Source organism: Bradyrhizobium sp. WSM4873 (assembly GCF_055811355.1).
Genome location: NZ_JBVVPS010000010.1, coordinates 1 through 115,343 on the forward strand (window position 1 = coordinate 1; position 115,343 = coordinate 115,343).

The following is a 115,343-nucleotide window of genomic DNA, read 5'->3' on the forward strand; positions in this document are numbered from 1 at the left end:
ACATATGACCGCACCGTCATCCCTTGTTCAACCAGAGAAAGATCTTGCAGCCCGGGCCGTTCCACATATGAGTCAGAGCCAAATTTGCAAGCCGATTGACAGCCAAGCGCCTGGACCGTGGCAAGTTCATCTGGCCCTCGGCGTCGGACGGTGCGGTGTCGATCTCGGCGGCCCAGATGGCTTACATGCTAGAAGGCATCGACTGGCGGAATCCGCAACTGAGCTGGCGGCCACAAAGCGCGGGCTGAGCGCCGAATCTGTAGCTTCTTGCATTTTGGGGAATCCCATCGCGTCCAATCTGTGATTCACTGCATCGCATGCATGCTGATCGCGACGCTGTTCCGGATGAGGTTGCCGCCCTGAAGAAGGCGCTGGCAGTCGAGCGCGCGAAGGCTTTGGAGGTCGCCGTCGAGCTCGCGGTCGCCCGCGCGAAAGCGTCGGAAGACGAGGCGCTGATTGCCCAGCAGAAGCTGCAGATCGCCAAGCTGAAACATCAGATCTACGGACAACGGTCGGAGCGCTCGGCGCGGCTGATCGAGCAGTTGGCGCTGACGTTCGAAGAGCTGGAAGCTGACGCTACCGAGGACGAGCTGGCGGCGGAATGGGCCGTGGCCAGGTCGACCACGGTGCGCGGATTTACGCGCAAGCGCGCCGAGCGCCAGACCTTCCCCGAGCACCTTCCCCGGGAGCGGGTAGTGATCGACGGACCTACGGCTTGTGAATGCTGCGGCAGCAATCGTCTTCGCAAGCTCGGCGAGGACGTGACCCGCACGCTAGAAGTGGTGCCGCGCCAGTGGAAGGTGATCGAGACGGTCCGCGAGAAGTTCTCCTGCCGCGACCGCGAGAAGATCAGCCAGGCGCCAGCGCCGTTCCATGCCGTTGCTCGGGGGTGGGCTGGTCCGAGCCTCTTGGCATGATTATGTTTGAGAAGTTCGGCCAGCATCAGCCGCTCAACCGCCAGGCGGAGCGCTACGCTCTGGAAGGCGTGCCGATCGCACTGTCGACCATGGCAGATGCCGTTGGGGCGGTCTGTGCCTCGCTGGATCCTCTGCTGCGCTTGGTGGAAGCCCACGTCATGGCGGCCGAGCGCCTTCATGCTGACGATACGACGGTACCGGTCCTGGCCAAGGGCAAGACCGACACCGGACGGTGCTGGATCTACATCCGCGACGATCGGCCATTTGGGGGCACGGACCCGCCGGCGGCGATGTTCTACTACTCGCGCGACCGCAAGGGCGAGCATCCCCAAGCGCATCTGGCCCGGTATGCCGGCATCCTGCAGGCCGACGCCTATGACGGGTACAACCAGCTCTATCTGCCGGGACGCCAGGCCGGGCCGGGAGGCTGCCTGCTGGTCGCATGGACGGCGCCCGTTCTTCGCGATGGCCGACATCGAAGAGAATGCCCGGCGCAGGGCCACCGGCAAAAAGGAAATCCCGCTCTCGCCGATCGCGATCGAGGTCGTGCGGCGGATCGATGCGCTGTTCGAGATCGAACGGTCCATCAACGGCAAGAGTGCCGAGGAGCGCCTTCGGGTTCGGCAGACGCTGAGCCGGCCTCTGGTCGAGGACCTCCAGGTCTATATGCGGGAGCAGCTTGCCAAGCTGTCTCGGGGGCACGACCTGGCTAAGGCGTTCAACTATATCCTGAAGCGCTGGGCGAGCTTCACCCTATTCCTCGAGGACGGCCGCGTGTGTCTCTCCAACAATGCCGCCGAACGGGGCTTGCGAGGCATCGCTCTTGGGCGGAAGTCCTGGCTGTTCTGCGGATCTGATCGCGGAGGGCGGCGCGCCGCAGCTATGTACAGCCTGATCGTCACAGCCAAAATCAACGGCATCGATCCGCAGGCGTGGCTCACGAATGTCCTCGCCCGCATCGCCGCTCATCCGGCTCATCGGCTGGACGAACTTCTGCCCTGGAATTGGACGTCAGCGTCTGCGCTCTCCGCTCGAGCGGCGGCATGACCACCCAGGTCAACAAGGTCCATCACGTCACCACCATCACCAAGGTCGCCAAAGACCTCGGCGAAGACGAAGATTGGCTGTGGGACATCGCCAACGAGATGGAGATCGAGGATGACGTCATCTGGGTCTATGGCGTCGGAGAAGACGGCGTTCAGGCGTTCACCGACTTCGGCATCGACAACCTGATCGAGTTCATCAAGTTCTATAAACAGAACCCTGGACTACTCAGGCGGTAGCCCTGCGGCCTACGCCGAATGGATACGTTGGCGCCAGCTGACAACCAGACCGACCTGCCACTGAGTAATTCCTCCAGAAAGAGTTAGAGTCCGACCTGACGAAGGACGGACACATGAAGCGAGCAAGGTTCGCGGAAGAGCAGATTATCGCGGTGCTGAAGGAGCATGAGGCCGGCGGTGGGTTCTCGGTTGCGTTGGCGTGTCGCAACCCGGTCCTACCGGAGAACTACTGGTACCACCGCAAAGCCGCCCGCCCGCTACGGCGCTTGTGGGAGCGCGCGACCGGGCTTTGCTCTACCGAGCTACACCATCACTGGGGGACACGACCTTTCAAAAAAATGGTAGGGCCAGCCGCCAAGTGCGCTGCGGTCGCGCATCTGCAGCCTGTCGGAACGGCGGGCCTGTTCGATCGTGGGCGCGGATTTCGGAAGATGATCCGCTATCGCACCCGAGTTCCGATCCTGGTGGAGGCAAGGCCCAACGCACGCTGGTCGCTGGACTTTGTTCACGACCAGTTTGCCAATGGCCGACGCTTCCGCATCCTCAACATCGTCGACGACGTCACCAAGGAATGCCTGGGCGCCATTCCGGAGACGTCGATCTCGGGGCGGGGCGCGTAGCCCGCGAACCGACCGCAATCGTCGAGCAACGCGGCAAGCCAGGAATGATCGTGTCAGACCATGGCACCGAATTCACCTGCAACGTCATGCTCGCCTGGCGTAAGGATGCAGCCATCGACTGGCACTTCATCGCTCCGCGAAAGCCGATGCAGAACGGCTTCGTCGAGAGTTTCAACGGCCGGATGCGCGATGAGCTGCTCAACGAGACCCTATTCTTCGATTTCGACGACGCTCGCGCCAAGATCGCTGCCTGGATCGCTGACTACAATCTCCAGCGTCCCCACTCGTCGCTGAAATATCTGACCCCCGCGGCCTATGCCGCCCACCTCACCGCAAACGGACGATCGGCTGCGCAACCCCGACCAGCTCTGCCGATCGTCCGTTGCTCCACCCGCGCCGTTTGGCGTACAAAATCCCGAGATTCTGACTCCCGCTGGATGAAGATTCAGTGGCAGGTCAGGACGAAAAAAGTAGATCTTCACCGGGATGCAGTGCCATCTCCGGGATAGGATTTTACTCCAAGCTGTGATATGCGCTAAATTGCATTTAGTTTGATCGCGAGGCGCTCAATGTCTGTGCTCATTCCCCGGAGATGGACTCTGGTCGCAGCTTTTATCGGTGCATCTTGTACGGTCTGCGGGCCTACGGTCGGCTTGGCAGCTGATGCTTCCATTCCGGTGGTCAAGCGTCCGGCCAAGTATCAAGCCCGCACCTCAATCATTGAGCGGCGACGCGGGTGCCCGGACGGCTACTCGTGCTACGCACTATATGGAGCCTATGGCCCATATGGTGGAAGAGCATATTGGGGGGGCTATTCGAGGTGGTATGATTGAAAGGTCCCTTTGATCGGCACATTCCGATCAGTGAGTTTTTAATGTTCCAAAGAGCTTTCTCTCGGTTCGCTCGACAGTCGCGACCGCCAAATGGCGTGCGCATTTACGCGGTGGGCGATCTACACGGATGTGCAGATCTGCTGTCCGGTGCTTTCGATATTATCGACGCTGATTTGGCTCGTTCCAGGCCAGAGCGTTCTATTGAGGTGTTTCTGGGAGATTATGTTGACCGGGGTCCTGATACAAGGCTCACACTTGAACTCCTCATCGAGCGCCGTCGTCTCCGAAAAGAGACCGTGTTCGTTAGAGGTAACCACGAGTCACTCTTGATGAGCTTCCTTGATGAACCGAGGCATCTAGCCAACTGGGGAAAGCTGGGAGGCTTAGCAACGCTTACCTCCTACGGGATAGCCATGTCTGCGGACGATATAACTCGCAGACACCGGGACATAAGAGACGCATTTGCAGCAGCATTGCCCCGGACGCATCTTGAATTTCTCGTTGACTTGGTACCCTGTTTCACTTGCGGAAGTTTTTTCTTTACTCACGCCGGCGTTCGTCCCGGTGTTCCGTTGAGCAAGCAAAGCGAACACGATTTAATGTGGATTCGTGAACCGTTTCTGAGCAGCGAGCGCAGTTTTGGCAGGATGATCATACACGGTCACACGCCGGTCCTAGAACCCGACGTGAGAGACAGCCGAATCAATATTGATACAGGGGCGTACGCAACGGGTAAGTTGACGGTGCTGACGATCGAGGACGACCGGCTACAATTTCATTTCAGTAGCCGTTCCAACTTGCGTTGATGCAGACGGTAGTCGGTTCGTTTCTTGCTGTTGCGTCGCGTTGATCGGGCTGCTGGTTTCCATCGATCCCAGTTTGCGAGGAAGCGCCGTAGGCGTGCAGCAATCTTTAGAGCGGCGGTTGTATGGTAAGCGTTGTTTTCAGGCTACGTCCTGGAGCACCGGGGCAACGAGGTAGGCCATGGCAGCAGCTTGTCGATTTGACCGTTCGGATGACCGGGGACGATCTTTGTGATGACGTCGGCGAGGTAGACGTGCGGTTCGATGCCCGTGAGCTTGCGGGTCTCGCTCAGCGAGGCGATGACGGCCCAGTGCTCGCCGCCGCCATCCGAGCCTGCGAAGAGTGTATTTGCGTTCGACGACGTTGGAGTTGATCGCGATACGGCCGTCGTTGAGGAAGCGGAGCGGGTCAGGCCTCTCCCAGCGCGAGAGCGCATAGCGGATTGCTTCGGCGAGTTTTGTCTTCTGACTGAGAGTGAGCTTGGCGCGCAGCCAGGGCTCGAGCTCATCGATGACCGGCCGGCTCCTCAACAGCCTGGCCTCGCGCCTTTCCTCGCCTTCTCGGCGATGCGGCGCGGCTCCAGGAAGCCCGGGAAATAGGAGCCCTTGCGCAGTTTCGGGATGCGCAGTTCGACGCGTAAGCGTAGCGCCGAGGCCCGTCGGATTGTTTGTGCGGAGTGCTGCGCTAACGCCGAGGGCTCCGCGCCTCACCCCGTTGCTCCACCGAGCCCGACGGGCTCAAATGTCTCCCGGACTCTACCCACCGCTGGATGAAACTTGGGGCTCAGGTCAACACGTTCATGCTGACGCCGGCTGCGAGCCTTACGATTTACGTAGCGAACCAACCTGTGGACTTCAGAAAGGTGCGGAGGGGTTGGCGCTGTTGGCGAAGGAGACGCTGGGCCATGACCCGATGAAGGGCGTGGCGGTGGTCTTCCGTACGAAGCGCGCTGACCGCGTGAAGATCGTCGTCTGGGATGGCCAGCGGCCTTGTGATGTACTGGAAGCGGCTCGATGGCAGCGGCTTCAAATGGCCTCCCATCGTGGCCGGCGTGATGCGGATGAATGCCGCCCAGCTGTTGGCGCTTCTGGCCGGCATGGATTGGACGCACATGCATGCGCCTCGCGACGCGCAGCCGAAAGCACTTTCTTAAAGATACAAATCTTCGCTGCATCGTGGCGCGAAGCGTGGCAGACTCGGAGCAATGAGTGATCTTTTTGATGAGCTGCCGAGCGATCCGGCCGAGTTGCGCGTCCTTGCCGCGGCTCTGCTGGATCGCTGCGCCATTGGTCATCAGGCGGGCGATGGTTCTGGCAGACGGCACGCGCTGTAGACTTTGAGCATCGGCCGTTTCGGCGCGCCGACGGCGTGTCGTCCACTCTCTAACAACTCGTTCAGAGCCCCTAAAGCCTAGCGCTTTAAGGCGACGCCACAGGTCGGCTCCGTTATAATGGCCTGAAGACCACCGGGCGTCGAGCCATGGCAGATGGCGCTCGAGTGAGCTCTCCCGCACCTGAACACATCCGTTCGCTGTCCCCGCAGAACTTTGCGGACGAGGCCCCGGCTATGTCCCGTAAGTCGCACGATCTCTTTTATGGAGACACCTGTCTCAGCCTGTCTGAAGATTGCCGCTTTGGTGTCCTGACGCCGTAGATAGCCTTCGTACTGGATGCGCTCGGCGGCGGTCAGCAAGGCAGGATTAATTGTAGCGGCGCCGACCGCCACACGAACCTGGCGCATGGATTTGCGGACCGCATCGAGGAAGGCGTGGCTGGCGTTCTCCATCAAATGTCAGGGGTCAGCAACCTGGGTAGCGTGCGGGAGCGCCTTGGCTACAGCAAGGGCGTAACCACCGCCGCGATCGCGCGCGACCACGGCAATTTGCGGCTGCCTCGCGAGCCAAGCCTGTGCCGTAGCGGGCTCTCTGTCGGGTAACAGGGCGATCTGTCGTCGCCGCTCGAGGTCGCAGATGATTGTTCCTTACCGGTGATTGCGCCGCCAAGCCCAGTCGTCGATACCGATCACGCTCGGCACAGCAAAGGGCTGGCAACCGCGCCTTCGCACTACCCGAAGTAATGTATCGTTGCTCACGGGCAGCATAAGTCGACGGGCAAAACTTGCGGCCGGGCGGCCACCCAAGGCAAGCCAAGGTGATGGATCAGAAGATCGAGCCGCGCCGTTCGCCGCGCCCACGGCGCCAGAGCCCCGTCATCGAACCGCTCGGTGAAAATACGTCGACTGCACATAACGGTACGCAGCGGAAGCGACGCGCCACGACCACCAGGCGAACTGGCCGCCCCGCCATCGGCAGATCCGCAAGACATCGTTGATATCGGCTATGAACTCGCCTGGAACTGGCTCCGCATCCGGGACAAAGACTCTTTTCGCTCCTGGGACGGACGGTGATCACGGTCGTGGCGCCATCACAGACGGCGCTCTCCATGGCAAATCCAGGAGGGATCAGGGCCGACGGTCGCAGGGCTCGCTGCATCATGTTGATTCCCTGTGAAACCAACGCGAGCCGGCGCCCGAACTTCATCAAAAGTGATGGTGTGGAACGGCACTTCGAACCGGCATCAAAAGTGCCTAACGTGGTCGCTTAGAGAGGCGCCACAAAGGAAGGACCGTTCCATGGAGAAGATTATCACAGTGGGGGTGGATTTGGCCCAGTCGATCTTCCAAGTTCACGGCATCGCCGAAAACGGGAAAGTCTTGGTTCGCCGCACGTTGCGACGGTCGCAGGTGCAGCCTTTCTTTCGAGGGCTCCCTTCCTGCTTGGTAGGTATGGAGGCCTGTGCGAGTGCCCATCACTGGGCGCGCGAGATCGCAGCGCTGGGCCATTTAGTCCGCATGATGCCGCCAGCCTACGTGAAGCCCTACGTCAAACGAAACAAGTGACGTGGCGGATGCAGAAGCCATTTGCGAGGCGGTCACCCGTCCGACAATGCGGTTCGTACCGGTCAAGACTGCGGAACAGCAGGCGGCCAGCATGATTTTGCGAACGCGAGAGCTGCTGATGAGGCAACGTAGCCAGACTGCAAATGCCCTGCGCGCTCATATGGCCGAACTAGGCATTATCGCGGGCACAGGCATGGCAAGCATTGCGAAACTCCTGGTGCTTCTCCGGGACGAGGATGACAACAGGATCCCTGGCGCCGCCCGGTTTGCCCTGATCCAATTCGCTGAACAAATTGAGATGCTTACAACCCGCATAGAGACGCTCGACAAAGAGATTTTGGTTGCCGTCAGGAAGGACCCCGATGCGAGACATCTGATGAGCATACCCGGTGTCGGTCCTCTCATCGCCGCCACCGTTCGGACGTCGGTCTTGGATCCTTAGGGCTTTGCGACCGCACGAGATTTTGCAGCTTGGACGGGACTAACACCGAGGGCACAGTCGAGCGGCGGGAAAGAAAGACTCGGGGCGATATCAAAGCGGGGAAATAGGCAACTACGAACGCTCTTAATCGTCGGTGCGACCTCTATCATCAAACTTGCCAAACGAGGGTTGAAAGTCCCGCTCTGGGTTCGGACAATGCTGCAAAGAAGGCCAGTCAAGGTCGTATCGGTGGCGCTTGCCAATAAGATTGCGCGCACCTTTTGGGCCCTCCTGGTCAGAGGCGGCATCTATCAGGCGCCGGCAGCAATGCTGAAATCCTAATCTTAAGAGCTCACCGGCAGAGGTAGAGAGCTGCCGAGGAGGCAAGGTGCAAAATCTGGATGAACATCGAATGACGACATTCCCGGTAGCAATCAGACCGCCTGACTCACTGCGCTTCGAGCGCGAAAAATTGATTGGGCGATTGCTTCCGCGGATATCATCGTGGCCAGCGGCCAGGCGCCGCGTTTACAGGCCGAACATATGACCGCACCGTCATCCCTTGGTTCAACCAGAGAAAGATCTTGCAGCCCGGGCCGTTCCACATATGAGTCAGAGCCAAATTTGGACGCCGGTTGACACCACGCGAACAAAACAGGCGTCAAGCGCCATTCAAAAGGGCGCAGAGCTCCGCTTACGTTCGACTGCCCCGGCGCGGGTCTCCCAGATTCGGTCGCGGTAGCCGTTGCGCTGGGCCAGACGCTCGGGGGTCTTCTCGCCGTAGGCCGCCCCGGTCTGGCCTTCGACTTCGAGCTCCATCAGACGCTGGGCGGCAAAGCCGATCATCTCGCGCAGCAGATCGGCGTCCGGGGGTCTTCTCTACGAGCGTGCGCAGGTTCATCATATCGTCGGTCATCGGTGGGTCCTCGGTTGCGTGGGCGTGTCGCAACCCGGTCCTACCGGAGAACTACTGGTGACCACCGCAAAGCCGCCCGCCCGCTACGGCGCTATGTGGGAGAGCGCGTCCGGGCGGCTTTGCTCTACCGAGCTACACCATCACTGGGGACACGACCCAGGTTTTCGATCTTGAATTCTTCAAGCTTTCTGCCGGCTTTGAGCGCCGCTACCAACCAGCGAGGTTGTTTGCCGCGCCCGGCCCACGTCTCAGTCGGAGAATCGGGGTTATAATATTTCGGCAAGACCTTCGGGTATTTTCGCCTAGGTGCAACGTTAGTCCTTTTCTCACGGGAAATGGCGGTATCCGAACTTGGATTAGAGTCTGGTCGCTTCAGATGTGCGAGCCTCTTCTCCATTTCGAGCTTCTCCGCCGTAATCTTGTCCGACAAAATCTTTGTAAGCCGCTCATGCATCAGCCACAGTTCGTCGAAATTCATGGCGTCCAAGTCCAGCTTGGGCATTTCGCTCGTGCTCCACTATTTGCGCGCGATTCCGTGGAGATCTTTAATCCCACGCAAAATGAAGTCTCAAAATATATTGATTTTTAACAGTTTTATAGAGATTTAAAAAGCAAAAACGGAGGGGCATCACCTTGATAATTAAATGCTCCGATTTGTGGACGCCTTGACCGGCATCGCTTGTCGCAGGCCTAGAACATTATTCTCCATTGTGCCCTATCGAGAAGCAATTGGAGACTGCGCGTAGGTCGACTTTAAATGCATATCTGGCAGTGATACCGATGAATCATGATGCGTCGGACCAAGCTGCACTCGATCAACCCGATCGAGCGCCTCAACGGCGAGATCAAGCGGCGGACCGAGGTGGTCGGCATCTTCCGACGCCAACGTTCGCCTCATCGGCGCGATCCTGCTCCAACAAAACGATGAGTGGGCGGTCCAGCGTGCCCGCTACATGACGCTGGAAACCATCGCGCCGATGAGCGATGATCCAACCGTCAGCCTTCGGCTATTGCCAGCTGACCAACCCGGTCCAAGCCGGTGAACGCGATGAACCGCAGCCAGCTAGACCACGCCCGGGGACACGATCTCTTAACCATCGCGGGCCTTTTGATTTTTCTAAGAAGGCGGGCTGCTGTACTCTCGCGCTGTGTCATTCGGAGGAGGCTGCATTGCAGCAGCGAGATTGGAGCCGCGTCGAACAGGAATTGGCTCATCTAATGCCGGGAGGCGAGGATGTTGCTCAACAATCGGACTCATCTTGGTCCCTAGATGGCGGTTTGGTAAAAATAGCCACCGCCCCCCAGCTCTCACCCGAAACTGTGCTGGAACAAATCACCAAGGCACTCGAAAGCGACATGAGCCCTCCAAGCGAAGACATATTTTGAGTGCTTCGATTGGGGGACATGAAGTTATGCACTCTTTGTCAGTTCATTCTGAATTAGCGGCGGAGCCATTAGGCAATCAGTGAGCGTTCTTACCCTGAAGCACCTCCCAAGGTGTTTGCACGAGGATTGCGAAGTCAAGCCGCAAGCTCCAATTCTCTATGTACCACAGGTCGTGCTGTACACGTTCCTCAATCAAATCGGTAGTTGGGGTAGGCCCTCGAAATCCGTGAATCTGAGCCCATCCTGTTAGGCCCGGCTTCACCCGCTGCCGAAAGCCATAGTTTCTCACGAGCTTGTCGAATTGACTGTCGTGCGCGACCGCATGAGGTCGGGGTCCAACAATTGACATGCTCCCTTCGAGGACGTTGAGAAGTTGAGGCAGTTCATCGATACTGGTCCTACGAAGCCATCGACCAACGCGGGTAATTCGCTCGTCCCCGATGCGGGCCTGAACCGCCGAAGCGCCGTCCTCAACAACTCGCATTGTCCGGAATTTGCATATTTGGAACACGCGACCGTTGAATCCCAGTCGACACTGTCTAAACAAGACTGGGCCGGGTGAATCTAGCTTTATTGCGATGGCTGTTGCCAGAAGCAACGGGGCCATAATAATGAGTGTCAAGCCTGCGGCTACAACATCGAACCATCTTTTTGCAGCCCGCTCAGTCGTACGAAGCGGTCCGCGCTGCAGTTCGATCCCGATCTTTTCCCCCATATCTCGACGGGAGCGCAAAAAGACTTCCGCAACTTGTCCTGCAGGAACGAATGTTATTGGAAGAGGCAGCACTCTAAGATCAGCAGCAAGGCCTCGCAGATCAGACCAACGTTGCAGGTCCGAAGAGACAACGACCTCTTCGATGTCTGATCCACGGACGTGCTCGATAACGCTGGATGCAAATCGTTTTCGCGCAATAGCGCCCCTTGTCGCGGCTGGGAGAACAAAGCTCCGAGCAATCTCAAAACCAATTGCTGTCAGTGTTTGGCATAGACGCGCCTGCGATCTGCTCGACCCATCAGTGATGACTACGATTCTGCTGCCAGAAAACCGACGCCCGTCGAGCCCTTTTATAACAAGCTTGCTTATGATGGCTCGATTGACCAGGATCAGAACGAGGCTGAGGGCAGCATAGAGCAGATTGGTGCCCCGAGACATTTCGCTGCCAATCTTGAGGGCGAAGACGATGCCAGACAGCAGCAGGAACACGCTCGCCCATGCGACGATCACCTGACGAATCTGGCGACGCAGCACCAGCAACTCGGTAGGCCTGTAAAACCCTTGCAACTTGAGAAACATTACTAGAAGCGCTGCCACGAGCGCCGCGGCTCCGAAGACGCGGCCAAGGTCGAACTGCTCACTCGCCTTGTATAAGAATTGTGCGCAGGCGCTGGCGAGAACGATTGCAAGGACGTCCAGGACCATCGCTCCAGCTTCGATCGAGCGGTATCGAATTGGCCACTTGCTTTTCTCGTCCGCTCGAAGGCTTGATACGCTCGGCGGCAATTCGCCTAATTCGCTCGCCTCAATGCGTCGGTTGACGAAATTCATTGGAGGAAATCCGGTCAACAAGAATAATTAAGTAACATTCAAACCTTAAATTTAACAGCAAGCAAGTGAAAAATTAAATAAAAGGAATGACATTAAAGTCTCAGTGCTATTTCGCGACGGAGAGCTGTGGCGGGCCACGTCTGGTGTCGGTGGCGGCATGACGTAACGGGCTGCCTGTTTTTCCGAAAAACCGCTACGTTCACGCTCTGGTCCTTGTCGTGGGCCAGAACCAACTTCAAACGCAATTAAGCCTGTGGGGCAAGGTCAAAGCAGAATCCGACAAGTTGACAGAGGGCGTTCGCCTCACTCGCTGCCGCTCCCGAAAGAAAGCGTCGTCTTAGACAAGTTCGTTAATGGCGCAACGACGCTAAAAAGGTGGGGTCGACCTCAGCGATCAGGTGCTCGGCAAGTGTTCGCCCACTTGGGGTGGCCTGGTTGTATGCCTCTACGATGTCTAGCTTGTGCGCGGGCCAACGAACTAGAATCAAGCGTAGATCGCGTCGAACCATATCGCCTAATTCGATGTCTTCTATAGGCCCGATCAAGCGAAGAGCCAACTTCAGTCTAGCAGGAATGAGCTTTTTTTCACTAGGGCCAGTATAGTAGGCCATCTTTATTTGCGCAGTCACACCTTGGCGCGGGCTCCACTTGTACCGCTCGGAAAGTGTAGCAAATGTCAGCCAGACTTCGCTGCGATAGGGCGAGTACCTTAGCGCTAATGTAAGGTCGCGGCGCACGTCGTCTTGTGCCGAAGTCGACGCGGCTGTCGCGTTTTGCAGTAGGGATGAGCCGGCTAACCCGCTGTTCGCCCATAGATCTCCGCGTACGATCGCAAGCGACGCTGCGCGCTTAAGGCTTGTATGTCGCGCTACCAAATCGAACGTGCCGCTATGACCTAAGATTGAGGATCGATCTTGTTCGGGAAGTAGAACCCAGACGGCTTCCCCCGCAAGCGCCACGCCGAAAACAACCAGAGCAACTCGAGCCACCAAATGGTTGAGGCGAATTGGCTTCGCAAGGAACGAGCTTGCTGCTAATGGTTCTGCGTATTGTTCGTTCCTAGAATGGTCCTCGTCTGTTGAGCTGTGACGCTGGGCCACCGCTATTCCAATCGCAGCCGCAGCAAATAGCAGCGACGTTAGATGCAAGAAGTCGGTGTTAGCGAACATCACGATCGTGATCGCGCCTAGTACGCCGGCTCCGGCCGCTGAATATACATAGTCCCGTCCTCGTGAAAGAGCAGCTCTCGCAAGGACTGCGGATCCGCCAATCAATGTCAGGAGGAACATTAAAAGAAACGCTCGTCCCATCTCGACGATGATCTTGACAGACGGGCTTTCGGTGCTCTCCGGTGGATCTTGTTCGAGATCGCGATAAAGCGGCAAAAGATCTTCTTCCGTTCCGGCTCCAAATCCAAGAACTGGTGCGTCAGTAAGCCAACGCTCTGTCACGATCTGGCGCCGGGATAACGCTGGGTCTGTCTGATCTACACTTCTATAAATCGGGGAAAATGCCAAGGTGCCGACGAATATCATTAGGACGACGGCTGCTACGCCCGCCTTTTCCCAAGCTCCAAAAAACCATTTCCGGATCAAAAAAATGCAGAGCGGAACTGCCGCTCCAAATGCGGCAGCAATAATTACTACAACGTCTGACTGAAATAAAATGGTAGTCGCACAGAGGACAAGTACTAATGCTGCGATCATCAGACCAACTATCGATCGCCGCCGCAATTCTCGTCGGCTGCGTTTGCGGGGCAGTTGCTCCCATCCATTGATCATGGTCGCGCAGGCCAGCACTAGCCCCACAACTACGATGAGCGTTAGGTTGGGTTGAGAGCCGCCAAGTCTAAGATATCCCCATTGTGAAGTGATCTGGAAGCAAGCTGCGAGTCCAGCGATCGTTGTGAGCGAGTACAGAGTTCCCTCCGCCAAACGCCGCTCAGAAGCTACTGCAACAGCCACAATTGTTACCGCGATTATCGCAGAACATCGAACTAAGGAAAGAAGGGTTGCGCCGACGTCGATTGTTACGGTGTTAGGAATCGGTAGGTTCAAAGCTGTCGCGGTACTCGTCCAAACGGGATTGGAAAGGTAGCCCCCTGGAATGGGCAAAACCTGCAGGAGCATTTGCAAGCAGGGAAGCACCAAGAGGCCGATGATCGTCGGTTGTAAGATTCTGCTTAGTCTAACAAAAGCTCGTCGGCGCAGGAGCAATGCGATCCCAAGAACAGCGATGGCGAGAATGCCAGCGACAAGCCCTGTTAGGAGGTCGTCCATCAGTTTTCCGAACATCGAGTAAAATAACGCTGGCTGAGGCTGCAGTCGACCCAAGAGGCATCTGTCTTCCAGATGACCGCGACATTGCTCCCCTTTGTAGAATTTGGGTTGCTCAGGCGAGCAGCGTCACTGGCGACCTCCGCGCAACAGTTGTCCTGATAACGGCGAGAGAAGCGGATGGTCGTTGCTATTGTATCGGGGTCGGCGTCGTGATGACCGTGGCGGCGCTACCTTGAATCGTGTTTCTCAAAATGTAGCCATTGGTGGCGTAAGTGATGGGATCATTCGCCGTAGCCATAACCGTTCGCAAGAAGGTCAGGAACTTCGTTGTCTCTGCCACTGATGCGTTCGAGGTGTAGATGACATCCTTGTTCCGCATCTCGAAGTTTTGCGCAAGGAAGTAGCCCGAGGGATCACGAAAATTGATGTGATATATAACCGGTACAATGGGTCCCTCGAATCTCGAGCAATCCACTCCGAGTTCCGCTGCAACCTCGCGCGTCTCCCCTCGATACAGGAAAACCCAACTGGGATCAGCGAGGCCATCGTTCAACCCCCCCTGTTTTCCAACTGCCTCCGCAAGTGACAGGCGCCAAGCGTCAAACTTGAATTGTCCCTGGTTGCCAGCTGCTCCAAACGACACGAAAGTTTGAGGCTGGCTGTACAAATAGATCGCGTCATTCGGCAGGGCGAAAATGTTATTGGCCGGTTCGTAAACCAGCGCTCCGAATGGCACACTTGCGCGATGCCCTTGCCGCTCCAGGGAAACCCACATGTCGTACCCTTGGTTACTCGGACCTCCCGCTCGCGCGACGGCATCCAGTATTCGCTCGCCCGATGGGCTTGCCGGAAAGCGTCCCGCAAGGCGGACGTCACCTAGCACCGAAATGAGCGAGGTATTTTGTTGCGCAACTGCAACCACCACCTGAGGCTCCAAGGCTCGTGCCTTGAGGGCAGCGACAATATCGGCTCGAATCTCAGATGGAGTTCTTCCCTTAGCGGGCACTTCGCCTGCATACGGAACCGCTATGTTTCCTCTTTCATCCACCGCCTGGTTGGGGATCGTCACGAAGTTGCCGGCGCGCACGCCCGAATCGGAAGTAAACAGCCCGCCCGCCGCAGCTTCAAAGATCGTAATGCTAACAACGTCACCGATACCAAACCGGAACGCCTTTGGCGGTGTCCTGTCTGCGAATGCTGAAGATAGCCGTGGGGTGTACCTGCCGAGGATGCCAACAGTCTTGCGATCGACATTAACGAGGGCGTAGGGCACATTGACCGGCTGACCGCCTTCCGATCGGTTTAAAACGTCCACGCCTTGCGGACCACTGGTCGGCACAATGGAGCAAGCGGCACATGCTGCTGCCAGCAGCATGACACCACCCTTCGCCAAAACTCGCGCGACAATGGACAGGAAAATTCTCCAAGATCGAAATCAATGCGTCTGTGCACAAAATGGCATTTTGCAGCGATTCAGAACAGGAGATCATCCGTCTTTGAAAGCGAATCAGAACTGGTGTTGCTGTCTTGCAACAAATTCTTCAGCCGTGGTCTGAAAGACCGTAATGGGCGTAGTGACTGTCGCTATAATAGTCGCTCCGGTATGCATCATACCGGGCCATCGATTTAATGTCGGTTTTGTTCATAACCACTCCGATCACATTTTCATAAACGTTTGGAGCCGTGTGCAGTGCGTGCCGGACCACGTCGGTTTTGGTTTCGCCCCATTCAACCACAAGCACATATCCATCCACGAGCGCGGAAGTGGCTCGAACGTCCACTATCGGCGTTAGCGGGGGAAGATCGACGACGATGTAGTCGTAAGTCTTTCGCAATCTATCGAGAAGCAATCGCATCTGCTCGGTTGTCAGGAGTTCACTGCTGCTCAGAATCGGTCGACGCTTCACCATCGGCAGGAAAGCCATATTGGTCTTGGCGTCACTCCACATCGCTTCTTCCAGCGAGTGAGTCCCAAAAATAACGTCAACAAGGCCGACGGTAGCTTGCGGGGCGAGCGCTCTTGTAAGCGAGGGTTGCCTGAGGTCGCAATCAATGAGCGCGACGCTTTTTCCACTCTGCCCGATAAGCTGGGCTAGAGCGGCTGCGATCGTCGTCTTACCTTCGTGTGGTAGCGACGAAGTAATCCCAATCACCTTGTTCGATGATTGTGCGGGGTTGAGGTCGATCCCCAGCTTAACCGCTCGAATGGACTCCGCGTACCTGGAGAGGGGCATGTTCACCACGGTCCAATGCAATGGCGAAGCCGTTGATACTGTCTTGGAACGGAGTTCCTGAGATGCTGCTGCATCGTACGGCTTACGTCGAGCGGATTTTACGAGAGGCAGAAGTGGCACAACGGAAAGGCAGGGCAGACCTAAGGCTGCTTCTACTTGGTCCGGGGTCCTGAACACCCTATCCATCGTTTCGCGGGCAAACCCAAGTCCGGTGCCAAGACCAATCCCTCCCAGAAGTGCCAGCGCGAGGATGGCTAACGTTTTCGGCTTACTCTTCTTTTGCGGAGGAAACGCCGGATAAATTACCCTTGCTTCGGAAATTGGGAAAGATTCTTGCTGGGCTGACCCCATATACCGTTGTAGAAAGGTCTCGTAAAGGGAGCGATATCCCTTCGCTCTGCTCTCAAGTTCTCGTAAAGTCACTTCTGCGGAATTGGTGGTTCTCGATTGCGAGACAGCCTCATCGAGTTGCTTCTCCAACTCCTGTTGACGTCGTTTGGCGAGCTCCAGCTCACTCCTACTAGTCTCGGAGAGTCGGCGGACTTCGTCGAGCACGGAGGCTCTGATCTCCCGCATTCGGGCGCGGAGATTGACAACGCTCAAATGGTCCTTGCCATACCTCACAGACCATTCGCTTTCCCGTCGTACCAATTCGAGATATTGCTGCCGCAAACCAGTGATGATCGGGCTGTTCAATACATCCGATCCGGCAGTATCAAGCGTGCCAATCGACTGCGATACCTCGGGATTATCCTTGAGGATGCTCTCGTAACGGTTGAGACGGGCAAGCGCGTCGCCAGCATGAGCGCGCGCCGCAAGTAGCCGCGTGTTTATTTCTGAAACTTGCTGTTCATCCAGAGGCTTCCCACCCGTGGATATAATGTTGTTCTGAGTTTTGTATGCGTTAACCGCACGTTCAGCGGTTTCCGCCTGCTCGCTTAGTTGCTGAATTCGTTGTTGCAGCCAGACCGCGGCGGTTCGATTGGCTTCAAATTTGGCGTTCAGTTGATCTGCAATATAAGCTTTGGCGATGGCATTTGCAATTTCGGCCGCTCGGCCAGCATTATTCCAGCTGAAACTGACTTCGATCACATTGCTCACGTTGACGCGTCCGACCGCCAACTGTTCGAGAAACACGGGAACCAGATCGTCGTTTGACTTCTCCGGCGTTTCGTAGCCGTCGCCGGCGATAGATGCGCCGAACCACGCCCGAAACCGCCTTGCGACGGCGGCGAGGCGCGAGTTAGAATGCACTTTGAGGTCAGCTGCGAGGTTGAGTTCGTCGATAACCGTAGCCGCTATCGTCCGGGAACGGAGGATTTGGATTTGCGTATCGAGCTGTGTCAAATCGAAAGAGGGCTCGGCAACAAGTGACTGCTGTTGGATGAATTGAGCTTTGGGGTTTCCAAGCAATAACTGCACGTGTGCAGTATAGGTCGGTGGCGTAATGCGCAGATACATGGCGCCAACGGCCAACGAGAGCACCATGCTGAAGATAATTAGGCCGTATTGACGATGCAGGAAGCCTCTTGCGAAATTCAGAAGCGCGCCGATTCCCTCCTCTTGCATGCCCGGACTCGCGTCGAAGGGCTCTAGTGAAATTCGTGACCTGTCGATCTGGGGGAGATTGTTTTGTAACATTATCTAGCCGCAACCTACCGAGGGTGTCAGACGGGAACGAGATCCAATCATCGCCCGTCATCTATGGATGCGGCCGACCTTAAGAGGTTACTGTAGCGAAGTGGGGGGTGTTTTCCAAATTAAATATCGATTAATTATAAATGATCGAGTCGGGTTGCCGATCGAGTTCATTTGGCTCAGGGCGAGGGCGGATCTAACAAGGGTTCCCGTCAATAGGCGATATTGGCCGACAATTTTGAAGAAGCTCAATGAAAGTAATTTTTTAATTATTGCATTTAATAAGATTCCGATGGATAAGGAAACGGCATTGAATTGAATATCGGTTTCCTACGCGATTGTGCCCAATAGGGCGTTCAAAGTGCGTTCGCCTTGGCAGTTGAACTAACGCAACCATCAAAGCTGATCGCCCTACGCCATCGGCACGAATTTGTTGGTTTGATTGAACGGGAGAAAACTTGTGCGCGTTCTTTTGACTGGACACCTCGGTTATATTGGTACGATTTTGGCGCCGATGCTAGTCGGTGCGGGTCACAGGGTAATAGGTCTTGATAGCGACCTGTACTCCCGCTGCACATTTGCTTCGGGCGGTGAAATAGGCGAAATCGCATCTATTCGCAAAGATGTCCGAGACGTTGAAGTGTCAGACTTCGCCGGCTTCGATGCGGTTCTCCATTTGGCGGCGCTCTCGAACGATCCGCTCGGCAATTTGAAGCCAGGCATCACCGATGAAATCAATCATCGAGCGAGCGTGCGCATCGCTGAGTTGGCCAAGCAGGCCGGCGTCAGTAGGTTTGTGCTTGCTTCTTCCTGCAGCAACTATGGCCAGGCCGGGGAAGAGATGATTGATGAAACGGGTGCGCTCAACCCTGTAACGGCCTATGGCGAATCGAAAGTGATGTCAGAGCGCGATATTTCAGGGTTGGCCGACGACAACTTTTGTCCGGTCTATCTAAGGCCGGCGACGGCTTATGGTGTTTCTCCGCGGCACCGCTTCGATATTGTGCTAAACAATCTTGTTGCGTGGGCCTTTACCACTGGCAAGATTCATTTGAAGTCGGACGGAACCCCGTGGCGTCCCATCGTTCACATCGAGGATATCTCCCGAGCTTTTATTGCTGCGCTTGAAGCGCCGCAGGAGCAGGTATTCAATGAGGCGTTTAATGTCGGCCAGACCGTTCATAACTATCGCATTCGCGACCTGGCGGAAATCGTTGCCAGTGTGGTGCCGAACTGCACGGTCGAATTTGCGGACGATGCCGGTCCCGACAAGCGATCGTACCGTGTAAGCTTCGAGAAGATTCGCACAAGACTGCCGGAATTCAAGCCTCAGTGGGACGCTCGAAAAGGAGCAGAGCAACTCTACGGCGCTTATCGAAAGTCGAGCTTGACCCTGGAGGAATTCGAGGGGCCAAGGTATCAACGAATTGCACACATCAACAAGTTGCTGGCGGAAGGCATCTTGGATGCTCAGTTGCGCCATTCGCGGCCCCGACTTCAGGCGGCATCATGACGAAGCTTCGGTTTCTCTCCTGAATAGCTCGTCACGGAACGTCCTGGCAAAGACCGTATGTCTTTGCCATGGAAATCCTTCGGATTTGCAGTGCCGGCTGCGGCGTCCGGGGACGCTGCGTGCCATCGCAAGACATCACCAAGATTCGTCCGTTCTGTGCGCTCGACGCACCAAACTGAGCAGGCGCGCGAGGCGTAAGCTTCGATGATCGGGCCTTCAGGCTCCCATCTCGGAGATTTCGGACAAGGATCTGAACTAAGGTCTGTTTGGATCATCTTGAGTTTATCACGGCTGCGGTGAGATTGATCATTGCTTCAAAGCTGATGTCAGTTTTGTCGGCTCGCATGGCGATCCGCTTGAATTCTTTGAGCTTGCGGAAGAAGTTTTCGATCAGATGTCGCCATTTGTAAATTTCCTTGTCGATGGCGAGAGGCTTTGCGCGTCAGCGGGTGCTGAGAGATGACAACCCTGGCGCCGCGTGCGTCCAGTTCGGCGATGATGGTGTTGCTGTCGAACGCCTTGTCTGCGATCAGCAAATCGAAGGTCAGCCCTTCGATCAACGGCGGGACGCCCACCGTGTCAAAGCGCTGTCCGGGCAGCAGTATGAAGCGCACGAGATTGCCGAGCGCGTCGGTCAGTGCCAGGATTTTGGTGGTCATTCCGCCTTTGGAGCGGCCGATGGCCTGGCTTTGCGTCCCCCTTTTGCCCCCTGTCCGTGGCGGTGAACCTTGACGATGGTGGCATCGACCATAACGTACTCCATGTCCGACTCGCCTGAGACCGCATCAAACATGCGTTTCCAGACGCCCGCCTTCGCCCAGTCGCGAAAGCGCGTGTACGCGGTTATCCAGTTGCCGAAGGCGCGCGGCAGATCGCGCCACGGACTGCCGGTGCGGGCAATCCACAGCACGGCTTCGACGAACAGCCGGTTGTTCTTGCCGCTCCGACCGGGATCGCCCGACTTGCCAAGACAAAGCGGCTCCATCTTCGCCCATTCGGCCTCAGTCAATACGAATCGGTCCATCCCAAGCTTGAATCACAGCCAAGCGAGGATGAGGATCCTGAATCCAAACAGACCTTAGTCCACGTTTCAGGCACAATGAGCCAGCAGACAGTCTGCCCGGCAACGGCGAAGGATCGGGCAAAAGGAGCCCGCACCGGTCATGCGCTGGGTGAAGCAAAGCCACATCGAGTTTGGTCGAATGAACTTCATGCAGTAGCCGCTCAGTGCTCTTGATGCGGTCCAAGGCGCCGTTGATCCCGCGCGAGCGGCATCCCTGTGATTAATTGGCCGTCCAAAATTAATCCTATTGCGGGAAAATAATATTCAAAGTAAAATATCTTAAATATAATTTTAGAATGCGTGTTTCCTTATCGTTGGTTGCATCAATTTTTGGGCGGGATCAGTCAAAGATGCTTACTGCGGATCAGACAGCTGGGGTGTTGAATAACACAGGTACCTCGGCGGCCAGCTTATCCAAAAGGAAATGCTGCCGTCTATGCGGTGCCAAGCTCACCGCGACGTTCATCGATCTAGGAATGTCGCCACTATGCGAGAGCTTCTTGCCCTCCGAGCAGCTCGACCAGATGGAGCCGTACTTCCCGTTGCATGTCCTAGTCTGTGATCGATGCTTCCTGGTTCAATTGCAGGAATATGTAAAGCCGTCACATATCTTCACTGAATATGCCTACTTCTCGTCCTTTGCCACCTCGTGGGTCGAGCACGCGCGTCGGTATTGTGAGGCGATGGTCGGTCGTTTTGATCTTGGATCGAAGAGCCATGTCGTCGAGCTGGCGAGTAACGACGGCTACATGCTTCAACACTTTTTGCCGTTTGGTATTCCTGTTTTGGGCATTGAGCCAGCCGCCAACGTGGCCGAGGTTGCACGAGGCAAGAATGTACCCACCCTGGTTGAGTTTTTCGGACTCGATCTAGCAAAGCGTCTTGTCGCGCAAGGTAAGGCGGCTGATCTAATTATTGGCAATAATGTTCTGGCGCAGGTGCCGGATCTCAATGATTTCGTGGCCGGAATGGCCTTTCTGCTGGCGCCGAACGGAGTGGTCACACTCGAATTCCCGCACTTGGAACGACTAATCGAGGAAAACCAGTTCGACACGATTTACCACGAGCATTTCTCGTATTTCTCGCTCGTCACCGCCGATCGTCTAGCACGCAGGCACAATCTGCGTGTGTTCGATGTCGAACAGCTCGTAACCCATGGAGGGTCTTTACGCGTCTATCTTTGCCATCAAGAGAGCGCGCACGCCACGTCTCCGCGAGTCGGCGATCTGTTAGATCACGAGCGTAAGGCTGGATTTGAAGACATCGGAAGCTACTCCAGATTTGCTTCCAACGTTCACCGTACCAAGCGACAGCTGCTGTCATTCCTGATCGATTGCAAGGAAAAGGGTGCGATGATTTGTGGATATGGTGCGCCCGGTAAAGGCAATACCCTCCTCAACTACTGCGCAATTGGAACCGACTTTCTGGATTTCACGGTTGACCGCAACCCCTACAAGCACGGTCGCTACACGCCCGGCATGCACGTTCCGATCCTTCCGGTCTCTGCCATCGATGAAGCGCGGCCGGATTACATCCTCATCCTGCCGTGGAATCTAAAAAAGGAAATCGTTGGGCAGATGCGACACGTTGGCTCGTGGGGGGGGAAGATGATTGTGCCCATTCCCAGAGTTGAAGTGATAGATCCGCGCGATTTTGGGAATTAAAGCCATGAAGGTTGTTCTTTTCTGTGGCGGCCTCGGTACGCGGATTCGCGAATATTCGGAAGCCGTTCCTAAGCCGATGATACCGATCGGCCACCAGCCGATCCTTTGGCATGTCATGCAATATTACAGCCAATATGGTCATCGCGACTTTGTCCTTTGCTTGGGTCACAAAGCGAATGTCGTAAAGGAATATTTCCTGAACTACACGCAAGCGGCTAACAGCGATTGCGTGATTTCGCAGTTTGGCAAGAAAGTCGAACTGCTCGGCGAGCGGCCGCCGGATTGGCGTGTTTCGCTCGTTGATACCGGTATATGGCGAAACATCGGTCAGCGCTTGCTGGCCGTACGAGAATTCGTTCAGGACGAGGAAATCTTCCTTGCTAACTACAGTGACGGTCTGACCGACGCCCCACTCCCCGAAATGATCGATCGCTTCAAGAAGAGCGGCAAGATTGGTTGCTTCATAGCCATACATCCTCCAATCACATTCCACCTTGCTGAGTTTGACGAAAAAGGGACCGTGCAGCAAATGCGCGCGAGTCAGGAGTCGGCCATATGGATCAATGGCGGTTACTTCATCTTTCGCAAGGAAATATTCAATTACATCGAGGAAGGTGAGGAACTGGTGGTCCAGCCGTTCAATCGCCTTATCGAACGGGGTGATCTGATGGCCTATCGATATGAAGGCTTTTGGCGGGCGATGGACACGCTGAGAGATAGGCAAGTGCTCGAAGAAATGATTGAGCGCGGGGACACGCCTTGGCATTTGCATGATCGGATCAATTCTGCGGTGAATTCGTGAGAAGGCTTCGGATCGTCGAGCCGGGCGATCACTTGTCAGTGCTATGCTTGGGCGCGCACTCGGACGATATTGAAATTGGCGTTGGGGCGACGCTCTTGAGCTGGCTGGAGCAGGGCGTCTTTCTTGATGTTCATTGGTGTGTTCTTAGCGGAGCCGGCGTACGCGAAGCCGAAGCGAGGGCGTCGGCCAATGATTTCTTGGCGGCGGCCTCGAGCCGCGAAGTCGAGGTGATGCCTTTCAGGGATGGCTTCTTTCCGGAGCAGGGCGAGCAGATTAAGCTCTGGTTCGAGGCATTGAAGGAGCGAGTCGACCCTGATTTGATCTTCACCCACCGGGGCGGCGACGCCCATCAAGACCATCGGGAAGTCTCTCGTCTGGCCTGGAACACCTTCCGAGATCATCTTATTCTCGAGTATGAAATTCCGAAGTGGGACGGAGATATGGCTAGAACTAACACTTACATGCCGGTCACGTCGTCTGCGCTTCAGCGGAAAATTGACCTGCTGATCTCTCACTTTGGTAGCCAACGTTCCAAGCAATGGTTCGATTCCGAGACCTTTCGTGGCTTAGCTCGGCTGAGGGGAATGGAATGTCGGGCGCCCGAGCGCTACGCCGAAGCTTTCATTGCTCGCAAGCTTTCCTTGATGTGATGGTTTGACGACGTTCGCCAAGCCAGTCTTACTGTCTCACTCCTAGGTGACTGCCGTTGGTTGCTCGCTGCAGCAAATTTTCGGCGACTTCGTTAGAATGAGGTCCGTCGTGACTGTCCATGATAGATTGGTTCAAGTCTCTTTTCGAGGCCCTGGCTTTGATCATGTACGACTGGTGGCGGCCACTATTGTACTGCTGCATCATTCACGCGGATTGCAGTATTCCGACGTTCGTGATGACCCGCTTTTGTACTTTAGCGCGGGGTATATGGATTTTGGCCGTCTGGCCGTCGTCATCTTTTTCGCCATCAGCGGCTTCCTCGTCACTCCCGGATTGGTCCACACCGCAAACGTCGTGAATTATGGAGTCAATCGGTGCGCCCGGATATTTCCCGGCCTCATCGTCAATGTTGTGTTGACGGTACTCCTGCTTGGTCCGTGCCTGACGAATTATTCGCGGTGGGCTTACTTCAGCGATCCCAAGACCTATCTTTACGCCAAGAACATTCTGACCTTGATGGTGAACCATCTGCCGGGCGTAGACACCCTCGATGGAAGGCCAGCAGTCGTCAATGGTGCCCTTTGGACACTCCATTTCGAAGTGCTTTGTTACATCCTCCTTGGGCTGCTGTGTGCGGTAGGCTTGTTGAGCCGCCGATATTTCGTTCTGGCGCTGTGGTGCACCTCATACGCCGTCTATGTGGCTATCGGTAATGGATCCGAGCACAATGGCAATTTCGGGCGGCTGGGGACTTTTCTGAGCTTGTTTGTCTTCTTCGGGAACGGGGTCCTGTTGTATTTGTTCCGCGAGCGCATCCCCTTCTCCTTAGCCACGGCGTGCGCTGCCCTTGGAGTCCTTGCTTTCGCATTACCGCTTGGCGCAGGACGAGCCGCTATGCCGATCTGTTTGCCGTACTTGATGATGTACCTTGGCCTTTCGGCCTTGCCTGGAAAGATGCCTCTCAGGCACGATCTCTCGTATGGCGTTTATCTGATTCACGCGCCGGTCTTGCTGGCGTTCAGTCTCATGTTTCCTAACATGCATACTTGGCTGATCGGCGCAGCCGTCGTGCTGGCTGTTACTCTCATACTCTCTTATGCGTCCTGGACATATATTGAAGGTCCGGCCCTAGCTCAGAAGAATGCAGCGGCGAACTTGATTCGCAGCCTTCTTAAAGCAATCCTTCCGCTCAAGGCGCGCACAGCGGGTCGACCTGCAACTTCGCCGAAACTTGGGAATGTTGAAGAGTGAAGCGGAAAGGTCGCCCTTTTGCGATTGAGCGAGCTGCTGACCTATTGTCGTTCACTCACCCCGAATAAGAAAACAGTTTTCGGAACTCGCTGGTCCAGCATGAGCACCCTTCTCGTTCCGTCGTGTAGATTAACCGTCCAACTATGTGCGCCCAATTGCCGCGTCACTTGAATCCCGTCGGCAATTGGTATGGAGTCAAAATGTTAAATGACTTATGCAGAAATACCCGCAACGGTAGCGCTGTGACGGCGAGACCTTGGCTGGGGCAAAATGTCGTGTGCCGTCACGTGTGGCGCTGTAATGGCTTATGTGCTCGATGGACATAAACGTGCTTTCGGCGGCGAAGTGAGTGACTTCCAGTGGGAAAGACTTCCGCTCAGGCAAACGTTAAGCGGGTTGCGAAGCTTGCAATCAGCTCCGTTTACTATCTGACAATCAGCCTCGCACGGCTGGGGCTGAAACTTATGCGGCGCTCCGCGAGCCGTGATCTCATTATCCTATACTATCATGGCGTTCCGCCGGCATACCGGTCAAATTTCGCTAGGCAGATGGATTTAATTCGACGTTGGGCACAAGTGGTACCCGCCTCGCATCGCGGTAGCTTACCCGATGGCAGGCAAAATGTAGCGATAACGTTTGACGATGCTTACGTGAGCGTAGCTGAGAATGCGCTGCCCGAACTACTCTCGCGGGGATTTCATGCTACGATTTTCGTTCCCGCTGGCTCGCTAGGACATCCGCCCAAATGGTCCATCGAATACGACAGTCTTGATGCAGATGAAACGGTGATGTCGGCAGAGCAAATCATTGCGTTACCGTCCCCGCTTGTCGCACTTGGTTCCCACACAAGCACTCACCCTCATCTCTCCAGGATAGATGCAATTGCCGCACAGGAAGAGATTGAGGGTTCGCGTGTGATGCTTGAGGAGTTGACTGCGCAGGAGATTCGCCTGCTGGCCTTCCCGTACGGAGATCACGACGCCTCCACTGTGGAATTGTGCAAAGCGGCTGGCTACAATTTCGTCTTCAGCGTAGTACCGGATTCGGTCGATCCGACAGCCTCTTGCTTTGTCAGGGGCCGCGTGAAGGCCGATCCATTTGATTGGCCTCTGGAATTCTTCCTGAAGTTTCACGGTGCCTATGCTTGGATTCCTCTGGTTTCATCGTTGAAATATCGGATGCGCGACTGGCGCCGTGCGCGCCAGGTTCGGCGACCATCCTATGGACACCAGGGTTAAGTCAGCCGCAGGTTATTCGCACTGCTGTACGCCTTGTGCAGAAAGACGCTAATAACCCTTCGCCGCATGACGCGCCTTTTCGAAGAAGTGAAGAATACCCCGCCTGATATTGTCAGGCGGACATTCATAGGGGCCGACGTCTGTAACAGCGCGGCCGTTCAAGCCCTGTTTGAAGCGAAACACGCCGGGATTATGCTCTTGATCAATGCCGCCAAGGTCATAGTAGGTATTGCCGGCAGCTCTGGCATATTCGATGACCGTCCAGTGCAAAAGGTATGAAGCACGCAAGTCGCGCCCTTCGGTGTTGGCTGCTCCAAGCAAGTAAATGGCTGTGTCGCCCAAGAAGCTTCCGAGATGTCCGGCAACGAGCTCTTGTCCATGCCACGCGAGGTGCAGGACGAGCTTCTGCCCCGCAGGGATGCTCGACTGTACCTTTTTAAAGAAGGAGACATCCTGGTTCGCTTTGAAATTCTTCTGCTTGGTGAGATCGATGAAAAGGCGCTCGAACAGGTCAAAGTCGTTCGGGTCGAACGAGCGAGTTATCCTGACGTCCGCCTTCTCCGCTTTTGACAAGTTGCGGCGCCAGTGGTGATCGGCGCTCCTACGTAAAGAAGTGAGGGGCTGCGTGAGATCAAGTAAGAAGGTTTGTCGTGGCTTATGGTGAACGAGTTGCCGAAATCCAAGAGCTTCCAACGCCTCAATCTGAAACTCCTGAAAGTTTCCGCCGAGGAGCGTGGGAACGACGCGTAAGAGTAGCTTGCGACGTTCTACGTATTCTTTGCGCAGTGCCTCGACGCAATGAGCAAACGTCTCGGCAGAGAAGATTCCGTCGCGGCTAATTACGGGGGCATGGCTCAAATAGCCTATCCCAAGCGACGTCATCGGGATTTTCTTGACGCGAACGTCCGCCAGGCCGATTAGTGTCTGGTTCTCGAATAATCCGTTAAGCTCAGATTCCGCGCCGACCCTTCGAGCGGCGGCTGCGGCATAGCTACCAACCTGGCGATAAGACGTATCGCGAAACAGGGGAGTAAATGAATCCCAAGTATCTTCTGTCAGGCGCTTAACGGTTATGGTCATTGTCCGCTCAGTTGGCGAGCACGAGGCCGCTCGGAGTTGCGTTGAACTTATAGCTGGAGCCGCGCGGCGGGGAGAACACTTTGTTATTGATTCATTTGGCGGCGGGACCCCGGTTGCGCGAGGCGAGAGGTACCATCTCGCTCCCAGTTGGGAGCTTTGGTGCCGCGACGATATCTGGCTCTGAATCGGGCAATAATATTAACTCCGGAATAGATTAGCAAACCAGGCCACAATTGAAGTCTTGGGAGCAGCCCAATTAAGGTTCGATGATTGGCGCTCGCTTTATTTATTCGGAGTTCCGGAAATTCACGGTCGATTTGAAATGTACCGGCATATGCCCGAGTTCTTACGCGGAGCAACTGTGTGATCGTGCGCGGAGGAAATACCGTCGATTTCACGGCCGGCAAGGTTTCCCGCTCGTCAGGCGCGAATTGGAGGCGGACAAAGATGTCGTCCGCTATAACGTCCGGAAATTGGTTGAAGCGCTTACGGCCTTGCTCCGATAGAGCGTAAACACCGGATCCGCCGATGCCCTCTCGAGCGGACGGCAGTCGGGATCGAACCTCATAATACAGGCGGACGAGCCACGAACAGTCCTCCAAGCTGATTTCCGGCGTCGGTGCTACCGCCAACACGGTTGTTCCTTGCGCGAGGCGGCGTGCCAAGGCCTCGATTGCATCAACTGTAATGACGATATCGGCATCGACGTAGATCCGTGGAAACGAACCAGATATCTGGTCGCCGAGGTTCAGTGCGTGGGACTTGCTCGCGATGTCGGTCTCGATGACGCGCGCCCCGGGAGCACTCCTCTGGGCGATTTCGCAGGTATCATCCGTGCAGCCGTTGCAAACAACGACGATCTGCATTCCGTCAGCGCTCGGTTTGTTGACCCAGGTGCCCAAGGTCCGGGCAATCACTGAAGCCTCATTATGCGCCGGAACGACGATTGAAATCATAACCGTCTCACGCCCGAGCGGGTCGCTCCAACCTGTTCCTGTTGCATGGTTTAATTCAAATATCGCTTGCGTTAGATATGAGCGTACCTTATTAGTTGATTTAAATAGGACGTCAATTTAAAAATGCAATAGTAATTTAAATATGAATGCCGTTCCTGGGTGTGCTTGATGTGTGGAGGCACTAAAAGTGGAAAGCTTAGTTTATAGCTCGGTTAACCCTTCGCCGGACAGCAAAGACGCTTCCTCATTATATGAAGTTCGCTCGGACGAAGCCGGCTCGTTCAAGATTAGCGTTTTCGGAATCGGCTATGTTGGGACAGTTTCCGCAGCTTGCCTGGCTCGGGACGGGCATGAGGTAACCGCTGTCGATGTGAATCAGGACAAGGTTGAAACGCTCAAACAGGGCTTGTCGCCGATCGTCGAGCCGAGGCTCAACGAAAATGTCCTCGCAGGCGTTAGCGCCGGTCGATTGAGAGCGACGACCGAGTCTTCGAAGGCTGTCTCATCAACGGACATCTCTATGATCTGCGTTGGTACTCCATCGCAGGAAAATGGCTCTATCGAGACTTCGTTCGTTTGTCGCGTAGCGCAGGAAATCGGAGAAAGCATCGCACGCTGCACGAATTTCCACTCCGTCGTGATGCGCTCGACAATGCTGCCCGGCACGATGGATAAGTTGATTATTCCGATACTGGAGCATGCTTCAGGCAAGCGGGCAGGTGAGGGATTTGGGATCGCTTACTATCCTGAATTTTTGCGGGAAGGAACGGCCATCGCTGACTACGACGATCCGGGCGCTATCGTCTTCGGCGTGATTGATGATGATCCGGTGACTCTCGCACGTCTGACTAAGATTCACGCGAAGTTCTCGCGAACACCCCAAGTCATGTCAATCCGCGCCGCTGAGGCGGTCAAGTATGCTAATAATGCGTGGCATGCGACCAAGATAAGCTTTGCGAACGAAATGGGATTGCTTTGTAAAGTGATGGGCGTTGATAGCCACGAGGTGATGAATGCGGTGGTGAGCGATACGAAGCTGAACATCTCTCCCGCGTATCTGACGCCCGGATTTGCATTTGGGGGGTCCTGCCTGCCAAAGGATCTGAGCGCGTTGCGCTATGCGGGCAGGATGGCTGACGTTGAGACGCCGTTCTTGGATGCGATTCTACAAGCGAACGAGAACCAGATTCGTAGCGCCTATCGTCTTGTCGCAGCGACGGAAAAGCGGCGGATCGGTTTGGTAGGCTTGAGCTTTAAGCCGGATACGGACGATCTGCGCTACAGCCCTATGTTGGAGCTCGCCGAGCGCTTAATTGGACGGGGCTACGAGCTGGCCATTTATGATTCGAATATTCGTCTATCACGCCTTACAGGTGGGAACAGAGAGCATGTGGCGCGTCGTCTCCCGCACATCAGTTGCCTGCTTCGCGAATCAATGAGCGACCTCGTCGATTTCGCTGAGGTTCTCGTTATTGGCAATCGTCATGAATTCCAGAAGATTTCATTGCCTCAGATTGATCATGAGAAAATCATCATCGATCTCGTCCGCATTCGGCCGGATCGGCAAACTGGGATAAACTATCGCGGAATTTGCTGGTAACTCACTGACGCGACAGTCATGGCGATGGCATCAGTTGTAGACGCTGCGCGGAGTATCCGGCAACGGAGAATTCTTATCATCGTCGAAAATCTTCCGGTGCCGTTCGATCGCAGAGTCTGGGCGGAAGCTCAGTCTCTGCGCAGAGCGGGCTACCAAGTTTCGGTGATATGTCCACGCGGGCCGTTCGCTGAAGCACCATTCGAGACGATCGACGGTATCGATGTGCACCGTCATCCGTTGCCTATTCAGGCCAAGGGCAAGTTGGCCTACGTCGCCGAATACAGCAGCGCGTTGTTCTGGGAGTTCGCTTACTCGCTCAAGGTATTCTTTGGGAGAGGGTTCGATGCAATCCACGCCTGCAATCCGCCGGATCTAATCTTCTTGGTTGGCGGCTTCTACAAATATGTCTTCGGGAAAAAATTCGTCTTTGATCATCACGATCTGAACCCCGAGCTCTACGAGGCGAAATTCGGGCATCGGGGCGTTTTGTGGAAAATTCTCGTCCTTCTTGAACGAGTTACCTTTAGGGTCGCCGACATTTCTATTGCCACTAACCTTTCCTATGCTCGCGTAGCCGTTCAACGAGGTCGAATGGACCCTGACCGCGTGTTTGTCGTTCGCTCGGGACCGAACCTTGCTCGGGTGCGTGAAGTGCCTCCCGATGAGTCGTGGCGCAACGGTCGATCGCATCTGGTTGCTTATGTTGGTGTCATCGGTGAACAGGAAGGGATTGATCTCCTGCTTGAGGCGATCAAGCACATCACTGGCTCGCGGCAACGATCCGACATCCAGTTCGTCGTCATGGGCGCAGGACCGAACTTGGAGACACTGCGACATGACTGTGCCCGAATGGATCTTTCGCCATTCGTGACGTTTACGGGAAGGGTGGACGACACCACTCTGTTCAAGGTTCTATCAACGGCGGATGTTTGTGTGAACCCAGATCGTCCCAATGCGATGAACGATATGTCAACAATGAACAAGATCATGGAATATATGGCATTGGGCAAGCCTATCGTGCAGTTTGATTTAGCTGAGGGACGGGTGTCGGCTCAATCGGCATCTCTCTATGCCCAGAACACCAATACGATCGACTTCGGCGAGAAGATCCTTGAGCTCATCGACGCTCCGGAGAGACGTCGGGAGATGGGAGTTTTTGGGCGCCAACGTGTGCGCGACGAACTGTCTTGGGAGCACGAAGAACCGAAGTTGATTGCAGCCTATGACGCCGTGTTTAAAGAACGACACAAACTACGATCACGTGCGTAGCGTGGCCGCGGCGTCTTCTTTCGACGAATCCGACTAAGGCGTAGTCCAGATCCGGAGGATTCTGGACGGGTGGTGAATGGAGTTTCGTTGCCTTGAGACGGGCCACAAGGTCCCGCCTCATGCACGGACTCAGTGGCTCTATCTGAATACGACCGAACGAAGAGCATTAAGTCAATTTGTCGAATTTGAAGGTCGCCAAGCAATAAGCTAGTTTTCCAAATCGCATGTGCTGCCTAAAATGCTTGTTACGGCGCCGGAGCATGTGTCGAAGGCGAGCGTGAGCCGACGCTATCATCATGATGGCTTGCTTGTCGAAGTGAGTTTACAATGATTAACGGTCTCCGCCTGAGCCGCGTTTCGGAGAGAGTGCAGTGACGCACCGCGTAGGCGCAACTGGTGTTCATATTCCGAGCCGTCGGCTGGTGCTCAACAGGGGACCTCGGAAGGCCTTTGCACACACCACTAGGCTTCCAACCGGTCGCGCCAACCTTTTCGTTGCTTTGCTTGCCTTGGCAGGGGTTATCATTCCTCAGGAGGTAGAGCTATCCCTCGGAGCGGGTGCCAGGTTCACTCCGGGACGGCTCGCTGCCGTGTTGCTAATCGTTCCGGCTGTAGTTGCGCTGTTCCGGAGGGGGCGTTCGTTCATATTGTGCGATGGACTTGCTGTCGCGACAGTCGCTTGGATGATTGTCGCCAGCGTCAGCTCGAGCGGGGCAGGCGCAATACCAACCGCCGGGGGGGACGCCCTGGACTTTATCGGTGGTTACCTGATCGCGCGGGCATACTTCTTCGGGCGCCCCGCGCTTGATACATTCGTTCGCGTTCTAAAAATCTTTGCGACTATTGCGATTGCCTTTGCGATTGCTGACAGCATTGCTGGTCGGCTGATTACCCATGACGTTGTCACCGCCATTTTTGGAGGAAACGAGTATCACGGAGAACTAAGAAACGGCTGGGTGCGAGCGGCTTCTACCTTTCCACACCCGATCCTTTTCGGAATATTTTGTGCCTTGACCGGCGCCATATTCCTCTTCTCGGAGACGAGCGCGCTCCGCAGGAGTGGATGGGCCGGCCTCAGCTTCCTTGGATGCCTCCTGGCCCTTTCGTCGGCAGCGTTGATGACTTTCGTAATTATCATTGCGGTCTTCACGTACAACCAGTTGCTGAAGAACTACTGGTGGCGATGGCTCGTGCTTTGGATGATCATTGGCGCCTTTACGTCAGCCGCATCTGTCATCCTGGAGCACCCGTTGAGCTGGATCCTCTCCCATTTGACGCTGGACCCGCAAACCGGCTTCTATCGCATTATGATCTGGGATGTAGCCTTCATGTACATCGCTCAATCCCCGATCGTCGGATTCGGCTACCAAATGGTCGGCAACTGGATTCTCGATGGGACGGTCGATTCAATTTGGCTGGTCTACACGCTGCGATTTGGCCTCCCGATGGTGATCTTATTCTTTTGGACGAACGTTGCGGCAATCGCCCCCAGGCGGTCAAACGCGATGTCGGTTGCCGATTTTCACATGGATCAAATGCGGCGCGGGTTTACGCTGGTGCTGCTTATGCTCATGTTTACTGGCATAACAGTCCATTTCTGGAATTATATGCTGACGTTCTGGGGACTCTGCCTTGGCATTCGGGCCTCGCTGCGCGAGTCAGCCGAGTAAGACTAAACCTCAGTGGACGGCGCTCCCCAACAGGATTGACTAAGCCACCGGCCGAGCCGTGGGCGATGGCTGGTACTCTGCCGGCCACTTCGACGGCCGGAGTGCTGCTTGGACGGCGGCCTTGTGACCTGGCGGCCCGCGCAAGGCGCGCAGTCCTTCTCCCAAAATGATGCTCAATCTAAACGCTGCTGTCGATATCACACCGTGATGCCTGCGGTGATACCGAATTCGATTGGCCGATAGCAACCCGTAGAGCCGTGCGTTTTCGCGGTATTCACCGCCGATGTGCAGCGCTTCGGCCTCCGGAAGGTAAACCACCGAAAATCCGCACTCGCGCACTCTTCGCATGTAGTCGACCTCTTCCATATATAGAAAGAAGGACTCATCCCAGTCGCCAACGATCCCTCGCGCCCGGGCTGAGACCGCGAGGATGCATCCGGTAGCCCAGTCGATAACACTCTCACGTTCATAGCTGGCGGATTCGCCGACCATCTCGCCGATACCAATGCGAGCGGCCCAAGTGCCCCCCAATATGGCGTCTGCCCAAGCTGTCAGATTGGAGGGCTCTCGGCGTATCGACCAGGACGTCTCGCCGGCTGCGTCCAGGTTTCTGGGCACCGAAATGCCGACAAATGGATCGGCTAGTCGATCGACAAGCAGCTTCGCCACGCCGGGATGAAGACGGACATCAGGGTTGAGTATGAGCAGGTGAGCGTCCTTACTCGCCACCGCCGCCCCTGCATTGACGGCAGCAGCATAACCGGCATTTCGGCCCAATTGGACGATTCTGGGCGGGGTTGGATGCGCACGCGCGATATCGACGCTATCGTCATGTGAATCGTTATCAACGATGATGGTCTCAAAATGCATGATGCCTTCGAGCCCCACAGGAATTGAGTCAAGCAGCGCAGGAAGCACGGCGGCACTATTAAAGGTTACGATGATGATCGAAAGACCGACTGGCTCCGCGGACCCCGGGGAAGTATCCAAACTCTGCACCGCGCCCTCCTGGATAATCTTGTCGTTCGTCGGTAGGCCCAATTTACTGATGGCGCCGCCAGTCCACTCGGTAAAAGAATGCCTTAGGCCGAAAACAAAGAATTGTTATTTAAATATCTTTATAGCAGAATTAAATGTATTTAATGTCTAGATCAGAGCCTGCTCCTTGATTCGTTTGCGGTCGTCACTCGCCGAGGTGCGCGTTCGAGAGAGGCGTGCGGGCAATTAAATCGCAGGCAGAACAGCTGAGCCGCGATCGTGACGCATGTCGATCTCCTTCGAAAACTCTGGCGGCAAAACTTTTTCCTTCGCACAAACGACCATGGCCCGATGATCCCGTACGGACCCTAGGTTGCCATTTCATCGATCTTAACCCTTTTCTAGCTTGGCGCAGTGTTAGATCGGCGCGATCGGCGTGCGAATAAAAGTGGATCGAATCCCATTAAGCGTTCTTAAGACCCGACGCCAACAATTGCGACATGACTTTTCGCGAAGCACGAATTAAATGATTTAAACGCCGGTCTTCGCGTCGAAATAATCCTATCGTGGCTGAAATAGATCTCGATGACGGCCCAAAAATCGTCTTAAAAAAGACCCCGATACCAAGGACATCAGAGGCAGTATCGCAGTTAGAGTGCGGCAAATCATCAGCGCTGGGGACAGATCGGCGCTCTTGTGATGCCTTCATCGCAGCTTGATAACCCAGAGGGTGGACGTGACTCGTAAGACAAAATCTCCTTGGTCGCATCACGACGATTCTGCTTCGCGCGCACTGGCAGACGTGTTCTCATTCACTGATGCAGCTACCGAAGGCATGCCAGTTAGCGCTTGGGGGCACCTTTCGCACGTCGCCGGCGTGGCGGGGGCTTCAATAGCAAGCGACAGTCAGACATTGGTGATTCCAGATGGCGGAACGGTCGAGCTCGCTAACCCGTTTTCGGGTACGATCTCGTTCGCGGGCCCAACTGGCACTCTGAAGATTGACGACTCTTCGACCTTTCACGGACATATATCGGGACAGCTGGCCATCGGGGATGTCATCGATCTTGCTGACATCAACGCTGGTTCAAATGCGAGCGTCAGCTATTCGGGCAACAACTCACCCGGTACGGTGACGGTCAGCGACGGAGTCCATAGCGCCAACATCGCGCTTGATGGCAACTACTCGTTGGCCAACTTCACCGTGTCGAGTGATGGCCAGGGCGGTACGGCGCTGGTCGATCCGCCAATCGTTCCGACGATCGCGTCGTTTTCGACGGACACCGGTGTCGTTGGCGACAAGACCACCAACGACAAGACCCTCACGCTGACGGGTACGGCTGATGCCAACAGCACGGTAAAACTATACGACGGCTCAACTTTGCTCGGGACGACAACGGCGACTTCCGCTGGCGCTTGGACCTACACGACCGCCGCGCTGTCCAACGGATCGCATAGCTTTACCGCCACCGTCGATGCGGGGAGCTCGACGCCCACAACCGGGTTTCCGGATGGAACGTCGACCGGTGTGCCCGCCGGCATGACGCTGACGACGGTTAAAGGCGATTACACCTCGAGCAGCAAAGGCCAGGTGATCAGCGGGCTCAACGTCAACGGCACGCTGGTGATCAATGATGCCAATGTCACCATTGAGAATTGCCAGGCCCAGTACATCATCATCAATGCGCCTGGCGTGACGGTCAAGGATTGTACCGTTGTCGGCTTTAACAAGGGTGCGTTGCCCATTTCGTGGCCCAACGGCATCGATATTGAAGCCGATAATGTTCAGGTGTTGCGCTGTAATATCAGCGGCGTTGAGAACGGCATCTGGCTGGAAGGCAGCGGGTGCCTCGTTCAAAACAACTACCTGCATGACTTCATTCCCTACAACACGCAGACCGATCCGCACATCGACGGAATTCAGATACCAACCAATCTCGGTCTTACGAACAATGTCATTGACCATAACAACATCTCTCTCGACGCTTACGGCATCAACGCCTGCATTACGGTTGCAAAAAGCGGTGTGTCGGGTGGCACGACCACGAACATTACGATCAGCGACAACCTGCTTACCGGCGGCGGCTACACGGTTTATTTTGAAGGCGACACCTCAGGCTGCACTGTCGTAAACAATGTCTTCGGCAACCACGAGTACGGATACGTGACCGGCTCGGCGGAGACGGCGCAGAGCTATAGTGGCAACGTGACCACTTCGGGCGCTTCGCTTTCGCAATCCAACAGTCAAGGGGACCTGGTCTCTACATCCGGCACTACGAAGACGGCACAGCTCACTGCTACGGTGACCACTGCCGAGACATCGGCTCCCCTGGTGGTGACGGTTGACACGGTTGCGCCGACCGCCCCGACGATCGTGGCGTCGACATCCGCGGCTACGCTTGCGAGCACGCATGTCGAGGTTCTGACCGGTACGGCGGAAGCCAACAGCACGGTGGCGGTGTTCGACGGGGCGAGCAAGCTCGCGACCGTCAAGGCGGATAGCAGCGGAGCCTGGACTTATACCACGGCGGCACTGTCTTCCGGCGGCCACAGCTTCACGGCCACCGCGACAGATGTGGCCGGCAATACCGGTGCGGCGTCATCGGCGGTCGGTGTCACCATTGCCGGCGTTCCGTCGGCCCCGACCATTGCCTCGTTCTCGACGGACAGCGGGGTGGTTGGCGACCACATCACCAATGACAATACGCTCACGTTGACGGGCACGGCGGCAGCCGGCAGTGCGATCAAGGTGTTCGACGGAACGACGCAGGTGGGCACTTCCACCGCGGACGCTAACGGAGCTTGGACGGCTACCACCTCGGCGTTGTCCAACACCAGCCATTCGCTGACGGCAACGGCAACCACGTCCGGTGGGACGAGCGGTGCATCGACGGCTTTGGTGGTGACGGTTGACACGGTTGCGCCGACCGCCCCGACGATCGTGGCGTCGACGTCCGCGGCTACGCTTGCGAGCACGCATGTCGAGGTTCTGACCGGTACGGCGGAAGCCAACAGCACGGTGGCGGTGTTCGACGGGGCGAGCAAGCTCGCGACCGTCAAGGCGGATAGCAGCGGAGCCTGGACTTATACCACGGCGGCACTGTCTTCCGGCGGCCACAGCTTCACGGCCACCGCGACAGATGTGGCCGGCAATACCGGTGCGGCGTCATCGGCGGTCGGTGTCACCATTGATCCGCCAGTTTCTACTCCTGGATCGGGATATGCAGATGGTGCAGCGAACGCGCCAGCTGGTACTCCTCAACTCCCCCATTTGTTTGATGGCTACGCTGTGCGGCCGCCCTGGCAGGTTGCTGGCGTGGACTACGCGGTCGGTGTTCCCGCAGGGATGTCGTTGAAGGACCCAACCGTTGCTGGAAATCTTCCAACCGGCGTCACGATCGATTCGGTCAATCACGTCCTGCTCGTCCACGGCAACAATGTCACGTTGAGTGGGTTCGATTTCTCGTTGCATGGCGGTTGGGGTGTCGTCATCCAGTCGGGAACGACGGGAACGACAACGATTGCGAATTGCAATTTCTCGATGGGCACGGATATGCCCGTGGCCGTTTCCGCGAACGACACCAATGTGGGGAATCTCACAGTGGTGAACTGCAACTTCGACGGTAATCGGGCCAACATTCCGTCGGTGCAACCGCCACCGGCAGGAACCGGTATGGGTTCTGCGATTGACTATGAGGGCACCGGCACCTTCATCGCCAAATACAATTATATCCACGACATGCCAGCAGATGGCATCGATCTGGGGGGCGGCACGCCCACGATTCAATACAACGTGTTCACGGGCCTGGGTTACACGCCAGGGGCTCATCCCGATGCCGTGCAATTTGCCGGTGGCGTCGTCACCAATGCAATGATCGCCTACAATACGATCTTTCAACCGCAGGGAGTTGAAGGAAACGAGGGGCTCTCGCTTCACGCTCAGCTTGGAGGATCGATCACCAACACGACCCTGGCAAACAACATTGTCATTGCGACCGGACAAGATTCAGTCTCGCTCAATATCGGCCTCTTCCAGGATTCCGGTAATGTCCTCAACGGAGTCGTTGTAAGTAACAACTATCTGGACCCTACGGGCTCCCTGACGCCGACCGGATTTGGCGACCTCGCAAATGAGGTTCAGGGCTCAAATCTGACCATCGTGAACAACGTCAACCTGCTCACCGGGAAGCCCACCGCTCCTACGGCGGGAACATTCGCGACAACTGATGTCAAGAGTGTCGTCGCGTCCCCTGGAACGGGAACGGAGTTGGTCGGGGATACCGTCACTTTTACCGTTACCTTCGACCAGGCAATGAGGGTCTCGGGTACTCCGACCCTGACGCTGAATGATGGTGGCGTGGCGAAATATGCCGGAGGTTCCGGTACCAGCTCGCTCACATTCACCTACACTGTCGGAGCCGGCGATAAAGCCGTCTCTTCGTTGGCCATTACCCAGGTCAACGTATCAGGTGGTTCAACGATCGTGAATGCGTTGGGCGACACGCCGAACGTTTCCGGAGCTTTGAAGACTTTCTCGGGTCTCCAGATCAATCCAGGCTCCGGATCGACAGCGCCTGGCGCCCCGACCATTGCCTCGTTCTCGACGGACAGCGGGGTGGTTGGCGACCACATCACCAACGACAATACGCTCACGTTGACGGGCACGGCGGCAGCCGGCAGTGCGATCAAGGTGTTCGACGGAACGACGCAGGTGGGCACTTCCACCGCGGACGCTAACGGAGCTTGGACGGCTACCACCTCGGCGTTGTCCAACACCAGCCATTCGCTGACGGCAACGGCAACCACGTCCGGTGGGACGAGCGGTGCATCGACGGCTTTGGTGGTGACGGTTGACACGGTTGCGCCGACCGCCCCGACGATCGTGGCGTCGACGTCCGCGGCTACGCTTGCGAGCACGCATGTCGAGGTTCTGACCGGTACGGCGGAAGCCAACAGCACGGTGGCGGTGTTCGACGGGGCGAGCAAGCTCGCGACCGTCAAGGCGGATAGCAGCGGAGCCTGGACTTATACCACGGCGGCACTGTCTTCCGGCAGCCACAGCTTCACGGCCACCGCGACAGATGTGGCCGGCAACACCGGTGCGGCGTCATCGGCGGTCGGTGTCACCATTGCCGGCGTTCCGTCGACCCCGACCATTGCCACGTACTCGACGGACAGCGGGGTGGTTGGCGACCACATCACCAACGACAATGCGTTGACCCTGTCGGGCATGGCGACGGCGGGAAGCACCGTAAAGATCTTTGACGGCGGAAATCAAATTGGCCTGGTAACGGCCGATTCCACAGGCTCCTGGGACTACATCACATCCGTTCTGTCGGATGCGGTTCACCTCCTGACTGCGACCGCAACCAATGCAGCTGGGCAATCGAGTGGTTCGTCTACGACGTTAAGCGTTACCGTTGACACGGCCGCTCCGAATGCCCCGAAGATTGCATCGTTTTCGAACGACAGTGGCGCGGTAGGTGATGGCATTACAAACGCCAATGTCCTCACCTTATCGGGCACCGCTGAAGCGAACGCTCAGGTAAAGGTATTTGATGGAGGCACGGAAATTGCATCCGTGACTGCAAACGCAAGTGGGGGGTGGACTTACACGGCCTCCACCCTCTCGGATGGCACGCACAACTTCGCAGCAAGCGCGACCGACGTGGCTGGCAACACCAGCTCAACGTCAGCGGCTATGGCGGTTAAGATCGATACTGCTGCGCCGGCCGCACCAATTGAGACGGGCGACACCATCGTCAACGGCGATCAGGTCACGGTGACCGGAACGGCAGAAGCCAATTCGGTGATCAAGATCTACGATGGAAACAATCTGGTTGGTACCGGTACGACTCAATCGGATGGCTCTTGGACAGTGACGACGGCCTCGCTCTCGGTCGGAAGTCATGACCTCGAGGCAACGGCGACCGATGCTGCGGGCAACACCAGTGCACATTCGCTTCCGCTTGATCCGGTCATCGGAGCAAACGATCCGGCCGACATGACCTTCAATGGTTATTCGCAGGGTTGGCAAAATAGCAAATTCAAAGGAACCGCGGACGCTGGCACAACTATCAAGCTCTACGATGGCTCGAATTCGCTCGGTTCGACCACCGTTGGTTCGGATGGTTCGTGGAGCCTTTCAACCAAAGTCCTCTCAGACTCCATACACAAGATAACCGCCCAAGAGATCGATCAGTCAGGGCAAGTCATCGAAAACAGCTCCGGGGCGATCATTCTCGGATCGACTCGAAGCGAAAAGCTGACTGGCACCGCTGGGGATGATTTGCTCGTTGGTCGGGGTGGTCAGGACACCTTCGTGTTCGCGGCGAACTTTGGAAACGATGTCATCAAGGACTTTGACGCAATCGGGAAAAGCCATGACGTCATTGAATTCAGCAAGACCGTATTTGACAGCTTTGCGAGCGTGCTTGCTCACGCAACCCAGAGTGGTACGGATGTGGTGATCGCTGCCGGAAATGACACCCTTCTGCTGAAAAATACCAAGTTGAGCGCCTTGGACACGCGCGATTTCCATTTCGCTTAAGGAAAAGTCTTGTCGGCCTTCAAGCAGCCATTTTATTTTCCCATGTCTCTTTTTGGGACATGGGAAATGGGGGCAAATTAAATGAGCGGCAACGCGGCTAGCCAGAAAATTCCACCTGGCGGAAATATTGAAGATGTGCAGGTGTCACATCTTCAGATCGCGGCGGCGGGGTTGCGCATCCTACGCGACCGGGCAGTCGAACGCCTGCGCCGCTTGGCGTTTCGAAGCGGCTGGGGCAAAAAGCCGATTTACGAAGAATCAAAGTCGGAAATTGCAGGGTTTCTCGCATCCTGTCGGCAAATCTTCTGGGCCGTAGGAATCTTCAGCGCGCTCAGCAACCTTCTAATGCTGACCGGCTCGTTTTTCATGCTGCAGGTGTATGACCGGGTTCTGCCGGGCAGGAGCATTCCTACGCTCATCGCTCTGAGCGCGCTCGCCATCATGCTGTACGCGCTTCAGGGCGGGCTTGATCTCGTTCGAAACCGTATTAGTGCACGTGTCGGTCGATATTTCGATGAACGTCTGAGTCTTCGGGTGTTTGACTCGATCGTTAAGCTTCGCTTGAAGACGCGTGGCGATGGCGACGGATTGCAGCCGCTACGCGATCTCGATCAAGTTCGCAGTTTTCTATCGAGCGGCGGACCTGCTGCCCTACTCGACCTACCGTGGATGCCCGTTTATCTTGGGATTTGTTTTCTTTTCCATTTTTGGATTGGCGTGACGGCGCTTGCAGGCGGCGCGGTGCTGGTCGGACTGACCATCTTGACTGAAGTGCGAACTCGCGCACCGGGAAAGGCAACTTCGCGACATTCGGTTGTGCGTAATGCTTTGGCTGTTGAAGGGCGCCGCAACGCCGAGGTTTTGCATGCAATGGGAATGAAGCGCCGTTCAGCGCTCCGCTGGCAAGAGGCCAATCAGAAATATCTTGCGGCTCACGAAGCGACGAGCGACGTTTCCAGCGGAATAGGTGGTTTCTCGAAGGTTTTTCGATCTATCCTTCAATCGCTTGTTCTTGCGGTTGGTGCGATCTTGGTGATCAACCAGGAAGCGACTGGTGGAATAATTATTGCGGGATCTATCCTGACGTCGCGGGCGCTTGCCCCGGTCGAGATTGCCATTGCAAACTGGAAGGGGTTTGTTGCTGCTCGTGAGGCCGGGAAACGGATCGATGAGTTGCTTAAGCTGCTTCCTGCCGATGAGGAACGGCTTGCGTTACCGCCGCCGACACAATCCCTGATGGTCGAAAATCTCTACGTGGCTGCGCCTGGATCCGACAAAATGCTGTTATCGGATGCCTCGTTTGCCTTGCGCAGCGGAGAGGGGTGCGGCGTCATTGGTCCAAGTGGAGCAGGCAAATCAACCATCGCACGTGCTCTGGTCGGCGTTTGGCCTTCAAAGCGCGGTAGGATCAAGCTGGATAATGCCGCACTTGAGCATTGGCATTCCGAGGCCTTGGGAAGCCATATCGGGTACCTCCCTCAAGATGTCGAATTATTTGACGGTAGCATCGCGGCCAACATAGCCCGCTTCGACACGAGCGCGACCGCTGCCGCTGTCCTGCAAGCGGCCAAAGATGCGGGCGCACACGACACCATACTTTCAATGCCCGACGGATACTCGACGCGTATCGGTGAGGGCGGGGCCGCGTTGTCGGCAGGGCAGAGACAGCGCATAGGTTTGGCTAGGGCTTTCTACGGCTCGCCATTCCTCGTGGTGCTCGACGAGCCGACATCCAATCTTGATGCCGAGGGCGAGGAAGCGCTGACGCAAGCGATTTTGAACGTTCGCCGACGCGGTGGAATTGTGGTTGTTGTTGCCCATCGTCCGAAAGCTCTCGATGGCGTAGATCACGTTCTCGTCGTTGGAGACGGAAGAGTGCAATCATTCGGTCCCAAGGATGATGTTTTGCGCAAGGTCTTGCGACACAACGTTCCCCTCAAGGTCGTAGAAGGCTAGGGGGCGCCCAGTGGACGAAGCAATTACGCCTGCTCAGCGCTCTATTCAGCGCTACATCATTTCGGGCATGATGATTGTTGCATTTCTTTCAGTCGGCATCGGTGGTTGGGCGGCGACGTCGCAACTATCAGGCGCCGTTATCGGCCAGGGCAATGTTGTGGTCGACTCAAGCGTGAAAAAGGTCCAGCACGCGACCGGAGGAATCGTCGGCGAATTGCGCGTCCGGGACGGCGACCGTGTCAAGGCCGGAGACATTCTCATCCGACTTGACGAGACCCAAACACTGGCAAATGCGACGATCATTACTCAAAGCGTGGACGAACTACTTGCGCGTCAGGCCCGACTAGAGGCTGAGCGTGACAGGTCGGATCAGGTCGTATTTCCGAAAGCGCTGTTGGCACGAGGATCCGATGCTGCTTCCGAGGCAGCCCATGCAGTCGCAGCTGAACGCACGCTTTTTGATTTGCGCCGGCAGGCGCGCGCGGGACAAAAGGCTCAATTGCGAGAAAAGAGTGCTCAACTACAGGAAGAGATCAAGGGCTATACCGGACAAACTGAAGCAAAACAAAGGGAAGTTGACCTCATTGCGAAGGAGCTTGAGGGGGTCCGCCAACTTTTCCAAAAGAATCTCATACCGATTTCTCGCCTCACGTCGCTGGAGCGAGACGCGGCCCGACTCGAAGGCGAACGCAGTCAGTTGGGAGGAGCGATTGCTCAATCCAAAGGCAAGATGGCCGAAATCGAGCTTCAGATCATACAGGTCGATCAGGAGTTGCGATCCGAGGTCGGTAAGGATTTGATCGATACGCGGGCCAAACTTTCTGAGTTTTCAGAGCGAAAAACTGCGGCTGTCGATCAATTGAAGCGGATCGATATTCGTGCGCCCCAGAATGGTCGTGTTCATCAGCTTGCCGTACACACGGTGGGTGGCGTAATCGCTCCAGGCGAACAGATCATGCTGATCGTTCCGGACGCCGATGCAATGGCAATCGAAGTGAAGATCTCTCCGCGTGACATCGATCAGGTCTATCAGGGGCAAACGGCAGCCATGCGCTTCGCTGCCTTTAATCAGAAGACGACGCCAGAGCTTGAAGGCGCTGTTACAATGATCGCGGCCGACCTGACGCAGGATCAGAGAACTGGAGCGAGCTACTTTACGGTACGGGTTGGCGTCAAACCCGAAGAACTCGGAAAGCTAGGCGATAACAAGTTGATGCCGGGTATGCCGGTCGACGTTTTCATCAGGACCTCCGGCCGAACTGCGCTGTCGTACCTGACGAAACCGATTCTCGATCAAGCCGAGCGTGCGTTTAAGGAGCGGTAGTTGGGCGGCGGTGAAGCCATCGCCCCTATGTTTTCGTAAGTCCCGCGCTGATTCGATCGCCTATTCCGATCGACAACAGTTTGATTGTGGACGCTTCGATGACGGCGCAGGTAAGCCGCCCGGTCGTAAACGCTCCCGTGTCGACATTGAGGCGATTGGGTCGCATCTCGGGCGTGCGCAAAGGCGTGTGACCATGCACGACAAATGCTCCAAACTAGCCAACATAACCGAGAAATTCTTCACGGATCCAGAGTAGGTCCCTCTCGGCCTGTTCTCGGATAGGAACTCCTGGACGAACGCCGGCGTGCGCAAACAGAAGGCCTCCCAACCGAAACGACAATCGCAATCCTTTCAAGAATGCGAGATAGTCGTCTGACATTGCATGAGCGAATTCCTTCGAAAGCCTCACTCGCTCGCGCTCGTCAGGGTTAAAAGTGACACTCAATCCGTATGACACCAATGTGTCGAGACCCCCCACAGGCGCCACTCGGTCAAGGTTGCCGGATCTTCGAGGAAGCGAAGAACGAAGGTTTCATGATTGCCCTTCAAGAAAATGCTTTCATTCTGGCTGGCGTACTCCAGCAAAACGTCGAGTACTTCTTTTGAGGACGGACCTCGGTCGACATAGTCGCCCAAAAACAGGATGATCGACCGCTCAACGGGGCGCAGTGTTTGATCGACCCTAAGTTTGTCGAGCATTGCGCGCAAAAGATCAGCACGACCGTGAAGGTCCCCGATTGCATAAATTCTGACACCCGAGGGAAGGCATGTCGAGATTTTCAGCCGCCTGTTCCGCCACGTCGTATCCGGCGATCCCAGGTCGGGTTGAAGGGGCAGACTTCAAAGGCCGGTTTGGGGTGCTTGGCGTCCATCGACGGAACATCTGATGAAACGCTGCCAATTGCAAACGAGCGTTCGATAAAGCTCGTCGCATTTGTATTGGATCTAGCGATTAAATGATCGTCATGCACCATTGCAGGGACGATGGGAGCAGCTCGGCTCGATGCTGCTTGTCGATGTCTTCGTCAAGAAAATGCTCCGCATCCTTCCTATCGGACCAGTGCTGTTGGGTCTGAGTATAGCGGCCGCTCAGTAAATCGGTTCGACGCTGGTAAGAGTCGCGAAACAAATGAACAAAAGCATCGTGAGTTCGGGGCCGAGGATGACAAAGACGATTGTGCTCATCAGCGTCTGCATACCGGCTTGCCGCGCTCGACCTCTTCCGGGAGCGCGAAGGGCTATTGCGATCGGCGGTGGTTCAATGCATTTGGCGCCGAGAGCATTCAGGAAAATGGACCGCGTCAAATTGTGTTGCTGACCGCTCTGCGGACCCATCGTTGGTTCGAAGTTAGGAACCCTGTCCGCGACTTATATTCTTCCGGCCGGCCCGGCCTGTTCATGCGGCCCCCTGATCGTCGATCGGTGGCATCGGTAAGACAGCTTATTGCAACATGTGTCAAAACAGATGACCGGAAAAAACTGAAAATCTCTCTTAATGGGGAAGTTTCGTCGGTTGTGCGCTTGCCGATAGATCAAAAGGTCGCAGACCTTCAATATAATTTTATATTGCACTAATTTATGTCAATGGTACTATTTTATATAAACAGGAGTAAATATAAAATGATTTCCGCTCTAAAGGCGCTTCTTTTCGTGCTCGCAGCGTCCGGTATCGCATCCACTGGTTACGTTTTTTATAATGGCGGGCTTTCGCCTAATGACTGGATCTATCAGGGAGGTTCGCCGAGCAATTGGACCAATGGTGGTGTCCATGGCGCTCCAGGCCCGATCGCCGGTGCCGGAATTCCCCTCGCCGCCGTCATTGGCTACGGAGCTTATTGGTTGGCGAAACGTCGTCGCAACTCTAAATAGCGCAGGAACGCACGGCTCACGTTATTGGGTGCTGTGCCGGGCTGTCCGACAGTCTGTTCGGATGAGCGAGAATTTGCTTGCGCAGCATTCTTTCGCGATCGGTTGTTATTTCTCCCTGGTTGCTACATGAGGTCAGGCGTACCGGTACGTGAGGGGATTTGGTCGCACAATTTGCGGACCGATATGTCCCGTGCAGACTTTTTTGGAAGTCTGTTTTTGGTCGGCTGTGCCAATGGGCTCGCGGGCAAGGGCGTCGCTGCGGTCAGCCAATTGGGATGGACCGCTGCCCTGTTTGCGACGTTCAACATAAGTGTGATCGTCATTGCTTCCTGCGCAGCCGGGATCTGGCTGATATCCCAAGCGAAGCGTGAAGAAATCCGGCCTAACGATATTGCGGTCGGTGCGGCGGCTTTGCTTCTCATCGCTCTCCCGGTCGCTCCGCTGGCCTGGCTGGCAGTGACTGGTCTGTGTCTCTACCTTATGCTTTCGAGAGATGCTGATCGGTCTACGTATTCCGGTGCCGTGATTCTTCTCGCGACGACCATGCCAATGCTTTGGAGTCGCCTCTTGTTTCATTGTTTTTCAAAATCTATTCTAGTGGTTGACGCTGCAATGGTTGCTTGGCTGTTGGGTACACAGCGTGCTGGAAATATGGTCGAATTTGCTGACCATACGGGCACATTGGTTATCTTTGAAGCATGTTCATCTTTGGCCAACGTGTCTCTGGCAATGCTTTGTTGGGTTACCACCAGCCACCTTGTCCATCGAAAGGCGAGGCCCATCGACATATTTTGGTGCATGCTCGCGTGTTGCAGCGTGGTCGCAATAAATGTCGCGCGCGTGAGCCTCATGGGGTTGAGCGGTCTTCATTACGCAGCCGTGCACAGCGCAATAGGCAATGCAGTTGCAAACGGAGTGACCCTAGCGCTGACGGTCGCGATCTGTTTGTGGGGCGTAAGAGCCGATGTTCTCGCGCGGAATTAGGCTGTCCTTCATTCTGGTGGTTGCCGTGCTGACGATAGCATGGAAGGCAACGGTTGTTCCTGAAAATCCGAATAATCTGACTGCTGGTCTTCTCGAATTTCTAGGCAAGCACCAGTATGAGGCGGTAGTCACCGATAGGTCGTTAGAAGACGCGCAAATTGTCGAGGCAAGATCACATGAGTGCCATCTTTGGGCAGCAAGAGTTTCGCCTCTTGGCTACGAAACAGATCTCGTTCGGCGAATGAGCGAAGCAAACGGGCGCGTTTCATTCATCTTCCGAGGCCGCATCTATGCAGAGCAGCCCGTCGGTCTTACGATCGTAAGTTTTCTTTGGTTTCGCCTTCTCCGCGAACTCGGATTCATCAGGCGAGTTCCACCGGTCATTGCTGTGGTTTCTTCATGCGATGTAGCGCAGTTGCCTTGGGAGCAGATTTCTCGGTAACATGCTCGCAAAGGTGTCGTTCTGCTTAACTATTGCACAGCTCTTTTGGCGGTTGGCTTTGGCCGGCATCCGCTTGGCGACACTTGAACTTCCAGGAAAACGACCCCAAGCGCGGTGCACTTTGGTGAGTCGAATCGTCAATGCAGGCGACGAAATATTGTCGGCTTTGCTTAGTGGGGTCCCGCGTTCGACTGACCGCTGGAGTCCGGTTCTGCGCCAGGTAAAATTGCTCGACGCACTTTGCCAGCGATGAAATGCGTCTACCCAGAGCATCGGCACGCGAGGTTTGCGAGAAAAGGCCGATGCGGTCGCGATCGTGGCCCGGCGTGCAAGCAGGCGACCCATCGTTCGATGGATGGCCAGGTAGCGCCAATTGAAGAAATCGGGCCGGCGGAATACCTGTGCGTGGTGGATGACGACGATATGATCGCGATGAAAGATGGGTCCGGCATTGGCCAGACTGATCAGGCGACCTCCAGCAGCAGCGCGCGCGAGTTCAATCTGATCCCAGGCATGTCCGCTCAGCAGTCCTATCCTGCGAACCTTGATGCGGGTGAGATTGATCGCTTCGCTCGTCTCGCTGGGCACGAGCAATTGCCACTCGGCTCCTCTGAGGGAGCGGGCGATTGGTCGGACGCAAGCAGGGCATCGATCGCTTTGACCAGTTCGGCGGCATAACGCTGAACGCCGGTCAGCTTTTGCGAGAGAAAGCGGCCGTTGATGAAAAGCTTCAATTTTGTGCCGTTCGGGTTGTCGATGCCACAAAGCGTGATCGCGATTTGTGCTTTCGAACCAAATGTGAGCGCGGAAGGAAGCAGCCCGAAGGCACGGAATTATGACGGCTTCGGTCGCTTGATCGCGCTGTTCGTTCGGTGCTGCCCGGGAACACTTGTTGAAGGACTTGCCGGGCAGGCGGGAGCCTTTTATGGACGCGCGTCTGATGTTGCGTGGGCAGGCAAAGGGCGCCCCCTTCTGGCTAACTTGGGATGGCTGACATCCGAAGCGCCCGGCATTAAGCTTGCCGATGCGAGGGGGCTGTTCTCCAATGCTGAACCCTTGCCTCTACCGGTTCAGTCTGGCAATGCGGTATATGAGGACGAACAACGGAGTTTATTTTGGCCCCCGTGGTGGTTACCGGCGCTGCTGGCTTCATCGGCATGCATGTCTGCGAGCGCTTGCTCGCGCGCGGGGAACGAGTTGTCGGCATCGACGTAGTAACCCCTTACTATGATCCGGCGCTCAAGCGCGCTCGCCTCGAGATGCTCAAGCATGATGCTTTCACGTTCCACGAGATAGACCTTGCAGATTTCGCTGCGGTGACGCGTGTGTTCGACGAGGTCTCGCCCGACCGCGTGGTGCACCTTGCGGCGCAGCCCGGCGTGCGCGCGTCGATCGACGATCCCATCACCAGCATCCGCGCCAATTGCGATGGCTTCGTCACCGTGCTCGAAGCTGGCCGGCGCCATGGTCTGGCGCATCTCGTCTACGCCTCGTCGAGCTCCGTGTATGGCGCCAATCGCACCTTGCCGTATTCGACCGAGCATTCGGTCAATCATCCGGTCAGCCTCTATGCCGCGAGCAAGAAGGCCAACGAGCTGATGGCGCACACGTTCGCACATGTTCACAAGCTGCCGGTGACCGGTCTTCGCTTCTTCACCGTCTATGGTCCATGGGGCCGGCCCGACATGGCCGCCTGGCTCTTCACGCGCGCGATCTTTGCGGGTGAGCCGATCAAGCTTTTCAACAATGGAAATATGTGGCGCGATTTCACCTACATCGACGACATCGTCGAGGGCGTGATCCGCACCCTCGATCGCCCCGCGACGCCGAATCCCGCGTGGAACGCCGAGCAGCCGGAAAACTCGTCGAGCAATGCGCCGTATCGCGTCTACAACATCGGCAACAATTGCTCGGTCAACTTGGTCGAGTTCGTCGAGACACTGGAGAAGATCATCGGCAAGCCGGCGATCCGCACGCTTCTGCCGATGCAGGCCGGCGACGTCCTCGAGACGCGCGCCGACATTTCGCCCCTGCAACGCGACGTCGGCTTCACGCCCTCGACGCCGCTGGCGGATGGCTTGGGCCGCTTTGTCGAATGGTATCGAAATTATCACCGCGTATAAATCCCTCTCTTGAGTAGCTCACACGTGTCCCAAAAAATCATCCCCCTGATCATGTGCGGCGGTGCCGGAACGCGGCTGTGGCCGGCCTCGCGCGAGGTGCGCCCCAAGCAGTTCCTGCCGTTGTTCGGCACGCGCTCGACCTTCCAGGACACGCTGCTCCGCGTCTCGGAGGCCTCGCTGTTCGATCGCCCGATCGTCATCACCAATGCGTCCTACCGCTTCATGGTGCTGGAGCAGCTCGCCGAGATCGGCATCGAGGCCGACGTGATCCTCGAGCCGATGCGGCGCGATTCCGGCCCCGCGATTGCCGCCGGCGCGGTGTTCGCGCAGAACCGCGCGAGTGAAGCGATCGTGCTCGCGCTCGCCGCCGACCACGTGGTGCAGGACAATGCGGCCTTCGTCGCGGCGTGCCGTGAAGGCCTCACCGCCGCGAGTGCCGGGCGTATCGTCACCTTCGGCGTCAAGCCGGAGCGGCCGGCGACCGAGTACGGCTATATCAGCCCGGGTGAGCTCATCTCCGGCGAGGTGCACGCGGTCGCGCGCTTCGTCGAGAAGCCGGATGCCGTGAAGGCGGCCGACTATGTCAATTCCGGCTATCTCTGGAACAGCGGCAACTTCATGTTTCCGGCCAGCGTCCTGCTCGACGAATACCGCAGGGTCGATGCGGCGAGCGTGGAGACCATCTCCAATGCTGTGACCAATGCCGGCCGCGATCTCGGCTTCGTGACGCTGGAGCCCGAGGCGTTCGGCGCGGCCAAGGCGATCTCGATCGACTATGCGGTGATGGAGAAGACCGCGCGCGCAGCGGTGGTGCCGGTGTCGTGCGGCTGGTCCGACGTCGGCTCATGGCACGCGGTGTGGGAATTGTCGGAGAAAGACGCGCAAGGCAATGCTTCGCACGGCGCCGCCGTGTTCGAAGATAGCCGCAATTGCAACGTCACCACCGATGCCGCGCTGGTGGCACTCGAAGGCGTCGACGATCTCATCGTGGTTGCGACTGCCGATGCGGTGCTCGTCTCGCGTCAAAAAGATGCCAACGGGCTGAAGCGGCTGGTCACAAAACTCAAGGCGGTCGCACCGAAAGTCACCGAGGAGCACCTCAAGGTGCATCGGCCCTGGGGCAGCTACCAGTCGGTCGACAATGGCGAGCGCCACCAAGTCAAGCGCATCGTGGTCAAGCCGGGCGGACGTCTGTCGCTGCAGAAGCACCATCATCGCGCCGAGCACTGGATCGTGGTCCGCGGCACCGCCCGCGTCACCGTCAACGAGACCGTCAAAAGCGTGCACGAGAACGAGTCGATCTACATCCCGATGGGCGCGGTGCACCGGATGGAGAACCCCGGTAAAATCATGCTGGAGCTGATCGAGGTCCAGACGGGAAGCTATCTCGGGGAAGACGACATCATCCGGATTGAAGACGACTATCAGCGCTCGTGAGCAAAGTGTCGCTCCAACATTCCCCGAACATTTGGAAATTGTCCTGCGAACTGCGACGATCGGAATAGGCTGTTATGACCGACGCCACGCACACGATCCGCAGCGGCGGGCTCACCGCAACCATCAAGGCGCAAGGCGCGGAGATGTGTTCGCTGGCGAGCGATGCCGGCATCGAGTTCGTCTGGCAGGCGGAGCCGGCCTGGCCGCGCCATGCGCCGCTGCTGTTTCCGATCGTCGGGCGCCTCGCCAATGACGAATTGCGGCACCGGGGCAGGACCTACCGGATGACCCAGCACGGCTTCGCGCGTGACAGCCGCTTTGCGTGGGTGGAACGTGGCGAAAGTCGCTGTGTCCTGATGCTCGAAGACAGCGAGACGACGCGCGCGCTCTACCCCTTCGCGTTCCGCCTGACGGCAACCTATGCGTTCGACGAATCCGGTCTCGATCTTTCACTCGTGATCGCGAACACCGGCAAGGAGATATTGCCGGCCTCGCTCGGCGGCCATCCCGCTTTCAACTGGCCGCTCCAACCTGGGCTGGCGAAGGAGAGCTACGCGCTGAGCTTCGCGAACGCAGAGCCATCGCCCGTCCGCCGTCTCGACGGCGGCTTGCTGCGCCCGGCAACGGAGCCGAGCCCGGTCACAGGCTCCGTGTTGCCTCTGTCCGAATCCCTGTTCGTCGACGACGCAATCATCTTCGATCGGATCGCGAGCAATTCGGTCCGCTATGCCGTGGAGCAGGGCGCCTCCACCGGGCCGTGGTTGAAAATGTCATGGCGCGGCTTTCGCGAGCTTGGCGTCTGGTCGAAACCATCGGGCGCGCCGTTCCTCTGCATCGAGCCCTGGCGCGGCTATGCCAGTCCGGCCGGCTTCGACGGCGAATTCACTGACAAGCCGGGCCTGATGCACATCGCGCCCGGGAAGGAAGAGCAATTGTCATTTCGGGTTGAGGTTGGATCGTCCTGAAGTCGGACGGCCTTTCTCGCATCTGAAGTTCTCAGACCTCGATCCGCGTGAGGTCCTCGCCGAGCACGACAGGACCCGCGTAGTCCCGCCTGACATCGGCAAGCAGCGCATTGAGCATGGAATCGTCGGTGCGAGGCCGGTGATGGGTCAGCGCGAGCTTCTTGACGCCGGCGTTGGCCGCGACCTTGCCGACTGTATCGCCGCAGGCGATCGTGAACTTCGCAAGCCGGCGCAAGTGCTCGTTGTCGATTTCCGGCGTGGCAAGGAAGCAGCACTGGACCAGCAAGTCGGCCCCCTCGGCCAGTCGCTCGAGACCGGGGCAGGGCACCGTGTCGCCCGAAATTGCGATGACCTTGCCCTCGGCCTCGAAGCGGTAGCCGAGACACATCCAGCGTGCGAGGAAGGCCGGCGACATGTCGAGGCCGTCGCCATGCGAGACGAGTTCGGCGCTGATCTTCCATCGCCCGGTGTCGAGAACGGGGCCCGGTATAATGTCGGTCGCGACGACTGGTTTCCAGCCGCCGAAGCTCGGCTCGCCCTGATCGCGCCAGGCGATGTCCTTGTCGTAGACCTGCGTGACCAGCGTATTGACGAGCCGTTCGGTATCCGGCGGTCCATAGATGCGCAGATCGTCCTTGCGCCCGTGCAGCCATGAATTGAGCATCACGTCGTAGAGGTCGCCGATGTGGTCGAAATGGTGATGGGTGAGAAAGACCGTGTTGATGGAGCCGAGCGGCACGCCAGCCTTGCTGAGCTGCACCATGACGCCGCGGCCTGCGTCGATCAGGATGTTTTCCTCGCCGAGCCTGATCAGCGTGGTCGTCGCCATGCGGCGCGGGTCTGGGCGCGGGCCGCCGGTGCCGAGCAGGATGACTTCCATGGCGCCGCCTCCTGGGACAGACTTTTCGGGGCGCCACAGTAGATTTGAAGCTCTTGGCGTGGCAAGCGGCCGCGGGATCGGCTTCAGCTCGCACAACAGCCGCTCGTACGGGGCTCCCGAACATGCTGCGCGAGATGAGAAGTGTGGGCCAATTCATACTTAATCCAGTTGGATCGTGACCAATGTTGTTTGGGCGCGCTAACGCGCCTAGTATTGCAGCAGGCAATTCGAGGGGGCTCGAACAGTCGTGAATGTACGTTCACAGGACGGCGCGCTCGGCGACCTGAGCTTCCAGGTCGGCCCGCAAGCACACAGGACATCCAACATCGTGGCTGATTCCTCAGGTCAGGAATTGCGTGTCGCTGGCCGCGAGCGGCTGATCGTCGTCGAGGACGATCCGGTGACGCGGACGATGCTGGTCGGTTATTTCAGCGAGAACAATTTCGACGTGGTCGGCGCTGGCTCCTGCGCCGAATGCCGCCAGGCGCTGCGGACGCGGACCGATCTCGTCTTCCTCGACCTGCAGTTGCCCGACGGCGACGGCTTCGATCTCGCCAAGGAGATCCAGGCGACCAGCAATGCGGGCATCATCTTCGTGACCCGCCGCGACACCGACGTCGATCGTATCCTCGGCCTCGAGATCGCGGGCGACCACTACGTTACCAAGCCGATCAATTTGCGCGATCTGCTCGCACGCGCGCGAAGCGTGCTGCGGCGGCGCTCGATCGACCGCAAGGCGGCGCGCACCCACAATTCGATCGCGTTCGGCGACTGGATCATCGACCTGACGCGGCGCGAGCTGCTCGGCAGCGACGGCAAGCCGGCGGCGCTGACGCGCGCCGAGTTCGACCTGCTCGCGGCGCTCGTCGGAGCCGACGGCAGGCCGCTCAGCCGCGACTATCTGATCGAGGTCGTCAGCAACCGCCAGGCCGAGGTCGACATCCGCACTGTCGATGCCCTGGTGGCGAGACTGCGCCGCAAGCTCGTCGGCAGCGGTACGCCCGTCATCACGACGGTCACCGGCGTCGGCTACAAGCTCGCGCTGAGCGAGCGGCTCTAGACGCAAGCGCAGCACGACATCGTGCCGGCGGCGCCATCGGGTTCAGCCACTGAAACCGACGAGGAACCGAATCGCGAGAAAGGCCGACAAGGCCACGGCGCCGGTCGCGACGATTGCAAACAAAACTCTCAAACTATTGTGCATGATCTCTATTCAGGTTCGGTTTCAAAGTTCGGTTTCAAAAATGTCGTTCGTCCAACCGCTGCTCGTCTTAAGGCAGCAACTCTAATTCTATTGGCGTGATGCGACCCGTTTCCACTTGGCTTCGACGCGAGCCTTGATGAGGCGGACCCGGGCTTCCTGTGCTGCCCAATATGCCCTGCTCGCTGCGGCCGTGCCTTGACGGTACCGCGCGTAAACCTCCTTCGGCCGTGCCGGTCCCTTTTGATTGTGCACTGACTTCTGATGGTCCGCTGACTTCGAGACGGTGGCCGGCGTAGTTGGTGCCGGTGCCACATCTGGGACGGCCGCAGCCTGGTTTCCCACACTCGTCGAGTTCATGGCGACAAGACGGTTGCGGGCGCGATGACAATAGACCTGCGAGCGCGGAGTCATGGACTCCTCGTCATGACCGGCTCGATATTTCATCAGGGCCCGGCAAAGCTCCCCGCCTGCCAGGCGCCATGCGCGGCTCAGATAGAGAACGCCGTAGTGGATGTTGATATCGGGCTCTGCGAGCTCTGCGTTATTTCCCCGAAATCCGAGCATCGCTGCCGTCTCGGGCCGAACCTGCATGAGGCCGATCTCGCCGACGGCGCCGATGGTGGCCGGATTGTAACCGCTTTCAACGAAGACGACGGCCTCCGCGATGTCGGCGGGCAGATTGGTCTTGGCCGTTTCTCTTTCGATAATTTTTCGGATTGCCGCCCGCGACGCCGGCGTCTCTCCGGCGCCGAGATCTGCATTGTGACTGCCGGCCGCCAACGCCGGTTCCACGTCGTCCTGAGCCTGCACGGAGGTGGATGCCAACCAAAGCACAGCGATCGCAACGTGTGTCCACGTCGCGCGGGCATTGATGTGTGTTAGATCCCGCAGCATGGACACGTATTATCTCTTTCGAGTTAACAACCGATTTTCTGACGGCCCGGGGGGCGGCCCGGCTCGGACGGCGCGAGCGGCCAGCGGCGCATTGAAGCTATCGCGACCGCGAGCTCTGGTCGGTTGATGTGCTTGGCGCAGCCCCGGCCAATTTGTCGTCGACCGCATAGAGCGTGCAGGTGGGCGACCATTTTGTGCAGGCGCCTAGTGAATCGCGCTGGGCGTCGTCGGCGGTCGCGCGCCCCGAACGCCAGCCGTAACCGCCGCTCGGCGACACCGCAAAAGCCTTGTGCGGCATCGTGCTGGCGAGATAGCGCGCGAACTCGGCACGCGCGGCCTCGCTGAGCTGGCCCGGTGGCGGGAGCGGATCGGGAGGGCTCAGGACATCGTGGCCGAGACCTCGCTCGCGCAGGAAGGCGTCGAGATACGGCGTCCATTGCGGACGGCTCGCGACCGAATAGAGATAATGGCCATCGTCGCCATAAGGCGGCGCTGCGATGAATTTCGCATTGCCGCCATTGGCGCGAAATCCGTCATGAAGGCGGCGCGCGAGTTCGGGACCGAAGTATGAATCGTTGGCGGCGTAGACCCACAGCATCGGCGCGCGCGAGGTCTTGCCGAACGTGGCGAAGGCCTGCACCAGCCCGTTCGGATTGCAGACGTCGTCGTCGTCGCGCGAGCCGCGCCCGCCGGCAAAGCTGATCGCGGCGACGAGACCCACGGGCGCCTGCGCGGTCAAGGCGACAGTGGCGAACCCGCCGGCGGAATGGCCGGCTGCGATCATGCCCGAGGTGGTGACGTCGGTCCTGCGCGCCATCGCCTCGATCGCCGCGCGCAAATCCGCCACCGCGACCGCCGCGGCCGGCAGATAAGCGGCATTGGCGCAGCCGCCGACGCTGTCGACGCGCCCGCCGGGCGAGGTGCCGTAGCCGCGCCGCATCACGATCAGCGCGGCAAAGCCGCGCCGGGCATATTCGAGAGCGATGCCGTAATATTTGTGCGCGGACATCGTCGCGCGGTCGTCGAAACTGCGCGGCGAGCCGTGGCTGAGCAGCGCGAGCGGATAGCGCCTGGTCCCGGCCGGCCGGACCAGGAACGCCTCCAGCCCCTGCGATCCGGCCTCGGCCATCGGGATACGCAAATCCTCGGTGTAGAACTCCGCGGCCATCGCATCGGGCGCGATGCCAGCCGTCGCAAGCCAGGCCATCAGAACAACCAACAGCCTCTGAAACAGCGTCATGCCCCGACTCGAAAAGCCCCGATCGAAAGACCATAGCATGATCTCAGGAACGGCCGCCCCATCGCGGGTGTTGTGCTCTTGGCGGGGGCTTGGCCGATGCTATGGTATCGCGCAATTCTACGACAGGACGAGGTATATCCAGTGGCTGATGTTCATCCCGCGGCGGGCAAGCAGGCCTCGCCGGACGCGCTCACCAACGTTCCGCGGCTGGTGACGGCCTATTTCGCCGGCAAGCCCGATGTCGCCGATCCCGCGCAGCGGGTGGCGTTCGGCACCTCCGGCCATCGCGGCACCTCGTTCAAGACCAGCTTCAACGAGGGCCATATCCTCGCGACGACGCAGGCAATCTGTGATTACCGACGTGAAAAGGGGCTGAGCGGTCCGCTCTTTATCGGCATCGACACCCATGCGCTGGCCGAGCCCGCGCTGGTCAGCGCCGTCGAGGTGTTCGCGGCCAACGGCGTCGACATCATGATCGACAAGGACGGCGGCTACACGCCGACGCCGGTGATCTCGCATGCGATCCTGACCTACAACAAGGGCCGCACCTCGGGGCTTGCCGACGGCGTCGTCGTCACGCCGTCACACAATCCGCCCGAGGACGGCGGCTACAAATACAATCCGCCGCATGGCGGACCGGCCGACACCGACGCGACCTCCGTGATCGAGAAGCGCGCCAACGCCTATCTCGCCGACGGCCTCAAAGGCGTGAACCGCATCGACTACGCCAGGGCACGCAAGTCTGCGAACGTCCACGCCTATGACTACGTCACACCCTATGTCGCCGATCTCGGCAACGTCGTCGATCTCGACCTGGTCAAATCCGCCGGTGTCAATATCGGTATCGATCCGCTCGGCGGCGCCGCCGTGCATTACTGGCATCCGATCATCGAGCGCTACGGCCTGAAGGCGACCGTGGTGAACGAGGCGATCGACCCGACGTTCCGCTTCATGACGGTGGATTGGGACGGCAAGATCCGCATGGACTGTTCCTCGCCTTATGCGATGGCGAGCCTGATCGCGATGCGCGACCGCTTCGACGTCGCCTTTGCCAACGACACCGACGCGGACCGCCACGGCATCGTGACGCGCACCGGCGGCCTGATGAATCCGAACCATTATCTCGCGACCGCGATCTTCTATCTGTTCGCGCACCGCCCGAACTGGGGCAAGGACGCCGCGATCGGCAAGACCGTGGTGTCGAGCTCGATCATCGACCGCGTCGCGAAGAAACTCGGACGCAAGCTGGTCGAGACCCCGGTCGGCTTCAAATGGTTCGTCGATGGCCTGCTCACGGGCGGCTTCGGCTTCGGCGGCGAGGAGAGTGCAGGCGCCTCGTTCCTGCGCCGCGACGGCACGGTGTGGACCACCGACAAGGACGGCATCATCCTCGGCCTGCTCGCGGCCGAGATCATGGCCAAGACCGGCCGCGATCCGAGCCAGCTCTTCAACGAGCTAACCGCCGAGTTCGGCGTGCCCCATTACGCGCGCATCGACGTCGCCGCCACCACGCCGCAGAAAAACATCCTGAAGTCCGTCACGCCCGAGCAACTCGGCCTGAAGGATCTCGCCGGCGATCCCGTCCGCGCCACGCTGAGCAAGGCGCCCGGCAACGGCCAGCCGTTCGGCGGCATCAAGGTCGAAACCGATTTCGGCTGGTTCGCCGCCAGGCCGTCAGGCACCGAGGACGTCTACAAGATCTATGCGGAGAGTTTTCGCAGCCCCGAGCACCTGAAGGCGATTCAGCAGGAGGCTCAGGCAGGGTTGGCGAAGGTGTTCGGGGCGTAATCGTCGCGGGCGCCTACCCGCGTACATTCGCGTAGCCGTTGCAGCGCCGTCATGGCCCGGTTTATCCCGGCCATCCACGTCTTTGGCACGGCATCACGACCGTGGATGCCCGGGACAAGCCCGGGCATGACGAGTTTGCGGGTGCGCCGCTGGGACAATATCTCGTCTGTATACCGGAACAAGAATAACGGTATTATGGTAGGGCAAATTCGGCCTTGAACGATTCCATCCCGCTGATATTGTATACATAACGTATTCAAAGCCTTGGGAGTGAGACCGGTGACAAAACCCTTCCCGATGAACGCCTGGTATGCCGCCGCCTGGGACGCCGATGTGAAGCCGGCACTGCTGCCCCGGACGATCTGCGGCAAGCACGTCGTGATGTACCGCAAGGCCGATGGCTCGGTGGCCGCGCTGGAGGATGCCTGCTGGCACCGCCTGGTGCCGCTGTCCAAGGGCCGGCTCGAGGGCGACACCGTCGTCTGCGGCTATCACGGCCTGAAGTACAATGCGCAAGGGCGCTGCACCTTCATGCCGTCGCAGGAGACCATCAACCCATCGGCCTGCGTGCGCGCCTATCCCGTGGTCGAGCGTCACCGCTACATCTGGCTCTGGATGGGCGATCCCGCGCTGGCCGATCCCGCGCTGGTGCCCGACCTGCACTGGAATCACGACCCGGCCTGGGCCGGCGACGGCAAGACCATCCACGTCAATTGCGACTACCGCCTCGTGCTCGACAATCTCATGGACCTCACCCACGAGACGTTCGTGCACGGCTCGTCCATCGGCAACGAGGCGGTCGCGGAGGCGCCGTTCGACGTCACCCATGGCGAGAAGACGGTGACGGTGACGCGCTGGATGCGCGGCATCGAGGCGCCGCCGTTCTGGGCGAAACAACTCGGCAAGTCCGGCCTCGTCGACCGCTGGCAGATCATCCGCTTCGAGGCGCCGTGCACCATTGCCATCGACGTTGGTGTTGCTCCGACCGGCACCGGCGCGCCCGAAGGCGACCGCTCGCAGGGCGTCAACGGCTTCGTGCTCAACACCATCACGCCGGAGACCGAGAAGACCTGCCACTATTTCTGGGCCTTCGTGCGCAACTATCAGCTCGGCGAGCAGCGCATCACCACCGAGATCCGCGAGGGCGTCTCCGGCATCTTCCACGAGGACGAGCTGATCCTCGAGGCGCAGCAGCGCGCGATGGACGAGAACCCGGATCGCATCTTCTACAATCTCAACATCGACGCCGGCGCGATGTGGACGCGCAAGCTGATCGACAAGATGGTGGCGAAGGAAAGCCCGCCCCAGCATCTCCAGGCCGCGGAGTAAGCCGACATGGCCGAGCGTGAGGTCGACCGCTCCATCTCGCAGACCGTGAAGGCGCAGCTCGCGCTGCGCGATCAGCTCCTGTCGGGCTCGTTGCGTCCGGGCGAGCGCATCTCCGAACTCCAGGCGGTGGAGACGACCGGCGCCTCGCGCACTCCGGTGCGCATGGCGCTGGTGCGGCTGGAGGAGGAGGGCCTCTTGGAGGCGATTCCCTCCGGCGGCTTCATGGTGAAGGCGTTCTCCGAGCGCGACATCTCCGACTCCATCGAGCTGCGCGGCACGCTGGAAGGGCTCGCCGCGCGCTTTGCCGCCGAGCGCGGCGTCTCCGCGCGCGAGCTCGAGCCGCTGAAGGAGTGCCTGGCCGCGATTGACGAACTGCTGCGCCAGGTCCCGATCTCGGTCGATGCGTTCTCGTCCTACGTCACACTGAACGCGCGCTTCCACGCCCTGCTCACCGAATTGTCGCGAAGCCCGCCGCTGATCCGGCAGATCGACCGCGCCTCGTCGCTGCCGTTTGCATCCCCGAGCGGTTTCGTGATGGCGCAGTCGGCGCTGCCCGAGGCGCAGCAGATCCTGATCATCGGGCAGGAGCACCACCGTGTCGTGATCGACGCCATCGAAAACCGCGAAGGCGCGCGCGCCGAGGCGGTCATGCGCGAGCATGCGCGGCTCGCGGTGCGCAATTTGCGGCTTGCGCTACGCAACCGGACCCATCTCGACCTTCTGCCGGCGCTTGCGCTGATCAAGACCGCAACCGATTGAGGGGAGTGTCATGCGCTTCATCGAAACCTGGATTCCGGCGACGCTCGTCTCGACGCGCGATCTTGCGCCGGGCATCCGCGAATTCCTGATCCGGCCGGACCAGTTCGATGGCGCCGCCTATCCGGTCGGCAGTCACATCAATGTCAGCGTCACCATCGACGGGCAGCCGGAGACGCGGTCCTATTCGCTGGTCGGGGAAGCGTCGTCGCAGGCTTTGAGGATCGCGGTGCGCCGCGCCGAGGATTCGCGTGGCGGCTCGCGCTATATGTGGTCGTTGCAGCCGGGCGCGCGGCTCGACATCACGACGCCCGCCTCGCTGCTCGCGGTCGATTGGGCGCGTCCAAGCTACTGCCTGATCGCTGGCGGCATCGGCATCACCCCGATCCTCGGTGCGGCGCAGGCGCTGGCGCGGCGCGGCGCCGATGTCACGCTGCATTACGCGGTGCGCTCGCGCGCTGAGGCCGCCTATCTCGACGACCTCGCCGCAACGCTTGGTGATCGCCTGGTCGTTCACGCCAGCGATGAGGGCAAGCGGCTCGATCTCGACGCCCTGTTTGCCTCGGTGCCCAAGGAGGCGCTGGCGCTGTTCTGCGGCCCGATGCGGATGCTGGATGCCGCGCGCCACGCCTGGATCGGCGCCGGCCATCCGCTTCCCGATCTTCGCTACGAGACTTTCGGTTCCAGCGGCACGCTGCCGACCGAGACATTTCGCGTGCGCCTGAAAGGCTCAGATATCGAGCTGGAGATCCCGCGCGAGCGTTCGATGCTTGATGTCCTCAACGCCAGCGGCCACGACGTCATGTACGATTGCAAGCGGGGCGAATGCGGCCTGTGCGCCATCGACGTGGTCGCCATCGACGGCGAGATCGACCATCGCGATGTCTTCTTCAGCGACCATCAGAAGCAAAGCAACCAGAAGATCTGCGCCTGCGTCTCCCGCGCCCGCGGCACCATCACCGTGGACACGCTGCTGCGGGCGGATCCGGTCTGAGGAGAAGCTGGGGCGGGGACGCCGTGGCAACACCTGGTCAACTGCGTCTTTCAAGATTTTCGAGTCTTTGGCGTGGTCGCGGGCGATGTTATGGTTGCGCCGCGGCCAAATGCAGCCTGGAGACCTGACCATGAATGAGTTGGGATTAAGCCGACGTCGGGTGTTGACGGGCGCAGGAGGGGTGTTGATCGGCCAGATGATTGGCGAGAGTTCGGCCGCGGCTTTTGAATGGCAGCCGATCTCGTTGCGCGAAGCCGGATTTTCCGATGATCTGGACGCTCGGCTCGACAAGGCCATTGCCGACAAGCGGGTCTGGAATCTCCACAGCGTCATCGTGGTGCGCAATGGACGGCTGGTCTTCGAGCGCTACTTCGAGGGTGAGGACACCGCGAGAGGAAGCCGGCCCATCGGCGTGGTATCGTTCAAGGCGGATTCGCTTCACGATTTGCGCTCGGCATCCAAAAGCATCGTCGGCTTGCTCTATGGCATCGCGCTGGCGGCCGGCAAAGTGCCGGCGCCGGAAGATCAGCTGCTGCCGTCTTTTCCCGAATATGCGGATCTCGCGGCAGATCCGGTTCGCAGCCGCTGGACGCTCCACCACGTGCTGTCCATGACAATGGGCACCGAATGGAACGAGGCGATGCCCTATACCAACCCGGCCAACAGCGAGACCGCAATGGACATGGCGCCTGATCGCTACCGATATATCCTCGACCGACCGATGATAATGGAGCCCGGCAAGCGCTGGGTCTATAATGGTGGCGCCACTGCGCTGCTGGGGCGGCTGATCGCCAGAGGCACGGGCAAATCGCTGTATGAATACGGGCGTGAGGTTCTTTTCGACCCGCTCGGTATCGGCGCGACCGATTGGTACGCCGACAACGGCGGTGAACTGATCGCGGCTTCCGGCCTGCGGATGACCCCGCGCGATTTCGCTCGGATCGGCGAGCTGACGTTGCGCGGTGGCGTTTGGAACGGCCGTTCGGTGGTTCCCGCGGAATGGATCGCCCGCAGCACTTCGCCTTTGGTGCACATCGCGGAAGAGCGCCATTACGGCTACCAATGGTACAATCTGGATTTCACCATGGAGACACCGACGATATCGCGCTCGAACGAGCGCCTCTGGAACGCTGCCGGCAATGGTGGTCAGCGTCTGACCGTGTTTCCGGGGCTCGATCTGGTCGTCGTCGCCACGGCAGGCAACTACAACGCCAAGGACAACAATCTGCCGCCGCTGCGCGTCATCACCGATGTCGTGATGCCAAGCCTGCTGTGACCCGAGAAGACTTCAGTTGCGAGTATACGCCCTACGCCGCGTAGGTCGCCCGCAGCTTCTTCGGATCAAGCAGCGCCAGGACGCCATCCGCCGACACCGGCCGGCTGATGAGATAACCCTGGACTTGGTCGCAACCGATCTGGCGCAGATATTCGAGCTGGTCGGCGGTCTCGACACCTTCCGCGACCACGCCGATGCGAAGGTCGCGCGCGAGCCCAATCACCGATTTCACGATCGCGGCGCAGTCGGGCTGCACCAGCATGTCGCGGATGAAGGATTGGTCGATCTTGATGCGGCTGAACGGCAGCTTGCGCAGGTAGGTCAGCGAGGAGAAGCCGATGCCGAAATCGTCGAGCGCCACGGTGACGCCGAGCTCCAGCAGCGCATTCAGGACGGACGCGGCGGAGGCGTATTTCGACAGCAGCATCGATTCCGTGATCTCGATCTCGAGGCGGTGCGGGGCGATCGTCGCGTCCGCGAGCGCCTGCACGATGATCTGGAGGAGGCCGTTGTTGTGAAACTGCGCGGCCGAGAAATTCACGGCGACCCTGATCTCTTCGGGCCACTCGGCAACCGTCGCGCAGGCGCGGCGGACGACCCACTCGCCGATCTCGTGGATCAGCCCCGTTTCCTCGGCGATCGGAATGAACTCGCTCGGCGGCACCAGCCCGCGCTGGGCATGCTGCCAGCGCAGCAGCGCCTCGAACCCGGTGATGCGGTTGCCGCCGAGGTCGAGAAAGGGCTGAAAGACCAGGAACAGCTCGTCCCTGGCGATGGCGCCTTCCAGATCCGATTGCAGCGCCTTGCGGTCGCGTGACGAGCGGTCGTCGGCCTCCTCGAAGAAACACACCGTGCCGGGTCCGGCCTTCTTGGCGCGGTAGAGCGCGGTGTCGGCGTTCTTCATGATGTCGAGTTGCGTGCTGCCGTCACGCGGCGCCAGCACGATGCCGACGCTGGTCGCGCCGACGATCTGGCGGCCCTCGATCTGGAACGGTTCATCGAAGGCCGCGACGAAGCGCTCGGCGATCCCGAGCGCATCCTCCGGCCGCGCCAGATTGGCCATCACCAGCGCGAATTCGTCGCCGCCGATGCGTGCGACATGCTCGGCCGCGCGGGTGCAGCGTTGCAGGCGGCTTGCGATCTGGACCAGAAACTCGTCGCCGGCGGCATGGCCGAACTTGTCGTTGACCTCCTTGAAACGATCGAGATCGAGCAGAAGCACCGCGAATTCCTCGCCGGACAGAGCGAGCCGTTTCAAGGCTGCATCGAGCGTTTCGTTGAACGCGACGCGATTGGGCAGATGCGTCAGCGGATCCTGCCGCACCGTACGCTCGGCCTCGATCTGCCGCATCACGCGCCGCGCGAACGCGATCGAATTGACGAACACGCTGCGCAGCAGCACCGATCCGTAGACCACCACCAGGAAGGCGATCAGCAGAAACGCCGGATCGCCATTCCTGCCGAGGCAGATCGCGATGCCAGCGAAGATCGGGGCCGTGAATGCGATCGCGGCGATCGGGATCGTGGCGAAGGCCAGCGCGCCGCCGGCCAGCATCCCCGAACAGAGGCAGGTGATGACGAGCTGCCCGCCCGTCGAGGCATTGGCGAAGAATGCGACCGGAACGGTGCCCCAGGCGGCGCCGAGGAGAAAGGCATTGCGCACCAGCCGATGCATGGCCCGGCGCGAGACGAATTGCGGTTTGGTGATGCGGCGCGCGGCATGGGATTGCAGGCCGAACGCGATCGCGGCGCCCGCCACGATGGCGGCCCAGATCAAGGCCAGCTTCAAGTCCGGCGAATGCCACAGCGCGACGACGAGCACGCCGGCGTTGCAGGCATTGGCCAGCATGATGCCGACCGAATAGCCGAGCACCAGCGACATCTGTTCGGCGCGGATATGGCCGGCGACGGCCTCGTCGGTTACGGGACCGCCAAAGGCCGACAGATCGCCGGCGAACAGCCGCGCGAAATAGCTGGTCGTTTGAGTCCGCATTCCCAGAGCCTAGCAGCATGGGCCGCTTGTCCGGCCCGGCCCGGAGAATTCGCTGCAAACCTTTGACGAACTATGAATGATCTGAGCTTGCGACGATTGCTGTGACCACTTCTGCGTGTTCGCGATATTGTATCGATAACAAATCGATACAAATGCGAGGCGCGGTCGTCATCGTCGTCGCGGCAGGAGCATGCTCACTACCAACTCCGCTGTCATGCCCCGCGAAGGCGGGGGCATCCAGTACGCCGCAGCCTATCGAGGAATCACTGCCGTCTCTGGAATACTGGATCGCCCGCCTTCGCGGGCGATGACAGCTGTGCTTTAGGCATCACCGCCCCAACTGCTTCGGATCGTAATAGAACCGCTCCTCGATCAACTGATCGCCCCGCCACGTCTGCCATGTGATCTCGTCCAACGTTCGGATGATGCCCTCGGCATTAGTGAAGCTGAATCTCCAGCGCGTAGCGACATGATCGCCTTCGATCAGGCTTGGCCCGATGCGCACCGCCTTGACCTCGTTGAAGGCTGCCAGCACGCCGCGCTCCTTGGCCGCGAGCTTGTCGCGTCCGACCAGAGGTTCGGCCTGGTTTTCATAGGTGGCGGCGTCCGGCGTGTAATAGTCGAGGATCGCCCCGACGAAATCCCCGTCCTCCAATCGTTTGGCAAAAGCTTCGACGACATCACGGCTCGGCATGGCGCACCTCACGAGTAAAACCGACTAATGGTCGGTAAATACCGACCGGCGGTCGAAAAGTCAACTGGCTGTCCTGGTCCATTTCGACTACAGCAGAGCCATGGCGAAACAGGCGGAGCGGCGGGCTGCGACATCGGAGGCGATCCTGACGGCGGCGCGCCGCCTGTTCGGGACGCAAGGCTTTGCCGCGACGACGATGGACGAAATCGCCGAAGCCGCCCACGTCGCCAAGGGCGCGGTCTATCATCACTTCAAGACCAAGGAGGCGGTGTTCGAAGCGGTGTTCGACCAGGTCTCGCGCGACCTCGTCGCCGAGATCGACAGCACGGCCCGTGCCGAGAAGGACGTGCTTGCCGCGATGGTCGCAGGCACCCAGCATTATTTCGCGGCGACCGCCAAGGGCCCGACCGGTCAGATCATCCTGCGCGACGGGCCGGCCGTGCTCGGCTGGGAGCGCTGGCGCGAGATCGACGCGAAACATTTCGGTGGCAAGCTGCCGCGTGCGATTGCGGCGGCGATTGAGGCGGGCCTGATCGCGCGGCAGCCGGTCGAGCCGCTGGCCCGGCTGCTGCTCGGCGCGGTCACGGAAGCGGCGGTCGCCTGCGCCGGACGCGCCGATATCGCAAGGGCGGGCGCGGAATATGCCCGTGCGTTCAGGTCGCTGGTCGAGGCGCTGCGCGTCGCTGCATGATCGTGCTAAGTGATGATTGGAAACGCCCACACCAACAAAAAGAACAGTAGCGCATGAACGCAACTTCCTCCCTGACGCCCTCCGACCCCGAGTTCGACTACATCATCGTCGGTGCCGGCTCTGCGGGCTGCGTGCTCGCCAACCGGCTGTCGGCGAACGGCAAGCACAGCGTGCTGCTGCTCGAGGCAGGCCCGAAGGATTCCAACATCTGGATCCACGTGCCGCTCGGCTACGGCAAGCTGTTCAAGGAAAAGACCGTCAACTGGATGTACCAGACCGAGCCGGAGCCCGAGCTGAAGGGCCGTCAGGTGTTCCAGCCGCGCGGCAAGACGCTGGGCGGATCGAGCTCAATCAACGGCCTGCTCTATGTCCGCGGTCAGCACGAGGATTACGACAGATGGCGTCAGCGCGGCAACGCCGGCTGGGGCTATGACGACGTGCTGCCCTATTTCAAGAAGGCCGAGAACCAGTCGCGCGGCGCCGATCAATATCACGGCAGCGGCGGCCCGCTGCCGGTGTCCAACATGGTGGTGACCGATCCGCTGTCGAAGGCCTTCATGGACGCCGCGGTCGAGACCGGTCTGCCCTACAATCCTGATTTCAACGGCGCCACGCAGGAAGGCGTCGGCCTGTTCCAGACCACGACCCGCAACGGCCGCCGCGCCTCGACGGCGGTGGCCTATCTCGGCCCCGCCAAGGCCCGCGGCAATCTCAAGATCGAGACTGGCGCGCTCGGCCAGCGCGTACTGTTCGAGGGCCGCCGCGCGGTCGGCGTTGAATACCGTCAGGGCGCCACGCTGCGCCGCGCCCGTGTGCGCAAGGAGGTCGTGCTGTCGAGCGGCGCCTACAACTCGCCGCAGCTGCTCCAGCTCTCCGGCGTCGGGCCCGGCGACCTCCTGCGCAAGCACGGCATCGATGTCGTGCTGGACGCGCCGGGCGTCGGGCACGATCTCCAGGACCACATGCAGGTCCGTATCGTGATGCGCTGCTCGCAGAAGATCACGCTGAACGACACCGTCAATCACCCGCTCCGCCGCACCATGGCCGGTGCGCGCTATGCGCTGTTCCGCAAAGGCTGGCTGACGATCGCGGCCGGCACGGCGGGCGCGTTCTTCAAGACCAGTCCGCGGCTGGCCTCGCCGGACATCCAGGTCCACTTCCTGCCGTTCTCGACCGACAAGATGGGCGAGAAGCTGCATGATTTCTCCGGCTTCACCGCGTCGGTGTGCCAGCTCCGTCCCGAAAGCCGCGGATCCTTGCGCATCAAAAGCGCCGACCCGACAGTGCCGCCGGAGATCCGCATCAACTACATGTCGACCGAGACCGACCGCACCACCAACGTGGAAGGCCTGAAGATCCTGCGCAAGATATTGCATGCACCGGCGCTGAAGCCGTTCGTGGTCGACGAGTACGATCCCGGAGCGAAGGTGTCCACGGATGCCGAGCTGCTGGATTATTGCCGTGAGCGGGGCAGCACCATCTACCATCCGACCTCGACCTGTCGTATGGGCAATGATGCGCTCGCGGTGGTCGATCAGCGGCTGAAGGTGAGGGGCCTCGAAGGCCTCCGAATCGTCGACGGCTCGATCATGCCCGATCTCGTGTCGGGGAACACCAACGCGCCGATCATCATGATCGCCGAAAAGGCCTCCGACATGATATTGGAGGATGCGCGGTAAACTCGCGTCTTGAGAGGATTTGGGCTTGGCTACGCGATTCAAGATCGGCACACGCAAGAGCGCGATGGCGCTGGCACAGACGGAAGAGATCGCGCGCCGCCTGACCGCCGCCATGCCCGATCTCGACGTCGAGATCGTCAAGTTCGACACCACGGGCGATCTCGACCAGACCAGCAAGCTGCTGCCCCATGGCGGCAAGGGCGGTGCCTTCGTGGCGCAGATCCGCGCCGCCGTGCTGTCGGGCGAACTCCAGGCGGCGATGCATTCGCTGAAGGACATGCCCGGCAACGAAGACACGCCGGGCCTCGTGATCGGCGCCACGCTCTCGCGCGATCCTCCCAACGACGCGCTGGTGCTGCGTGAGGGCGTGACGCTGGAGGCGCTGCGCCAATCGCGCGGCAAGGGTTTCAAGATCGGCACCAACGCCGTGCGCCGCGCCGCCTATGCGCGGCGATTGTTTCCCGACGTCGAGATCATCCACTTCCGCGGCGCCGCCGACAGCCGCGTGCGAAAACTGGACAATGGCGAGAAGCAGCGCCTGCCGGATGGCGGCGCGGTGGGGCCTGCGGATGCGCTCATCATGGCGCGGTCCGGCCTCGACCGCGTCGGGCTTTCCCATCGCATCGGCTACGAATTCTCCGCAGCGGAAATGCTCCCGGCAGCGGGGCAGGGCATCGTCGCCGTCGAATGCGCGGTACAGGACTGGCAGACGCGTCGCATCCTCGCATCGATCGACGATCCCTCCGCGCATGCCTGTGCCGATGCCGAGCGCGAGGTGCTGTGGGTGCTGAACGGCCATTGCAATTCGCCGGTGGCGGGCTTTTCGACCGTTGCGGGCGATCAGATGTCGCTCACCGCGTCCGTGCTCGATCTCTCGGGCAACACCATCATCGAAGCCTTCCGGTCGGGCCCCGCCGATCGTCCACGCGAACTCGGCCGTGCGGTAGGACTGGATCTGCTGGCCAGGGGCGCCGCCGAGATCATCGAGCGCAGCCGGCCGAGCTAAGTCGGCCGCGAGGCGGGCATAGGTGCGATGATGGCATCATGCGCCTGTTTTGCCCGACGGGTCAAATGTTGGTGCAATCTGATGCGATGACGGCGCACCCGATTTCCGTCCGCCCTAAGTCATTGATCGGGCGTGGCCTCTCTACTGTGCATGGGGTTGTTTTCGCGCTTTTTTGTTTTCCCGCTCTCCAGGCGCAAAATAAATCAGCCCCGCACCCGCTTCAGCATCTGCTCGACATGGGCGATCGGCGTCTCCGGCTGGATGCCGTGGCCGAGATTGAAGATGAACCGCCCTTGCGCGAAATTCGCCAGCGTGTTGTCGACCGCGCGGTCGAGCGCGGCGCCGCCTGTGATCAGCACCAGCGGATCGAGATTGCCCTGAACCGCAACCTTGCTCTGCACGCGCTCGCGGATGAAGGCCGGCTCCGCGGTCCAGTCGATGCTGACCGCGTTGACGCCGGTCGCCTCGACGAACCCGGGCAGTTGCGCACCGGCACCGCGCGGAAAGCCGATGATCTTCGCATCCGGCATCTTGGCGCGCACGCCTTCGACGATGCGCCGGGTCGGCTCGACCGACCAGCGCGCGAACTCGGCGGGTGGCAGCACGCCGGCCCAGGTGTCGAAGATCTGCAAGACGCTGGCGCCGGCCGCAAGCTGCGCCAGCAGATATTCGATCGAGTTCTCGACCAGCACGTCGATGATCTCAGCGAACGCCTCCGGATGCCGGTAGGCCATCATCCGCGCCGGCGCCTGGTCGGGCGTGCCCTGGCCGGCGACCATGTAGGTCGCCACCGTCCACGGCGCGCCGCAGAAGCCGATCAGTGCGATCTTGGGATCGAGCGCCCCGCGCACGATCTTGAGGGCCTCGAACACCGGTGCGAGCTTGCCGAAATCGGCTTGCTTCGCCAGTGTCGCGACCTTGGCGGGATCATCCAGCGGTTCGAGCCGCGGACCCTCGCCGACCTCGAAGCGCACGGACCGGCCGAGCGCATAGGGGATCACCAGAATGTCGGAGAAGATGATCGCCGCATCGAAGCTGAACCTCCGGATCGGTTGCAGCGTCACCTCGGCGGCAAGCTCCGGGTTGAAGCAGAGGTCGAGGAAGCCGCCGGCCCTGGCGCGCACCTCGCGATATTCCGGCAGGTAACGGCCGGCCTGCCGCATCATCCAGACCGGCGGAATGACCTGCCGCTGGCCGGAGAGGACGTCGATAAAGGGTTTTGTCGCAGACTGGGGCACGAACGGTCCTGAAGATGGTTAGGGCTCCTGATACACCGCTACGGCCCGAAGCGGAACAGGGGAACCAAGCGCAATTGGGCCGCGTTGACCAGCCAACGGAGGACGAGACCATGGCTGAGACATTCAACCCTGCGCCGCATGACAAGCACGCCGACGATCTGCACGAAGCCCTCGCCGCCGACCGCCACGCCAAGCTCGACGCCGGGCTGAAGGATACCTTCCCCGCGTCCGATCCCGTGAGCGCCGCCCAGCCGACGCCCTCGAAGGCCGATGCGGAAGCCGACAATCCCTCGCTCTGGGACAAGGTTAAGGCCATCTTCAGCTAAGGCGGGGAGCGCCGAATTCCGATAGGTTTGCTAATGCCTTGTTAGCGATGCGCCGATTCCGGCGTACGTACGACTACGGGAAACCGGCAACATCACTGCATATTTATCCCGGCGTTTCAGAGTTCAATAACAGAAGCAGCAGAAGTTCCGGATATCGGAGATTTCTGCTGCATGAGCGCTGTGACCCAAAGAGCCGGATGGAGCCGCCTGCCGTTGCGGGCGGCTGCGTTTGTCGCGCTGACCTGCGTGGCCATCCTCGGCGTCAGCGGCTGGCGGGAATGGGCGGCCCGCGACGCGGTGCTCAAGGGTGCCGAGACCGAGATGGCGAATGTTGCTCGCTCGCTGACGCAGCATGCCGAGGACAGCCTCGATCTGCTGGATTCAGGCGTCGTCGGCGTCGTCAGCCGGCTGGAGATGGACGGCGCCGAGCCGGCCACGATCGCCAAGCTCAGAACCCTGCTGGAGGCGCGCAAGAAGGCGATGGAGCGTGTCCACAGCCTCGCCATCATCGACGAACACGGCAACTGGTTGACCTCGCCCGGTACGATCGGTTCGACTCTCAACGACGACGCATTCTTCCGTTATCACCAGCTCTCCCCGAAACGGGAGCCCCATGTCGGCCGTCCCGTGAAGAGCCTGCTCGACGGCGAATGGGTCGTCACCTTGTCGCGGCGGTTCAACAAGCCTGACGGCAGCTTCGGCGGCGTGGTGCTCGCGACCATCAGCTCCAACTATCTCTCGCATTTCTACGAACAGTTCGAGATCGGCCGCAACAGCTCGGTGGCGTTGACGCACGGCGACGGCCTGATCATCGCGCGCAACCCGAGCAACGACAGGTTCGTCGGTCGCAGCGTTGCCGATACGCCGCTGTTCCGCGACGCCAGCCTGCAACGGCCGGGCGGCGCCTATCATTTCAAGTCGCCGCTCGACGGCGCCGAACGCGTCAGCTTCTTCAAGCGCTCCGGCCGCTATCCGCTGGTCCTGCTCGCCACCGTCGATAAGGCCGAACTGCTGGCGCCCTGGCGTGCTGCGGCGATCTCCCGCATGGTCTACGTGCTCGCGTTGGTCATGCTGATCGCGATCATCGGTGCGGTGCTGGTGCGGCAGTTGCAACGCGGCCAGAGCATGGCGGCCGCGCTGGTCGAGAAGGAAGCGCATTTCCGACTTCTTGCCGAAGGCTCCAGCGACATGGTGACGCGGATCGGGCTCGACGAGCGGTTGCGCTATGTCTCGCCATCGTCGATTGGCGTCGTCGGCTGGCGCGCCAATCAGCTGATCGGGACCCTCGCGCTCGCCGGCATTCACGCGGACGACCGGCCGCAGGTGCAGGCTCTCGTCGACGCCATGAAACGCGGCGAGAAGGAGGAGGTGCGCGTCACCTATCGCAACGCGCACCGGCAGAATGCCGAAGTCTGGCTCGAATCGACCATGCGGGTGACCCGCAAGGAGAATGGCCGCGTCGACGGCGTGGTCGCGATCTCGCGGGACATCACCGAGCAGAAGAAGCTCGAGACCCGGCTCGAAACGCTCGCGATCGAGGACAGCCTCACCGGGCTTGCCAATCGCCGCCGCTTCGATGAACGAGTGAAGGAGGAGTGGGCGCGTGCCTATCGCGAGCGCTCCAGCCTCTCTTTGCTGATGATCGACGTCGACCACTTCAAGTCTTACAACGACGAATACGGCCATCCCGCGGGCGATGCCTGCCTCCGGCAGGTGGCCCAGATCATCGCCGCCGAGATGCATCGTTCCGGCGATCTGGCGGCGCGTTACGGCGGCGAGGAGTTCGCCATGCTGTTGCCGAACACCGACGCTGCCGGCTGCGCCCTGATCGGCGACCGGATTCGACGGGCGATCCGCGATGCGGGCCTCGTCCACACCAGCAACCATGCGGCTGGCTGCGTCACCGCTTCGCTCGGCGGTGCTGCTTGCCGGCCGGCGCTGGAGCGCACGGCCGGCGTGGTCTCGCTGATCGAGGCCGCCGACCAGGCGCTCTATGCCGCCAAGGAGGCCGGGCGCAACCGGCTGATGATGTCGGGCGAGGTGAGCAACCTCCTGCTCAAGGCGTCCGGTCAGTAACCCCGCTCAATAATGCGGCGGACGCTCATTGGTCGCCCCCGGCGCATTCGCCTCGGCCTCCTGCAGCCGCTCGCCGAGCTCCGCGATCCTCCGCGTCAGCGCGTCGATCTGCTTCCATTGCGCGGTGATGGTCTGGTTCAGCGTCTCGATCGCGTCGTCCTGATAGGCGAGGCGGGTCTCCAGCGTGTCGATGCGCTCGCCGAGCGTCTTGATCTCATTCGTCACGTGTCGCGTCCTTGTCCCGTTCGCGCAATCCACATTCTTGCAAGCCAAGTTGCTGCAGACCATGGCCGAGCGCGACGCGCTCGTCGAACACGAAGCATTCGCCGCGCCAGCGGCTCTCCGCCTCCGGCACCTCTTCCAGATATTTGAGAATGCCGCCCTTGAGGTGATAGACCTCGGCAAAGCCGCGCGCGAGCAGGTGCGCGCTCGCCTTCTCGCAGCGGATGCCGCCGGTGCAGAACATAGCGATTTTGCGGTGTTTGGCCGGATCGAGCTGCTGGGCCGCAAAATCTTTGAATTGGCCAAAGCTCCTGATGCCGGGGTCGAGCGCGCCGTCGAACGTCCCCATCGCCACCTCGAAGGCGTTCCTGGTGTCGAGCACCAGCGTGTCGGGCGCCGCGATCAGCGCATTCCATTCGCTCGCATCGACATAGGTGCCGACCTGCCGCGTCGGATCGGCGGCTTCGTCACCGAGCGTGACGATCTCCTTCTTCAGCCGCACCTTGAGCCGGCCGAACGGCATTGTCTCGGCGGTCGAGAACTTCAGTTCGAGATTGTTCAACCTGCCGCTGAACATGTCGCCGTGCGCGAGCTCATGGGTGAGGGCGTCGATCGCCTCGCCCGGGCCCGCGACCGTGCCGTTGATGCCCTCCTGCGCGAGCAGCACGCTGCCCTTCAGCGCCAGGCTGGCGCAGAACGCGCGCAGCGGCTCCCGCAGCTCGCGGTAATCGGGCAGGGCAGCGAATTGGTAGAAGGCGGCGACCTTGTAAATCATGGCGCCCGTTTAGCAGGCGCAGCGTGCCCGGAAAACCCGCAACGAGCAGCTCTACTCCCAACGGATGGCAGCCATTTCCCTGGCATGCCAGCATTGCCCCGGCCGGCCGGAATGTGTCATGTAGGCCCGACTTTTTCCGAAACGACACGCCATCCGCGCCAGACGCCAACGAGAGCAAGAATTCGATGAGAAGCTTCCATTTCCCCGGCAGGTCCACGGTCCACGCCACCAACGCGATGGTGGCGACCTCGCATCCGCAGGCGTCGCTCGCCGCGATCGAGGTGCTGCGCGAGGGCGGCACGGCGGTGGACGCGGCCGTCGCGGGCTCGGCCATTCTCGGGGTGATCGAGCCGCAATCGACCGGCATCGGCGGCGACTGCTTTGCGCTGATCCAGCCGCGCGGCGAGGGTAAGATCATCGCCTATAACGGCTCCGGCCGCGCGCCGAAGGCGGCGAACGCCGATTGGTATCTCGAGCGCAAGATCAACTCCGTGCCGCTGACCTCGGCGCATGCGGTCTCGATTCCCGGCGTGATCGACGCCTTTGCGACCGTTCTGCGCGATCACGGCAAGTTCGGCTTCGACCGCCTGCTCCAGCCCGCGATCAAGGCGGCCGAGGAAGGCTACGTCGTCGCCCCCCGCATCGCCTTCGACTGGAAGAACCAGTTCGAGAAGCTGAAGGCTGGCACCAACACCGAGCGGTATCTGCTGCCGCACGGCAAGCCGCCGGTGGCCGGCGACGTCATCCGCCAGGCAGAGCTCGGCAAGACGCTGCGGGCGATCGCCAAGGACGGCCGCGACGCCTTCTACAAGGGCCCGATCGCCGAAGACATGGTGGAGACCCTGCGCGGAATCGGCGGGCTGCACACGCTCGACGATTTCGCCGCGCATACCACCGAGACGACGACGCCGATCGGTACCATGTACAAGGGCTACGACGTCTGGCAGTGCCCGCCGAACGGACCGGGCCTCACCATGCTGCTGATGTTGAACATCCTGTCGCGGTTCGACCTGACCAAATACGCGCCTCTCAGCGTCGAGCGTTTCCACCTCGAAGCCGAGGCCGCGCGCATCGCCTACATGCACCGCGAGCTGCATGTCGCCGATCCCGAGCATATGCAGGTCGAGGTCGCCAAGATCCTCGCCAAGGAATACTGCAACGAGCACATCGACAAGATCCGCATGGACGGCATGCTCGACCTGCCGAACGTCGCGCCGCCGATGAATCCCTCGACCATCTACATCACCGTCGTGGACAAGGACCGCAACGTCTGCTCGTTCATCAACTCGGTCGCGCATTCCTTCGGCTCGGCCATCGTCTCGAACAAGACCGGCATCCTGCTCCAGAACCGCGCCGGCGGCTTCCGCATCCAGCCCGACCATCCGAATTGCATCGCCGGCGGCAAGCGCCCGCTGCACACGATCATGCCGAGCCTGCTCACCAAGGGCGGCCGTTCCGTCATGCCGTTCGCGGTGATGGGCGGACAATATCAGCCGGTTGGCCAGACCCATGTGGTGACCAACATTCTCGATTATGGCTGCGACGTGCAGGAGGCGATCGATATGCCGCGCGGCCTGCATTACGAAGGCCAGTACCAGCTCGAGGACAGCGTGCCGGCCGAGATCGTCGAAGGCCTGAAGAAGCTCGGCCACAAGACCACCAGCGTCGTCGGTCCGCTCGGCGGCGCGCAGGCGATCTGGATCGACTGGGACAAGGGCACGCTCACCGGCGGTTCCGATCCGCGCAAGGATGGTTGCGCGCTGGGATACTGATCGCCGCGCACGGGGTTCCCCGCGCAAGATCAGGAAAAGTTGACGAAGGGCGACGTGGCATTTGCTGCGTCGCCCTTTCTCGTTCGGAACGGAGTTCATTGCTTCAGGTTAAGGGCCGATGAGCGGTGCAGGCGTGCGCTGCTTTTGCTCCAAGCGGCGGAGGCCCTCCCATGTCGGAAAAACCAGGTTCCGGACCATCTGGATTCGATCGGCGTGCCTTCATGGCTGGCGCTGCCGGCAGTGCGCTGGTCCCCATGACGGCGCGTGCGGCCGCACAGGATGCGAGCGTGTCGGCCGCCCAGGATCCAGCGCTTCCCGTCGACGTCACGCTGCGGGTCAATGGCAAGGACAAGCGCCTGCGCATCGATGCGCGCACAACGGTGCTCGACGCGCTGCGGGAGCATCTCAAGCTCACCGGCAGCAAAAAGGGCTGCGACCACGGCCAATGTGGTGCCTGCACGGTGCTGATCGACGATCGGCGCGTGGTGTCGTGCCTGACGCTCGCGCTCGCGGCCGAGGGGCAGGAGATCACCACGATCGAGGGCCTTGCCACCGACGATCATCTGCATCCGATGCAGCAGGCCTTCGTCGACAACGACGCATTTCAATGCGGCTATTGTACGCCGGGCCAGATCATGTCCGCCGTGGCCTGCGTCAAGGAGGGGCATGCGGGCAACGAGGCCGACATCCGCGAATACATGAGCGGCAACATCTGCCGCTGCGCCGCCTATCCCAACATCGTCGCCGCCGTGAAGCAGGCCGCGCCCGAGATCATGAAAGGCTAGGCGCATGCGACCGTTTTCATATCAAAGGGCAACAGACCCCGGTATGGCCGTGCAGGCGCTCAGTGCTGCCGCGGCTGCGAACAATCCGCTGACCAAGGCTACAGCGCAGCCGCTCGCGGGCGGCACCACGCTGATCGACCTGATGAAGCTCGACGTGATGCGGCCCGCCGCGATCGTCGATATCAATCCGCTTGCGCGCAGCTGGTCGGAGATCGAGCTCGGCGATGACGGCTTGCGGCTCGGCGCGCTGGCGAAGATGTCCGACGTGGCCGCGCATGCCGAGATCCAGCGCAACTATCCGGTGATCGCGAATTCCTTGAAGCTCGCTGCCAGCGCCCAGCTGCGCAACATGGCGACGCTCGGCGGCAACGTGATGCAGCGAACGCGTTGCAGCTATTTCCGTGATGTCTCCTATGAGAATTGCAACAAGCGCAATCCTGGCTCGGGCTGTGCCGCCATGGATGGCGTCAATCGCATGCATGCGGTGCTCGGCACGTCCGATCAGTGCATCGCGACCTATCCCGGTGATTTTGCGCAGGCGCTGATCGCGCTCGATGCGATGGTCGAGATCACCGGCAGGTCCGGAACGCGCAACCTGCCGTTCGCGGACTTGCACAAGGCGCCCGGCAGGACGCCCGACATCGAAACCACGCTTCGGCCCGGTGAGCTGATCTCTGCGTTCTCCGTTCACGGCCGCTGGCCGCGCTCGGTGTATCTCAAGGCGCGCGACCGGCAGTCCTACGAGTTCGCGCTGTCGTCGGCTGCGGTCGCGCTCGACGTGCAGGATGGCACGATCAGGGACGCGCGTGTCGCGCTCGGCGGCGTCGCCACCGTGCCGTGGCGGGCGCGCGAGGCGGAGGCGATGCTGAAGGGACAGAAATTCGACGACGGTCTGGCGCAGCGTGTGGCCGATGCCGCCTTTGCCGACGCCAAGGGCCGCCGGCACAACGGCTTCAAGATCGCGCTCGGCAAGCGCGTGGTGGCGCGCGCGCTCCAGCAGGCCGTAACGATGGAGATCTGATCATGACTGCTGCCGTTCCCGAGCCGAAAGCAAACATGGGCCATCCCGTGCCGCGCTATGACGCGGCCGCAAAGGTCACGGGCCGGGCGACTTATGCGTCCGACATGCCGCTCGACAATCCAGCCTACGCAGTCCTGGTCACGAGCGCCATCGCCAAGGGCCGCATCGACAGTTTCGATCTCGACGATGCCAGGCGGGTCCGCGGCGTGATCGACATCGTCACGCACGACAACGCTCCGAAGCTGAAGGAATCGAAACTGTTCAGCAATGGCGGCTATGCCGGCACCACGATCCAGCCGCTGAAATCGGCGGACATCGCCCATGACGGCCAGATCATCGCCGTCGTCATCGCCGAGAGCTACGAGGCGGCGCGCGAAGCCGCCAATCGCGTCAAGGTCAGCTACACGGCCGTGGCGCCGAGTGCGAGCTTCGACTCGCCGGGGACCACCACGGCAGCGGCAAAGGGACAGAACGCACAGTTCAAGGAAGACCCGGAGGTCGGCGATTTCGCCAAGGCGTTCGACGCGGCCGAGGTCAAGCTCACCGCCTCCTATGAAACGCCGACCCAGCACCACAATCCGATGGAGCTGTTTACGACGAGCTGCGCCTGGATGGGCGACGAGCTCGTCATCTACGAGGGCAGCCAATATGTCTATGGCCTGAAGAACGGCGTCGCCGAGCAGCTTGGCATCGACGCCGACAAGGTCCGTGTCGTCAATCCGTATGTCGGCGGCGGCTTTGGGTCGCGCGGCTCGATGACGCCCCGCACCGCCATCATCGCCGGCATTGCCAAACGCCTGAACCGGCCGATCAAGCTGGTGCCGACCCGCGACCAGGGTTTCACCATCGCGACCTATCGCGCCGAGACGCGCCATGAGATCAGGCTTGGTGCGGGTCGGGACGGCAAGCTGGTGGCTTTGAGGCATGACGGCGCGGAGGTTTCGTCGCGTCCGGATGCCTATTGCGTCGGCGGCACCAAGACCACGACGCGGCTCTATGCCTGCCCGAACGTCGCCAGTCTGGTGTCGATCGTGCGCGCCGACCGCAATACGCCCGGCTTCATGCGCTCCCCGCCGGAGGTGCCGTATCTCTTCGCGCTGGAGAGCGCGATGGACGAGCTCGCGGTGAAGCTCAACATGGACCCCGTCGAGCTCCGCCGCATCAACGACACCACCATGGAGCCGATCGGCGGCAAGCCCTATACCTCGCGGTCATTGATGGCGTGCTTCGACGAGGCCGCGAAGGCGTTCGGCTGGTCGCAGCGTTCGCCGCAGCCGAAATCGATGTCGGACGGCGACTGGCTGGTCGGCTATGGCTGTGCCGCCACTTGCTATCCGACGCAGATGGCGCCCTCTGCCGCGCGCGTTCGCCTCCAGCGCGACGGCCGTACCCGGGTCGAGATCGCCGGTCACGAGATCGGCACCGGTGCGTATACCGTCATCGCCCAGACCGCGGCTGAGCGGCTCGGCGTGCCCCTGGAGAAAGTCGCGGTCTTCTTGGGTGACAGCGATCTGCCGCCGGCGCCTGTTGCCGGCGGTTCGAACTCGACTGCCAGCACCTGCTCGGCAGTGATGATGGTGTGCGACCGGATTCGTCAAAGGCTGTTCAAGGCCGTGATGCCGGGCGACAGCCTCGCCGACAAGGCCAAGGAGACTGTCGGTATCAGCCAGGCGCCGAGCACGCAGGCGGCGCAGAGCGATCGTCCTCTCGATCTCGAGAAGGCCTTCGACGCACTCGGCGTCGGCATCGTCGAGGAATATGGCGAGTGGAAGCCCGAAGGCGCGCCGCTGGATTCCTTCACGGCGATGCACAGCGGGCACGCGCGGCTCGTCGGTGGCCACCAGATGAAGGACAAGATCGCCTATGCCTTCGGTGCCGAGTTCGTCGAAGTCCGCGTCAACCGCTTTACCCATGAAATTCGCTGCCCCCGGCTGGTGGGAGCGTTCGCGGCGGGCCGCATCATGAACCCGCGCACGGCGCGCAGCCAGCTCATGGGCGGCCTGATCTGGGGTATGTCCTCGGCACTGCTGGAGGCCACCGAGATCGACGAGCGCAATGCACGCTACGTCAACGACAATCTTGCCGACTATCTCGTGCCCGTGAATGCCGACGTGCCCGGCGTCGAGGTGATCCTGCTTTCCGAGCAGGACGATCACATCAACCCGGCAGGCGTGAAGGGCCTCGGCGAGCTCGCCAATGTCGGCACCAATGCGGCGATCTGCAATGCGATCTATCACGCCACGGGCCAGCGCATCCGCAAGCTACCCGTGCGGCTCGAAAATATCGAGGTGTGAGGGGTGGAAACGGCGTCGGCGTTGCGCTAGACACCTTGCGCCTCAAACGGAAGGTCTCTTATGCAGCGTTTACAGCGCGTGCTCCTCGCCACCATCTCGGCACTCGCGATCACCGTGATCGCCGGCGTGTCTGATTTCGTTTCCACCACGGCCTCGGCCCAGACCGCAGGGAAGACCATGACCACAGCTTCAGGTTTGCAGATCACCGACAGCGTCGCCGGTACCGGCGCTTCGCCCAAGCCCGGCCAGATCTGCGTGATGCACTACACCGGCTGGCTCTACGAGAACGGCCAGAAGGGCAAGAAATTCGACTCGTCGGTCGACCGCAACGAGCCGTTCGAATTTCCGATCGGCAAGGGCCGCGTCATCGCCGGCTGGGACGAGGGTGTTGCCTCCATGAAGGTCGGCGGCAAGCGTACGCTGATCATTCCGCCGCAGCTCGGCTATGGCGCCCGCGGCGCAGGCGGCGTGATCCCGCCGAACGCGACGCTGATGTTCGACGTGGAGTTGCTCGGGGTGAAGTAAGCCCACAAACGAAAGACCGGCCTCTCGGCCGGTCTTTCGCTTTCAGTGCGACGTGTTATCTCGTCTTATTCCGTCGCGCGCTTGGCCGCAGCGGCTGCGCGATCAACCGCGTCCTTTGCAGCGTCCTTGGCATCGCCCATGGCCTGCTGGCCCTTGCCCTTCACTTCCTGGACTGCACCTTCACCCTTCAGGCGCTCGGACCCGGTGGCTTCACCGACGCCCTGCTTGGCCTTGCCCATTGCCTCATTTGCGGTGCCCTTGATCTTGTCGGTCGTGCTACCCATGAAACTCTCCTCGCGTTTTGCTCGCTGGGACAACGTTCGACGGCTATGAGGGTTCCGATTTTGTTATGGCTCGATGTCGCGGCTTTGGGTTAGTTTGCCGCACACGGAACCAACAGAAAGCAAGTCTCATGACCGGCCATGACCATTCGCATTCCCACCATGACCACGATCACGACGATCGCTGGAAACATGACGGCGTGCGCGTCATTCCCGGCAACCAGCTCGATACCAATGTGCCGTCGACGGCGGGCATGGACCGCGCGGCCGCGATCAATTTCGCGCGCGTCGGTGCGCAGAAATTGTGGGCGGGTACGGTCAGCATCAAGCCCGACGCCAAGACCGGCGCGCACCACCACGGCCATCTCGAAAGCGTCATCTACGTGGTGAAGGGCAAGGCGCGGATGCGCTGGGGCGAGAGCCTGCAATTCACCGCGGAAGCCGGCCCCGGCGACTTTATTTTCGTCCCGCCCTATGTGCCGCATCAGGAGATCAACGCCAGCGCGGACGAGGTGCTGGAATGCGTCCTGGTGCGCAGCGACGGCGAGGCGGTCGCGGTCAACCTCGACATCGAGCCGATCGAGAAGCCCGAGACCGTGCTGTGGGTCGATCCCATTCACCGCGATCCGAACGAGAAGAAGTGAGAAGCGCCTGAAAGCCAGCGGGTTCTGTGCGACAGAACCTCGCAGGCAAGGTCCAAAAAAAGATCCGGAAGCCGTGTCGGATCGCCGCTTGGCCGTCCGTCCTTGGGCAGAACCCCGCCCAAGGAGCTCCGATGCCCAGGATGATTTTCCTCAATCTGCCCGTGACCGACCTCAAGCGCGCCACTGCCTTTTACGAGGCGGTCGGTGCGACCAGGAACCCGCAATTCAGCGACGAAAAGGCGAGCTGCATGGTCTTTTCCGAGACCATTTACGCGATGCTGACGACTCACGAGAAATTCCGTCAGTTCACGCCGAAGCCGATCTCGGATGCAAAGACCTCAAACCAGGCGCTGTTCTGCCTGTCCGCCGATAGCCGGACCGAGGTCGACGATATCGTCAGCAGGGCCGCGGCTGCAGGCGGGGTGGCCGATCCCAGCCCGAAGGACGAATACAGTTTCATGTACGGCCGCAGCTTCGAGGATCCGGACGGCCACATGTGGGGCGTGAACTGGATGGACATGGCGGCCTTCGCGGCGCAGCCCGACATGGCGAACGCCTGATCCAAGCCCACAACAGCAAGAAACCGAAGAGGAGCATTCAAGATGTCCAAGCTCGTGCCCTGCATGTGGTTCAACGGCGATGCCGAGGAAGCCGCGAAGTTCTACGTCTCGCTCGTTCCGAATTCGGCGATCACGCATGTTCAGCGCAACGTTTCAGATGGCCCGTCCGGCAAGGAAGGCTCCGTGCTCGTCGTCGAATTCTCGGTGGCGGGACAGCCTTTGGTCGCGCTCAACGGCGGCATGAAGATGGAATACACCCACGCGATCTCGCTGATGATCCATTGCGACGATCAGACCCAGGTCGACAGCGTCTGGAATGCATTCCTGTCCCATGGCGGCAAGGCAGAGCAGTGCGGCTGGCTCAGGGATCGCTGGGGCGTGGCCTGGCAGGTGGTACCGAAGGTGATGTTCGAATTCCTCTCAAGCCCCGACAAGGCGGCTGCCGCACGGGCGATGCAGGCCATGATGAAGATGGTCAAGCTGGATGTGGAAACCTTGCGCCGCGCGTTCGAGGGCAAGTCGGCGGCGTGAAGCGCGTGCCCTTGCCACATACTCACTGTCATCGCCCCGCTTGACCGGGCGATCCAGTACGCCGAGACGGTCGTTGGTCAATCGATAGGCCGCGGCGCACTGGATGCCCCGGTCGAGCCGGGGCATGACAGCGGAATTTGAGGCGAAGGCCCGCCGCTAGTAATTGATCCGCAGCCCCAGGCCGCCATGGATGGTGTTACCCACCGGCTGCGGGCCGAGCGTGCCGTTGGCGAACAGGTCGACGATCCAGCCCTTCTGCACGCGGAAGCCGAGCCGGCCGCCATATTCGAACCAGCCCTGGTTGCCCATGGTCGGCACCACCATCCCGTCGCCGGTCACGGTGGCGACGATGCCGCTATGGCCAGCGAATGACTGCACCCAGCCACCGTTGATGTTGGCCTCGATATTGCTGCCGTAGAGATGCGTCCACTGGCCGCCGATCTTGACCAGGCTGGTGCGGTCGGTGCCGGTCGCGATACTGGCGTCGAACGGATTGAACGCCACTGCGCTGTCCGTATAGCCCGAGACGCGCTGCCAGAGCTGCCAGACCTCGATCGAGGCGGCGACCTCGTCGCGGGGCGACACGCGGCTTATCCAGCCGGCGCGGCCGTAGACGGCGTAGTTCGAAGCGTTGGTCGAACTCGTAACGCTCACCGGGCCGAGGCTGGTGTTGTAGCTGCGGGTGTAGCGCGCCTTCTCCCACGGCGTCAGGATCGTGCCGACGTCGAAGAACGGGCGCGACGAGCCCCAGTCGGTGAAGTCATAACGCAGCGCGAAGGCGCCGATCGGTGCGCTGGTGATGTTGTAGCCGCCCTCGCTGTATTGCGTGTAGGCGATGCCGGCGAGCAGCGACAGATTGTTGGTCAGCTCCTTGCGGCCGTGGATGCCCGCCGAGAACGAGCCGGCCGAGCCGAACGCGCTGACGCAGTTGCTGCAATTGACCTGCTCGTTGACGCCGAGCAGCACCGTGCCGAGCACCCGGTTGGTGATCATCTGGTTGAAGCGCTGGTTGGCAAGGCCGCCGATCGAGCCGCCGCTGGAATCCGCGCCGGTCGGTGTCGGCGTCGGGCTCGGCGACGATGACGGATAAGGGCTCGGCGACGATGACGGGGTGGGGCTGGGCGAGGGCGAGGGGCTGTAGGTCGGCGTCGGCGAGGGGAAATAGCTCGGCGCCGGTGTGGGCGTCGCCGTGGCGGCTGCCGCCAGACGGGTATCGACCGCGATCAGCGCAACCGCGGCCACGGCGGTCAGCACGCTCCCGAGCATGAAGCGCCTGATGGTGGTGGATATCGCCATCTTCAGCGTCCGCACAGCATGCCGTCGTCATGAACGGCGGGCGTGATGGTCGGCGACGCGTCCGCATATTGGTTGACCGCGCACAATCCCGCGCTCGCGGCGCAGGTCGCGGCAAAAGTCCAGGGCGGCGTATTGGTCTTACTGATGGAGACCTTGCCCCCGGTCGAGGTGATGATTGCAGTGTCGCCGGGCTGGGTGAGCTGCACGCACTGTTGGCTTGTCGTGCAGACACTGGCGGCGCCGTCCTGCAGCACGACGACCGAGCGGCCGCGCTGGGACAGGATATCGAGTGTGGTGCCGCGCACGCCGATGGTCGCGAGCGGGGTCGTGATCTTGTAGGCGGTTTTCTCGGAATGTCCGGTGACGAAACGGAATGCGCCGGTCGTCATGCGGATCGCGACGTCGCGATAGCTGTGCTCGTCGTTGAAGACGGTGCGGTCGAGCTTGAGCGTCGCGCTCGGGCCGAGCGACAGATTGGTACTGTCGGCCATCACGAAGCGCGCTGCGCTGCCGGCGCCGGTGCGCACGGTCTCGTCGCGCAGCATGCTGTCGCCGACGCTGATCGGCGTCGTGTTCGCGGCCACGCGAACGACTTCATTCTGAATCAAGACGGCTTCACCGACGCGCGTCTGCGCCTGGGCGCAAGGGGTCGCGCACAAGCCGGCCGACAACAGCGTGAAGAAAAGCCAGAAACGCAAATTCATTTCGCAACCGATCGATGTGTCCCTGATCGTACCGGATCATGCGCGCTTGCGATGTGGCGGAATTATCACAAGCGGCGCGCGACCTGCGTTATGCTTAGTGACAGTTGCGGCAGAATGCGTTCAATGAAAACCGCGATCCCTACTATTCTCCGCGGTGACGCAAAATTGCCACGCAAAACATCCCCACAAATGCCGCTCGACTTGCCCGCGGTTCCGAAGGTGTCGCGGAGCGCAGTGATTGCTGTCGCGATTTTCCTGGTCGCGCATCTCGCACTGCTGATCGGCCTGACGACGCCGGAAAAGTTTGTCTTCGACGAGGTGCATTACGTGCCGGCGGCGCGACAGATGCTGGCACCATCGATGTCGCAACCGATGCTCAATCCGATGCATCCGCCATTGGCGAAAGAGCTGATCGCGCTATCGATCGCGACCTTCGGCGACACCGCGCTGGGCTGGCGCTATCCCGCGACATTGTTCGGCGCGCTCGCGATCGTCGCGATCTATCTGTGCGGCCTCGCGCTGTTCGCCGCGCAAGGGCCTGCGATCGCCGCCGCGCTGATCGCCGGCTGCAACCAGATGCTGTACGTGCAGGCGCGAATCGCGATGCTCGACATTTTTGCACTCGGCTTTGGCCTGCTAGCGATTGCCGCCTTCATGCATGGCTTTCGAAAGGATCGTCCCCATGCATTGTTCGCGGCCGCCGGCAGCCTGTTCGGCTGTGCTGCGGCCTGCAAGTGGAGCGGCCTGTTTCCGCTCGGCATCTGTATCGTCATCGTCGCGGTGATCCGCCTGTTGCAGGGTTGGCACACCCTGTTTGCCGACGCGAAGCCGGGGGATTGGTACCGGCCCGATCTCTGGCCCGACTTCAGATTCCATCACGTCGTGGTCTGCTTCGCCGTCCTGCCCGTGGTGACATATCTTGCGGCCTTCGTCCCTCTCTACGGCGTGTCGCTGCCGGATCTGGTCGAGGCGCAACGCCGGATCTTCGCCGACAACACCACCACCGCAATCGCCGGCCACACTTATATGAGCGCGTGGCCGTCATGGCCGCTGCTCGCGCGCCCGGTGTGGTTCCTGTTCGACAAGACCGCGGACGACAATGTCTCCGCGATCGTCTTCCTCGGTAACCCCTTGGTGTTGTGGCCGGCGCTGCTCGCGCTCGCCGTGGTGCTGCGCGACTTCGTCGTTTCGCGTCGCCGGGATGCGTTCCTGATCGCGGTCTTCTATTTCGGGTCCTGGCTCGCCTGGGCGTTGCTGCCGCGTACGCTCGCCTTCATCTATTACTATCTGCCGGCTGCGACCGTGGCGTCGCTCGCGCTGGTCTACGTGCTGCGTCGGGACGGTCTACCCCGCTGGCTGTTGTGGGCCTATGTCGCGGTCGCGGCAGCAGGCTTTGCGGTCATGCTGCCGATCTCCGCGGCCTTCATCGGCACGTCGATGCAGACTTTCAACCGGCTGATGCTCTTCCAAAGCTGGATATGATATCGCCGCCTGCCGGGAACGGCAGGCGGCGCCTTTATGGGCGATGACCTTTGAATTACTTTGACGCGGTCTTGGTGTCCATGTTCACGACCTGGACGCGGCGGTTGATCGGGTCGGCGCCGTTGGCGGCGTCCTTCAGCTTGGTCTTGCCGTAGCCGACAGTGACGAGATCGGTGCCGGTGAGGCCGTAGTTCTGCACCAAATATTTCTTGATGGTGTCAGCCCGCCGCTCGGAGAGCCCCTGATTGTATCCCTCGGTGCCGACCGCATCAGTGTGGCCGGCGACCACGAAGGTCGAGCCCTTCAGCGAGGGATCGGACAGCGCCTTGCCGAGCGCCTGCACCGACGGCACTGACGTCTTGGCAATGTCGGCCGAGTTGTAGTCGAACTGGATCTCCAGATCGATCTTCGGCTTGGTCGCGGCGAGCTCGGCAATCTGCTCGCGCTCGCCCGTCGACAGCGAGCGCGTCGAGCGGTTGCGCACGGTGTTCAGGAATGTCGATTCCTTGGCCTGCACCGCCGGATCGACCTGCGGACCTGCGGACAGCCCGCGGGTCGTCGCCTTCGGCTTCAATGCATCCAGGATCTGGCTGGTCGAGACATTGGCGTCGCCGGCCATGGCCAGGCCGGCCGTCATCGAGAGAAGTGCCGAGAGGGTCATCGCCTTCAGTGCAAAAGACTTATTAAAACTAGTCATTGTCGTATCCTCGTTGTGACGCCTGATGGCTATTTGATGCTGCAAGCATAGGGCAGGTTCAAAACCCTTGGTGTGATCTTGGTCACGGTGGAAACGGGGCCCTCCGGGGCCATGGCAGCGAATTTCAAGCGGTTTCGGGTTCATGGAGGGCCGTCCCGCGGTCCGCTCCAAGGACGGATGCTGACGCGTGAAGAGAGTGGTCGCACGCCTGCCGACGAACGTTCGAGCCGTCGCAATCCTGGCGTGATCCGCATCACTGAGGACCGCCGCGCCCAGGGGCCGCTCGGGGGCCGGGGCCCGGTTCACTCAGGAAACCTGTGCTGACCGATTGTCGCAAAGCCGTCGCGTGATGGCCTGTCTGTGAACAATTTTTCGGCCAGATGGGCGCCTAGCAGGGCACAGCCTCCGACAAGCGCGAACGAAGGGAGCCGAGTTCCACCCAGTGCCGAGGCCGAGTGATTATCAGTTCTATCGCAGTGGCCCGCCGGATCGGACCGTGTCCCTGAGCTCCATGCCCATTTACATCGGCGCGGCGATGATCGCGGTGGCGATCCTGCTGTCGACACTGATCACGGGGCTGACCTCCCGCTATGTCGGGTTTCAAGCGCCGACCGACGAGAACATGTGGCTGGTCGATCGTCTCACCGGCAGTGTCTATCGGTGCCAGGCGGAGGAGCGCGGCAAGGCCTCGTGCGAACCCGATGTCGCAACAGGCAGCGTTGGCGACCGGTCCAAAGCCCCGAAAGCTGGCCGCTGAGCCCTCCGCCTTCGCAGCGCAGCAAGAAAATTGTCTTCTCCCCGAAACGTCTTCGCCGGAGAATACGTATTGCGAAGGCCGGCATGACGCCGGTTTCGTTTTTACGGAGGAGACTTTTCGATGAAAATGTTGCTCACAGCCGCAGCTTTGGTCGCGCTCACCCTTTCCCTTTCACCGGCATCCGCCGCCATGATGGCGTGCACCGGCGATAACATGATGAAATCGACAGCCATGATGATGGGCACGGCCGATACTCCGGCCAAGGTCGCGGCCAACAAGGAAATGGCCATGGCCAACACCGACATGAGCAATGGCAAGATGAAGGGCGGCTGCATGCATTACATGAAGGCGCAGAAGGCCATGATGATGAAATAGGGCCTCGGCCACGCCAAGCGGCCGCGCTGTCAGCAGATGGCAGCGCGGCTTTTTCTTTTGCTGCGTCCAGTCCGCTTCTTTCTCCCGGCGCGAATCCCGCTACATTCCCTCCCGCAATGTCCCGCGCCCCCAAACCGATTCCACTGACCACGAGACAGGCCCGGCAAATCTGGCTTCATGCCCAGCGGCTGGACGAGCGCGCGCCGTTCGGTGACGGCGCGCAAGCCGTCTCCGACGCGGTCGCCCATCTCGGCTATGTGCAGATCGACACCATCAACGTGATCGAGCGCTGCCATCACCACATCCTGTTTAGCCGGATCCCGTCCTACCGCCGCGCCGACCTGCGCCACGCCCAGAGCGTAGATAGAAGCGTCTTTGAGTATTGGACGCATGCGCTCTCTTACGTGCCGGCCGGTGACTTCCGCTTCTTCCTGCCGGCGATGCGCGAGCACCGCCGTGAGGGGCACAAATGGTTCGCCTCGGTAAAACCCGCCGACATGCGCAAGGTGATGCGGCTGGTGCGCGCCGGCCCGCTGACGATCCGCGACATCGAGGACGACGTGCTCACCGAGAAGGAGCATCTCTGGCAAAGCCGAAAACCCTCGAAGCGGGCATTGCAGCTCGCCTTCTATACGGGGGCCGTGACCGTCAGCGAGCGCCAGGGCATGCTCAAGACCTATGAGCTGATGACGCGCCATTTCGGCTGGGAAAAGCTGCCGAAGCCGGCCTCGGCAAAGGACATTACAGGCTATCTGCTCGATCGTGCGCTGCGATCGCAAGGTGTTGTGAGCCTCGATTCGGTCTGCCATCTCGACGCGCCGCGCAAAACGGGGGTGGCTGCGCTGATCGCCTCGCGCGTGCGCCGTGGCGAGCTCGTGCCTGTCGCCATCGAAGGTGCCGGCAAGCAGGAGCACTGGGCGTCGCCGGCTGCGCTCGAGCCAGGCGAGCGTGCGCCGCCGGACCTCGTCCATATCCTGTCGCCGTTCGATCCGCTGATTATCCAGCGCAAGCGCACCAATGTTATCTTCGGCTACAACCATCTGTTCGAGGCCTATGTGCCGAAGGCCAAGCGCAAGCTCGGCTATTTCGTGCTGCCCGTACTGGTCGGCGACGAGATCGTCGCCGCGCTCGATCTGAAGACCGACCGGCAGGCAAAGAAGCTGCTGATGCAGAAATGGACCTGGGTCGGCGAGGGGAAGAAGACCGCAGGGCGCAAGGAATTCAAACGGAAGATCGAGGAGGAGCTCGATCGTTTTGAGAAGTTTCAATTGGCGGAGTAGTTGTGCGCTGCGCGGATGACCGAGCTCTGTCGTAGCGCAACGTGGTGACGGGCTGCGCCCCTCGCATTGCTTGCTCCATTGACTCTTTTGCGGTGATGCTCAAAACCCCGGATCAGCCCATAAAAGCAACAACCCCGGGGGAAGCCATGAGCCAGACCACGACCTATGCCGGTTCGACCGGCGCAGCCAAGTCGGAAATCGAGACCTCGACGATCCGCGCCATCTCCTGGCGCCTGATCCCGTTCCTGGTGCTCGCCTACTTCTTCTCCTATCTCGACCGCGTCAATCTCGGTTTCGCTGCGCTGACCATGAATGCCGAGCTGAAATTCACGCCGCTGATCTTCTCCTGGGGCGCCGGCATCTTCTTCATCGGCTATTTCATCTTCGAGGTGCCGAGCAATCTTGCGCTGGAGAAGTTCGGCGCCAGCCGCTGGATCGCCCGGATCATGGTGACCTGGGGTATCATCTCGGCGCTGATGGCGCTCACGAGCGGCGTCACGAGCTTCTACGTGCTGCGGTTCCTGCTCGGCGTCGCCGAAGCCGGCTTCTTCCCCGGGATCATCCTCTATCTCACTTATTGGTATCCGGCCGAATATCGCGCCCGCTTCCTTGCGGCCTTCGCCATCGCCGTTCCGGTCTCCACTGTGATCGGCGCCCCGGTCTCGGGCCTGCTGCTCGGGCTCGACGGCGCCATGGGCCTGAAGGGCTGGCAGTGGCTGTTCATCATCGAGGGCATTCCCTCCGTGCTGCTCGGCATCGTCACCTGGTTCTATCTCACCGACAGGCCGGAGAAGGCGGATTGGCTCTCGGCCGAGCAGAAGGCCTGGCTCAAGACCAAGCTCGATGCCGAGATCGCTGCCAAGCAGGCGGTGAAGCATTTGTCGCTCAGTGAGGCGCTGTCCTCACCGAAGGTGATCATGCTGAGCCTGGTCTATTTCGGCTTCGTCGGCGCGCTGTATGGCATGCAGTTCTGGCTGCCGCAGATCGTCAAGGCGTTCGGCCTCACCAACGCCCAGACCGGTTTCGTCACCGCCATCCCGTATCTGTTCGGCACCATCGCGATGATCCTGTGGGCGAGGCATTCCGATGCGACGCGCGAGCGCGTGATGCATGTCGGCGCGCCGTTGCTGCTCACTGCCGTCGCGCTCGGCGTCTCCAGCTATCTCACGGACCCCACCCTGACGATGATCGTGCTGACGGTCGCCGCGATCGGCGTGTTCTGCTGCTTCGGCGTGTTCTGGACCCTGCCGACCGCGTGGCTCTCCGGCACGGCGGCGGCCGGCGCCATCGCCCTGATCAACTCGATCGGCAATCTCGCCGGCTTCGGCGGACCGTATCTGATCGGCTGGGTCAAGGAAGCCACCGGCCAGACCTCGAGCGGACTGCTCGTGCTCGCGGTGCTGCCGCTGATCGCCGGCATCCTGGTCTTCATCGGCGGCCACGACAGCAAGCACGAGTTCGCGGAGCAGGGGCGGTAGCCTCGAAATATCGCCCTGGCGAAAGCCAGGGCCCATTTCCGCCTGGCCCTCCGGAGGGCCCGCGGCGCGACGCTTTCTTCTAACAGCCCAGACTTCCGCCAAGGGCAATCGCGGACGTTACCACCTCTTAACGATCACGCTTTCCTGATGACTGACGAATATTGACTTTCATCAGTGATTAGTAGACATTCCTCTCATTGCAGCCGAGGGAGTGTCCTCCGATGTTCGTCCGATCCGTTTTGTCCAGCTATTCGAGGCTCTTGGCTGGTGTTTCGCTGGCGTTGATGGCTGCCGCCCTCGCGGGATGCAATGACACCGTCGCTGAAAAGGCCGAGCCGCCGCGGCCGGTTCTGGTCGCCACCGCCCACTATGACGCCGAAAAGCCCGAGCGCAGCTTCGTCGGCACCATCAGGCCGCGGATCGAGAGCGATCTGGGCTTTCGGGTCGCCGGCAAGGTCGCCAAGCGTCTGGTCGAAGTCGGCCAGACCGTCGAGATCGGCCAGCCGCTCGCGGTCCTCGATGAGGTCGATCTGAAGCTCCAGGCCGAGCAGGCCGTCGCCGAGCAGACCGCCGCGACCGGCGTGCTGGCTCAGGCCGCCGCCGCCGAGCAGCGCGCCAAGGATTTGAAGGCCAAGGGCTGGACTACCGACGCGCAGCTGGATTCGAGCCGCGCCGCCGCCGACGAGGCCCGTGCCCGCCTGAACCGGGCCGAGCGCTCGGTCGAGCTGACCAACAATTCCCTTTCCTACGCGACGCTCAACGCCGACGCCCGTGGCGTCGTCACTGCAACGCTGATCGAGCCTGGCCAGGTGGTTGCCGCAGGCCAGACCTCGATCCGTGTCGCCCGCTTTGCCGAAAAGGAAGCGGTCGTCGCGATCCCTGAGACGCTGGTCGGACGTGCCAAATCGGGCGCCGCCAGCGTCACTCTTTGGTCGGAGCCGGGCAAAAAATATACGGCCAGGCTGCGCGAGATCGCGCCCACCGCGGATCCCGCCACGCGCACCTATCTCGCCAAATTTTCGCTGCCCGAGGCCGACGACAAGGTTTCGCTCGGCATGACCGCGACGCTGACGCTGTCGGACGCTGCCACCGAGCGCGTCGCGCGGCTGCCGCTGTCGGCACTGTTCAACGAAGGCGGCAAGCCGTCCTTCTACGTCGTCGACGACAACGGCGCGGTCACGCTGAAGCCGGTCGTGGTGAAGTCCTACGAGAGCAACGACGTCGTCATTACCGGCGGTGTTGAAGAGGGCGCCAAGATCGTCGCTCTCGGTGTGCAGAAGCTCGATCCGGCCCAGAGGGTGCGGATCGTGTCGTCACTGTCCTTCTAAGTCTCGTTTATGAGTTACGTCGTGTGAGGTGAGTTTCTGCCCGAGCGCAAATGCTTCGGCTGAAGCGGCGAAGCGATCCAGAACCTGCCCAGCCCCCTGGATTGCTTCGCTGCCTCGCGTCGACGCGTTCAACAGAGTGGCTGTCGTTTTTTTGCAACCGGATCATCTTTGGAGAGTGCGATGAAGCGCTTCAACCTTTCGGCCTGGGCCGTCAGCCATCCGACGCTGATCCTGTTCCTGATGCTCATACTCGGCGTCGCCGGGTTCTTCTCCTATCAGAAGCTCGGTCGCGCCGAGGATCCGTTCTTCACGGTGAAGGTGGTCAACGTCTCCGTGCTGTGGCCGGGCGCGACCGCGCAGGAAATGCAGGCGCAGGTCGCCGATCCCATCGAGAAGAAGATCCAGGAGCTGCCCTACTTCGAGAAGGTGCAGACCTATTCCAAGCCCGGCTTCACTGCGCTCCAGGTCACCTTCCGCGATTCCACGCCGCCGAAGGACGTGCCGTATCTCTTTTATCTGCTGCGCAAGAAGCTGGCCGACGTGCAGGGCCAGCTGCCCGCAGGGATTCTCGGGCCCGTCGTCAACGACGAGTTCTCCGACGTCGATTCCATCCTCTACATGATGACCGGCGACGGCGCCGACTACGCCCAGCTCAAGAAGGTCTCGGAGGGTTTCCGTCAGCGCCTCCTGAAGGTGCCGGGCGTGACCAAGGTCGACGTCTACGGCAACCAGGATGAGCGCATCTTCGTCGAGTTCAGCCATGCCAAGCTCGCCACTCTCGGCATCACGCCGCAGGCGCTGTTCGATTCGCTCGCCAAGCAGAACAACGTGACGCCGGCCGGCACGGTCGAGACCTCGTCGCAGCGCGTGCCGCTGCGCGTCACCGGTGCACTCGACGGCGCCAAGGCCGTCGCCGAAACCCCAGTCGAGAGCAACGGTCGCGTGTTCCGCCTCGGCGACATCGCCACGGTCACCCACGGCTATGTCGACCCGCCGAGTTTCATCGTGCGCCAGGAAGGCAAGGCCGCGATCGGCATTGGCGTCGTCACCGCCAAGGGCGCCAACATCCTCGATCTCGGCAAGGAGGTCGAGAAGGCGACGGCTGAATTCATGAAGGCGGTGCCGCAGGGCGTCGACATCAAGCTGATCGCCGACCAGCCCAAGGTGGTCGAGCACGCCGTCAGCGAATTCGTGCACTCCTTCATGGAGGCGCTGGTGATCGTGTTGTTCGTGTCGTTCCTCGCGCTTGGCTGGCGCACCGGCATCGTGGTCGCGTTGTCGGTGCCGCTGGTGCTCGGCATCGTCTTCATCGTCATGAACACCATGTCGCTCGACCTGCACCGCATCACGCTGGGTGCGCTGATCATCGCGCTCGGCCTGCTGGTGGATGACGCCATCATCGCTGTCGAGATGATGGTGGTGAAGATGGAGCAGGGCTGGGACCGCATGCGTGCGGCGTCCTTTGCCTGGGAATCCACTGCGTTTCCGATGCTCACGGGAACGCTGGTCACGGCCGCTGGCTTCCTCCCCATCGGCTTTGCCAATTCCGCGGTCGGCGAATATGCCGGCAGCATCTTCTGGATCGTGGCGATCGCGCTGGTCGCGTCCTGGTTCGTGGCGGTGATCTTCACGCCCTATATCGGCGTCATGCTGCTGCCCAACATCAAGATGCACCACAATCACGATCCGCACGCGGTCTACGAGACCCGCATGTACCGGGGCCTGCGCGCGATCGTGCAGTGGTGTGTCAACCACCGCATCACCGTGGTGGCTGCGACCGTCGGCGTCTTCGTCGCCTCGATCGTCGGCTTCGGCCACGTCCAGCAGCAGTTCTTCCCGCTGTCCGAGCGCCCCGAGCTCTTCCTCCAGCTTCGTCTGCCCGAGGGCACCGCCTTCAACGTCACGGAAAAGGCGGTGAAGAAGGCCGAGACCATGCTCAAGGACGACAAGGACATCGAGACCTATACGGCCTATGTCGGGCAGGGCTCGCCGCGCTTCTGGCTCGGCCTCAATCCGCAGCTTCCAAACGAGGCTTTTGCCGAAATCGTCATCGTCGCAAAGGGCGTCGAGGCGCGCGAGCGCATCAAGGCCAGGCTTGAAAACGCCGTTGCCGACGGCGCTCTCAACGAGGCCCGCGTGCGCGTCGACCGCTTCAATTTCGGTCCCCCCGTTGGTTTTCCCGTGCAGTTTCGCGTCATCGGCCCCGACGCCAACAAGGTGCGCGAGATCGCCTACCAGGTCCGCGACGTCATGCGGCAGAACAAGAGCGTCAAGGACGTCCAGCTCGACTGGAACGAGCAGTCGCCTTACCTCAAGCTCGTCGTCGATCAGGATCGCGCCCGCGCGATGGGTCTGACCCCGCAGGACGTGTCGCAGGCGCTGTCGATGCTGATCTCCGGCTCACAGGTGACGACCGTGCGCGACGGCATCGAAAAGGTCGGCGTGGTCGCGCGCGCCGTATCGTCCGAACGGCTCGACCTCGGCGCAGTCGGCGATCTCACCATCACCTCGCGTAACGGCGTGGCCGTGCCGCTGCAGCAGATCGCCAAGATCGAGTATGCCCACGAGGAGCCGATCATGTGGCGGCGTAACCGCGACATGGCGATCACAGTGCGTTCCGACGTCGTCGACGGCGTGCAGGCGCCCGACGTCACCGGCCAGATCGCGCCGAAGCTGAAGGCGATCAAGGACAACCTCGAGCCGGCCTACCGCATCGAGGCGGGCGGCGCGTTCGAGGAATCCGCCAAGGGCAACGCCTCGATCTTCATTCTCTTCCCGCTGATGGTCATGGTGATGCTGACGCTGCTGATGTTCCAGCTGCAGAGCTTCTCGCGCCTGATCCTGGTGTTCCTGACCGCGCCGCTCGGCATCGTCGGCGCCTCCTTCGGGCTCAACATCGCCAACGCGCCGTTCGGCTTCGTGGCGCTGCTCGGCCTGATCGCGCTCGCCGGCATGATCATGCGCAACGCGGTCATCCTGGTCGATCAGATCGAGACCGACGTCTCGCACGGCCTGACCCGCCGCGAGGCGATCGTCGAGGCCACCGTCCGCCGCGCCCGTCCGGTGGTGCTGACGGCGCTTGCCGCCATCCTCGCCATGATCCCGCTGTCGCGCTCGGCGTTCTGGGGGCCGATGGCGATCACCATCATGGGCGGCCTGTTCGTCGCAACCTTCCTCACGCTGCTGTACCTGCCGGGTCTCTACGCCCTCTGGTTCCGCAAGAGCCTGGACGAGGCGGGCACGCCCGAACAGCCTGCCGCGCCGCAGCATGGGCGCGATGACGAGAACGCAATTCCGCTTGCTGAGGCGGCTGAATAAGTGAAGATGAATTGGCTGATTGACGAGTCCTGACAGATGACACTGGTTTCGGAACATATCGAAGGCGACACCCGGGATCGTATTCTCGAGGTGGCCGAGCGGCTGTTCCGCCAGATCGGCTATCTCAAGACCACGGTCGGGGACATCGCCAAGGAGCTCAAGATGAGCCCCGCCAACGTCTATCGCTTCTTCGAATCGAAGAAGGCGATTCATCAGGCGGTGGCCCGTTCGCTGATGGGCGAGGTCGAGCTGGAAGCGCAGCGGATCGTGGCGAGACCCGGTCCGGTAGCGCCGCGCTTCCGCGAGCTGCTCACCACCATCCATCGCATGAACACCGAACGCTATGTCGGCGACAATAAGCTGCACGAGATGGTCGAGATCGCGATGCAGGAGGACTGGGACGTCTGCGTCAACCACATGGAGTGCATTGCCGGGGTCATCGGCCAGATGATCGCGCAAGGCGTGGCCGCCGGCGAGTTCGAGGCGCCGGACCTGCAACTGGCCGCGCTCTGCGCCTGCACCGCGATGATGCGCTTTTTCCACCCCCAGATGATCGCCCAGTGCGCTACCAAGCCGGGGCCGACCATCGACCAGATGATCGATTTCGTCATCGCGGGATTGTCCCCGCGGCACTGACGCGGCGACGGATTTCCTCCTATAAGCAGGCCCACCGCCCCGGAATGACGGCTGGTGGTGGGCAAGGACGGATCGACAAACTCCGTCATTGCGAGCGTAGCGAAGCAATCCAGACTGTCTCTGCGGAGGGATTCTGGATTGCCTCGCTGCGCTAGCAATGACGAGAAGGAAAAAGCGCGTGACCGACAAAGACCTGCACTTCTACGAGCCCGCCAAGGGCCACGGCCTCAAGCACGATCCCTTCAACGCCATCGTCGCGCCGCGGCCGATCGGCTGGATTTCGTCGCGCGACACCAAGGGCCACGTCAACCTCGCGCCCTATAGCTTCTTCAACGCATTCTGCTACGTCCCTCCGATCATCGGCTTCTCCTCCACCAACTGGAAGGACACGGTCGAGAACATCCAGCAGACCGGCGAGTTCGTCTGGAATCTGGCCACCATGGACCTGGCCAGGCACATGAACGCGACTGCGGCGCACGTCGGCCCCGAGGTCGACGAGTTCGAGGTCGCCGGCCTCACCGCCGTGCCCGGTAGGCTCGTCAACGTGCCGCGCGTCGGTGAGAGTCCCGTCGCCTTCGAATGCAAGGTGTCCGACATCGTCCGGCTCAAGGGCGCCGACGGCAAGGAGGCCAACGCCTGGCTGACGCTCGGCGAGGTGGTCGCCGTCCACATCGACAAGGCCATGATCAAGGACGGCGTCTACCAGACCGCCGCCGCCCGCCCGATCGTCCGGGCCGGCCGCAGCGGGGATTATTTCGAGATCAAGCCGGAAAACATGTTCGAGATGGTGCGGCCGGATTAGGCGCCTCTCTCTCCATCCCGTCATTCCGGGGCGCGCCGTTAGGCGCGAACCCGGAATCCATTCATCGGCCAACGCTGCCGCACCATGGATTCGGGCTCGTGCTTCGCGCGCCCCGGAATGACATCCCCCCGGAACTGCCACCACGCCTTGGCCGTTATGGCCCCTGGGCGCCGCACGGCCGCGTCAATTCGCGTCTTTTCGCGGGCGAAGTGTTCACCCCCGCCGGCCACTTTCCGCTAAAATGCCCGAGCACCGCGCCGATCCATGAGGTCCGCCATGAGCTTCCGCCGCGACACCCTGACAAAACCGATTTTCTCCTGGGCGCGTGGCGTGCTGCCGGCGATGTCGGACACCGAGCGCGAGGCGCTGGAGGCCGGCGACGTCTGGTGGGACGCCGATCTCTTTACCGGCAACCCTGACTGGTCGAAGCTGCTGAAGGTCCCGCAGGCAATGCTGACCGACGAGGAGCAGGCCTTCCTCAATGGCCCCGTCGACGAGCTCTGCGCCATGCTCGACGAGTGGAAGATCTTTTGGGAATGGCGCGACCTGCCGCCCGATGTCTGGCACTTCATCAAGCGCGAAAAATTCTTCGGCATGATCATTCCGAAGGAGTTCGGCGGCCTCGGCTTCTCGCCCTATGCGCATTCGGAAGTGGTGCGCAAGATCTCGACCCGCTCGATCGCCGCCGCGGTGACGGTGATGGTGCCGAACTCGTTAGGCCCCGGCGAACTCCTGATGCACTTCGGCACGAAGGAGCAGCAGCAGCGCTGGCTGCCGCGTCTTGCCGACGGCCGTGACATTCCCTGCTTCGGCCTCACCAGCCCCGAGGCTGGCTCCGATGCCGCCTCGATGGTCGACACCGGCATCATCTGCAAGGGCAGCTTCGAGGGCCAGGAGGTGCTGGGTCTGAAGCTCAACTGGCACAAGCGCTACATCACGCTCGGTCCGGTCGCGACGCTGCTCGGCCTCGCCTTCAAGGCGTATGACCCCGATCATCTCGTAGGCGATCAGGAAGAGCTCGGCATCAGCGTGGCGCTGATCCCGACCAACCTTCCCGGCGTCGAAATCGGCAAACGCCATCTGCCGTCGATGCAGGTGTTCCAGAACGGCCCGAACTGGGGCCGCGACGTTTTCATTCCGCTCGACTACGTCATCGGCGGCCAGGCGCGGCTGGGGCAGGGCTGGAAGATGCTGATGACCGCGCTCGCCGCCGGCCGCGGCATCTCGTTGCCGTCGCTCTCCGCCGCGGGCGCCGCCTATGCCGCCCGCACCACAGGCGCCTATGCCCGCATCCGCGAGCAGTTCGGCATCTCCATTTCCAAATTCGAGGGCGTCGAAGAGCCGCTCGCCCGCATCGTCGCGACCGCCTATCAGCTCGACGCGGCGCGGCGGCTGACCTGCGCCGCGCTGAATGCCGGGATCCATCCGGCCGTCATCTCCGGCATCATGAAGCTGCACGCGACCGAGCGGATGCGCACCGCGGTCGACGACGCCATGGACATCCATGGCGGCAAGGCCGTGATCGACGGTCCGCAAAACTATCTCGGCAATCTCCACCGTGCCGTCCCCGTCGGCATCACCGTCGAGGGCGCCAATATCCTCACCCGCAATCTCATCGTGTTCGGGCAGGGCGCCATCCGCGCCCATCCCTATCTGCTCGACGAGATGAATGCGCTCGCGGATACCGATCGCGAGCGCGGGCTCACCTCCTTCGACAAGGCGTTCTGGAAGCATGTCGGCCACAGCTTCGAGACACTCTTGCGCGCGTTCGGCCGGAGCTGGAGCTTTGGCGTCTTCGCGCTTGCACCCGACGCCGGTGACGCCAGGCCATTCTATCGCCAGCTCTCGCGCTACTCCGCGGCGTTTGCCCTCTGTGCCGATATGGCGCTGCTGACACTCGGCGGCGCGCTCAAGCGCAAGGAGATGCTGTCGGCACGCTTCGGCGACATCCTGTCTGAGCTGTATCTGCTCTCGGCCGCGCTCAAGCGCTGGCAGGACGAGGGCCGGCAGAAGGAGGACTTTGCCGCGCTCGAATGGTGCATGGCGACGGGCTTTCGGACCATCGAGAACCGGCTTGCCGAAATCCTCGCCAATCTGCCCAACCGCTTTGTAGCTGCAATCCTCAAGCTGGTGGTCCAGCCGTTCGGCGCCCGCGTGCTGGGTCCCTCCGATCGGGTCGTGCATCAATGCGCGAGCCTCGTGCTGGAGCCGTCGGCCGCGCGCGACCGCCTCACGCCTGATCTGGCTTATGTCGATGACGATGGCGGCTTCGACCGGCTGGAGCGCGCGTTCAACCTGGTCGCAGGCACGGACGCCATCGCCAGGCGCATGCGCGCGGCGCACATGAGCAACTGGAAGGATGCGGTGGCCAAGGGCGTGATCACGCAGGCCGAGGGCGAGCAGCTGGCCGCGGCCCGCGAAGCGGTGACAAAAGTGATCGAGGTCGACGATTTTGCACCGGAGGCGCTGTCGCCGATTTACAAGAAAACCGGTGACGTGCATCAGTTCTTCCAGGAACTCGGTGAACAGAGGGCGGCGAGCTGATGGCACGACCGGTTTTCATCGTCGACGGCAGCCGGACGCCGTTTTTGAAGGCGCGTTCGGGGCCGGGGCCGTTCACCCCGGTCGATCTCGCCGTGCAATGCGGCCGGCCGCTGCTGGCGCGCCAGCCGTTTTCGCCGGATAGCTTCGACCAGGTCATCCTCGGCTGCGTCAACGTGATCGCGGACGAAATGAACCCGGCCCGCGTCGCCGCGCTCCGGCTCGGCATGGGTGAGGACATGGTCGCCTTCACCGTGCAGATCAATTGCGGCTCGGGTATGCAGTCGATCGACACCGCCTACCGCTACATCCGCGAGGGCCATGCCGACATGATCCTCGCCGGCGGCACCGAAGCCTTGAGCCATGCGCCGCTGGTCTGGCCCAATTCCGGCGTGCGCTGGTTCGCCGGCCTTGCCACCGCCCAGGGCGTCGCCGCGAAGCTTGCCGCAGCGTTCAAACTGCGGCCGCGCTATCTCAAACCGATCATCGGGTTGGAGCGCGGGTTGACCGATCCCATTACCGACCTGAACATGGGCCAGACCGCCGAAGTCGTCGGCCATCTCTTCGGCATCACCCGCGCGCAGTCCGATGCCTATGCCGCCGAGAGCCATCGCCGGCTCGCGCATGCGCAGGCAGAAGGTTTTCTCAAGGGCGAGATCGAGACCGCGTTCTCCCGTGACGGAAAATTCTTCGAGCATGACGATGGCGTGCGTCCGGACTCGACAGCCGAGAAGCTGGCGAAGCTGAGGCCGGTGTTCGAACGTCCCTGGGGCCAGGTCACTGCCGGCAATTCCTCGCAGATCACCGACGGCGCGTCCTGGGTGATCCTGGCGTCCGACGAAGCGGTCGCCAGGCACAAGCTGACGCCGAAGGCCGTCATCGTCGACAGCAACTGGGCCGCACTCGATCCAAGCATCATGGGTCTCGGTCCCGTGATGTCGGCGACGCCGCTACTCAAGCGCAACGATCTCACTATCCAGGACGTCCAGACCTGGGAGCTCAACGAAGCGTTTGCCACCCAAGTGCTCGGCTGCCTTGGCGCCTGGAATGACGACAAGTTCTGCCGCGAGATTTTGGGGCTCGATGGCGCTGCCGGCGAGATCGACCGCGAAAAACTCAATGTCGACGGCGGCGCTATCTCGCTCGGACATCCCGTCGGCACCTCCGGCAATCGCATCGTGCTGCATCTCGTCAACACGATGAAGCGGCTCGGCACGCGGCGCGGCATTGCCACCGAATGCATCGGCGGCGGGCTCGGCGGCGCCATGCTGATCGAGGCGGTGTGACGATGGATTCCAGGATCATGACCGCGCTCGGCGACCGCGTGCTGGAGCTCGGGCCCAAGCCCGCGCCTGACAGTCCTTACCGCCACTTCAAGCTGACGCGCGACACCGACGGCGTCGCCTGGCTGCTGTTCGACCGCACTGACGCCAGCGCCAATACGCTGTCCTCGGACGTAATGGAGGAGTTCGACTCCGTGCTGGCGGCGATCGAGACCGAGCGTCCGGCCGGCCTCGTGATCCGCTCCGCAAAACCGTCCGGCTTCATTGCAGGCGCCGACGTCAACGAATTCCGTGGCGCCGATGATGCCGCGATGGTGGAGACTCGCATCCGTGCCGCCCATGCGGTGGTCGACCATCTGGAAGCGCTGAAGCTGCCGACGGTCGCGGTGATCCACGGGTTCTGCCTCGGCGGCGGGCTCGAAGTCGCGCTCGCCTGCCAATCGCGCATCGCCATCGACGGCGCGCGCTTCGGCTTCCCCGAGGTGATGCTGGGCCTGCACCCTGGGCTCGGCGGCACCGCGCGTTTCACAGCGCTGGTCAATCCGACCCAGTCGATGGCCCTGATGCTGACCGGCCGCACCATTGATGCCCGCCGCGCCAAATCGCTCGGCCTCGTCGACACCGTGACGCAGGAGCGCCACGTTCGCAACGCGGTGAAGGACGCGCTGTTCGGCCGCCTCAAGCGGGCGCGGCCGGGCTTTCTGACGCGTGCGGCGAATTTCGGCCCGGTGCGCGGGTTGCTGGCCAAACGAATGCGATCGGAGGCGGCAAAGGCCGCGTCCCGCGAGCATTATCCTGCGCCTTACGCGCTGATCGATCTCTGGGAGACCCATGGCGGCAGCAAGGCCGCGATGCTCAGGGCGGAGCAGGCCTCGTTCGCCAAGCTGATGGTGACGCCGACCGCGCAGAATTTGATCCGCGTGTTCTTCCTGCGCGAGCAGATGAAGAAGGCGACAGGTTCCGGCAACACGATCAAGCATGTCCACGTCATCGGCGCCGGCGCCATGGGCGGCGACATCGCGGCGTGGTGTGCGGGGCAGGGGCTGCGCGTCTCGCTCGCCGACATGAAGGCGGAACCGATCGCAGGCGCGGTCAAGCGCGCCGCCGAGCTCTACGGCAAGATCATCCGCAAGCCGATCGAGGTGCGCGACGCGCTCGATCGCCTGATCCCCGACATGGACGGGGAGGGCGTCCGCAACGCCGATCTCGTCATCGAGGCGGTCCCGGAGAAGCTCGAGCTCAAGCAGAAGGTCTATGCCGGTATCGAGCCGCGGATGAAGGAGGGCGCGATTCTCGCGACCAACACGTCGAGCATTCCGCTGCAGGATTTGCGCACCACGCTGGCGCGTCCGGAGCGGCTGGTCGGCTTGCACTTCTTCAACCCGGTGTCGCGGTTGCAGCTGGTCGAAGTCGTCAGCCATGACGGCAACGATACGCAGGCGCTGAAGGAGGCGCTCGCTTTCGTTGGCGCGATCGATCGGCTGCCGTTGTCGGTGAAGAGCTCGCCGGGCTTCCTCGTCAACCGCGCGCTGACGCCCTACATGCTGGAAGCGATGGTGATGCTGGACGAGAAGATCGACCAGCGCCTGATTGACGCGGCCGCGGAGCAGTTCGGCATGCCGATGGGGCCGATCGAACTGGCCGACCAGGTCGGGCTCGACATATGTCTCGACGTCGGCGACATGCTGCGCAGCAAGTTCGGCGATCTGCTGCCGCCAACGCCGGCCTGGCTGCGCGAGAAGGTCGCCAAGGGCGAGCTCGGCCGCAAGACCGGCAAGGGCTTTTACGTCTGGCGCGACGGCAAGGCCGAAAAGGCGCCGTTGCCCGAGACCGGTCCGCGCGTCACCGACCAGATGATCGACCGCCTGGTGCTGCCGATGTCCAATGTCTGCGTCGCCGCGCTTCGCGAAGGTATCGTCGATGATGCCGACATGGTCGACGGCGCCATGATCTTCGGCACCGGTTATGCACCGTTCCGTGGCGGCCCGTTGAACTATGCGCGCACGCGTGGTGTGGATCATGTCGCATCTACGCTGCGCGCGCTGGCTGGAAGATTCGGCGAGCGCTTTGCGCCGGATCCGGGCTGGGACAATTTCAAGTGAGATGTTTTCAAGTGGGCAATCTTCAAATGAGCAATCTTCAAGTGAGAGCGGCATGAACGAACAAGCCGATGCCGGGCCGGGCGGCGATCTCTGCATTCGCACGCTGGCAATGCCTGCCGACACCAACGCAAACGGCGACATCTTCGGCGGCTGGCTGCTCAGCCAGATGGACGTCGGCGGCGGCGTGTTTGCGTCAAAGGTCGCAAAGTCGCGCACCGTGACCGTCGCCATCGAGGCGATGAATTTCCGCAAGGCCGTCTATGTCGGCGATCTCGTTTCGGTCCACGCCCACCTTGTTCGCGTCGGGCGCACGTCCATCACCGTGCATCTGGAAGCGTGGGCGCTGCGCCGCGGCGAGCAGCAACCGTTCCTCGTCACCGACGGCAACTTCACCTACGTGTCGATCGACGAGCACGGCCGCCCGCAGCCGGTTCGCCCGACCGACACCGCGATCGCGACGTAGTCGCGCGCGGCGTTGCGCCTCATCATTCGGTGTATGCGGGGCCACCAAACGCGGCGCGACTGAGACACGGCGTCGCGGCTTTGCCAAGAACCAGTCATAAAACGGATGAGGTCCCGGCGTACCCAATTGCCTGTCGATTCGGGGTGGAAACCGGCTGATTTGCCCGAGGAACTTTCGGGCCGCGATCCGGTTATTTGCCCGCACTGAGGAATCTACGGGCCATGCCGGACAGCTACATCATCGAAGTTAATTCAGAGGCTGCGGGAATCGTTGTTCGTGGCCAGGGCGGCTACTGCTTCTTCGCATCGTCCCACCAATTCAACCGACTCGAAGGCCAGCTCTTCCGCAACGCCCGCGAAGCCGAGCGCGCCGCGCGCAAGCTGGTTAACGGTGATGTGAAGGAAGCGGCGTAGTCCTCCCGCTGGTCATTCCGGGCCGCGCGTAGCGCGAGAGGTAGGAATCTTTTGCCGCGAACTCTTCTTCCCTTCTCCCCTTGTGGGAGAAGGTGGCGCGTAGCGCCGGATGAGGGGTCGTCTGCGCAAATTCCACTGCGAGAGATTCATTCTCGGAGAGAAACCTCACCTGAGTTCGCTTCGCGAAGCCACCCTCTCCGCGTGGGGAGAGGGGAACAGCCGTTGTTCACAACTTCGTCGCCGCCCGCGAGAGCAGCTTCCAGTCGTCGCCCTGCTTCTGCCAGTTCATCAGGATATGAAGGTTGGTCGGCACTTTCTTCCCATCGGCCGCCATCTCCTGTTCTGCCACCCAGTGGAAACGCACGATCGCAGCGGGGCCGACGACCTTGATGGTCGGGTCCTTGTATTCGATGGACAGGAATTTGGATTTGCCGTCGGTGGCGTTGGCGACGAAGGTCGCCTTGTCCTCGACCTTGCCGCTGGAATGGCTGTAGCTCACCTCGTCGGCGCAGAGCGCGCCGAGCGCCTTGGGATCGGCTGCGATCTGGGCGAGACGGAACGCCTCGACCTTCTTCGCCACGGCTTCCTCGTCCGCCGAGGCCGCCAGCACCGGTGTTGCGAGCGCTGAGACGGCAAGAGTGGAGACGGCAAGAGCTGGGACTGCAAGAGTCGAGAGAGCCAGATCGCGTCGGTTGATCGTCATCGTTTCCTCCTTTTTGATCTTGCATGGAGTGTTGCAGCCGCGCGCGACTTTGTCGAGTGTCGCGTGGTGGTCATGCACGTGCGTCATTGCGCGATTGGCGCTGTATTGATACGGCTTTCGTATTGATGCGTCATATATTCGGGAAAGTACGGACATGATCGAGGCTATCGGCAGGGCGTTGCTGTTCGACATCGACGGTACGCTCGCCAACACCGATCCGCTGCACCTGAAGGCCTTCAATCAGGTGCTCGGTCCTCGCGGCCATGTCTTCGATCACGCGCGCTTCTCCAGGGAGCTGCAAGGCTTCGCGAATGTATCGATCGGCGAGCGCTTTCTGCCCGACGAGGCGCCGGAACGGCGTGCCTTGATCCTCGATGAGAAGGAGGAAGTCTTCCGCGAACTCGTCGCGGGGCAGATCGAGCCGCTGCCGGGCCTGATGGCGCTGCTCGACAGGGCGGATGCGGCCGGTATTCCCATGGTCGCCGTGACCAACGCCCCGCGGCTCAATGCGGAGCTGCTGCTGTCCGGCCTCGGCATCACGCACCGCTTCAAGGCGCTCGTGATCGGTGCCGAGCTGTTGCACGGCAAGCCGCATCCGCTGCCTTATCAGGAAGGGTTGCGCTTTGCCGGCGCCAGCGCGATGGCCTCAATCGCGTTCGAGGACTCCCGCACAGGCGTGCAGTCGGCCGCGGCGGCCGGCATTCCGACCATCGGCATCCGGACCAGCCTCAGCCATGCTGATCTCGTCGCCGCCGGGGCTATCGCCTCCGCCAGCGCCTTCGACGATCCGGACCTGCTGACGCGTCTCGCCGCTGCGATGGCGTGGTGAAGACCTCGTCCGTTAACCGTGATCGGCGCGCGCATTGACCGAATGCGCGAACCGCCGCACCATGCAGCTTCCTGACTTGAGGCCATCGCCGTGACCGGACTGACCCATCGCCAAGCCGAAATCCTCAACATCGCGCGCGCTTCGGGCCGCGTCATGGTCGAGGAGCTGGCGCGCCGATTCGAGGTCTCGGCGCAGACCATCCGCAAGGATCTCAACGATCTCTGCGAGCGGAGATCGCTGACCCGCATCCATGGCGGCGCGATCATTGCTTCCGGCGTGGAAAATCTCGCCTACGAGGCGCGGCGCTTCGTCGCCGCCGACGAGAAGAAGGCGATTGGAGCTGCGGCCGCGTCGCTGATCCCGAACGGCTGCTCGCTCTTCATCAACATCGGCACCACGACCGAGGAGGTGGCGAGCGCGCTGACCTCGCACGAGGACCTCCTCGTCATCACCAACAATCTGAACGTCGCCATGCTGCTGTACCGCCATCCTCGCATCGAGGTGGTGGTCGCCGGCGGCACGGTACGACGCGCCGACGGTGCGGTGGTCGGCTCGACCGCGACGCAGCTGATCGGCCAGTTCAAGGTCGACTACGCCATCATCGGCGCGTCCGCGATCGACGAGGAGGGCGCGCTGCTCGACTTCGACTATCGCGAGGTGCAGGTGGCGCAGGCCATCATCGCCAATGCCCGCAGCGTCATGCTGGTCGCCGATTCCACAAAACTCCGGCGCAGCGCGCCGGTGCGCATCGCCCATATCAGCCAGATCCAGACCTTCGTCACCGACCAGGAATTGCCGGAGCGCCTCGCCACCATCTGCCACGGCAAGGGCATCGAGGTGATGGCGGCGATGCCGAAGGGGGCGGACGTCGATGATGCTCAAGGCGAGGCACAAGAAGCGCCCGAGGCCGCGCCGGTGGTGCGGCTGCGCTAGATTTTATGTGGCTTCCCATGGATTGAGTAGCGGGACGCCGAATACCGCGAAATCCTTCACATTGCGCGTGACGAGCATGAGGTCGTTTGCCAGCGCGGTCGCGGCAAAGAAGCCGTCCATGACAGACAATGCGACGCCGCTTCTGCGGCTCTGAGCCATCAGGTCACCCCAGCGTTCCGCCACCGCGTGGTCGATCGCCAGGGTGCGCCCGGCAAAACGCTCCGGCAGATCGTGGGCAAGCCAGGCGGCCAGTGCTGCGCGCCGACGGCCATCCTCCAGCAATGCGATGCCGCGGCGAAGCTCGGCGATCGATGCCACGCTGATGAACGCACGATCCTCGTCGATCGTATCAAGCCATGACAAGACTTTCGGCGAAGGGGCCGGCCTCTGGACCTCCGACAACACGTTGGTGTCGAGCAGCAGATTCACGGCGTCTCGTCGTGCGGCGCGTCGTGCACGCGTTCAAGCTCGAGATCGGCGCTACGCAGCGGCGAAGCCAGCAGGAATTCGGCTAGGGTACCTTTGCGCGCCGTCTTGCGCGCCCATTCCTCGGCGGAAACGATCACCGCATTTGGCTTGCCGTGTCGGGTGATGATTTGCGGGCCGGCCTGGGCACGGTCGATCACCTCGGAGAGCCGGGCCTTGGCGTTGGCAAGCGTCCATGAGGCGGTCGCTGGTGAGTCTGGTGCAGTGCCGTGTTCTGTCATGCAGATAAAGACCAATATGACTACAGTAACCAATAATGGTCCTCGACGACTATTCAAGAGAAAAATGCTGCTCCGATCCTCTCCTGGACTGCCCATTTTCGCACCCCTTTGCCCACTTATAAGTTCCGCTTTCACTTCCTTTCGCCTCTCTTTCATCTTGCTTTCGTTTTCTGGTGTGATCTAATCCAAAACGAAAGTAACCGCTCGATTGAACGGGCGGTCGCCGGGGGATGCGTCTGTTGGAGCGAATTTTCGACCTCGCCATCATTGGAGGCGGTGTTAACGGCTGCGGCATCGCGCGCGATGCGGTGGGCCGCGGGAACACGGTTTTCCTGTGCGAAATGAACGATCTGGCGAGCGGGACCTCGTCCTGGTCGACCAAGCTGGTGCATGGCGGCCTGCGCTATCTCGAATATTACGAGTTCCGGCTGGTCCGCGAGGCGCTGATCGAGCGCGAGATTCTCTGGGGCATCGCGCCCCACATCATTCGCCCCCTGCGTTTCGTCTTGCCGCACCATGCGGGCCTGCGGCCGGCCTGGCTGCTGCGCCTCGGCCTCTTCCTCTATGACCACATTGGTGGCCGTCATCTGTTGCCGGCGACGCGCTCGGTCGACCTGCGGCGTGACGAGGTCGGCCGGCCGCTGATCCCGAACCGCTACGGCCGCGCATTCGAATATTCCGACTGCTTCGTCGACGACGCCCGTCTCGTTGTGCTCAACGCGCGCGATGCCGCCGACAAGGGCGCCGAGATCCGCACCCGCACGCGCGCGACGGATATCAAACAGTCAGACGGCATCTGGACCGTCAGCATGATCGACACGCTGACAGGCGCGCGTTCGTCGATCCAGGCCCGTGCGCTGGTCAATGCCGGCGGGCCCTGGGTCGAGGATGTGCTCGGCCGCGGCGCCGGCGTCAACGCCAAAGCCAAGGTGCGTCTGGTGCAAGGCTCGCACATCGTGGTCAAGAAGCTCTACGACCACGACCGCGCCTACATGTTCCAGAATGCCGACGGCCGCATCATCTTCGTCATTCCCTATCAGGACGATTTTACGCTGATCGGCACCACCGACCGCGACTATGACGGCGATCCCGCCAAGGTGAAGGCGACGGCCGAGGAGATCCAGTATCTCTGCACGGCGGCGAGCGAATATCTGGCCAAGCCTGTCACGCCTGACGACGTGGTCTGGACCTATTCCGGCGTGCGTCCGCTCTATGACGACGGCGCCAGCGAAGCCAAGGCCGCGACGCGCGACTATGTGTTCGAGCTCGACACGCCCGGCGGCGTGCCGCTGCTGTCGATCTATGGCGGCAAGATCACGACCTACCGTCGTCTCGCCGAGGAGGCGCTGGAGCGGCTCGCGCCCTATCTTCGCAGTGCGAAAGCGCGCGAAGGCTGGACCGGCAAATGGCCGCTGCCCGGCGGCGACATGGGCGTGTCCGATGTCGACGGCCTGATTGCCGAGCTTCAGCGCGGCTATCCCTTCCTCAGCCACGAGCATGCGCGGCGCCTGGCGCGCGCCTATGGCACGAGGGCGATCAAGCTGCTTGGGGATGCGAAATCGGCGGCCGATCTCGGCCAGGCCTTCGGCGCGACGCTGACCGAGCGCGAGGTCCGCTATCTCATGGCCAACGAATGGGCCGTCACCGCCGAAGATATCGTCTGGCGCCGTTCCAAGCTCGGCCTGCGACTAAGTGCCGACGAGATCGCGGCGCTTGACGACTGGATCAGGACCCACGCCGTGCAGCAAACTCCCCTGCTGGAAGCGGGAGGACGCTCATGACCGTGACACTCGATCACGTGACCCGGACTGTCGACGGTATCGAGCACATCCGCGACGTCTCGCTGACGCTCGAGAGCGGAACGCTCAACGTGCTGCTCGGGCCGACGCTGTCGGGCAAGACCTCGATCATGCGGCTGCTCGCAGGCCTGGACAAACCGACATCGGGCAAGCTGCTGGTCAACGGCAAGGACGTCACCGGCGTCGACGTGCGCCAGCGCTCGGTTGCCATGGTCTATCAGCAGTTCATCAACTACCCCTCGCTGTCGGTCTACGAGAACATCGCTTCGCCCTTGCGCGTGCAGGGCAAGCCGCGCGCCGAGATCGAGGCGCGGGTCGCGGAAGCCGCCCGACTGCTGCGGCTCGAGCCGTTCCTGAAGCGCACGCCGCTCCAGCTTTCCGGCGGCCAGCAGCAGCGAACTGCGATGGCGCGCGCGCTGGTAAAGGGCGCCGACCTCGTGCTGCTCGACGAGCCGCTCGCCAATCTCGACTACAAGCTGCGCGAGGAGCTGCGCACCGAGCTGCCGCGCATCTTCGAGGCGTCCGGCGCGATCTTCGTTTATGCCACCACCGAGCCGACCGAGGCGCTGCTGCTCGGCGGCAACACGGTGTGCATGTGGGAGGGGAAGGCGCTCCAGATCGGCGAGACGCCGAACGTCTACCGGCGGCCGCAGACCTTGCGCGTCGCGCAGGTGTTCTCCGATCCGCCGCTCAATCTCGTCGGCATCGAGAAAAAGAACGGCTCGGTGCAATATGCGGGCGGCATTGCCGCGCCGGCGTCCGGTCTCTATTCCTCGCTCGCGGACGGCGCCTATCGCGTCGGATTTCGAGCCCATCAGCTCGCGCTTGCCAATGGCGAGACTGACCGCCACGCGTTCCATGCCACGGTCACGGTGACCGAGATCACCGGTTCGGAGAGTTTCGTGCATCTGACTCGCGACGGATCGAACTGGGTGGCGGTGCTGCACGGCGTGCACGAGTTCGAGCCCGGCCAGACGCTCGATGCCGTGCTCGATCCCAACGACGTCTTCGTTTTCGATGCGGCAGACCGTTTGGTCGCCGCTCCCGGTCCCATAGCGTTTTCAAGCGAAGTGCCGAGCGGTTCGCGTGAAGAAAACGCGTCAAAGAAAAAAGCCTGAGGGGGATGCGACATGGCCCGCATTGACCTCGTCGATCTCGCTCACTCCTACGGCGGCAATGACGCGCCGCAGGACAGCTTTGCTCTCAAGCCTGTCACCATGACCTGGCGGCAGGGCGGCGCCTACGCGCTGCTCGGTCCGTCCGGCTGCGGCAAGACCACGCTGCTCAACGTCATCTCCGGCATCATCACGCCGTCGCGGGGGAAAATCCTGTTCGACGGCGAGGACATCACACCGCTGTCAACCCAGAAGCGCAACATCGCCCAGGTGTTCCAGTTTCCGGTGATCTACGACACGATGACGGTGGGGCAGAATTTGGCGTTCCCTCTGAAGAATCGCGGCGTGCCGAAGGCCGAGATCGACCAGCGCGTCGCCGAGATCGGCCGCCTGCTCGACCTCGAGCCCTATCTGAACCGCAAGGCGACGCGGCTCACGGCTGACGCCAAGCAGAAGATCTCGCTCGGCCGCGGCCTCGTCCGCTCCGACGTCGCCGCCGTGCTGTTCGACGAGCCGCTCACCGTGATCGACCCCGAGCTGAAATGGCAGCTCCGCTCCAAGCTGAAGGCGCTGCATCGCGAGCTCGACCTGACGATGATCTACGTCACCCATGACCAGACCGAAGCGCTGACCTTTGCAGATACCGTCGTCGTCATGCATGACGGCCGCGTGGTGCAGAGCGGCACGCCGGCCGAGTTGTTCGACAAGCCGGCGCACACCTTCGTCGGCTATTTCATCGGCTCGCCCGGCATGAACATCCTGCCGGCCGAGGTGAGGGGCCGTGAGGCCAGGATCGGCGGTCATGTGATCGCGCTCAACCGCAGCTACGACAAGCTGCCTGATGGCTCGAAGATCGAGATCGGCGTCCGTCCGGAATTCGTCGAGGCCGTCGCGCCTGCGCCCGGCCTGCTCAGTGCGAAGATCGAACGCGTCGACGACCTCGGCCGCATCCGCTTCGCGCGTGCGCGGCTTGGTGAGGCAAAACTCGCGGCCCGTGCACCGGCCGGCTTCACCAGCCCGGACGGAACGGCCGGCCTGAAATTCGACCCGTCGCACGTCCACGTCTATGCCGACAGCCTTCTGGTGGAGGGAGCCGCCTGATGGACAAGACCGTCAACCAAAAAGCCTGGTTCCTGGTGCTGCCGGTGTTCCTGGTCGTCGCCTTCTCGGCAGTGCTGCCGTTGATGACGGTGGTGAACTATTCGATGCAGGACACCTTCGGCAACAACCAGTTCTTCTGGAACGGCGTCGGCTGGTTCAAGGAGCTGCTCGATCCCTCGACCGATCTCGGCGGCCGCTTCCTGGCTTCGCTCGGCCGCAATCTGTTCTTCTCGCTGGTGATCCTCGCGATCGAGGTGCCGCTCGGCATCGTCATCGCGCTGTCGATGCCGCGTCAGGGCTGGACCGTCGCGGCCTGTCTGGTGATCCTCGCACTGCCGCTGCTGATTCCGTGGAACGTGGTCGGCACGATCTGGCAGATCTTCGGCCGGCCCGACATCGGTCTGATGGGCTATGTCCTCAACCACATCGGGCTCGATTACAATTACGTCTCCAACGAATTCGATGCCTGGGTCACCGTCATCGTGATGGACGTCTGGCACTGGACCAGCCTGGTCGCGCTGCTGTGCTATGCCGGCCTGAAGTCGATTCCCGAAGCCTATTACCAGGCGGCGCAGATCGACGGTGCCTCGCGCTGGGCGGTGTTCAAGGCGATCCAGCTGCCGAAGATGAACCGCGTGCTGCTGATCGCGGTGCTGCTGCGCTTCATGGACAGTTTCATGATCTACACCGAGCCGTTCGTGGTGACGGGTGGCGGGCCCGGCAACTCGACAACCTTCGTCTCGATCGAGCTGGTCAAGATCGCGCTCGGTCAGTTCGACCTCGGCAAGGCCGCCGCGCTCTCGCTGGTCTACAACCTCATCATCCTGATCGTCTGCTGGATCTTCTACACCGTCATGACCAATGCCGGCGCCGAGCGGAAGCCGCAGGAAGGAGCCGCGTGATGCATTCGATCCCCGGCCGTCGCGTCATCATGGCGCTGTTCCTGATCTTCCTGCTGTTGCCGATCTACTGGCTCGTCAACATGAGCTTCAAGACCAACGCCGAGATCGTCTCGTCGATGACGCTGTGGCCGCATACGCCGACGCTGCAGCATTACAAGCGCATCTTCACCGACGAGAGCTGGTATTCCGGCTACATCAATTCGCTGGAATATGTCGTCCTCAACACCATCATCTCGATCTCGGTGGCGCTGCCGGCAGCCTACGCGTTCTCGCGCTACCGCTTTCTCGGCGACAAGCATCTGTTCTTCTGGCTGCTGTCGAACCGGATGGCACCGGCCGCGGTCTATGCCCTGCCGTTCTTCAACCTCTATTCGGCGATCGGGCTGTTCGATACGCCCTGGGCGGTCGCGCTGGCGCACTGCATCTTCAACGTGCCCTTAGCGGTGTGGATCCTGGAAGGCTTTGTCTCCGGCGTGCCGCGCGAGATCGACGAGACCGCCTTCCTCGACGGCTATTCCTTCCCGCGCTTCTTCATCAAGATCCTGGTGCCGTTGATTGCGAGCGGCATCGGCGTCGCCGCCTTCTTCTGCTTCATGTTCTCCTGGGTCGAGCTGCTGCTCGCGCGCACGCTGACCTCGGTCTCGGCCAAGCCGATCGCGGCGATCATGACGCGTACGGTGTCGGCAGCCGGCATGGACTGGGGCCTGCTGGCTGCGGCCGGCGTGCTGACGATCATCCCGGGCGCGCTCGTGATCTGGTTCGTTCGGAATTACATCGCGAGCGGTTTCGCGCTCGGTCGGGTCTAGGAGATGCGCATGATCCCGAAAAGTGGGAACCGGTTTTCGGACCAGATCATGCGCAAGGAGTAAGAGCATGGAATCGATTGCATGGATGGCCTGGACGCCGCCAACGGCGATCTTCTTTGTCGCGCTGGCCTGCACGTTGGGGGTGATGACCTGGCTCGGGGTGGCTTATCCCGAAGCCGAGCGCGTCGGCGTGCTGCGCATTCCGACCACGCGCGGCGACCGCCTGTTCATCTCCCTGATCACGGCGGCGGTCATCCACTTGCTGTGGATCGCCTTCGCCGGCACCGACGCCCTCGCCACGCTGCCGATCGGCGAGGACGGAGTTGAAATTTCGCGCCTTTGGATCGCATCAGGAATCTCGCTGGCCACGGCCGTACTCATTTTCCGCACGGTCTAGCCCGCGAAGGAACGGCCAGATCCGGGACCAACCCGGGCCTGTAAAAAGTTTGTCGCTGCAACGGAGGAACAACATGCGGCAGTTTAGGAGAAGGGAACGTCCATTGACCAAGAATAGCTTTCTGACGATGTCCAGTGTCGCCGCCATGGTCGCGGTGTCGTTGGCCGTCTCGGCGCCGGTGCGCGCCGCCGACGACGCTGCGATCCAGAAGTGGATCGCGGAATTCCAGCCCTCGACGCTGTCGAAAGACGAGCAGAAGAAGGAGCTGGAGTGGTTCGCCAAGGCCGCCGAGCCCTTCAAGGGCATGGAGATCAACGTCGTCTCCGAAACCATCACGACCCACGAATACGAGTCGCAGACGCTGGCCAAGGCGTTCTCCGAGCTCACCGGCATCAAGCTCAAGCACGACATCATCCAGGAAGGTGACGTGGTCGAGAAGCTGCAGACCCAGATGCAGTCCGGCAAGAACGTGTACGACGGCTGGATCAACGATTCCGACCTGATCGGCACGCACTTCCGCTACGGCCAGACCATCGCGCTGTCGGACTACATGACCGGCGAGGGCAAGGACGTCACCGACCCCATGCTCGACGTCAATGACTTCATCGGCAAGTCGTTCGGCACGGCGCCGGACGGCAAGCTCTACCAGCTGCCCGACCAGCAGTTCGCGAACCTTTACTGGTTCCGCTACGACTGGTTCACCAACCCCGACTACAAGGCCAAGTTCAAGGCCAAGTATGGCTACGAGCTCGGCGTTCCCGTGAACTGGTCGGCCTATGAAGACATCGCCGAGTTCTTCACCAACGACATCAAGGAGATCAACGGCGTCAAGGTCTATGGCCATATGGACTATGGCAAAAAGGACCCGTCGCTCGGCTGGCGTTTCACCGACGCCTGGCTGTCGATGGCCGGTAACGGCGACAAGGGCATTCCGAACGGTCTGCCGGTCGACGAATGGGGCATCCGCATGGAAGGCTGCCGTCCGGTCGGCTCCTCGGTCGAACGTGGTGGCGACACCAACGGTCCGGCCGCGGTCTACTCGATCACTAAGTATCTCGAGTGGATGAAGAAGTATGCTCCGCCGCAGGCTCAGGGCATGACCTTCTCCGAGTCGGGTCCGGTGCCGGCGCAGGGCAACATCGCCCAGCAGATGTTCTGGTACACCGCCTTCACCGCCGACATGGTGAAGCCGGGCATCGCCGTGATGAACGCGGACGGTACGCCGAAGTGGCGTATGGCTCCGTCGCCGCACGGTTCGTACTGGAAGGAAGGCATGAAGCTCGGCTACCAGGACGCGGGCTCGGCGACGCTGCTGAAGTCGACTCCCGCTGACCGCCGCAAGGCGGCCTGGCTCTATCTTCAGTTCATCGTCTCCAAGACGGTCAGCTTGAAGAAGAGCCATGTCGGTCTCACCTTCATCCGTGAATCCGACATCTGGGACAAGTCGTTCACCGAGCGTGCGCCGAAGCTCGGCGGCCTGATCGAGTTCTACCGCTCGCCCGCGCGCGTGCAGTGGACCCCGACCGGCAACAACGTGCCCGACTATCCGAAGCTCGCCCAGCTCTGGTGGCAGAATATCGGCGATGCGTCGTCCGGTACGAAGACGCCGCAAGCCGCGATGGACTCGCTTGCCGCTGCTCAGGACTCCGTGATGGAGCGCCTCGAGAAGTCCGGCGTGCAGGGCGCCTGCGGTCCGAAGCTGCACAAGAAGGAGACGGCCGAGTACTGGTTCGCCAAGGCCCAGAAGGACGGCACGATTGCTCCCCAGCGCAAGCTCGCCAACGAGAAGCCGAAGGGCGAAACGGTCGACTACGACACCCTGATCAAGTCGTGGCCGGCCCAGCCCCCGAAGCGCGCCTCGCTGCAGTAAGGCACGTCTCATAACGACGAAAGGCCGGGAGCAATCCCGGCCTTTTTCTTTTTTTCGCTGGTAGCGCTCTCTCGACTTCCCTCCGCTGTCATCGTCCGCGAAGGCGGACGATCCAGTATTCCAGAGGCGGTCGTGGCTTGAATGGAGAAGCCGCGGCGTACTGGATGCCCGCCTTCGCGGGCATGACAGCTGTGCCCGCTTATTCAGCCGGCTCAGCCGCCAGCGTCGGGTAATCCGTGTATCCCTTCGCGCCACCGCCGTAGAATGTGTTCTTGTCCCAATCGTTCAGCGTCGCGCCCGCCTTCAGGCGCTCGACGAGATCGGGGTTGGAGATGAACGGCTTGCCGAAGGCGATGAGATCGGCCGCGTTCGCCTCCAGCACCTTGGTGGCAAGATCGAAATCATAGCCGTTGTTCGCGATGTAGGCGCCGGGGAAGCGCTTGCGCAGGCCCGCATAGTCGAACGGCGCGATGTCGCGCGGACCGCCGGTGGCGCCTTCGACGACATGAAGATAGACGAGCTTCAGCGCGGCGAGCCCGTCGACGATATGGTCGTACAGGGCTTGCGGGTTCGAATCCGAGATGTCGTTGGCCGGCGTCACCGGCGAGATGCGGATGCCGGTGCGGTCGGCGCCGGCCTCCGCCACGACGGCCCTGGAGACTTCCAGCATCAGCCGCGCCCGGTTCTCGACGGAGCCGCCATAGGCGTCGGTACGCTTGTTGGTGCCGTCCTTGGCGAACTGCTCGAGCAGATAGCCGTTGGCGCCATGGATCTCGACGCCGTCGAAGCCGGCTTCGAGCGCATTCTTCGTGGCGCGCTTGAAATCGTCGATAATCCCCGGAATTTCGGAGAGCTCGAGCGCACGGGGCTGGGAAACATCGGCGAAGCCGCCGTTGACGAAGGTCTTGCCCTTGGCGCGGATCGCGCTCGGCGCCACCGGGGCTGCGCCATTGGCTTGAAGGTCGACATGCGAGATGCGACCGACATGCCAGAGCTGGATGAAGATCTTGCCGCCGCGCTGATGCACCTGATCGGTGACCTTGCGCCAGCCGGCGACCTGCTCCTTGGAGTAGATGCCGGGGGTGTCCTGGTAGCCTTGGCCCTGCTCCGAGACCTGGCTCGCTTCGGTGATCAGAAGGCCCGCGGAAGCACGCTGGCCGTAATAGTCCGCCGCGAGCGGGCTCGGTACGAAGGTGCCGGGAACGGCGCGGTTGCGCGTCAGCGGCGCCATCACCAAGCGGTTGGCTAGCGTGATCGGGCCGAGCTTGTAGGTCTCAAACAATTTGGTCGAACGGCTCATGAGAATGCTTCCAGGCGATGAGTGGTCCGGAACATTTGTGCATCGCGGCAATCAACGCAAGGGAGGAGCCATACAGAAACTGCAGGCGAGATGCGCAGTGGAGCCGCGCAGCATAAATCATGTGCAATTTCGGCCGCGGCAGCAGATTCGATCTCCCGCCGCGGCCGCCTGAATAATCGCGTTTTAGTTCGCGCCGAGGAAATCGCGCTTGCCAATCTCGACGCCGGCGTGGCGCAGAAGGCCGTGGGCAGTCGCGGCGTGGAAATAGAAGTTCGGCAGCGAGAACGCGCTCAGGAATTGCTGGCCCTTCATGGTGATGGACTTGTCGGGACCGGCCGGGAAGGTGACGTCCCTGGTGTCGGCGCCCTCGAACTGCGCCGGCTTGAACGATTTCACATAGTCGATGGTCTTCGCCAGGCGCTGCTTCAACTCCGCAAAGCTGGTCTCGGTGTCCGGTGTGGAGGGCACTTCGCTATGGGTCAGCCGGGCGCAGCCTTTGGCTGCGAAATCGCTGACCAGCTGGATCTGCTTCGACAGCGGCAGCATGTCCGGAAACAGGCGGGACCCCAGCAGGACGCTCGGGTCGACCTTCTTGGCCGCACAATGCGCCTCGGCTTTCGTGAGCAGGCCGGTCAGGCTGTTCAGCATCTGCAAATAGGCGGGAACGACGGCGTCGTGGAAAGACATGTGATGCTCGCTCTGTGGTGGGAAATCTCAGGAGAAACCTGAGCCACTCACATGGGAACCTCATGGAAAAATACAATCGCAAAAGCGGCTTGTGCAGTGCGAAAATTCTACCGGGGCTGTGGCGCTATCGGCGTCATACCCTCGGTGTCATCGCCCGGCTTGACCGGGCGATCCAGTAATCCGAGGCAGCTGGAATTGAATCGATAGGCCGCGGCGTACTGGATGCCCCGCTTTCGCGGGGCATGACAACGATCCTGGTGCTTAGCGGATCGTCCCCGCCGGCTGTGCCTGCGCCGTACCACCGCGCATCCGGGCCAAAAGCTCGGCGGTGGGCCAGGAATCGGCGGGCAGACCGTATTTGATCTGCATCGCCTTGACGGCGGCGCGGCTCTGCTGGCCCAGAACACCGTCGACCTTACCGACATTGAAGCCGGCCTGGACCAGAAGCTGCTGCAATTGCTTTAGCTCGTTGAACGGCAGCTGCGCGACCGGTGTGGACGGCTTTCGCATCGGAGCCGCGCCCGCGATGCGGGTGGCGAGATAACCAGCGGTGGTCGAATAGATCAGCGAGTTATTCCACTCGGTGTAGGCGGCGAAATTCGGGT

The 115,343-nt window shown here is 60.8% G+C and carries 94 protein-coding genes and 8 pseudogenes (1 of these 102 running past the window's edge); 70 read left to right on the forward strand and 32 right to left on the reverse strand.

Features of this window, described 5'->3' with window-relative positions; all coding sequences use genetic code 11:
* Nucleotides 1-95: 95 nt before the first annotated feature.
* The 5 genes and pseudogenes from tnpB (AC0L21_RS15600) (at nt 96) to AC0L21_RS15620 (ending at nt 4,459) form a co-directional block, all read left to right on the forward strand.
* Nucleotides 96-248: an IS66 family insertion sequence element accessory protein TnpB gene (gene tnpB, locus AC0L21_RS15600; protein WP_473262726.1), complete on the forward strand. Its 153-nt coding sequence runs from the start codon at nt 96-98 to the stop codon at nt 246-248.
* Between the two features lie 69 nt (nt 249-317).
* Nucleotides 318-1,964 (forward strand): annotated as a pseudogene (gene tnpC, locus AC0L21_RS15605) (IS66 family transposase).
* Entirely contained in the window at nt 1,961-2,200 is a 240-nt protein-coding gene (locus AC0L21_RS15610) for a hypothetical protein (RefSeq protein WP_473262728.1), read from the forward strand. Before tnpC ends, AC0L21_RS15610 begins: the two are co-directional and overlap by 4 nt.
* Nucleotides 2,201-2,313: 113 nt before the next feature.
* Nucleotides 2,314-3,261: pseudogene (locus tag AC0L21_RS15615) on the forward strand (integrase core domain-containing protein).
* 433 nt (nt 3,262-3,694) lie between these two features.
* Nucleotides 3,695-4,459: a metallophosphoesterase family protein gene (locus AC0L21_RS15620; protein WP_473262879.1), complete on the forward strand. Its 765-nt coding sequence runs from the start codon at nt 3,695-3,697 to the stop codon at nt 4,457-4,459.
* 138 nt (nt 4,460-4,597) lie between these two features.
* On the opposite strand, the pseudogene AC0L21_RS15625 reads toward AC0L21_RS15620, so the two are convergent.
* Nucleotides 4,598-5,020: pseudogene (locus AC0L21_RS15625) on the reverse strand (IS66 family transposase); the annotation flags it as partial.
* A 413-nt stretch (nt 5,021-5,433) separates the two neighbouring features.
* Between AC0L21_RS15625 and tnpB (AC0L21_RS15630) the strand changes: the two are divergent.
* Together tnpB (AC0L21_RS15630) and AC0L21_RS15635 are read left to right on the forward strand one after the other, a co-directional pair.
* Nucleotides 5,434-5,610 (forward strand): IS66 family insertion sequence element accessory protein TnpB, encoded by a 177-nt coding sequence (tnpB, locus tag AC0L21_RS15630; protein ID WP_473262729.1) that lies wholly within the window; start codon nt 5,434-5,436, stop codon nt 5,608-5,610.
* A 51-nt stretch (nt 5,611-5,661) separates the two neighbouring features.
* Nucleotides 5,662-5,790 (forward strand): hypothetical protein, encoded by a 129-nt coding sequence (locus tag AC0L21_RS15635; RefSeq protein ID WP_473262887.1) that lies wholly within the window; start codon nt 5,662-5,664, stop codon nt 5,788-5,790.
* Here the strand turns inward: AC0L21_RS15635 and AC0L21_RS15640 are convergent.
* Nucleotides 5,740-6,948 (reverse strand): annotated as a pseudogene (locus AC0L21_RS15640) (ISL3 family transposase); the annotation flags it as partial. The gene AC0L21_RS15635 and the pseudogene AC0L21_RS15640 sit on opposite strands and share 51 nt — an antisense overlap.
* 140 nt (nt 6,949-7,088) lie before the next feature.
* Between AC0L21_RS15640 and AC0L21_RS15645 the strand changes: the two are divergent.
* A pseudogene (locus AC0L21_RS15645) lies at nt 7,089-8,118 on the forward strand (IS110 family RNA-guided transposase).
* A gap of 357 nt (nt 8,119-8,475) precedes the next feature.
* On the opposite strand, the pseudogene AC0L21_RS15650 reads toward AC0L21_RS15645, so the two are convergent.
* Nucleotides 8,476-8,692: pseudogene (locus AC0L21_RS15650) on the reverse strand (transposase); the annotation flags it as partial.
* 124 nt (nt 8,693-8,816) lie between these two features.
* The gene (locus AC0L21_RS15655) at nt 8,817-9,194 is read right to left on the reverse strand and encodes an H-NS histone family protein (protein ID WP_473262730.1); all 378 of its coding nucleotides are present in this window, start codon (nt 9,192-9,194) and stop codon (nt 8,817-8,819) included.
* Nucleotides 9,195-9,488: 294 nt separating this feature from the next.
* Between AC0L21_RS15655 and AC0L21_RS15660 the strand changes: the two are divergent.
* Together AC0L21_RS15660 and AC0L21_RS15665 are read left to right on the forward strand one after the other, a co-directional pair.
* Nucleotides 9,489-9,735 (forward strand): annotated as a pseudogene (locus AC0L21_RS15660) (transposase); the annotation flags it as partial.
* Nucleotides 9,736-9,862: 127 nt separating this feature from the next.
* On the forward strand, nt 9,863-10,078 hold the full coding sequence (locus AC0L21_RS15665) for a hypothetical protein (protein ID WP_473262731.1): 216 nt from the start codon (nt 9,863-9,865) through the stop codon (nt 10,076-10,078).
* Between the two features lie 76 nt (nt 10,079-10,154).
* Here the strand turns inward: AC0L21_RS15665 and AC0L21_RS15670 are convergent, their stop codons facing one another.
* From AC0L21_RS15670 to AC0L21_RS15685, 4 genes are all read right to left on the reverse strand, one after another.
* A complete protein-coding gene (locus AC0L21_RS15670) occupies nt 10,155-11,624 on the reverse strand; it encodes an undecaprenyl-phosphate glucose phosphotransferase (RefSeq protein ID WP_473262732.1) in 1,470 nt (489 codons plus the stop codon).
* A 350-nt stretch (nt 11,625-11,974) separates the two neighbouring features.
* On the reverse strand, nt 11,975-13,903 hold the full coding sequence (locus AC0L21_RS15675; protein WP_473262733.1) for a hypothetical protein: 1,929 nt from the start codon (nt 13,901-13,903) through the stop codon (nt 11,975-11,977).
* Between the two features lie 187 nt (nt 13,904-14,090).
* A complete protein-coding gene (locus AC0L21_RS15680) occupies nt 14,091-15,278 on the reverse strand; it encodes a polysaccharide biosynthesis/export family protein (protein WP_473262734.1) in 1,188 nt (395 codons plus the stop codon).
* Between the two features lie 166 nt (nt 15,279-15,444).
* On the reverse strand, nt 15,445-17,706 hold the full coding sequence (locus AC0L21_RS15685; RefSeq protein ID WP_473262735.1) for a polysaccharide biosynthesis tyrosine autokinase: 2,262 nt from the start codon (nt 17,704-17,706) through the stop codon (nt 15,445-15,447).
* Between the two features lie 529 nt (nt 17,707-18,235).
* Here AC0L21_RS15685 and AC0L21_RS15690 point away from each other — a divergent pair.
* On the forward strand, nt 18,236-19,288 hold the full coding sequence (locus tag AC0L21_RS15690) for an NAD-dependent epimerase/dehydratase family protein (protein WP_473262736.1): 1,053 nt from the start codon (nt 18,236-18,238) through the stop codon (nt 19,286-19,288).
* A 271-nt stretch (nt 19,289-19,559) separates the two neighbouring features.
* Here the strand turns inward: AC0L21_RS15690 and AC0L21_RS15695 are convergent.
* Nucleotides 19,560-20,312 (reverse strand): annotated as a pseudogene (locus tag AC0L21_RS15695) (IS5 family transposase).
* A 389-nt stretch (nt 20,313-20,701) separates the two neighbouring features.
* Here AC0L21_RS15695 and AC0L21_RS15700 point away from each other — a divergent pair.
* The 5 genes from AC0L21_RS15700 (at nt 20,702) to AC0L21_RS15720 (ending at nt 25,957) form a co-directional block, all read left to right on the forward strand.
* Nucleotides 20,702-22,015: a methyltransferase domain-containing protein gene (locus tag AC0L21_RS15700; RefSeq protein WP_473262737.1), complete on the forward strand. Its 1,314-nt coding sequence runs from the start codon at nt 20,702-20,704 to the stop codon at nt 22,013-22,015.
* A gap of 4 nt (nt 22,016-22,019) precedes the next feature.
* Nucleotides 22,020-22,817 (forward strand): sugar phosphate nucleotidyltransferase, encoded by a 798-nt coding sequence (locus tag AC0L21_RS15705; RefSeq protein WP_473262738.1) that lies wholly within the window; start codon nt 22,020-22,022, stop codon nt 22,815-22,817.
* Complete coding sequence (locus AC0L21_RS15710) at nt 22,814-23,467, forward strand: PIG-L deacetylase family protein (protein WP_473262739.1); 654 nt, start codon at nt 22,814-22,816, stop codon at nt 23,465-23,467. The genes AC0L21_RS15705 and AC0L21_RS15710 overlap by 4 nt, the downstream gene beginning before the upstream one ends.
* Nucleotides 23,468-23,576: 109 nt before the next feature.
* Entirely contained in the window at nt 23,577-24,719 is a 1,143-nt protein-coding gene (locus tag AC0L21_RS15715) for an acyltransferase family protein (RefSeq protein ID WP_473262740.1), read from the forward strand.
* A 548-nt stretch (nt 24,720-25,267) separates the two neighbouring features.
* A complete protein-coding gene (locus AC0L21_RS15720; RefSeq protein ID WP_473262880.1) occupies nt 25,268-25,957 on the forward strand; it encodes a polysaccharide deacetylase family protein in 690 nt (229 codons plus the stop codon).
* Between the two features lie 48 nt (nt 25,958-26,005).
* Here the strand turns inward: AC0L21_RS15720 and AC0L21_RS15725 are convergent, their stop codons facing one another.
* Nucleotides 26,006-27,037: a lipid II:glycine glycyltransferase FemX gene (locus tag AC0L21_RS15725; RefSeq protein WP_473262741.1), complete on the reverse strand. Its 1,032-nt coding sequence runs from the start codon at nt 27,035-27,037 to the stop codon at nt 26,006-26,008.
* An 83-nt stretch (nt 27,038-27,120) separates the two neighbouring features.
* On the reverse strand, nt 27,121-27,993 hold the full coding sequence (locus AC0L21_RS15730) for a glycosyltransferase (RefSeq protein WP_473262742.1): 873 nt from the start codon (nt 27,991-27,993) through the stop codon (nt 27,121-27,123).
* Between the two features lie 187 nt (nt 27,994-28,180).
* Between AC0L21_RS15730 and AC0L21_RS15735 the strand changes: the two genes are divergently transcribed.
* The 3 genes from AC0L21_RS15735 to AC0L21_RS15745 all read left to right on the forward strand — a co-directional run bounded on the left by AC0L21_RS15735 (nt 28,181) and on the right by AC0L21_RS15745 (nt 32,532).
* Nucleotides 28,181-29,593: a nucleotide sugar dehydrogenase gene (locus tag AC0L21_RS15735; RefSeq protein WP_473262743.1), complete on the forward strand. Its 1,413-nt coding sequence runs from the start codon at nt 28,181-28,183 to the stop codon at nt 29,591-29,593.
* Between the two features lie 18 nt (nt 29,594-29,611).
* Nucleotides 29,612-30,862 (forward strand): glycosyltransferase family 4 protein, encoded by a 1,251-nt coding sequence (locus AC0L21_RS15740; RefSeq protein WP_473262744.1) that lies wholly within the window; start codon nt 29,612-29,614, stop codon nt 30,860-30,862.
* Between the two features lie 683 nt (nt 30,863-31,545).
* Nucleotides 31,546-32,532 (forward strand): O-antigen ligase family protein, encoded by a 987-nt coding sequence (locus tag AC0L21_RS15745; RefSeq protein ID WP_473262745.1) that lies wholly within the window; start codon nt 31,546-31,548, stop codon nt 32,530-32,532.
* A 39-nt stretch (nt 32,533-32,571) separates the two neighbouring features.
* Here AC0L21_RS15745 and AC0L21_RS15750 read toward each other — a convergent pair whose 3' ends face one another.
* Nucleotides 32,572-33,531 (reverse strand): glycosyltransferase, encoded by a 960-nt coding sequence (locus AC0L21_RS15750; protein WP_473262746.1) that lies wholly within the window; start codon nt 33,529-33,531, stop codon nt 32,572-32,574.
* A gap of 715 nt (nt 33,532-34,246) precedes the next feature.
* On the opposite strand from AC0L21_RS15750, the gene AC0L21_RS15755 reads away from it, so the two are divergent.
* The 3 genes from AC0L21_RS15755 to AC0L21_RS15765 all read left to right on the forward strand — a co-directional run bounded on the left by AC0L21_RS15755 (nt 34,247) and on the right by AC0L21_RS15765 (nt 43,340).
* Complete coding sequence (locus AC0L21_RS15755; protein ID WP_473262747.1) at nt 34,247-40,060, forward strand: Ig-like domain-containing protein; 5,814 nt, start codon at nt 34,247-34,249, stop codon at nt 40,058-40,060.
* Between the two features lie 81 nt (nt 40,061-40,141).
* Entirely contained in the window at nt 40,142-42,016 is a 1,875-nt protein-coding gene (locus AC0L21_RS15760; protein ID WP_473262748.1) for a type I secretion system permease/ATPase, read from the forward strand.
* Between the two features lie 10 nt (nt 42,017-42,026).
* The gene (locus AC0L21_RS15765; protein WP_473262749.1) at nt 42,027-43,340 is read left to right on the forward strand and encodes an HlyD family type I secretion periplasmic adaptor subunit; all 1,314 of its coding nucleotides are present in this window, start codon (nt 42,027-42,029) and stop codon (nt 43,338-43,340) included.
* A 441-nt stretch (nt 43,341-43,781) separates the two neighbouring features.
* Here AC0L21_RS15765 and AC0L21_RS15770 read toward each other — a convergent pair whose 3' ends face one another.
* Nucleotides 43,782-44,039 (reverse strand): metallophosphoesterase, encoded by a 258-nt coding sequence (locus tag AC0L21_RS15770; RefSeq protein WP_473262750.1) that lies wholly within the window; start codon nt 44,037-44,039, stop codon nt 43,782-43,784.
* A gap of 921 nt (nt 44,040-44,960) precedes the next feature.
* Here AC0L21_RS15770 and AC0L21_RS15775 point away from each other — a divergent pair.
* Nucleotides 44,961-45,209 (forward strand): hypothetical protein, encoded by a 249-nt coding sequence (locus AC0L21_RS15775; RefSeq protein ID WP_473262751.1) that lies wholly within the window; start codon nt 44,961-44,963, stop codon nt 45,207-45,209.
* 183 nt (nt 45,210-45,392) lie between these two features.
* A complete protein-coding gene (locus AC0L21_RS15780; protein ID WP_473262752.1) occupies nt 45,393-46,193 on the forward strand; it encodes a hypothetical protein in 801 nt (266 codons plus the stop codon).
* Nucleotides 46,194-46,590: 397 nt separating this feature from the next.
* Here AC0L21_RS15780 and AC0L21_RS15785 read toward each other — a convergent pair whose 3' ends face one another.
* On the reverse strand, nt 46,591-47,229 hold the full coding sequence (locus AC0L21_RS15785) for a hypothetical protein (protein WP_473262753.1): 639 nt from the start codon (nt 47,227-47,229) through the stop codon (nt 46,591-46,593).
* A 32-nt stretch (nt 47,230-47,261) separates the two neighbouring features.
* Between AC0L21_RS15785 and AC0L21_RS15790 the strand changes: the two genes are divergently transcribed.
* From AC0L21_RS15790 to AC0L21_RS15805, 4 genes are all read left to right on the forward strand, one after another.
* Entirely contained in the window at nt 47,262-47,474 is a 213-nt protein-coding gene (locus tag AC0L21_RS15790; protein ID WP_473262754.1) for a hypothetical protein, read from the forward strand.
* Between the two features lie 276 nt (nt 47,475-47,750).
* Nucleotides 47,751-48,758, forward strand: a complete 1,008-nt coding sequence (locus AC0L21_RS15795; protein ID WP_473262755.1) for an NAD-dependent epimerase/dehydratase family protein — start codon at nt 47,751-47,753, stop codon at nt 48,756-48,758.
* Between the two features lie 24 nt (nt 48,759-48,782).
* The gene (locus AC0L21_RS15800) at nt 48,783-50,195 is read left to right on the forward strand and encodes a mannose-1-phosphate guanylyltransferase/mannose-6-phosphate isomerase (protein WP_473262756.1); all 1,413 of its coding nucleotides are present in this window, start codon (nt 48,783-48,785) and stop codon (nt 50,193-50,195) included.
* 74 nt (nt 50,196-50,269) lie between these two features.
* Nucleotides 50,270-51,160: an aldose 1-epimerase family protein gene (locus AC0L21_RS15805; protein ID WP_473262757.1), complete on the forward strand. Its 891-nt coding sequence runs from the start codon at nt 50,270-50,272 to the stop codon at nt 51,158-51,160.
* Nucleotides 51,161-51,191: 31 nt separating this feature from the next.
* Here the strand turns inward: AC0L21_RS15805 and AC0L21_RS15810 are convergent, their stop codons facing one another.
* Nucleotides 51,192-52,040, reverse strand: a complete 849-nt coding sequence (locus tag AC0L21_RS15810) for an MBL fold metallo-hydrolase (protein WP_473262758.1) — start codon at nt 52,038-52,040, stop codon at nt 51,192-51,194.
* A gap of 247 nt (nt 52,041-52,287) precedes the next feature.
* Between AC0L21_RS15810 and AC0L21_RS15815 the strand changes: the two genes are divergently transcribed.
* Complete coding sequence (locus AC0L21_RS15815; RefSeq protein ID WP_473262759.1) at nt 52,288-53,100, forward strand: response regulator; 813 nt, start codon at nt 52,288-52,290, stop codon at nt 53,098-53,100.
* Nucleotides 53,101-53,331: 231 nt separating this feature from the next.
* On the opposite strand, the gene AC0L21_RS15820 is transcribed toward AC0L21_RS15815, so the two are convergent.
* Nucleotides 53,332-54,138 carry a transglycosylase SLT domain-containing protein gene (locus tag AC0L21_RS15820; RefSeq protein ID WP_473262881.1) on the reverse strand — a complete coding sequence of 269 codons (807 nt, stop codon included), beginning with the start codon at nt 54,136-54,138 and terminating at the stop codon, nt 53,332-53,334.
* A 97-nt stretch (nt 54,139-54,235) separates the two neighbouring features.
* Nucleotides 54,236-55,378, reverse strand: coding sequence for an alpha/beta hydrolase family protein (locus AC0L21_RS15825; RefSeq protein ID WP_473262760.1), 1,143 nt, complete (start codon nt 55,376-55,378; stop codon nt 54,236-54,238).
* Nucleotides 55,379-55,519: 141 nt separating this feature from the next.
* Here AC0L21_RS15825 and pgm point away from each other — a divergent pair, with 141 nt between their 5' ends.
* From pgm to AC0L21_RS15850, 5 genes are all read left to right on the forward strand, one after another.
* Entirely contained in the window at nt 55,520-57,166 is a 1,647-nt protein-coding gene (gene pgm / locus AC0L21_RS15830; protein WP_473262761.1) for a phosphoglucomutase (alpha-D-glucose-1,6-bisphosphate-dependent), read from the forward strand.
* A 279-nt stretch (nt 57,167-57,445) separates the two neighbouring features.
* Nucleotides 57,446-58,495, forward strand: a complete 1,050-nt coding sequence (locus tag AC0L21_RS15835; protein ID WP_473262762.1) for an aromatic ring-hydroxylating dioxygenase subunit alpha — start codon at nt 57,446-57,448, stop codon at nt 58,493-58,495.
* 6 nt (nt 58,496-58,501) lie between these two features.
* The gene (locus AC0L21_RS15840) at nt 58,502-59,254 is read left to right on the forward strand and encodes a GntR family transcriptional regulator (protein ID WP_473262763.1); all 753 of its coding nucleotides are present in this window, start codon (nt 58,502-58,504) and stop codon (nt 59,252-59,254) included.
* A gap of 10 nt (nt 59,255-59,264) precedes the next feature.
* Nucleotides 59,265-60,245 carry a PDR/VanB family oxidoreductase gene (locus tag AC0L21_RS15845; RefSeq protein ID WP_473262764.1) on the forward strand — a complete coding sequence of 327 codons (981 nt, stop codon included), beginning with the start codon at nt 59,265-59,267 and terminating at the stop codon, nt 60,243-60,245.
* Complete coding sequence (locus AC0L21_RS15850) at nt 60,133-61,521, forward strand: serine hydrolase domain-containing protein (protein ID WP_473262765.1); 1,389 nt, start codon at nt 60,133-60,135, stop codon at nt 61,519-61,521. Before AC0L21_RS15845 ends, AC0L21_RS15850 begins: the two co-directional genes overlap by 113 nt.
* A gap of 31 nt (nt 61,522-61,552) precedes the next feature.
* Here AC0L21_RS15850 and AC0L21_RS15855 read toward each other — a convergent pair whose 3' ends face one another.
* Entirely contained in the window at nt 61,553-63,514 is a 1,962-nt protein-coding gene (locus tag AC0L21_RS15855) for a putative bifunctional diguanylate cyclase/phosphodiesterase (protein WP_473262766.1), read from the reverse strand.
* A 328-nt stretch (nt 63,515-63,842) separates the two neighbouring features.
* Entirely contained in the window at nt 63,843-64,208 is a 366-nt protein-coding gene (locus AC0L21_RS15860) for a nuclear transport factor 2 family protein (protein WP_473262767.1), read from the reverse strand.
* Nucleotides 64,209-64,308: 100 nt separating this feature from the next.
* Here AC0L21_RS15860 and AC0L21_RS15865 point away from each other — a divergent pair, with 100 nt between their 5' ends.
* From AC0L21_RS15865 to hemC, 3 genes are read left to right on the forward strand one after another with little or no spacing between them, the layout of a single operon-like run.
* On the forward strand, nt 64,309-64,899 hold the full coding sequence (locus tag AC0L21_RS15865) for a TetR/AcrR family transcriptional regulator (protein ID WP_473262768.1): 591 nt from the start codon (nt 64,309-64,311) through the stop codon (nt 64,897-64,899).
* Between the two features lie 53 nt (nt 64,900-64,952).
* A complete protein-coding gene (locus AC0L21_RS15870) occupies nt 64,953-66,578 on the forward strand; it encodes a GMC family oxidoreductase (RefSeq protein ID WP_473262769.1) in 1,626 nt (541 codons plus the stop codon).
* A 25-nt stretch (nt 66,579-66,603) separates the two neighbouring features.
* On the forward strand, nt 66,604-67,584 hold the full coding sequence (gene hemC / locus AC0L21_RS15875; RefSeq protein ID WP_473262770.1) for a hydroxymethylbilane synthase: 981 nt from the start codon (nt 66,604-66,606) through the stop codon (nt 67,582-67,584).
* A gap of 203 nt (nt 67,585-67,787) precedes the next feature.
* Here hemC and hemE read toward each other — a convergent pair whose 3' ends face one another.
* On the reverse strand, nt 67,788-68,822 hold the full coding sequence (gene hemE, locus AC0L21_RS15880; RefSeq protein ID WP_473262771.1) for a uroporphyrinogen decarboxylase: 1,035 nt from the start codon (nt 68,820-68,822) through the stop codon (nt 67,788-67,790).
* Between the two features lie 110 nt (nt 68,823-68,932).
* Here hemE and AC0L21_RS15885 point away from each other — a divergent pair, with 110 nt between their 5' ends.
* The gene (locus AC0L21_RS15885; RefSeq protein ID WP_007595236.1) at nt 68,933-69,148 is read left to right on the forward strand and encodes a hypothetical protein; all 216 of its coding nucleotides are present in this window, start codon (nt 68,933-68,935) and stop codon (nt 69,146-69,148) included.
* Nucleotides 69,149-69,319: 171 nt separating this feature from the next.
* Nucleotides 69,320-71,224 (forward strand): sensor domain-containing diguanylate cyclase, encoded by a 1,905-nt coding sequence (locus AC0L21_RS15890; protein ID WP_473262772.1) that lies wholly within the window; start codon nt 69,320-69,322, stop codon nt 71,222-71,224.
* Nucleotides 71,225-71,230: 6 nt separating this feature from the next.
* On the opposite strand, the gene AC0L21_RS15895 is transcribed toward AC0L21_RS15890, so the two are convergent.
* Together AC0L21_RS15895 and trhO are read right to left on the reverse strand one after the other, a co-directional pair.
* Nucleotides 71,231-71,449 (reverse strand): SlyX family protein, encoded by a 219-nt coding sequence (locus tag AC0L21_RS15895; protein ID WP_473262773.1) that lies wholly within the window; start codon nt 71,447-71,449, stop codon nt 71,231-71,233.
* Nucleotides 71,439-72,221, reverse strand: coding sequence for an oxygen-dependent tRNA uridine(34) hydroxylase TrhO (gene trhO, locus AC0L21_RS15900; protein WP_473262774.1), 783 nt, complete (start codon nt 72,219-72,221; stop codon nt 71,439-71,441). The genes AC0L21_RS15895 and trhO overlap by 11 nt, the downstream gene beginning before the upstream one ends.
* Nucleotides 72,222-72,406: 185 nt before the next feature.
* Between trhO and ggt the strand changes: the two genes are divergently transcribed.
* The 5 genes from ggt to AC0L21_RS15925 all read left to right on the forward strand — a co-directional run bounded on the left by ggt (nt 72,407) and on the right by AC0L21_RS15925 (nt 78,618).
* On the forward strand, nt 72,407-73,993 hold the full coding sequence (ggt, locus tag AC0L21_RS15905) for a gamma-glutamyltransferase (protein WP_473262775.1): 1,587 nt from the start codon (nt 72,407-72,409) through the stop codon (nt 73,991-73,993).
* Between the two features lie 221 nt (nt 73,994-74,214).
* Complete coding sequence (locus AC0L21_RS15910; RefSeq protein WP_473262776.1) at nt 74,215-74,778, forward strand: (2Fe-2S)-binding protein; 564 nt, start codon at nt 74,215-74,217, stop codon at nt 74,776-74,778.
* Nucleotides 74,779-74,782: 4 nt separating this feature from the next.
* Complete coding sequence (locus AC0L21_RS15915; protein WP_473262777.1) at nt 74,783-75,799, forward strand: FAD binding domain-containing protein; 1,017 nt, start codon at nt 74,783-74,785, stop codon at nt 75,797-75,799.
* Between the two features lie 2 nt (nt 75,800-75,801).
* Complete coding sequence (locus AC0L21_RS15920) at nt 75,802-78,093, forward strand: xanthine dehydrogenase family protein molybdopterin-binding subunit (RefSeq protein ID WP_473262778.1); 2,292 nt, start codon at nt 75,802-75,804, stop codon at nt 78,091-78,093.
* Between the two features lie 60 nt (nt 78,094-78,153).
* On the forward strand, nt 78,154-78,618 hold the full coding sequence (locus tag AC0L21_RS15925) for an FKBP-type peptidyl-prolyl cis-trans isomerase (RefSeq protein ID WP_473262779.1): 465 nt from the start codon (nt 78,154-78,156) through the stop codon (nt 78,616-78,618).
* Nucleotides 78,619-78,683: 65 nt separating this feature from the next.
* On the opposite strand, the gene AC0L21_RS15930 is transcribed toward AC0L21_RS15925, so the two are convergent.
* Complete coding sequence (locus AC0L21_RS15930; RefSeq protein WP_007606928.1) at nt 78,684-78,902, reverse strand: CsbD family protein; 219 nt, start codon at nt 78,900-78,902, stop codon at nt 78,684-78,686.
* 128 nt (nt 78,903-79,030) lie between these two features.
* Between AC0L21_RS15930 and AC0L21_RS15935 the strand changes: the two genes are divergently transcribed.
* From AC0L21_RS15935 to AC0L21_RS15945, 3 genes are all read left to right on the forward strand, one after another.
* Entirely contained in the window at nt 79,031-79,543 is a 513-nt protein-coding gene (locus tag AC0L21_RS15935; RefSeq protein ID WP_473262780.1) for a cupin domain-containing protein, read from the forward strand.
* A gap of 131 nt (nt 79,544-79,674) precedes the next feature.
* Entirely contained in the window at nt 79,675-80,103 is a 429-nt protein-coding gene (locus AC0L21_RS15940) for a VOC family protein (RefSeq protein WP_473262781.1), read from the forward strand.
* Nucleotides 80,104-80,145: 42 nt separating this feature from the next.
* Nucleotides 80,146-80,634, forward strand: a complete 489-nt coding sequence (locus AC0L21_RS15945; RefSeq protein ID WP_473262782.1) for a VOC family protein — start codon at nt 80,146-80,148, stop codon at nt 80,632-80,634.
* A 156-nt stretch (nt 80,635-80,790) separates the two neighbouring features.
* Here the strand turns inward: AC0L21_RS15945 and AC0L21_RS15950 are convergent, their stop codons facing one another.
* Nucleotides 80,791-81,930: a hypothetical protein gene (locus tag AC0L21_RS15950; protein WP_473262783.1), complete on the reverse strand. Its 1,140-nt coding sequence runs from the start codon at nt 81,928-81,930 to the stop codon at nt 80,791-80,793.
* A 2-nt stretch (nt 81,931-81,932) separates the two neighbouring features.
* The gene (locus tag AC0L21_RS15955; protein ID WP_473262784.1) at nt 81,933-82,634 is read right to left on the reverse strand and encodes a FecR family protein; all 702 of its coding nucleotides are present in this window, start codon (nt 82,632-82,634) and stop codon (nt 81,933-81,935) included.
* A 51-nt stretch (nt 82,635-82,685) separates the two neighbouring features.
* Between AC0L21_RS15955 and AC0L21_RS15960 the strand changes: the two genes are divergently transcribed.
* Nucleotides 82,686-84,116, forward strand: a complete 1,431-nt coding sequence (locus tag AC0L21_RS15960) for a phospholipid carrier-dependent glycosyltransferase (RefSeq protein WP_473262785.1) — start codon at nt 82,686-82,688, stop codon at nt 84,114-84,116.
* Between the two features lie 55 nt (nt 84,117-84,171).
* Here the strand turns inward: AC0L21_RS15960 and AC0L21_RS15965 are convergent, their stop codons facing one another.
* Nucleotides 84,172-84,813 carry an OmpA family protein gene (locus AC0L21_RS15965; protein WP_473262786.1) on the reverse strand — a complete coding sequence of 214 codons (642 nt, stop codon included), beginning with the start codon at nt 84,811-84,813 and terminating at the stop codon, nt 84,172-84,174.
* A 511-nt stretch (nt 84,814-85,324) separates the two neighbouring features.
* Here AC0L21_RS15965 and AC0L21_RS15970 point away from each other — a divergent pair.
* From AC0L21_RS15970 to AC0L21_RS16030, 13 genes are all read left to right on the forward strand, one after another.
* Nucleotides 85,325-85,570, forward strand: a complete 246-nt coding sequence (locus AC0L21_RS15970; protein ID WP_473262787.1) for a hypothetical protein — start codon at nt 85,325-85,327, stop codon at nt 85,568-85,570.
* Between the two features lie 120 nt (nt 85,571-85,690).
* Nucleotides 85,691-85,945, forward strand: a complete 255-nt coding sequence (locus AC0L21_RS15975; protein ID WP_473262788.1) for a hypothetical protein — start codon at nt 85,691-85,693, stop codon at nt 85,943-85,945.
* A 116-nt stretch (nt 85,946-86,061) separates the two neighbouring features.
* The gene (locus AC0L21_RS15980) at nt 86,062-87,225 is read left to right on the forward strand and encodes a winged helix-turn-helix domain-containing protein (protein WP_473262789.1); all 1,164 of its coding nucleotides are present in this window, start codon (nt 86,062-86,064) and stop codon (nt 87,223-87,225) included.
* Between the two features lie 146 nt (nt 87,226-87,371).
* Nucleotides 87,372-88,703 carry an MFS transporter gene (locus AC0L21_RS15985; RefSeq protein ID WP_473262790.1) on the forward strand — a complete coding sequence of 444 codons (1,332 nt, stop codon included), beginning with the start codon at nt 87,372-87,374 and terminating at the stop codon, nt 88,701-88,703.
* A 221-nt stretch (nt 88,704-88,924) separates the two neighbouring features.
* The gene (locus AC0L21_RS15990) at nt 88,925-90,031 is read left to right on the forward strand and encodes an efflux RND transporter periplasmic adaptor subunit (protein ID WP_473262791.1); all 1,107 of its coding nucleotides are present in this window, start codon (nt 88,925-88,927) and stop codon (nt 90,029-90,031) included.
* Nucleotides 90,032-90,211: 180 nt separating this feature from the next.
* A complete protein-coding gene (locus tag AC0L21_RS15995) occupies nt 90,212-93,349 on the forward strand; it encodes an efflux RND transporter permease subunit (protein ID WP_473262792.1) in 3,138 nt (1,045 codons plus the stop codon).
* A gap of 36 nt (nt 93,350-93,385) precedes the next feature.
* Complete coding sequence (locus AC0L21_RS16000; protein WP_473262793.1) at nt 93,386-93,985, forward strand: TetR/AcrR family transcriptional regulator; 600 nt, start codon at nt 93,386-93,388, stop codon at nt 93,983-93,985.
* A 178-nt stretch (nt 93,986-94,163) separates the two neighbouring features.
* Nucleotides 94,164-94,787 carry a flavin reductase family protein gene (locus tag AC0L21_RS16005; protein ID WP_027516354.1) on the forward strand — a complete coding sequence of 208 codons (624 nt, stop codon included), beginning with the start codon at nt 94,164-94,166 and terminating at the stop codon, nt 94,785-94,787.
* A 276-nt stretch (nt 94,788-95,063) separates the two neighbouring features.
* On the forward strand, nt 95,064-97,331 hold the full coding sequence (locus AC0L21_RS16010) for an acyl-CoA dehydrogenase (protein WP_473262794.1): 2,268 nt from the start codon (nt 95,064-95,066) through the stop codon (nt 97,329-97,331).
* Nucleotides 97,331-98,614 (forward strand): acetyl-CoA C-acetyltransferase, encoded by a 1,284-nt coding sequence (locus AC0L21_RS16015; protein ID WP_473262795.1) that lies wholly within the window; start codon nt 97,331-97,333, stop codon nt 98,612-98,614. Before AC0L21_RS16010 ends, AC0L21_RS16015 begins: the two co-directional genes overlap by 1 nt.
* A 2-nt stretch (nt 98,615-98,616) precedes the next feature.
* Nucleotides 98,617-100,713, forward strand: a complete 2,097-nt coding sequence (locus tag AC0L21_RS16020; protein WP_473262796.1) for a 3-hydroxyacyl-CoA dehydrogenase NAD-binding domain-containing protein — start codon at nt 98,617-98,619, stop codon at nt 100,711-100,713.
* A gap of 52 nt (nt 100,714-100,765) precedes the next feature.
* Nucleotides 100,766-101,176: an acyl-CoA thioesterase gene (locus AC0L21_RS16025; RefSeq protein WP_018454990.1), complete on the forward strand. Its 411-nt coding sequence runs from the start codon at nt 100,766-100,768 to the stop codon at nt 101,174-101,176.
* 221 nt (nt 101,177-101,397) lie between these two features.
* Nucleotides 101,398-101,589 (forward strand): hypothetical protein, encoded by a 192-nt coding sequence (locus AC0L21_RS16030; RefSeq protein WP_200472535.1) that lies wholly within the window; start codon nt 101,398-101,400, stop codon nt 101,587-101,589.
* Nucleotides 101,590-101,815: 226 nt separating this feature from the next.
* Here the strand turns inward: AC0L21_RS16030 and AC0L21_RS16035 are convergent, their stop codons facing one another.
* Nucleotides 101,816-102,292, reverse strand: coding sequence for a nuclear transport factor 2 family protein (locus tag AC0L21_RS16035; RefSeq protein WP_473262797.1), 477 nt, complete (start codon nt 102,290-102,292; stop codon nt 101,816-101,818).
* 154 nt (nt 102,293-102,446) lie between these two features.
* On the opposite strand from AC0L21_RS16035, the gene AC0L21_RS16040 reads away from it, so the two are divergent.
* Together AC0L21_RS16040 and AC0L21_RS16045 are read left to right on the forward strand one after the other, a co-directional pair.
* Entirely contained in the window at nt 102,447-103,121 is a 675-nt protein-coding gene (locus AC0L21_RS16040) for an HAD family hydrolase (RefSeq protein ID WP_473262798.1), read from the forward strand.
* 90 nt (nt 103,122-103,211) lie between these two features.
* Nucleotides 103,212-104,054 carry a DeoR/GlpR family DNA-binding transcription regulator gene (locus AC0L21_RS16045; protein ID WP_473262799.1) on the forward strand — a complete coding sequence of 281 codons (843 nt, stop codon included), beginning with the start codon at nt 103,212-103,214 and terminating at the stop codon, nt 104,052-104,054.
* Between the two features lie 3 nt (nt 104,055-104,057).
* Here AC0L21_RS16045 and AC0L21_RS16050 read toward each other — a convergent pair whose 3' ends face one another.
* Together AC0L21_RS16050 and AC0L21_RS16055 are read right to left on the reverse strand one after the other, a co-directional pair.
* Complete coding sequence (locus tag AC0L21_RS16050; protein WP_473262800.1) at nt 104,058-104,483, reverse strand: PIN domain-containing protein; 426 nt, start codon at nt 104,481-104,483, stop codon at nt 104,058-104,060.
* Nucleotides 104,480-104,761: a type II toxin-antitoxin system Phd/YefM family antitoxin gene (locus AC0L21_RS16055; protein ID WP_473262882.1), complete on the reverse strand. Its 282-nt coding sequence runs from the start codon at nt 104,759-104,761 to the stop codon at nt 104,480-104,482. The genes AC0L21_RS16050 and AC0L21_RS16055 overlap by 4 nt, the downstream gene beginning before the upstream one ends.
* A gap of 230 nt (nt 104,762-104,991) precedes the next feature.
* On the opposite strand from AC0L21_RS16055, the gene glpD reads away from it, so the two are divergent.
* The 7 genes from glpD to AC0L21_RS16090 all read left to right on the forward strand — a co-directional run bounded on the left by glpD (nt 104,992) and on the right by AC0L21_RS16090 (nt 112,751).
* Nucleotides 104,992-106,542, forward strand: coding sequence for a glycerol-3-phosphate dehydrogenase (glpD, locus tag AC0L21_RS16060; RefSeq protein WP_473262801.1), 1,551 nt, complete (start codon nt 104,992-104,994; stop codon nt 106,540-106,542).
* Entirely contained in the window at nt 106,539-107,678 is a 1,140-nt protein-coding gene (locus AC0L21_RS16065) for an ABC transporter ATP-binding protein (protein ID WP_473262802.1), read from the forward strand. The genes glpD and AC0L21_RS16065 overlap by 4 nt, the downstream gene beginning before the upstream one ends.
* 12 nt (nt 107,679-107,690) lie before the next feature.
* The gene (locus AC0L21_RS16070) at nt 107,691-108,776 is read left to right on the forward strand and encodes an ABC transporter ATP-binding protein (RefSeq protein ID WP_473262803.1); all 1,086 of its coding nucleotides are present in this window, start codon (nt 107,691-107,693) and stop codon (nt 108,774-108,776) included.
* Nucleotides 108,776-109,678 (forward strand): carbohydrate ABC transporter permease, encoded by a 903-nt coding sequence (locus AC0L21_RS16075; protein ID WP_473262804.1) that lies wholly within the window; start codon nt 108,776-108,778, stop codon nt 109,676-109,678. Before AC0L21_RS16070 ends, AC0L21_RS16075 begins: the two co-directional genes overlap by 1 nt.
* The gene (locus tag AC0L21_RS16080) at nt 109,678-110,484 is read left to right on the forward strand and encodes a carbohydrate ABC transporter permease (RefSeq protein ID WP_441234243.1); all 807 of its coding nucleotides are present in this window, start codon (nt 109,678-109,680) and stop codon (nt 110,482-110,484) included. The genes AC0L21_RS16075 and AC0L21_RS16080 overlap by 1 nt, the downstream gene beginning before the upstream one ends.
* Before the next feature lie 67 nt (nt 110,485-110,551).
* Entirely contained in the window at nt 110,552-110,881 is a 330-nt protein-coding gene (locus AC0L21_RS16085) for a DUF2160 domain-containing protein (protein ID WP_473262805.1), read from the forward strand.
* Between the two features lie 127 nt (nt 110,882-111,008).
* Nucleotides 111,009-112,751: an ABC transporter substrate-binding protein gene (locus AC0L21_RS16090; protein ID WP_035993295.1), complete on the forward strand. Its 1,743-nt coding sequence runs from the start codon at nt 111,009-111,011 to the stop codon at nt 112,749-112,751.
* 199 nt (nt 112,752-112,950) lie between these two features.
* On the opposite strand, the gene AC0L21_RS16095 is transcribed toward AC0L21_RS16090, so the two are convergent.
* The 3 genes from AC0L21_RS16095 to AC0L21_RS16105 all read right to left on the reverse strand — a co-directional run.
* Nucleotides 112,951-114,051, reverse strand: coding sequence for an alkene reductase (locus AC0L21_RS16095; RefSeq protein ID WP_473262806.1), 1,101 nt, complete (start codon nt 114,049-114,051; stop codon nt 112,951-112,953).
* A 183-nt stretch (nt 114,052-114,234) separates the two neighbouring features.
* Nucleotides 114,235-114,738: a DUF1993 domain-containing protein gene (locus AC0L21_RS16100; protein ID WP_473262807.1), complete on the reverse strand. Its 504-nt coding sequence runs from the start codon at nt 114,736-114,738 to the stop codon at nt 114,235-114,237.
* 261 nt (nt 114,739-114,999) lie between these two features.
* Nucleotides 115,000-115,343, reverse strand: partial view of a lytic murein transglycosylase gene (locus tag AC0L21_RS16105; RefSeq protein ID WP_473262808.1) — the final stretch only. It continues 958 nt past the right edge of the window; only the last 344 of its 1,302 coding nucleotides appear in the window; its start codon lies off the right edge, out of view — the gene reads right to left on this strand; its stop codon occupies nt 115,000-115,002.

Coding starts and splice junctions, on each gene's coding strand:
- AC0L21_RS16030 (WP_200472535.1), top strand. CDS start 101,398: ATGCCGGACAGCTACATCATCGAAGTTAATTCAGAGGCTGCGGGAATC.
- AC0L21_RS15775 (WP_473262751.1), top strand. CDS start 44,961: ATGATTTCCGCTCTAAAGGCGCTTCTTTTCGTGCTCGCAGCGTCCGGT.
- AC0L21_RS15700 (WP_473262737.1), top strand. CDS start 20,702: ATGCTTACTGCGGATCAGACAGCTGGGGTGTTGAATAACACAGGTACC.
- AC0L21_RS16065 (WP_473262802.1), top strand. CDS start 106,539: ATGACCGTGACACTCGATCACGTGACCCGGACTGTCGACGGTATCGAG.
- AC0L21_RS15840 (WP_473262763.1), top strand. CDS start 58,502: ATGGCCGAGCGTGAGGTCGACCGCTCCATCTCGCAGACCGTGAAGGCG.
- AC0L21_RS15860 (WP_473262767.1), bottom strand. CDS start 64,208: ATGCCGAGCCGTGATGTCGTCGAAGCTTTTGCCAAACGATTGGAGGAC.
- AC0L21_RS15705 (WP_473262738.1), top strand. CDS start 22,020: ATGAAGGTTGTTCTTTTCTGTGGCGGCCTCGGTACGCGGATTCGCGAA.
- AC0L21_RS15960 (WP_473262785.1), top strand. CDS start 82,686: ATGTGGCGGAATTATCACAAGCGGCGCGCGACCTGCGTTATGCTTAGT.
- AC0L21_RS15805 (WP_473262757.1), top strand. CDS start 50,270: ATGACCGACGCCACGCACACGATCCGCAGCGGCGGGCTCACCGCAACC.
- ggt (WP_473262775.1), top strand. CDS start 72,407: ATGAGAAGCTTCCATTTCCCCGGCAGGTCCACGGTCCACGCCACCAAC.
- AC0L21_RS15675 (WP_473262733.1), bottom strand. CDS start 13,903: ATGGACGACCTCCTAACAGGGCTTGTCGCTGGCATTCTCGCCATCGCT.
- AC0L21_RS15720 (WP_473262880.1), top strand. CDS start 25,268: ATGGATTTAATTCGACGTTGGGCACAAGTGGTACCCGCCTCGCATCGC.
- AC0L21_RS15925 (WP_473262779.1), top strand. CDS start 78,154: ATGCAGCGTTTACAGCGCGTGCTCCTCGCCACCATCTCGGCACTCGCG.
- AC0L21_RS15855 (WP_473262766.1), bottom strand. CDS start 63,514: ATGCGGACTCAAACGACCAGCTATTTCGCGCGGCTGTTCGCCGGCGAT.
- AC0L21_RS15865 (WP_473262768.1), top strand. CDS start 64,309: ATGGCGAAACAGGCGGAGCGGCGGGCTGCGACATCGGAGGCGATCCTG.
- AC0L21_RS15935 (WP_473262780.1), top strand. CDS start 79,031: ATGACCGGCCATGACCATTCGCATTCCCACCATGACCACGATCACGAC.
- AC0L21_RS15610 (WP_473262728.1), top strand. CDS start 1,961: ATGACCACCCAGGTCAACAAGGTCCATCACGTCACCACCATCACCAAG.
- AC0L21_RS15940 (WP_473262781.1), top strand. CDS start 79,675: ATGCCCAGGATGATTTTCCTCAATCTGCCCGTGACCGACCTCAAGCGC.
- AC0L21_RS15975 (WP_473262788.1), top strand. CDS start 85,691: ATGAAAATGTTGCTCACAGCCGCAGCTTTGGTCGCGCTCACCCTTTCC.
- AC0L21_RS16020 (WP_473262796.1), top strand. CDS start 98,617: ATGGATTCCAGGATCATGACCGCGCTCGGCGACCGCGTGCTGGAGCTC.
- AC0L21_RS15870 (WP_473262769.1), top strand. CDS start 64,953: ATGAACGCAACTTCCTCCCTGACGCCCTCCGACCCCGAGTTCGACTAC.
- AC0L21_RS15970 (WP_473262787.1), top strand. CDS start 85,325: ATGCCCATTTACATCGGCGCGGCGATGATCGCGGTGGCGATCCTGCTG.
- AC0L21_RS15730 (WP_473262742.1), bottom strand. CDS start 27,993: ATGATTTCAATCGTCGTTCCGGCGCATAATGAGGCTTCAGTGATTGCC.
- glpD (WP_473262801.1), top strand. CDS start 104,992: ATGCGTCTGTTGGAGCGAATTTTCGACCTCGCCATCATTGGAGGCGGT.
- tnpB (WP_473262729.1), top strand. CDS start 5,434: ATGGCCAGCGGCCTTGTGATGTACTGGAAGCGGCTCGATGGCAGCGGC.
- AC0L21_RS16025 (WP_018454990.1), top strand. CDS start 100,766: ATGAACGAACAAGCCGATGCCGGGCCGGGCGGCGATCTCTGCATTCGC.
- AC0L21_RS16000 (WP_473262793.1), top strand. CDS start 93,386: ATGACACTGGTTTCGGAACATATCGAAGGCGACACCCGGGATCGTATT.
- AC0L21_RS16095 (WP_473262806.1), bottom strand. CDS start 114,051: ATGAGCCGTTCGACCAAATTGTTTGAGACCTACAAGCTCGGCCCGATC.
- AC0L21_RS15990 (WP_473262791.1), top strand. CDS start 88,925: ATGTTCGTCCGATCCGTTTTGTCCAGCTATTCGAGGCTCTTGGCTGGT.
- AC0L21_RS15810 (WP_473262758.1), bottom strand. CDS start 52,040: ATGGAAGTCATCCTGCTCGGCACCGGCGGCCCGCGCCCAGACCCGCGC.
- AC0L21_RS15680 (WP_473262734.1), bottom strand. CDS start 15,278: ATGCTGCTGGCAGCAGCATGTGCCGCTTGCTCCATTGTGCCGACCAGT.
- AC0L21_RS16055 (WP_473262882.1), bottom strand. CDS start 104,761: ATGACAGAACACGGCACTGCACCAGACTCACCAGCGACCGCCTCATGG.
- AC0L21_RS16085 (WP_473262805.1), top strand. CDS start 110,552: ATGGAATCGATTGCATGGATGGCCTGGACGCCGCCAACGGCGATCTTC.
- AC0L21_RS15845 (WP_473262764.1), top strand. CDS start 59,265: ATGCGCTTCATCGAAACCTGGATTCCGGCGACGCTCGTCTCGACGCGC.
- AC0L21_RS15620 (WP_473262879.1), top strand. CDS start 3,695: ATGTTCCAAAGAGCTTTCTCTCGGTTCGCTCGACAGTCGCGACCGCCA.
- AC0L21_RS15725 (WP_473262741.1), bottom strand. CDS start 27,037: ATGACCATAACCGTTAAGCGCCTGACAGAAGATACTTGGGATTCATTT.
- AC0L21_RS15945 (WP_473262782.1), top strand. CDS start 80,146: ATGTCCAAGCTCGTGCCCTGCATGTGGTTCAACGGCGATGCCGAGGAA.
- AC0L21_RS15950 (WP_473262783.1), bottom strand. CDS start 81,930: ATGGCGATATCCACCACCATCAGGCGCTTCATGCTCGGGAGCGTGCTG.
- AC0L21_RS16080 (WP_441234243.1), top strand. CDS start 109,678: ATGCATTCGATCCCCGGCCGTCGCGTCATCATGGCGCTGTTCCTGATC.
- AC0L21_RS16010 (WP_473262794.1), top strand. CDS start 95,064: ATGAGCTTCCGCCGCGACACCCTGACAAAACCGATTTTCTCCTGGGCG.
- AC0L21_RS15995 (WP_473262792.1), top strand. CDS start 90,212: ATGAAGCGCTTCAACCTTTCGGCCTGGGCCGTCAGCCATCCGACGCTG.
- AC0L21_RS15745 (WP_473262745.1), top strand. CDS start 31,546: ATGATTGTCGCCAGCGTCAGCTCGAGCGGGGCAGGCGCAATACCAACC.
- AC0L21_RS15850 (WP_473262765.1), top strand. CDS start 60,133: ATGTCTTCTTCAGCGACCATCAGAAGCAAAGCAACCAGAAGATCTGCG.
- AC0L21_RS15670 (WP_473262732.1), bottom strand. CDS start 11,624: ATGAATTTCGTCAACCGACGCATTGAGGCGAGCGAATTAGGCGAATTG.
- trhO (WP_473262774.1), bottom strand. CDS start 72,221: ATGATTTACAAGGTCGCCGCCTTCTACCAATTCGCTGCCCTGCCCGAT.
- AC0L21_RS15685 (WP_473262735.1), bottom strand. CDS start 17,706: ATGCAAGAGGAGGGAATCGGCGCGCTTCTGAATTTCGCAAGAGGCTTC.
- AC0L21_RS16035 (WP_473262797.1), bottom strand. CDS start 102,292: ATGACGATCAACCGACGCGATCTGGCTCTCTCGACTCTTGCAGTCCCA.
- AC0L21_RS15915 (WP_473262777.1), top strand. CDS start 74,783: ATGCGACCGTTTTCATATCAAAGGGCAACAGACCCCGGTATGGCCGTG.
- AC0L21_RS15770 (WP_473262750.1), bottom strand. CDS start 44,039: ATGCTCGACAAACTTAGGGTCGATCAAACACTGCGCCCCGTTGAGCGG.
- AC0L21_RS15760 (WP_473262748.1), top strand. CDS start 40,142: ATGAGCGGCAACGCGGCTAGCCAGAAAATTCCACCTGGCGGAAATATT.
- AC0L21_RS15985 (WP_473262790.1), top strand. CDS start 87,372: ATGAGCCAGACCACGACCTATGCCGGTTCGACCGGCGCAGCCAAGTCG.
- AC0L21_RS16100 (WP_473262807.1), bottom strand. CDS start 114,738: ATGTCTTTCCACGACGCCGTCGTTCCCGCCTATTTGCAGATGCTGAAC.
- AC0L21_RS15655 (WP_473262730.1), bottom strand. CDS start 9,194: ATGCCCAAGCTGGACTTGGACGCCATGAATTTCGACGAACTGTGGCTG.
- AC0L21_RS15635 (WP_473262887.1), top strand. CDS start 5,662: ATGAGTGATCTTTTTGATGAGCTGCCGAGCGATCCGGCCGAGTTGCGC.
- AC0L21_RS15825 (WP_473262760.1), bottom strand. CDS start 55,378: ATGACGCTGTTTCAGAGGCTGTTGGTTGTTCTGATGGCCTGGCTTGCG.
- AC0L21_RS16090 (WP_035993295.1), top strand. CDS start 111,009: ATGTCCAGTGTCGCCGCCATGGTCGCGGTGTCGTTGGCCGTCTCGGCG.
- AC0L21_RS15740 (WP_473262744.1), top strand. CDS start 29,612: ATGGCGATGGCATCAGTTGTAGACGCTGCGCGGAGTATCCGGCAACGG.
- AC0L21_RS15955 (WP_473262784.1), bottom strand. CDS start 82,634: ATGAATTTGCGTTTCTGGCTTTTCTTCACGCTGTTGTCGGCCGGCTTG.
- AC0L21_RS16075 (WP_473262804.1), top strand. CDS start 108,776: ATGGACAAGACCGTCAACCAAAAAGCCTGGTTCCTGGTGCTGCCGGTG.
- AC0L21_RS15910 (WP_473262776.1), top strand. CDS start 74,215: ATGGCTGGCGCTGCCGGCAGTGCGCTGGTCCCCATGACGGCGCGTGCG.
- AC0L21_RS16015 (WP_473262795.1), top strand. CDS start 97,331: ATGGCACGACCGGTTTTCATCGTCGACGGCAGCCGGACGCCGTTTTTG.
- AC0L21_RS15920 (WP_473262778.1), top strand. CDS start 75,802: ATGACTGCTGCCGTTCCCGAGCCGAAAGCAAACATGGGCCATCCCGTG.
- AC0L21_RS15780 (WP_473262752.1), top strand. CDS start 45,393: ATGTCCCGTGCAGACTTTTTTGGAAGTCTGTTTTTGGTCGGCTGTGCC.
- AC0L21_RS15820 (WP_473262881.1), bottom strand. CDS start 54,138: ATGCTGCGGGATCTAACACACATCAATGCCCGCGCGACGTGGACACAC.
- AC0L21_RS15980 (WP_473262789.1), top strand. CDS start 86,062: ATGTCCCGCGCCCCCAAACCGATTCCACTGACCACGAGACAGGCCCGG.
- AC0L21_RS15885 (WP_007595236.1), top strand. CDS start 68,933: ATGGCTGAGACATTCAACCCTGCGCCGCATGACAAGCACGCCGACGAT.
- AC0L21_RS15930 (WP_007606928.1), bottom strand. CDS start 78,902: ATGGGTAGCACGACCGACAAGATCAAGGGCACCGCAAATGAGGCAATG.
- AC0L21_RS15965 (WP_473262786.1), bottom strand. CDS start 84,813: ATGACTAGTTTTAATAAGTCTTTTGCACTGAAGGCGATGACCCTCTCG.
- AC0L21_RS15890 (WP_473262772.1), top strand. CDS start 69,320: ATGAGCGCTGTGACCCAAAGAGCCGGATGGAGCCGCCTGCCGTTGCGG.
- AC0L21_RS16070 (WP_473262803.1), top strand. CDS start 107,691: ATGGCCCGCATTGACCTCGTCGATCTCGCTCACTCCTACGGCGGCAAT.
- AC0L21_RS16040 (WP_473262798.1), top strand. CDS start 102,447: ATGATCGAGGCTATCGGCAGGGCGTTGCTGTTCGACATCGACGGTACG.